The sequence below is a fragment of the Streptomyces sp. NPDC088766 genome (genome assembly GCF_044750845.1).
Classification (GTDB): domain Bacteria; phylum Actinomycetota; class Actinomycetes; order Streptomycetales; family Streptomycetaceae; genus Streptomyces.
In genome coordinates, this window is sequence record NZ_JBIVKQ010000003.1 from 144720 (window position 1) to 260062 (window position 115343).

The following is a 115343-nucleotide window of genomic DNA, read 5'->3' on the forward strand; positions in this document are numbered from 1 at the left end:
AGCCCCGACGTCGGTGCCTTCCCGGCGGCGGCCTGGCTGCGCGCGCTGCGCCGGGCGATCGCCACGGCACCCTCCCTGGCGTACGACTACGGCGATCCGCGCGGGCGGGCGGAGCTGCGGACGGCCTCGTACGGCATGGGCCCGGCGGCGCGGCGGGCTGAGGCCGGGCGGGGGACGCCGGAGGACCCGGCGCCGCCCGGCCGGCCCCGGTCAGCGGGGGCTGCGCGGCGGGAGCGGCAGGGTGTCCGCGAACAGTGCGCCCGCCAGCAGGCCGGCGCTGCCGCGCGGGCTCCACCCGCGCGCGTGGAGGTCGGCGTCGAGCGCGGTCAGGGCCGTGCGGCCCGCCCCCGTCGCCGTGCCGCCCGCCTCGAGGACGGCACGGGCGCCCGCCTGGACGTGCCGCAGGCCCACCGGGCCCGCGCTGTGGAGGAGTTCGGTGTCCTGGAGCGTGGACATGACGGTGAGCAGGGCGTCGAGCCGGGCCTCCGCCTCGCTCGCGCCCGCCGAGCGGGCCCCGGTGAGCGCGGCCAGCGCCCGCCGGACGTGCGGGAACCCGGCCCGCGCCTCGCCCCGGGCGCCGGCCGCGCCGTACCTCGCCGACACCGTCGAGCCGCGCGACGGACGGCGCGGGGCGCCCCGGTCGGTGTGCGCGGCGATCCGTTTGGCGATGTGGGTGACCTCGGCACCCCGCGCGCGGGGATCCAGCGCGGCCGCCGAAACCAGCAGGCCGAGGGTCCACAGCGCGCCCCGGTGGCCGCCTCCGGCCAGCCCCACCGCGTGCTCGGCGCACCGCCCGATCGCGCCCAGTTCGGCACGCAGCCGTGGGGTGGGTTCACCGGTGCGGCGGGCGGCGCCGGCCATCGCCGCGAGGCCGGGCGCGAGCGCCTTCGCCGACCAGCGCAGTCGGCGGTGGTCGCGGCGGGTGACGCGGGCGGCGAGGTCGCGCGGGTCGGGCAGCCCGGGCTTGGGAACCAGGGCCAGCTGACCGGTCAGCGCGGCCACGGCAGCCCGTGCGAGCCTCTCGTCCTCGCGGCTGTTCATCGCCGTACCTACGAGGACGCGGAGGCCGTCGGGGCGTCGCTCGGCGCAGCACCGGTCGGGGTGCCGCTCGGGGCTCCGCTCGGCGGGGTGCCGGTCGGGGCGTCGCCCGGCGGGGTGCCGCCGCCGCTGCCCGCGCCGGTGTTCTCCGCGTCGGGGTCGACGCCCAGGGTCAGGGAGCCCTTGTAGCCCTTGGACGGGTCGGCCTTCTTGACGGGCTTGAGGGTCAGCAGGCCGCTGGCGGCGCCGCCGCCGTCGTAGACCATGTCGTCGTCGAGCCTGGTGTAGGTGCCGGAGTGCTGGGCGTAGGGCTCCAGCGTGAAGACCTCCTCGGCGATGTCGTCGGCGAAGAACAGCTGGCCGGTGTGGTTGACCTTGCCGCCCTCGTAGGTGCCGTCCTCCTTCTCGCCGCCGGTGTGGACCTTGAGGTGGATGTGGCAGGTGCGGGGTGTGTACCAGCCGGGGAAGATCGTCTCGAACTTGACGACTCCGCCTGCGTTGGCGATCTGGTAGCCGCGCAGGTAGGTGTCGTCGTCGGCGGTCGAACCGTCCTCGCTCTCGGCCGGGGCCGAGCCGCCGGGGTTGGCGGTGGTGTAGCCGGAGTAGTAGCCCCACGCGTCGCAGTGCCAGATCTCCACCGCCGCGCCGGGCACCGGAGTGCAGCCGTCGGTGGCGTCCACGACGGTCAGGCGCAGGGTCAGCGGGACGCCGCTCTTGCCCTCGGTGATGTCCTTGCGCACCAAGGCACCGTCGAGGTAGTACGGCCCCTCGGTGACGCTCGACATCAGCGTCATGCAGGCGCCGTCGGCCGAGGTCGCCGAAGCCGCGGCCGTCGTGGCTTCCGTTTCCGTCGCCGTGCCGGCGAACGCCGACTGGTAGCCGACGACGGCGAGGCCGCCGGCCGCGACCGTGCCGCCGGTCACCGCGAGGGCGCGGCGCCGGGTGATGGAGGTGTCTTTGTGGTTTCCCGTCATGGACACGAAACCTAGGAAGGCGACCCGTCAGGGACGTGGGTGGAAGCTGGCAAGCGGCTGTGAGTGCCGTCGGAGCCGGGTCCGTCCTGCCGACGGGACGTCAGACGGCCATCAGCGGTGCGCCCTTGCGCCACTTGAGGATCTTGTCGAAGCTGACCACGGCACCGCCGAGACCCGGCTCGTTGCCGATGTGGACGTGGTCGGCGAGTTCCCGGATGAGGTACAGGCCGCGGCCCGCCTCGGCATCCGCGTGCGCGGGGGCGGGGGCGGCGCGTTCGGCCGTGAAGCCGGGGCCCGAGTCGGCGACCTCGATGCGGCACTTCTCGCCGTCGAGGTAGGCGGTGACCCGGTAGGCCTCCGAACAGCCACCGTGCGCCGCGCTCCTCCCGCCGTGCTCGACGGCGTTGGCGCAGGCCTCGCTCAGGGCGACGGAGAGGTCGTACGAGACGTCGGGGTCGACACCCGCCGTCTCCATCGTGCCGAGCAGCAGACGCCGGGCCAGCGGCACGCTCGCGGCCTCGCGCCGCAGATGGAGTGACCACCAGATGCTCATGCTCCAGCCTCCAGGCCGCGGCTCGACATACCGATACGTATTGCCGCCCTGAACCGTGAGTAAGCACGATTTCCGCGTGATGCCGCCCATATGGCGGGTGTGAGGTCCGCGGAGAACGGTGTATGCGCGTCCCACGGGGACCACCCATACCCGTCGCATCAGAAGGTGATCTTCCGGTCCGGGGGGAATCCTGCGGACCTGGCGTACGGCCGCCGCAGGGCCAGTGCGATGATGAGCCCGCCATGACTGACCCCCACCAGCGCACGGCGCGCTCCGGAGTCGCTCTCCGGCTGCTGCGGGCCGCGGTGTTCGCCGCGGTCTGCGTCGTGCTGGCCGGGGCCGGTCACACGCTCGCCTCCTGCGCCGCCGTCCCGCTGTGGACGCTGGGCGCCGGATTCCTGGGAGCCCTCGCGGTCGTGCTGCCGCTCGCCGGGCGCGAGCGGTCGCTGCCGGGCATCGCGGCCCTGCTCGCCGTCGGGCAGACCGTCCTGCACACCCTGTTCGGCCTCGGCCAGCACGCATCGACGGCCGTCGCGTCGACCACGACGACCACCGCAGCCTCCGACGCCGCACTGATCGAGCGGGCCGCGCGGCTCGTGTGCGGGGCGACCGCGGCCGCACTGAGCCCGGCGCAGGCCCAGAAGATCCTCGTCGAGGCCCGGCTCCAGCCTGGCGGTGACGGCACGGGTACCGGGGCCGGCATGGGGTCCATGCACCACCCGGCGGACGCCCTGGCCGACACCACGGGCTCGTCGATGGCGCTGCTGCCGTCCCTGCCGATGCTGCTCGCCCACGTCCTCGCGGCCGTCGCCGCCGGATGGCTGCTGCGGCACGGTGACGCGGCCCTGCTGCGGCTCATGGACCTGTCCGCACACGGCGTCGCCGAAGCCGCGTGCGTACGGTCCCTGCGCGGGGCGCTCGCCCTGGTGCGCGCCCTGCTCGCCGGACTGCCCGCCCTCCCGGGGGCCGGTCCGCGCGTTCCGCGCACCGCGCTGCTGCCTTCCCCCAGGCCGCCCGCCGAGGCACTCCAGCACACGGTGATCAGGCGCGGTCCACCGGCCGCCGCCCCTCTCGTCCTCGCCGCCTGACACGACGCGACCAGCACTCCACTTCACGGGGAGGGGCGGCCGCCGTCGTGCGGCACGCGCGCGTGCGCACGTTTCCTCGTGCCCACGCCCGACCCCTCGCGGTCGGACCTCACCGTTCCTCACTGTCGTACCTCACTCGAAGTGGAGTGCTCACTGTCATGAAGCCTGCCCTGAAGGTTTCTCGCCTCGCCGCCGCCGCTGCCGTCGCCGGGTCCGCCGTTCTCGTCCTGTCCTCGCCCGCCTTCGCGCACGTCAGCGTGCAGCCGGAGGGCACGGCCGCGAAGGGCGGCTACGCCGTCGTGAACTTCCGCGTCCCCAACGAGCGCGACAACGCCTCGACCACCGGGCTGGAGGTCAACTTCCCGGCCGACACCCCCCTCTCCTCGGTGATGCCGCAGAAGATCGACGGCTGGAAGATCACGATCACCAAGAGCAAGCTCGCCAAGCCGCTGGAGGTGCACGGGCGGCAGATCTCCGAGGCCGTCTCCAAGGTGACCTGGACCGCCGACGGCAAGGGCATCGAGCCCGGCTTCATCCAGCAGTTCCCGGTCTCCATCGGCGCGCTGCCCGAGAACGCCGACCAGCTCGTCTTCAAGGCGATCCAGACGTACTCCAACAAGGAGGTCGTGCGCTGGATCGAGGTGCAGGAGGAGGGTGCCGAGGAGCCGGCGAACCCGGCGCCGGTGCTCGCCCTGTCCGCCGCCGAGGACGACCACTCCCACGGTTCGGGCGCAAAGGAGTCGTCCGACAAGTCCGGTGACGCCGAGCCGGCCGCCGCCACCGAGGCCGCCGACTCTTCCGACGGCACCGACACCACCGCCCGGGTCCTGGGCGTCGTCGGCATCGTCGTCGGTGCCGCCGGTGTGGCCTACGGCGTCCTCGCCGGCCGCCGCCGGGCCACCGACGCCTCCTGAGGCCCGCTCGTCCGCGGTGCGCGCCGGGGGTCTCCACACCCCCGGCGCGCACCGGAGTTCACACCACTGGGACATCTCTCCATGCGCAAGAAGACGTTCGCCGCGGCCGCACTGCTCGCCGCGGCCACCCTCACCCTCTCCGCCTGCGGCGGTGACGACAGCGGCGCCGGCCCCGTCGCGGTCGTCTCCGAAAACCCCTCGCAGCAGGCCGCGACCGTGCTCGACCAGCCCTTCACCAAGCCGGACCTGGTCCTGACCGACACCCAGGGCAAGCCCTACGACCTCCGCAAGGAGACCGCGGGCCGCCCGACGCTGGTGTACTTCGGCTACACCCACTGCCCGGACGTCTGCCCGCTGACGATGAACAACATCGCCGTCGCGAAGAAGCAGCTGCCCGAGGCGGACCAGGACGCCCTGCGCGTCGTGTTCGTCACCACCGACCCGGAGCGCGACACCCCGGCCGCGCTCGGCGCCTGGCTCAAGGGCATCGACTCCCAGGTGGTCGGCCTGACCGGTGACTTCGCCACCATCCAGACCGCCGCACGCGCCCTCGGCATCTCCATCGAACCGCCGCACAAGGACAAGAACGGCAAGGTCGTCTCCACCCACGGCACCCAGGTCATCGCCTTCTCCCCGAAGACCGACGGCGGGTACCTCCTCTACGGCGAGGACGCCAAGGTCGACGACTACGTCAAGGACCTGCCCAGGATCGTCAAGGGGCAGAACCCGTGAAGCGACCCGCCGCCCGCGCCGCGGCGCTGACCGGCGCCCTGACCGCCGCCCTGGTCCTCGCGGGCTGCGGTTCCGGATCCGGCTCCGTCGACACCGCGGCCGAGCTGTCCGTCAGTGCCGCCTACATGCCGCAGCCGGTCTCCGCCTCCATGGCCGCGGGCTTCCTGACCATCACCAACAAGGGCGGCACGAAGGACGAGCTGACCTCCGTCACCAGCGATGTCGCCGGCAGCGTGACCGTCCACGAGACCGTCGGCGGAGCCATGCGGGAGGTCGACTCCCTGGAGGTGCCGGCGGACGGCCGGCTCCAGCTGGCCAGCGGCGGGAACCACCTGATGTTCGAAAAGCTGAAGCGGAAGCCGCTGCAGGGCGAGAAGGTGACCGTGGAACTGCACTTCGCCCACTCCGGGACCGTCGAGGTCGAGATGCCGGTGGAGTCCGCCACCTACACCCCGAACACCGGAAGCTGAGGGAGGGACCGCCTTGCCCACGACCATCGCCCCCAGGATCCGGACGCTGGTGCTGCTGTTCCTGGCCGTCACCGGCGCGCTCCTCGCCGGCGCCGGACAGGCCTTTGCGCACGCCGCGCTGACCGGCAGCGACCCCGCGCAGGGGACGGTGGTCGAGAAGGCGCCCGCCCAGGTCTCGCTGACCTTCTCCGAGCAGGTCTCCACGGGCGCCGGCTCCGTGCGCGTGCTCGACCCGAAGGGCAGGCGCGTCGACACCGGCGAGCCGTCCGCCGTCGGCGGCACCACCTACGCCGTCCGGCTGCACTCGGGGCTGCCCGACGGCACGTACACGGTGACCTACCAGGTGGTGTCCGCGGACAGCCATCCCGTCGCCGGCGCCTACACCTTCTCCATCGGCGCCCCCTCCGCGACCAGCGTCCCGGCGACCGCGCGGGAGGCCGGCGGAGGATTCGTCGGCAGACTGTACGGCTTCGGGCGGTACCTGTCGTACGCCGGATTCGTCGTCCTGGCCGGCGGGGCCGCCTTCGTCCTGGGCTGCTGGCCGGGCGGCGCCGGTGTGCGGGCCGTGCAGCGGCTCGTCGTCTCCGGCTGGCTCGCGCTCACCTCCGCCACACTCCTCCTGCTGCTCCTGCGCGGCTCCTACACCGGCTCCGGCAGGATCGGCGACGTCTTCGACCTCGAACTGCTCGGACAGGTCCTGCAGACCAAGCCGGGCGCCGCGCTCGTCTCCCGGTTGCTGCTGCTCGCCGCGGCCGCGCTGTTCATCGCGGTGCTCTTCGGCGCGTACGACAAGCGGGAGGGCGAGGAGAAGCGGGACCTGACCTTCGGACTCGCCATCGGCGGAACCGTCGTGGCGGCCGGGCTCGCGGCAAGCTGGGCGATGGCCGAGCACGCGTCCACCGGGCTCCAGCCGGGCATCGCGATGCCGGTGGACGTCGTCCACCTGCTGGCCGTCGCCTGCTGGCTCGGCGGACTGTGCGCGCTCCTGGTGGCGCTGTACCGGGGCGACGCTCCGGTGGAGGCGTCGGTCGTCCGCCGGTTCTCACGGGTCGCCTTCGGCAGTGTCGTCACCCTCGTCGTGACCGGCACCTATCAGTCCTGGCGCCAGCTCGGCTCCTGGTCCGCCTTCACCGAGACCCGCTACGGGCAGCTCCTGCTCATCAAGATCGGGCTGGTGGCACTGCTCGTCGGCGTCGCCCGGATCTCGCGACGGTGGACCAACCGACTGGGGGAGACGGCGGAGACCGGGGCGGCGACCGCGGAGGCGGCAGCCACGGGGACGGCGACCGCGGAGACGACTTCTGCGGAGACGGCGGGGGCAGGGACTGCGGCGAAGACGGGTGCCGGGAAGGCGGCCGGTTCCGTGGCCGGGTCAGGGTCCGGGTCAGGGGCCGGGTCCGCGTCGGGAGTCGGGTCCACTGACGCCGAGCGGGCCGTCCAGCTGGCGCGGCAGCGGGCCGCCGTGGACGCGACGCGGCAGAAGCGGCTGCGTGACGCCGACCCCCACCGGCTCGGCCTGCGGCGTTCGGTGCTCGCCGAGGCGGGCGTCGCCGTCGTCCTGCTCGCCGTCGCCACGGCGCTGACCTCCACCGAACCCGGCCGTACGGAACAGGCGGCCGCGGCGGCCGCGGCGGCTTCGTCGTCCTCGCCGGACACCTCCGGAGCCGTGACCCTCGACATGTCCTTCGACACCGGCGGTACCGACGGCAAGGGCGTCGTCAGCGTCGACATCGACCCCGCGCGAACCGGCGCCAACGAGATGCACGTCTATGTGACCCGGCCCAACGGGCGCGCCTTCGACGTGCCCGAGGTGAAGGTCGCCCTCACCCTCGAGAGCAAGAAGATCGGGCCGCTGCCCGTCACCCCCGACCACATCACCACCGGCCACTGGTCGGCGAACGAGGTCCAGATTCCCATGGCCGGCGAATGGCAGGTCGCCGTGACCGTACGGACCTCCGACATCGACCAGGTGACCGTCTCCAAGAACGCGCAGATCGGCTGAACGACCCATGTCTGACCAGACCCTTCCGGAGACCCCGGAGAAGCCCCTGTCCCCCGACGCACCCCGGGCGGGCCTGACACGGCGCAAGCTGCTCGGCACCGCCGGGGCCACCGGGATCGTGGTCGGCGCCGCGGGCGGGGCAGCCGGTTATGCCGCGGCGCCCGCGCAGGCCACTCCGCTGTCCTCGATCGGCTCGAACCAGGCGATGTTCCACGTGAAACATCAGCCCGGCATCACCCAGGGACTCCAGGCCCGCGGCCATCTCGTCGCCTTCGACCTCGCGGCGGGCGCGGGCCGCAAGGAAGCCGCGGCACTGCTGCGCCGCTGGTCGCAGACGGCCCGACGGCTGATGGCAGGCGAGGCCGCGGCACACGACGACACCGACATCGCGCGGGACGCGGGCCCGTCCTCGCTGACGATCACCTTCGGCTTCGGCCACAGCTTCTTCGCACGCACCGGCCTGGAGAAGCAGCGCCCGGTCGCCCTGGACCCCCTGCCCGACTTCTCCTCCGATCAGCTCGACAAGTCCCGCAGCAACGGCGACCTGTGGGTGCAGATCGGCGCGAACGACGCCCTGGTGGCCTTCCACGCCCTGCGCGCGATCCAGAAGGACGCGGGCAGGGCGGCGAAGGTCCGCTGGCAGATGAACGGCTTCAACCGCACACCGGGCGCGACCGCCCACCCCATGACGGCCAGGAACCTGATGGGCCAGATGGACGGCACCCGCAATCCGAAGCCGGCGGACGCCGACTTCGACCAGCGGATCTTCGTGCCGGAGTCGGGGTCGAACGACCCGGCATGGATGGCCAACGGCTCCTATGCCGTCGTACGCCGGATCCGCATGCTTCTCGACGACTGGGAGCAGTTGTCGGTCAAGGCGCAGGAGCAGGTCATCGGGCGCCGCAAGTCCGACGGGGCGCCGCTGTCCGGCGGGACCGAGACGACCGAGATGGACCTGGAGAAGACGGACGCCAACGGCGATCTGGTCGTCCCGATCAACGCCCACGCCCGAATCACCCGCCCCGACCAGAACGGGGGCGCGGCGATGCTGCGCCGGCCGTTCTCGTACCACGACGGCATCGATGCCGACGGGGTTCCGGACGCGGGGCTGCTGTTCGTCTGCTGGCAGGCCGATCCGTTGCGCGGATTCGTCACCGTGCAGCGCAAGCTGGACCGCGGGGACGCGCTGTCCAAGTACGTCCGCCATGAGTCGAGCGGCCTGTTCGCGGTGCCGGGCGGGGCGCTGGAAGGTGAATACGTGGGGCAGCGGCTGCTGGAGGGATGAGACACGCCGGGGGCGGGTCACGCCGGTTCACTCGCGCGAGCGGCGCACGTGAGACGCCGGCTCCTCGTTCCGCAAGGCCCATTAGGGTGAGGTCATGCCAGCGAGCTATGCGTATCTCGGCCCCGAGGGCACCTTCACGGAGGTCGCCCTGCGCACGCTTCCGGAAGCAGCCACCCGGCAGCTGATTCCGTACGTGTCCGTGCAGTCCGCCCTTGACGCGGTCCGGACCGGCGAGACCGAGGCCGCGTTCGTTCCGATCGAGAACTCGGTCGAGGGCGGCATCACCACGACCCTCGACGAGCTGGTCGCGGGTGCGCCGTTGATGATCTACCGCGAGGTACTGCTGTCGATCACCTTCGCGCTGCTGGTCAGGCCGGGCACGAAGCTGTCCGAGATCAAGACGGTCTCGGCCCACCCGGCCGCGCAGCCGCAGGTGCGCAACTGGCTCAAGGCCCATCTCCCCGACGCCGTGTGGGAGTCGGCCGCCTCGAACGCGGACGCCGCGCGCCTGGTCCGCGAGGGACGTTACGACGCCGCCTTCGCGGGTGAGTTCGCGGCCGCCCGGTACGGCCTCGAGGCGCTGGAGACGGAGATCCACGACGCGGAGAACGCGCAGACGCGTTTCGTGCTGGTGGGCCGTCCGGCCCGGCCCGCCGCGCCGACCGGCGCCGACAAGACGTCCGTCGTGCTGTGGCAGCGTGACGACCACCCTGGCGGGCTGCGCGACCTGCTGGGCGAGTTCGCCACCCGTGGCATCAACCTGATGGTGCTCCAGTCGCGGCCGACCGGCGCCGGAATCGGCAACTACTGCTTCTGCATCGACGCGGCCGGCCACATCTCCGAGCGCAGGATGGCGGAGGCGCTCATGGGCCTGAAGCGCATCTGCCGGGATGTGCGTTTCCTCGGCTCGTACCCGCGTGCGGACGTGACCGCGGCGCAGGTGCGGGCACCGCTGCCAGGAACCTCGGAGGGCGAGTTCATGGCGGCGGCGGAATGGGTGACGCGCTGCCAGGACGGCCGGTTCTGAACCACGTCGGACCGGTCCTACCTGCATATCGTCGTTATCCACAGGGGTTATCCACAGGAAGCCATCTCGACCTGGGGACAAGTCGACACGGAAGCGTCATTCGGTCGACAAATCCCCCTGGAGCCTCCCGGCGGGCTTCCCGCGCATCGCGCCCCTCTTCGTCCACCCGCTTCCTTCGATCAACCCTTTGGGGCGACCCTTTTCCACCCGAAAGTGAGTGCGGAAGGGGTTCGGCCAAGGAATTCGTCTGCCGCGACGCCCCTTCGGAATGATCGATTTCGATGTCCACAGATCTTTCGCACAGCCTGTGGATAACTCTGCGGGAGTGCACACGCCTGTGGACAACTGCCTTCAAGTACCGTTCCGCAGAAGGAAGTCGAGTCACCCCCAGCCGCGGCGCCACGGCGCCGCCCCGTACGGCCAATGTGCGGGAATACACGCGGCATTTGCCTCATAGCGGACCGTGAGACGTGTTCCGCAATAGTGAGTCGTGAGCCGTCACCCCACACCGGTAGCCTTGAGCACGTGATTGACCTTCGCCTGCTCCGTGAGGACCCCGACCGTGTGCGCGCCTCCCAGCGCGCCCGTGGAGAGGACGTCGCGCTCGTCGACGCTCTCCTGTCTGCCGACGAGCGGCGCAGGTCGTCCGGCGTCCGCTTCGACGAGCTGCGCGCCGAACAGAAGGCGCTCGGCAAGCTCATCCCCAAGGCCTCCCCGGACGAGAAGGCCGAACTCCTGAAGAAGGCGAGCCAGCTCGCCGCCGACGTCAAGGCCGCCGACGCCGAGCGCGACGCGGCCGACACCGAGACCCAGGAGCTCGTCCTCCGGCTCAGCAACCTCGTACACCCCGAGGTGCCCGTGGGCGGCGAGGAGGACTTCGTCGAGCTGGAGACGCACGGCACGATCCGCGACTTCGGCGCCGAGGGCTTCGAGCCCAAGGACCACCTGGAGCTCGGCCAGCTGCTGGGCGCCATCGACGTCGAGCGCGGTGCCAAGGTCTCCGGTTCGCGGTTCTACTTCCTCACCGGCATCGGCGCACTGCTGGAGCTGGCCCTGGTCAACGCGGCGATCGCCCAGGCCACGGCGGCCGGCTTCACGCCGATGCTGACCCCGGCCCTGGTCCGCCCGCAGTCCATGGCGGGCACCGGCTTCCTCGGCCAGGCGGCCCAGGACGTCTACCACCTCGACAAGGACGATCTCTACCTCGTCGGCACCTCCGAGGTCGCCCTCGCCGCGTACCACATGGACGAGATCATCGACGCCGAGCGCCTGCCGCTGCGCTACGCCGGCTTCTCCCCGTGCTTCCGCCGCGAGGCCGGCTCGCACGGCAAGGACACCAAGGGCATCTTCCGCGTCCACCAGTTCGACAAGGTGGAGATGTTCTCCTACGTCGCTCCGGAGGACTCGCAGGCCGAGCACCAGCGCCTGCTGGAGTGGGAGAAGCAGTGGCTGACCTCGCTGGAGCTGCCGTTCCGCGTGATCGACGTCGCCTCCGGTGACCTCGGTTCCTCGGCCGCCCGCAAGTTCGACTGCGAGGCCTGGATCCCGACCCAGGGCAAGTACCGCGAGCTGACCTCGACGTCGGACTGCACCGAGTTCCAGTCCCGCCGCCTGTCGATCCGCGTCCGCGAGGGGAAGCAGGTCCGCCCGCTGGCCACGCTCAACGGCACCCTGTGCGCCGTCCCGCGCACCATCGTGGCGATCCTGGAGAACCACCAGCAGGCCGACGGCTCCGTGCGTGTGCCCGAGGTGCTGCGGCCCTACCTCGGCGGCCGGGAAGTCCTGGCGCCGGTGGCCAAGTGAGCGAGGCCGCCCCGGGGTTCCCCTACCGGCTGATCGCGACCGACCTCGACGGGACGCTGCTGCGCTCCGACGAGTCGATCTCCCTCCGCACCCGTGACGCCCTCGCCGCGGCCACCGCGGCGGGCGCGTCCCACATCGTGGTGACCGGCCGCGGCGTCCCGTGGACCCGGCACATCCTCGACGACCTCGGCTACGACGGCCTCGCGGTCTGCGGTCAGGGCGCCCAGGTCTACGACGCCGGCGCGCACCGCCTGCTGACCTCGGTGACCCTGGACCGGCAGCTGGCCGGGGTGGCACTGGCCAAGATCGAGGCCGAGGTGGGCCCGCTGTACCTGGCGGCGAGCCGGGACGGACTGGACGGGGAGGTGCTGGTCGGCCCCGGCTACGCGGTCACCGAAACGCTTCCCTCCACGCCGTTCACCGACGCGTCGGACCTCTGGTCGGCCCCGCTGAACAAGATCTACATACAGCATCCCGAGCTGTCGGACGACGAGCTGGCCGAGGCGGCCCGCCAGGCCGCGGGTGGCTTCGTCTCGGTCGCGATGGCCGGCGCGGGAATCGTGGAACTGCTCCCCCTCGGCCTGTCCAAGGCCACCGGTCTCTCCCTGGCGGCCCGCCGCCTGGGCCTGAAGGCCGCCGACACGATCGCCTTCGGCGACATGCCCAACGACATCCCCATGTTCGCCTGGGCCGCCAGGAGCGTGGCCATGGCCAACGCCCACCCGGACCTGAAAGCGGTGGCCGACGAACTGACCACCTCCAACGAGGAGGACGGCATCGCGGTGGTGCTGGAAAGACTTCTGGCGTAGACACGCCAGAGCGCCCGACCGGTCGGCAGGTCTGACGGGCCCGACGGACGGGCTGTAGTGCCGGCCGGCGGACCCCCGGGCGGGCCACCTGCCTATGGGGCCGGCACCACCGGGCCACCGGGCCACCGGGCCACCGGGCCACCGGGCCACCGGGCCACCGGGCCACCGGGCCACCGGCAAGGCTCCGTCACAGGGAGGCTGCCGGGGGGATCACCGCAGCCGACCGCCGGCGTCCCGGATCGCCGCAGGCGACCAGGGGCGCGGGGAACTGCGCGACCAGCCACCCCCTACCCGCACCCGACCGGACCCCCGCCCGGCAGCGGCTGCGGCAGCGGGCTGACAGGGCGGCGGGGCGGCGAGGCGCCGGCCCACCGGGCTTCCCGGCACACCCCGGCCCAACCAAGCCCTCGGCCCGGCCAAAGTGACAACGTCCGGCGGAGGATGCACGGATCGAACGTGCGCGGGGTTCCCCCCGACCACGGCTTAGCAAGCCGGTGCCTTACCACTCGGCCAATCCTCCGGGTGGGCGGCCCACGCGAGAGCGACATCGCGTGCTCGAAGCGGCCGCCCCGGACAGCCCCCGTGTGGGGCGGACTCCATGGAGGGGTAACTACTCCGGAGACCGCCGTCGGCTGCCCTGTCGGGAGCTGGACGTACTGCCGTGCATGGACATCGCCCTGCTCCTCTCCCAGCGTGTGGCGCCGTGTTCCCCGGCGCTGCGGACGACAACCATCCTGCCCGTGGGCCGGGTTGAACGCCATCGAATAAAACAGCTGTGCGAGCGCCGGGATTCACCGGGTCCGGCATCCGGCCGAGCCGCCTCGTCCGGGTGCCGCCCTACCGGCGGCGCCACCTGCGTCGGCGCGCCTTGCTGAAGAACCACCCCGCCGGCGGCTCGTCCGAGCGCCACGGTTGGGGCTCGGGCTGCTCCGCGCGCCAGCGCGCGGCAAGCATCCGGGCACGGGCGGACGGCTCGGAGGTCTCGGCGGCCCGTACGAAGTCCTCGTCGAGAACGACGTCGTCCCGGCCTCCGTCCGGCCCCTGCTGCGCAGCCGGGTCCGAAGCCCGGTCCCGAGGGCGCCGGCCCGACGGGGGCCGCTCCGAGGGCTGGTCCGCAGCCCTGTCGGGCTTCCCGCCCTCCGACCGCCCGCGGTCGTCCCCGCGCCCACGACCGCCGAACCGCGCCGACTCGTCCGCCATCCCGGCCTCCTGCCGTCCTCACGGCCGTATCCGTCCGCCCAGTGTGCCCGGGCGGAGATCAAGCCCTCGTCAGAGTCCCTTCACGGCCCCTGCGAGGGGCCCGCCGCCTACTCCTCCCCCGCCAGGGTCAGCGCCCTCAGCTTCTGGCCCGCGTACCAGGTGGCCAGCGCCGTCACCGTCACCAACAGGACGGTCGCCGTGGTCAGCCCGACGTCGGAGGTGATCAGATCGCCGCCGGCGACCTTGTCGGCGACGGCCAGCGACCACTGCTGGACGCTGAGCGTGCGCGCGCCCGGCACCAGCGAACCGAACAGTGCCTCCCACACGAGGGCGTAGACGAGGCCGAAGACCACCGCGTGCCGGGACACCGTGCCCAGCAGCAGGAACAGCGCCGCGTAGGCGATGGAGGACACCAGCGCGGCGACGGTGTAGGCGACGGCGATCTGCTGTCCGTTGCCGTTGAGGATGAACCCGGCGATCAGAGTGGGCAGTGCCGAGAACACCATCGTCACCGCGATGGCGACGATGAGTTTGGTGAAGATGATCGTCGGCCGCTTCAGCGGCTTGGACAGGAGATACACCACGGAACCGTCGTCGATCTCGGGCCCGATCGCACCCGTGCCGGCGATGACGCCGATGATCGGCACCATGGTGGCGAGCGCGAGCCCGCCGAGCAGGTCGGACGCGGTCTGGTCGTCGGCGCCGGCGAGACCGCGCACCACCACCGAGATCGCGATCAGCAGCAGGGGCAGCGCGCCCAGGATGAGGGCCCGGCGCCGGCCGAGCAGGGCCCGGTACGTGAGTCGGGCGACTGTGGGGTCGTACATCTTCGGCCTCCTACGCCGCGACCAGGTACGAGAACACGGACTCGAGGGACTCGTCGGACGGCGAGACCGTGAGCAGCCTGATGCCGTGGTCCCTGGCGACGCGCGGCAGCAGCGAGGTGAAGCGGCCGAAGTCGACGGCCTGGATGCGCAACGCCCCCTCGGCGAGATCGACCTCGATGCCGGAGGTCGACGGGTCGGCGATCAGCGCGGCCGCGAGCGCGCGGTCGTCGCTGGAGCGCACGAGGTAGCGGTGCGGGCGGTCGGTCATCAGCCGGCGGATCTTGCGGAAGTCACCGCTGGCCGCGTGGCGTCCGGCGACGACGACCTCGATGTGCCAGGCCAGTTGCTCGACCTCTTCGAGGATGTGCGAGGAGAACAGCACGGTGCGGCCCTCGTCGCCCATGCGCCGCAGCAGGTCCATGAGCTGCATGCGCTGGCGCGGGTCCATGCCGTTGAAGGGCTCGTCCAGCAGCAGCAGCGACGGGTCGTGGACGAGGGCGCTGGCCATCTTCACGCGCTGGCGCATGCCCTTGGAGTACGTCTCGATCTTGCGGTCCTGCGCGTACTCCATCTCGACCGTGGCCAGGGCCCTCTGGGCGGCCTTGGCACCGAGACCGTGCAGCTCGGCGTTGGCGACGACGAACTCGCGGCCGGTGAGGAAGTCGTACATCGCCTCCCGCTCGGGGACGATGCCGATGTGCCGGTAGATGTCCTCGTTGCGCCAGACCTGCCGGCCGTCGAGGGTGACGGTGCCGGTGGAGGGCGCGAGGAAGCCGCCCATCATGTTGATGAGGGTGGACTTTCCGGCGCCGTTGGGGCCGAGCAGGCCGGTGACCCCGGGGCCGACGGTCATGGTGATGTCGTTGACGGCGACCACGTTGCCGAACCAGCGGGAGACGTGGTCGAGGGAGAGCGTGGTCACAGTCCCACCTTCTTGTAGCGGCGCATCAGGAGGCCGTAGCACGCGGCGATCAGGCCCAGGCAGACGAGGACGTAGACCACGCCCTCCCCGTGGGAGGGGCCGATCCCGCCCGGAGCGGCGGAACCGGCGCCGAGGAACGCCGACTGCACGCCGTCGATGAGGGTGACCGGCGAGAACAGGCCGATCCAGGGGATGGCGCCCGTGCTGCCCTGGGCGTCGGCGATGGCCTGGAGCGTGGAGACGGCGCCGTAGGAGATGGTCAGGACGGCGATGACGGCCGCGATGCCGAAGCCGCGGCGCGGGGTGACTGCCGCGATGACCAGCCCCAGACCGGCGAAGAGCAGCGAGAGCAGTGCCACGGAGACGAGTCCCTGGGCGAATCCCTCGGTCTGGTCGGCGAAGTCGAGCTTGGCCAGCAGGGCGCCCGCGTAGAGCACCAGCAGGGGTGCGGCGGTGAGGATGAACAGGGCCGAGGCGAGCGCCGCGAACTTGGCGCGGACGTAGTCGGCGGTCTCGATCGGCCGGGAGAAGTACAGCGGCACGGTCTTGAAGCGCAGGTCGCGCGAGACGGACTGGGGTGCCTGCGAGGCGACGTAGAGGCTGATGACGGCCTGCATGACGATCGCGTAGCGGGTGTAGTCCAGCGGGAGTTCCTTGGCCTTCGTGGCGACGGCGACGGCGACCATGATGGCCGCGGGCACGCACATCACCACGAACAGCAGCATCGGCAGCACCTTGGACTTCACCGAACGGCCGAGGCCGTAGGCGCCGCGCAGGGACTGCGAGCAGAGGGAACGGCGGGCGTAGGCGCGGCCCAGGCGGGGGCCTTCATAACTGCGGTAGCCGATGTTGTGGATGCGGGTCTGGTCGCCCGAAGGGGTGGTCACCGGGTGCTCAACTGCCATGGCCGACGGCCTCCTTCCGCTGCTCGTCACTGTCGTGGAAGACCTCGGAGATGTGGTGCCGGCGCTGCTCCATGCGCACCAGGCCGAGACCCAGGTCGGCGACCACGTCCCGTACGACGTCGTAGGTGTCCTCGCCCTGTGCGGTCAGCAGCAGGATGTGTCCCGCGCCGGGCAGTCCGCTCTCGGCGTCGAGGACGTCGACCCCGCGCGCGTGCAGCGCCCGGCGGACCGCGCGGGTGCCGTCCGGATGTTCGTCGGTGTCGGTGACCTCGATCGCGAGGGTGGTGGTGGTCTGGGTGAAGTCGGTGGTGGAGCTGGAGCGCAGGAGCTTGCCGCCGTCGACGACGACCACGTGGTCGCAGGTGCGCTCGAGTTCGCCCAGCAGATGGGAGGTGACCAGGACCGAGATGCCGAAGTCGGTGTGGATGCGGCGGATGAGGCCGAGCATCTCGTCGCGGCCGACCGGGTCGAGGCCGTTGGTCGGCTCGTCGAGGAAGACCAGCTGCGGGTCGTGGACCAGGGCCTGGGCGAGTTTGACGCGCTGCTTCATGCCCGTGGAGTAGCCACCGATGGGACGGTAGCGCTCCTCGTACAGCCCGACGTGACGCAGCGTGTCGGCGGTGCGCTCACGCGCGGCGGTCGGCGGCAGGCCGGACATGCGGGCCATGTGCACGACGAACTCGGTGGCCGAGACGTCGGGCGGCAGGCAGTCGTGCTCCGGCATGTACCCGACGCGCTCCCGGATGGCGGCGCCCTTGGTCGCGACGTCGAGTCCGAGCACTTCGGCGCGGCCCTCGGAGGCGGGGGACAGACCCAGCAGGATCTTGATCAGTGTGGACTTGCCGGCCCCGTTGGCACCGACGAGTCCGGTCACACCGGGCCCGACGTCCACGGAGAGCCGGTCAAGAGCGGTCACCCGGGGGAACCGCTTGCTCAGGCTTTCGGTCGCGATCACAGTCACGTCTTCGACGATAGTGACGCGGACCACGCCGGTCGTCAGACCGCAGAGCTGTCCTCGTCTCAGACTCGAGACGTACGGGCCCGTAGGGGTTCCCCATCCTGAGATCTAGACGACACGGGGATCAGACGCCCCGTCCGCCCTATTGACGCTCTCTCTAACAAGTGCCAGATTCGGCGGGGTCACGCTACGGACACGTGACGCAGCCGGCGCGGACCTGCGGGACGAGCCGTCATGACGACGGCACGGCCCCGTGGACCCCACCCCGGCCGGTGGGGATCCCGATGGGTGCAGCGCCCGGCGGACGGGTGCGCCAGGGCGGTGACGGCCCGGCCGAGCCGGGGGTCACGGAGCGCGAGGCCGCGCGCACCTGGCGCGGGTGACCGCGCGCGGGGCCGCTCCAGGACGGGCGGACGGAAGTGGAGCGGGTACCGGAACGATCCGCCGCAGGTGCGGCGCCGGGCGCAGGGGAAGGCGGAGGCGGAGTGACGATGCTGGAGGGCGCGCGCGAGCGCCGGGTGCGGACCGGCGGGATCGAGCTGTGCGTGGCCGAACTGGGGGATCCCGGGCGGCCGACGGTGGTCCTGGTGCACGGCTATCCGGACAGCAAGGAGGTGTGGTCCGAGGTCGCGTCCCGGCTGGCCGACCGCTTCCACGTCGTCCTCTACGACGTCCGGGGCCATGGCCGGTCCAGCGCACCACGGCCGCTGCGGGGCGGGTTCACCCTGGAGAAGCTGACGGACGACTTCCTCGCGGTGGCGGACGCGGTCAGCCCGGACCGTCCGGTGCATCTGGTCGGGCACGACTGGGGCTCGGTGCAGTCCTGGGAGTTCGTCACGGTCGAGCGCACCAAGGGCAGGATCGCGTCCTTCACGTCGGTGTCCGGCCCGTCCCTCGACCACTTCGGCCACTGGATCAACAAGCGTCTCGCCCGGCCCACTCCGCGCCGCATCGGCCAACTCCTGGGCCAGGGAGCGAAGTCCTGGTACGTGTATCTGCTCCACACCCCCGTGCTGCCCGAACTCGCCTGGCGTGGGCCTCTCGGCAAGCGCTGGCCGGGAATCCTGCGGCGGCTGGAGAAGATGCCCGGTGGCGAGTACCCCACGCCGTCGCTGCCCTCCGACGCCGCCCACGGTGCCTGGCTGTACCGCGACAACGTCCGGTCCCGGCTGCGCCGTCCACGCCCGGACGCCCACGCGCACGCGCCCGTGCAGCTCATCACGCCCCTGGGCGACACCTTCCTGTCCGAGCGGCTGTACGACGAACTGGACCTGTGGGTTCCACGGTTGACGCGCCGGACGCTTCCGGCGAAGCACTGGGTGCCGCGCACACGCCCCGACCAGCTGGCCTCCTGGATCACGGAGTTCGTGAACTCGGCGGACAGCAAACGGAACACGCGGGAGGGAGAACCGCGGCCGAAGGCGGCCGGCCCGTACGCCGAGCGCTTCGGTGGGCAGCTGGTGCTGGTCACCGGTGCGGGAAGCGGCATCGGACGGGCGACGGCGCTCGCGTTCGCCGAGGCCGGCGCTCGGGTGATCGCGGTCGACCGCGATACCGAAAGTGCCCTCCATGCCGCGGAGACGGCCCGTCTCATGGGGGCCGCGGGTGCCTGGGCGGAGACGGTGGACGTCTCCGACGAACAGGCCATGGAGAAGCTGGCGGCGAAGGTGCTCGCCGAGCACGGTGTGGTGGACGTCCTGGTGAACAATGCGGGCGTAGGGCTGTCGGGTTCGTTCTTCGACACCACTTCGGAGGACTGGCGCAGGGTCCTGGACGTCAACCTGTGGGGAGTCATTCACGGTTGCCGCCTGTTCGGCAGGCAGATGGCGGAGCGTGGTCAGGGTGGCCACATCGTCAACACCGCCTCCGCGGCGGCCTTCCAGCCCTCCGGATCGCTTCCCGCCTACAGCACGTCCAAAGCCGCGGTGCTGATGCTGAGCGAATGTCTGCGTGCCGAACTCGCCCGGCAGGACATCGGGGTGACGGCGGTCTGCCCCGGTCTGGTCAACACCAACATCACCGCGACGGCGACGTTCGTCGGTGTCGACGCGGAGGAGGAGAAGCGTCGGCAGAAGCGCTCGACACGCTTGTACGCGCTGCGCAACTACCCTCCGGAGAAGGTCGCCGACGCGATTCTGCGTGCGGTGTCCCGCAACGAGGCGGTGGTCCCGGTGACACCGGAGGCGAGGGTTTCCCATGCTCTGTCCCGTTTCGCCCCGGGGGTGTTGAGGCGAATCGCGCGCATGGAGCCGCGTCTGTAGACGACTTGCCGGCCAGTCACCAAGATGACGCTGAAGTCGGTTTGCATGTGCCCTCGTTCGGGCCCGGCGCATCAAACCCTTTGGTGTCCGGAGATGTTGACGAAACGCTCTCACCGGCAAGGTGGTTGTCCACAGATTCGCCAAGTTGCCTGTGGATAAACACAGTTGGCTGTGGATCAAACATCGAGCGCAAAACTCCATGCGTGATCCCTGTCTCTCCCGTCATGCTGATCGAATGGACGAAAGACGCACCGTGAAGGTGTCGAAGTACCTCTCGAAGCACCTGCGCCACCAGCCCGAGCGCATCGGCCTCACCCTCGACGAGGCCGGCTGGGTCGAGATCGAGGCGCTCATCTCGGCAGCAGCGGCCCACGGTTTCCCCTTCACGCGGGACGAACTGGATCACGTCGTCGCCGCGAACGACAAGAAGCGCTTCGCGGTCGAAGGCACACGCATTCGTGCCAGCCAGGGCCACAGCATCGACGTGGACCTCGCCCTCCCGGCGGCGACCCCGCCGCCGTATCTCTACCACGGCACCGTGGCCCGGTATCTGGAGGCGATCCGGACCGAGGGGCTACGACCCATGAACCGGCACGACGTACATCTCTCCGCCGACCGCGAGACCGCGACCCGGGTGGGCGCGCGCCGGGGGCGGCCGGTGGTGCTCACCGTGGACGCGGCGGCCATGCACCGCGACGGACATGTCTTTCACGTGAGTGCGAACGGAGTCTGGCTGACGAAGGCCGCACCGCCGCGTTACCTGCGATTTCCCGGCCCGCACTGAGCCTCGGCAGTTCCTGATCATGCCGCTGCCGCGCGATCACGTGCACAAGGCCGGCCGAGGACTCACGCCGTGGCTCGCCCGGCACGCACGGTGACGGTTTCACGTGAAACACCGTCGGCCGCATACGCTCGATGACATGAGTCTGCGACTGAGCACCGTGATCCTCCCGTACCGCCGCTGGCACGAGGGCAGCCGTTCGGCCTGGACACGCGCCGAGCAGCTCGGCTTCCACACCGGGTACACCTACGACCACCTGTCCTGGCGCAGTTTCCGGGACGGCCCCTGGTTCGGCGCGATCCCGACACTGACCGCCGCCGCGTCCGCCACCGAGCGACTGCGTCTGGGCACCCTGGTGACCTCGCCGAACTTCCGGCATCCGGTGACGCTCGCCAAGGACCTGATCTCCCTGGACGACATCTCCGGCGGCCGGGTCACCCTCGGGATCGGCGCGGGCGGCACGGGCTTCGACGCCACCGCCCTCGGCCAGGAGCCATGGACGCCCCGCGAGCGTGCCGACCGATTCGGCGAGTTCGTGCCTCTCCTGGACCGGCTGCTCACCGAGGACTCGGTGTCCTACGAGGGCAACTTCTACTCGGCGCACGAGGCGCGCAACATCCCCGGCTGCGTGCAGCGCCCCCGGCTGCCCTTCGCCGTCGCCGCGACCGGCCCGCGCGGACTGAGGCTCGCCGCACGCCACGGCCAGGCCTGGGTGACCACCGGCGACCCCAAGCTGTACGAGAACGGCACCCCCGAGCAGTCGGTCGAGGCCATCCGCGGACAGGTCGAGAAGCTCACGGACGCCTGCGTGGCACTCGGCCGGGACGTGACCACTCTGGACAAGATCCTGCTCACCGGATTCACCCCGGACCGTGGCCGGCCGCTGGAGTCCCTTGACGCCTTCGTGGACTTCGCGGGCCGCCATCAGGCGCTCGGCTTCACGGAGATCGTCATCCACTGGCCCATCCCGGAGTCCGACTTCGCCGCGGACCGGAAGGTCTTCGAGCGGATCGCCATGGAAGCCCCGACGCAGCTGCGCTGACCTGGGTACCGGTCACCCCCGCCGACCTGCGACGCCGGCCGGCGTGACTCATCTGTGCGGGCCCTCGCACGGCCGTGCGCATCGATACGGGAGAATGACCGGGTGACCTCAGCGACTCGACAGCCCGAGACCCCGGCCGCCGCCACCCCGCCGCGGCTGATCGCCACCGATCTCGACGGGACCCTGCTGCGCGACGACAAGTCGGTGTCCCCACGCACCGTCGCGGCCCTCGCCGCCGCCGAGGAGGCGGGCATCGAGGTCTTCTTCGTCACCGGCCGCCCCGCCCGCTGGATGGACGTCGTCAGCGACCACGTCCACGGGCACGGCCTGGCGATCTGCGGGAACGGCGCCGCCGTGGTCGATCTGCACGGCGGCCCCGGCACCCACCAGTTCGTGAAGGTGCGCGAGCTGGCCCGCGAGAACGCGCTGGACGCCGTACGGCTCCTGCGCGAGGCGGCGCCCGGGACCATGTACGCGATCGAGCAGACGTACGGCTTCTACCAGGAGCCGCAGTATCCCAAGATGCATCTGGAGATCCCCGACTTCCTCGCAACCGCCGAACAGCTGCTGGCACCGGACGCCCCGGGAGCCGGTGAGCCGGTCCTGAAGATCCTGGCGTTCCATCCCACGCTCGATCCCGACGCCTTCCTCACGCTGGCCCGGCTCGCCATCGGCGACCGCGCCAACGTCACCCGCTCCAGCCCCAGCGCGCTGCTGGAGATCAGCGGTCCCGGCGTCTCCAAGGCCAGCACGCTCGCCCTGTGCTGCGCGGAGCGGGGCATCTCGCACGAGGAGGTCGTCGCGTTCGGGGACATGCCCAACGACGTCGAGATGCTCACCTGGGCGGGCCGTTCGTACGCCATGGGCAACGCGCACCCGGACGTGATCGCGGCAGCCTCCGGGCAGACGGTGGCCAACAACGACGACGGGGTCGCCGTCGTCATCGAGCGGCTGATCGCCGAGCGGCTCCAGGCCTCCGGCTGAACCAGGTACCGCGGCGCTACCTCACGGGCGCCCCGTGTGCCGCCAGCCACGGCACCGGGTCGACGGCAGACCCCATGTCCGGGGTGACCCGCACCTCGAAATGCAGGTGCGGGCCGGAGGAGTTGCCGCTGGTGCCCGACTGACCGATCCGTTGTCCGGCCGACACGCTCTCGCCCTGGTCGACGGCCACCGACGCCAGGTGGGCGTACTGCGTGTAGTAGCCGCCCGGGTGCTGGAGCACGATCTCGATGCCGAAGGCCCCACCGCACGACACCCGCACCACACGGCCCGCGCCGGCCGCCTTCACCGGCGTACCGATCGGCACCGCGAAGTCCTGACCGGTGTGCCGACTGGCCCAGCGGGCGCCGCCACTGCCGAAACTCGCGGACAGGGTGTAGCCGTCGACCGGCACGACCCACTCCCGCGGGTCATGGGCCGGCGGCCGGTCGAACCGCTCGGCACCACGACAGGCACCGGCGGCGACCGAGGCGTCCGCCTGCCCCTGCAACTGCCACCGCGCCTGTTCCAGCTTCTGCTCGATGCCCGTCTTCAGCACGGCGAGTTCGGTGTTGCGCCGCTCCAGCGCCTTCCGTACCCGCGCCGCCCTCGCCTCGTCGGCGGCCAGCCGGTTCTCGGCCCGCCGGCTCTTGCCGATCGCGTTGTCCACCACCAGGTTCGTCCGCGAGAGAACGTGCTGACCCCGCATCAACGCGTCGGGGCTGCTCGACAGGACGAGCTGCGCGGCGACCGGCAACCCTCCACTGCCGCGGTACTGGGCGCGCGCGATCCGGCCCAGGTCCTCGCGCAGCACGGTGATCTCCTGCCGCTCGAGGACAAGGAGTTGCTCCAGCCGCTGGGCCTTCGCCCGCTGTCTCCCGGCCTCGACGCGCCCTTCCTGGTACCGCTGGGTGGCCACGGCCGCTTCCTCGTACAGCCGCGCCACCTGCGCGCTGAGTCCGGAGCCAGGTCCGCCCGGCCCGTCACCGCCCGGCTCCCCGTCGGCGGTCGTGGGCCGCGCCACCAGCACCAGGACCGCAGACAGCAGGGCCGGAACCAGCAGCGGAAGACGGTGAGATGAGCGCATGCCAGCGATCCTGTCCCGGCCGACCGCCCCAGGTCTTGTTCTGGTCATACCCCTGGGGGACCAGCGACTCCGAATGGCCGAGTGCGGGCCGTGCCGGGCGCTCGCTCAGGACAGCAGCCCGCGGCCGCCGCACCGACCGTGGGAAGGGACGGGGGTCACCCCACCCGCACCAGCAGCTCCGCCGCCGCCTCACGCTCGACCATCTCGCGCAGCGGTCCCTCCACGGATGCCAGTTCCGCGTACGCGCCGCGTTGCACGATCCGTCCCTCGTCCAGGACGACCACCTCGTCCACCGCGTCGAGTCCGGCGAGCCGGTGGGTGATGAGGAGCGTGGTACGGCCCTCGGTGGCGGCCAGCAGGTCCGCCGTGAGCGCGTCGGCGGTCGGCAGGTCGAGATGCTCGGCGGGCTCGTCGAGCACCAGGACGGGAAAGTCGGCGAGGAGCGCGCGGGCGAGGGCGAGCCGCTGGCGCTGCCCGCCGGAGAGCCGGGCACCGTGCTCGCCGACGAGCGTGTCGAGCCCGTCGGGCAGTTCGTCCGCCCACTCCAGCAGCCGGGCTCGTGCCAGCGCGTCGCGCAGGTCGTCCTCGGTGGCGTCCTTCTTCGCCAGCAGCAGGTTCTCGCGGACCGAACTGTCGAAGAGGTGGGCGTCCTGTGCGCACAGCCCGACCAGTCGCCGCACGTCGTCCCCCGCCAGGGCGTACGCGTCCACCCCACCGAGCGTGTACGAGCCCGCTCCGGGGTCCAGGAAGCGCAGCAGCACCTGTGCGAGCGTCGTCTTACCGGACCCGGAGGCCCCGACGACGGCGATCCTGCGACCCTGCTCCACGGTGAGGTCGACGCCGGCGAGCGCGTCCCGCTCCTGCCCCGCGTGGCGGGCGGACAGTTCCTCGATGACGAGCGGGAACGGCGACGCGGGTGCCCGGCGAGGCAGCTCCGGCTCCCGCACCGGCTCGGGAAGGTCCAGGACCTCGTACACGCGCTCCGCGCTTCTGTGCACCCGCTGGCGGTACTGGACCGCAAGCGGCAGACCCATGACCGCCTCGAAGGCGGCGAGCGGGGTGAGGACGACCACGGCCATGGTCACTCCGCTCAGCCGTCCCGCATCGACGGCCTGCGCACCCACGAGGGCGGCGCCGGCCACCGTCAGTCCGGAGACGAGCGCGGTCAGACCGCCGCCGAGCGCGGTGGCGGTCGCAGCGCGCGAGGCGATCCGGGTGAGCGCGGAGTCCGCTGCCCGGACCGCGGCCGTACGGGAGGGCAAGGCGCCCGCGACGGTCAGCTCGGCGGTGCCGGTGAGCAGGTCGGCGGCACGGACGGCAAGCACCCCTCGTGCCGGGGCGAGCCGGCGCTCGGCCCGGCGTGCCACGGCACCGGTGACCAGCGGGACGCCCACCCCGGCCGCGAGCAGCCCCGCGGCGAGCACGGCCCCCGCCTCCGGCAGCAGCCACGCCGTGAACCCGACGGACCCCGCGCAGACGACGACTGCGGACGCGGCGGGCAGCAGCCAGCGCAGCCAGTATTCCTGGAGGGCGTCCACATCGGCGACCAGCCGCGTCAGCAGGTCGCCGCGGCGCGTGGTGCGCAGCCCGGCGGGGGCGAGCCGCTCCAGCCGCCGGTAGACGGCGACCCGGGTGTCGGCGAGCATCCGCAGCACGGCGTCGTGCGACACCAGCCGCTCGGCGTACCGAAAGACGGCCCGTCCGATGCCGAAGGCCCTGGTCGCGGTCACCGCCACCATCAGATAGAGAACCGGCGGCTGTTGCGAGGCACGTGAGATGAGCCAGCCCGAGGTGGCCATGAGGCCGACGGCGCTGCCGAGAGCCAGGCTGCCGAGGAGCAGCGCGAGACCGAGACGTCCACGCCGGGCTCCCGCCATGCCCCGGACCCGGGCGAGCACCCCGCCCTCGGTCGGGCCGGTCCGCACCTCCTGCGGCGCCTGGACGGCGGGCCCGTCGTCTTCCAGGACGGCTCGGGAGCCCTGACGCGGGGCCGTCACGGTTCCTCGTGTCACCGTCTCCGTCGTCTCGAGCCGCACCACCCGGTCCGCCACTGCGAGCAGCGCCGGGCGGTGCACCACCAGCAGGACCGTCCGGCCGATCGCCAGCCGTCGCACGGCCGCCACGACCTCCGCCTCGGTCTCCCCGTCGAGCGCGGCCGTGGGCTCGTCCAGCAGCAGCACGGGCCGGTCCGCGAGGAACGCCCGTGCCAGCGCGAGCCGCTGACGCTGACCGGCGGACAGCCCGGCCCCGTCCTCGCCCAGCACCGTCCCGGCGCCGTCCGGCAGCGCTTCCACGAACTCCAGCGCACCCGCGTCCCCGAGCGCCCGGCGTACGGCGGCGTCATCGGCGTCGGGACGCGCCAGCCGTACGTTCTCGGCGATCGTGCCGGCACAGAGGTGCGGGTGCTGCGGCACCCAGGCGATCCGGGAACGCCACTGCTCCAGGTCGATGTCCGCGAGGTCGGCTCCCCCGACGCTCACCCGGCCCTCGGCCGGCCGGACGAAGCCCAGGAGAGCGTTCAGCAGGGTCGACTTGCCCGCGCCGCTGGGCCCGACGAGTGCCACCGTCTCTCCGGGGGCGACGGTGAAGGACACGTCCGAGACGGCGTCGGCGGAGCGTCCGGGGTAGCGGAGCGTCACCCTCTCGAAGGCCACGCCGCCCGCCGGCACCGCGTCCGTGCCCGACGCAGGCACCGGGATTTCCAGGACCTCGAAGATCTCCTCTGCCGCGGCGAGTCCTTCGGCAGCCGCGTGGAACTGGGCCCCGACCTGCCGCAGCGGGAGATACGCCTCGGGCGCGAGCACCAGAATGACCAGGCCGGTGTACAGGTCCATCTCGCCGTGTACGAGCCGCATGCCGATCGTCACGGCGACGAGGGCCACCGAGAGCGTCGCCAGCAACTCCAGCGCGAACGACGAGAGGAAGGCGATCCGCAACGTCCGCATGGTCGCCTGCCGGTACTCACCGGTGATCCTACGGATCGACTCGGCCTGCGCCTTGGCCCGCCCGAACACCTTGAGCGTGGGCAGTCCCGCGACGACATCCAGGAAGTGCCCGGACAGCCGGGACAGCAGTCGCCACTGGCGGTCCATCCGTGACTGCGTGGCCCAGCCGATCAGCACCATGAAGACGGGAATCAGCGGCAAAGTACCGGCGATGATCGCGGCCGACACCCAGTCCTCGGTCACGATCCGCGCCAGCACCGCCACCGGCACGACCACCGCAAGACCCAACTGCGGCAGATACCGCGAGAAGTAGTCGTCGAGGGCGTCCACCCCCCGGGTGGCGAGCGCGACCAGGGAACCGGTCCGCTGCCCGCTCAGCCACCCCGGACCCAGCCGGGCCGCCCGCTCCAGCAACCGGCCCCGCAACTCCGACTTCACCGCGGCGCTCGCACGGTGTGCGGAGAGTTCGGTGAGCCAGGAGACCAGCGCCCGGCCGACCGCCACCGCCACCAGCCACATCAGTGGCGTGCGAAGGTCCCCGACCGGTCGGCCCTGCTCGAACGCGCCGACCACCACCTCGGCGATGAGCATCGCCTGGGCGATCACCAGCACCGCTCCGACGGTGCCCAGGCCGACGACCGCCATCAGGAAGAGGCGGGTGGCGCGGGCGTATCGGAGGAGACGCGGGTCGATCGGTTTCACGTGGAACACACTCTTTTCATCAAGAGGCATGTTTCACGTGAAACGCGCGTTTCACGTGAAACATGCCTCAACTCGGTCTCAGTGCGCGGCCTCGGCGATGTGCTGCGTGCCGATCCGCTTGCGGAACACCCAGTAGGTCCACCCCTGGTACACCAGGACGACCGGCGTGGCGAGCCCCGCACACCAGGTCATGATCTTCAGGGTGTAAGGGCTCGACGAGGCGTTGGTCACCGTGAGGCTCCAGTCCGCGTCGAGCGAGGACGGCATGACGTTCGGGAAGAGCGTCAGGAAGAGCATCGCGACGGCGGCCACGATGGTGAGGCCGGAGAGGGCGAACGACCAGCCCTCACGACCCGCCCGGTTCGCCCCGAGCGCCGCGACCAGGGCGGCGACGGCCACCACCAGGGCCACGAGGCTCTTGCCGTCACCGCTCTCGACCTGCGTCCACAGCAGGAAGACCAGCGCGGACACGGCGGTCACCAGACCGACCTTGGTCGCGAGCTGCCGCGCCCGTTCCCGGATGTCACCGACGGTCTTGAGGGCCGTGAACACCGCGCCGTGGAAGGTGAACAGCGTCAGGGTCACCAGACCGCCGAGCAGCGCGTACGGGTTGAGCAGATCTCCGACGCCACCGACGTACTCGAAGTCCTGGTCGATCTTCACACCGCGCACGATGTTGCCGAAGGCCACGCCCCACAGGAACGCGGGGAGGAGCGAGGTCCAGAAAATGGCGTGCTCCCAGTTGCGCTGCCAGTTCTCCTCGGGCCGCTTGGCCCGGTACTCGAAGGCGACGCCCCGCACGATGAGACAGACCAGGATGAGCAGAAGCGGCAGGTAGAAGCCGGAGAAGAGCGTGGCGTACCACTCGGGGAAGGCGGCGAAGGTCGCACCGCCCGCGGTGAGGAGCCACACCTCGTTACCGTCCCACACGGGTCCGACGGTGTTGATGAGCACCCGTCGCTCGGGGCGGTCGCGGGCGAGCAGCTTGGTGAGGATGCCGACCCCGAAGTCGAAGCCTTCCAGGAAGAAGTAACCGATCCACAGGACGGCGATGAGGACGAACCAGACGTCGTGCAGTTCCATGACTGTGCAGCTCCCTCGGCCTAGTAGGAGAAGGCCATCGGCTTGTCGGCGTCACGGGAGTCGCCGCCGATCTTCGTGGGCGGGTTGAGGTCGGCCTCGGTGAGCTCGGGCGGACCGGCCTTCACGTACTTCACGAGCAGCTTGACCTCGACGACGGCGAGGACGGCGTAGAGCACGGTGAAGGTGATCATCGAAGTGAGGACCTCGGCCTGGGAGACACCGGGGGAGACGGCGTCCCGGGTCTGCATCACGCCGTACACGACCCAGGGCTGGCGGCCCATCTCGGTGAAGATCCAGCCCCAGGAGTTGGCGATCAGCGGGAACGCCATGGTCCACAGCGCCAGGAGCCAGTAGAGCCGGGTGAGCCTCGGACCGAGGGGCTTCTTCAGCAGAACCAGATGCGGTACCTCGTCCTCCCCGGTCCGCAGGGCGGCCGGCAGCAGGAACCGCTTGCGGGTGAGCCACAGCCCGGCCAGGCCGAGGGAGAACGATGCCATGCCGAAGCCGATCATCCAGCGGAAGCCCCAGTAGGCCACCGGGACGATGGGCTTGTAGTCGCCGGGTCCGAACTGCTGCTGGAGCGCTTCGTTGGTGTCGTTGATGCCCGGCACGTACGACTCGAAGTCGCTGTGGGCCAGGAAGGACAGCAGGCCGGGGATCTCCAGGGCGACCTTGTTGTGGCCCTCGTCGACGTCCCCGTACGCGAACACGGAGAAGGGCGCGGGCTCCTCCCCGTCCCACAGTGCCTCGGCCGCGGCCATCTTCATCGGCTGCTGTTCGTACATGACCTTGCCGAGGGTGTCACCGCTGACCGCGGTGAGCAGTCCGCCGACCGCCAGGGTGACCAGGCCGAGCCGCAGGGAGGTCCGCATCTCGGGGATGTGCTTCTTGCGCATCAGGTGGAAGGCGGCGATGCCCACCATGAAGGCGCCACCGGTCAGGAAGGCTGCCGAGAAGCTGTGGAAGACCTGGTTGAGAGCGGTGTTCTGCGTGAGGACTCGCCAGAAGTCGGTGAGCTCCGCACGGCCCTTCGCCTCGTTGATGCGGTAACCGACGGGGTGCTGCATCCAGGAGTTGGCCGCGAGGATGAAGTAGGCCGACAGCAGCGTGCCGATCGAGACCATCCAGATGCAGGCCAGGTGGATCTTCTTGGGCAGCTTGTCCCAGCCGAAGATCCACAGGCCGATGAAGGTGGACTCGAAGAAGAAGGCTATGAGGGCCTCGAACGCCAGGGGGGCGCCGAAGACGTCACCGACGAAGCGGGAGTAGTCCGACCAGTTCATGCCGAACTGGAACTCCTGCACGATGCCGGTGACGACACCCATCGCGATGTTGATCAGAAAGAGCTTGCCCCAGAACTTCGTCGCCCTGAGGTACTTCTCCTTGTCGGTACGCACCCAGGCGGTCTGCAATCCGGCGGTGAGCGCCGCGAGCGAGATCGTCAGGGGGACAAAAAGGAAGTGGTAGACAGTGGTGATGCCGAACTGCCAGCGCGCCAGTGTCTCCGGCGCCAGAGCCAGGTCCACGTCGTCAGTCTCCTTACGTAGCCGCGCGAGCGGCAATTTGCCCCTTGTGTCACACACACCATCGGAGCAACCGGACACGCTTGTGAACGCGTTCACATTCACAAGCAATTATGCCGCATGCCCGTTCGATCTTGGATGGGCGGGGGGTCCCTGACGCGGACCCGAGGGCCCGCCAGGGGTGGACCACTCGGCCCCTGGCGCAAAAAGGCGTCCCGGTTTCACGTGAAACCGGGACGCCGAACGCTGCGACCTGGGCCGGGGGCTTCCCCGCGCCCCAGGTGACTCTTCGTGCCTACACGTGCGCCTCAGCGCTCGGTCCTAAAAGTGATCCTCACGGAACGCCTCAGCCGCCTTGAGGAAGATGTCGTTGGCCTCGGTCTCCCCGACCGTGACCCGGACACCCTCGCCCGCGAACGGCCGGATCACGACCCCCGCCTGCTCGCACGCCGACGCGAAGGCGGCCGTGTGCTCGCCCAGCCTCAGCCACACGAAGTTGGCCTGCGTCTCCGGAACCGTCCAACCCTGGGCGCGCAGCCCCTCGACCACCCGGTTGCGCTCACAGACCAGGGAACCGACCCGTCCGAGCAACTCGTCCTCGGCCTGCAGCGAGGCGATCGCCGCCTCCTGCGCGATCTGGCTCACCCCGAACGGTACCGCCGTCTTGCGCAGCGCCGCCGCCACCGGCTCGTGGGCGATCGCAAAACCGACCCGCAGCCCGGCGAGCCCGTACGCCTTCGAGAACGTCCGCAGGACACAGACGTTCGGCCGCTCCCGGTACAGCACGACACCGTCCGGAACCTCTGCGTCGCGAATGAACTCCCGGTAGGCCTCGTCGAGCACGACCAGGACATCACCCGGCACCCGGTCCAGGAACCGCTCCAGCTCGGCCCGCCGCACCACGGTCCCCGTGGGGTTGTTGGGGTTGCAGACGAAGATCAGCCGGGTCCGCTCGGTGATGGCGTCGGCCATCGCGTCCAGGTCGTGCACATCGCCGGCCGTCAGCGGCACCTGCACCGAGGTCGCACCGCTGATCTGCGTGATGATCGGGTATGCCTCGAAGGACCGCCACGCGTAGATGACCTCGTCGCCCGGTCCCGCCGTCGACTGGACCAGCTGCTGGGCAACGCCGACCGAGCCGGTGCCCGTGGCGATGTGCGAGACCGGCACGCCGAAGCGCTCGGACAACTCCTCCACCAGGCCCGAGCACGCCATGTCCGGGTAGCGGTTGAACGACCCGGCGAGGGCCGTGACGCGCTCCAGCACGCCCGGCAGCGGCGGATAGGGGTTCTCGTTGGAGGACAGCTTGTAGGCCACGGGACCGCCCGCCGCAGCCGGCTTGCCCGGCTTGTAGGTGGGGATCCCCTCCAGCTCGGCGCGCAGCTTGGGGCTTGTCTCGCTCACCGCAGTCCTCCTCGTGACCACCACCGGCTTAATACTGCTCACCTTATGAGGATTCGGCCCGCGTGCGTACAGCTGGAGACGGACCTCCCTCGGCGAAACCCGTGCCAGGCCGCCACGCACCACACACATCAGCGGCATCCCCACACGAAGGCGGGCGAAGGCGTGCACGCTGGGGGCGCGCCGTACATATATCTACGCGCCGGTGGCTCGCGCCGTGGCGCGCATCCCTCGTGCAGGTGAGTTGAGACCTCTTCGAAACATCGGTGCCTCGACAGGCTCATCCCTTCCCACACGCCACGTCCTGACGCAGAAAGGATCAACTGCCTTACTTTCCAAGGCATTTGATCCCTTCTGGCCATGCAGAAACGTGCCTGTCAATGCGTGCATATGCGTCCGCCCTACCCCACCGGATGAGCCCTACTATCGGCTCGCCATGACAGCAGCAGGGAAGCACCAGGTGAGCCGCGCGGAAACCTCACGCCGAGGCAACCGGCCGGGCCGAGCGGGCATCAGGGACGTGGCCGCCGCCGCCGGAGTCTCCATCACGACCGTCTCCGATGCCCTCAACGGCAAGGGCAGGCTCCCGGACGCCACCCGACGCCACGTCCGCGAGGTCGCCGAACGACTGGGTTATCGCCCCTCGGCCGCGGCCCGAACCCTCCGTACCGGCAAGTCGGGCCTCATCGGTCTGACCGTGACCACCTACGGGGATGAACCTTTCACCTTCACCGAGTTCGCGTACTTCGCCGAGATGGCGCGGGCCGCCACCTCCGCCGCACTCGCCCGCGGCTACGCCCTCGTCATCCTCCCCGCGACCTCGCGCCACGACGTGTGGTCGAACGTCGCCCTGGACGGCACGGTCGTCATCGACCCGTCCGACCAGGATCCGGTGGTCGGCGAACTCGTCCGGCAGGGGTTACCGGTCGTCTCCGACGGCCGTCCGGCCGGTCCGCTCCCGGTCACCGCGTGGGTGGACAACGACCACGAGGCGGCCGTCCTCGACATCCTCGACCATCTGGCAGCCGCCGGCGCCCGCCGTATCGGCCTCCTCACCGGCACCACCACCGACACCTACACCCACCTGTCGACCAGCGCGTATCTGCACTGGTGCGAGCGCGTCGGCCAGGACCCTGTCTACGAGGCCTACCCCGCCCACGATCCGTGCGCGGGCGCCGTCGCCGCCGACCGGCTGCTGGCCCGGCCCGACCGCCCCGACGCCGTCTACGGCCTGTTCGATCCCAACGGCACCGATCTCCTCGCCGCCGCCCGCCGCTACGGCCTGCGCGTACCGGAGGACCTGCTGCTGGTGTGCTGCAGCGAGTCCACCGTCTACGCCAACACCGAACCGCCCATCACCACGCTGTCGCTGAAGCCCCGGCGCATCGGCACCGCGGTGGTGCAGCTCCTCATCGACGCGATCGAGGGCGTCGAGTCCGACCGGCCGGTCGAGCAGGTGATACCGACGGAACTGATCGTGCGTACCTCGTCCCAACGACGTTCACCGCGCACGACGGTCAGCCCGCCCCGGGTGCCGGACGAGAAGTAGGAACATGCGGTCGATCGGCGGGGTGCACGGGTCGGAGGGCCAAGCCAGGTCGGACGACCTGATTCCGGTTCCGGGCGGGGGCCGTAGGGGCGAGCCTGCGACTGCCCCGCCGGTCGAACGGCCACGGAGGATCCGCGCGCCGGACGGCCGCGGGAGTTCTACCGGTCGGACGACCACAAAGGATCCGCGGATCGCACGGCCGCGGAGGCAAGGGCGGATGGGTCCGATCACGGCCGGCCGGGGCTTGCGGAGGCCGCCGGGGCGAGACCGCCGAAGGCGCCCGTGCCGACGGTGGCGGCTTCCCGGCTCGCCGACCCCAAAATCGGCCGGCGGCAGCCGGGGTGAGGTCGACCGGCACCACCCGGAATCCGTCGGGCGGGTGATCACTCCGAACCCACGCCCGCACCCCGCTCCGCCACGCAACACGCCCCCGGACGGCGCGGCGACGCCGACGCCACGTGGGCCGAGGGTGTAAGCACGGTGTGCACTGGGTGAGCGAGTACTGCCGAAGCCCGGCCCAATCGGGGCGAAAGCCACGGTGAACAGGAGTCTTGCTCCGATTCACCACCCCTGGGTCATCACACGGCACGATCCGCATTCCTATGATGGGCGCACGGCACCGCGGGCCGTTGCGACCATGCAGTCCGAAGCGGTGCAGATGCGGCGCGATGGTGGAGGGGTCTGATGACTCAGGGGGCCGGTCAGGGACCCGAGGTGGAGCGTACGGCGACGGTGCGCGACTTCCGAGTGCCCGCATACGTCCACGAGACCGGTCCGTACGCCCACAGCGTGCATCCGGGGAACGCGGTACCGCCCCTCGATGACCCCCTCGAACCGCCCGAGGGCTACACGCCCACCCAGCGCGACCTGCCCGTCATCAACCGGGGCGACACCCTTCAGGTGACCGTCGACCCGGCCGCCGCCCAGGCTCCGCAGGCCGCCACCGGCCCCGGTCCGCTGTTCGTCGTGGGCGACGTGCACGGATATCTCGAAGAACTGGTCGCCGCCCTCCGGGAGAAGGGCCTGGTCGACGCGGCGGGCAACTGGTGCGCGGGCACCGCCCGGCTGTGGTTCCTCGGCGACTTCACCGACCGCGGTCCCGACGGTATCGGCGTGATCGACCTCGTGATGCGGCTGTCCGCCGAGGCCGCCGCGGCCGGCGGTTACTGCAAGGCCCTCATGGGCAACCACGAACTGCTCCTGCTCGGGGCCAAGCGGTTCGGCGACACCCCCGTCAACTCCGGTGCGGGCACCGCCACCTTCCAGGCGGCCTGGCTGCTCAACGGCGGCCAGAAGTCCGACATGGACCGCCTCCAGGACCACCACCTCCAGTGGATGGCCCGCCTCGACGCCATGGAGGAGGTCGACGGTCATCTGCTCGTGCACTCCGACACCACCGCCTACCTCGACTACGGCGACTCGATCGAGGCGGTCAACGACACCGTCCGCGAGACGATCACGCGTAACGACGCGGACGAGGTGTGGGACCTGTTCCGCAAGTTCACCAAGCGCTTCTCCTTCCGCGACGAGGGGGGCTCCGACGCCGTCCGCTCCCTGCTCGATACGTACGGCGGCACCCGCATCGTTCACGGCCACAGCCCGATTCCGTATCTGCTGGGCGAAGTCGGCTCCGAGGACGACGAGGAATCGACCCGCCCCGTGGTCGAAGGGCCGCACGTCTACGCCGACGGACTGGCCATCGCGATGGACGGTGGCGTGACGATGGCCGGAAAGCTGCTGGTCCAGCAACTGCCGCTGCCCGTCTGACCGTTCCCGGGTCCGTCGCCGCCCGCGTCGGACCCGCCCGGCGGCGCCGTGGGCCAGGGGTCAATTTCGGCGAACCCCCTGTCACCCCGGGCCGTCGCCGCTCTACCATCGGTTCATCCGTAGCAGGCTCCCCTCCGTTTCTGCCCGACGGCTCGTTGGCATGCGAGCCCCAAGCCCTACGGAGCATCGGGGGATGCACATGAACAGCGTTCCGCAGCACCTGCACAGCGAGGACCGCCAGGAGTACGAGCGGATCCTCGACGAGGCGCTGCGCTCCGCACCACACCGCCCGGAACCGACCGCTGCGGGACAGCGGCTCAACCCCGAACAACTGCGCACCATGGCGCTCAACGCCTCCGCGCTCATCACGGCGGCCGCGGCGACCGAGTACCAGCACTACGTGAAGGTCCGCGAGGAACTGCGCCATCCGGCGCCGTCCAGCCCCTCCTCGGCCGGCCATGAGTCCGGCTCCGGTGAGCCGGGCGGCGCCGGAATGGGATTCGCCACCACCATGGGGGAAGCGGCCCAGGCCGCCGAGGCCGCCGGAGCAGGCGCCGTCGCCGTCGCCGCCGTCCTCACCCCCGTCCTCGCCGGCACCGCCGCGGTGATCTTCCTGCTCGTCGGCTACATCCTGCGGATGCTCGATCCCGAGCCGGCGTTCGCCACGACGATGCTCACCACCGGATGGACGTTCGGGGCGGTGGCCGCGGCCGCGATCCTCGTCGCGACCGTCGGACTCCTGCTCACCGCCCTGCGCAACCGTCCCTCCCTGGAGGCCGGCCCGTACGGCGAACTGAGCGAGGAGGTGGACCGCGCCAAGGAGGCCTGGCGGGAAGCCCTGCTGGAGCGGGGCATCCTGCCCTTCCTGCGCGAGGCCCTCGCCGACCCGGGCACGAGCGCCGCACTCGACCCCGCACCGGCCCCGCCGGCGCCCACCGGCCGTCTGCCAAAGATCGGCTACGGCCGTCCGGGCTTCAGCAGCCCCGACGAAGGGACGTCGGGCAGCTCCCGCCCGAGCTTCAGCAGCCCGGACTACACCAGCCCGGACTTCGGAGGCCCCGAGCACCAGCCGGAATAGGCCCTCGGCTTGCGCCCCCGGCCTGGGGAGCGTGAGCCGTACGGGGCAGGGACGAGGGCCCATCTGCCGGTCCGCCGGTCCGCCGGTCCGCCGGTCCGCCGGTCCGCCGGTCCGCCGGTCAGAGGATGCCCGCCTGCCCCGCGGCCGTGAGCCAACGCGGGAACTCGGACAGGAGCCGGTCGTAGAGCTCGGGGTCCGGGACCGTGCTGATGTCGTCGACGGCGAAGAAGCCCACGTTGTCCACGCGTCGGCCGGATAGCGTGTCGAACCGCTCGAGGACGCCGTAGTTGGAGCGGCCGAGTCCGACGAACTGCCAGAAGATCGGCTCCTCCACCGCGGCGCGCAGCTCCTTCTCGATCGCGGCGTCGCGGTAGACGCCTCCGTCGGAGAAGAACAGCACCAGCGTCGGAGCTGCCGCCGGGTTCGCCCGGACGAAGTCTCTGACCTGGGCGATGACCTTCTGTTCCTCGTTCTGGATGCCGACCGAGCGCATGTCGACCTGGCCCGGTTGCAGCCCTTTCTGCGGCTTCTTGCTCCGCCGGAACAGGCTGATCTCCCCCACCCGCACATGCAGCCGCAGCCACTCGGGAAGCTCCCCGAGGCGCAGATCCGGCAGCCGGGCCGGGTTCGAGGCGAACGTCCAGGCCTGCATCTCGCCGTCGTCGTCGAGCTGTGCCGCCACCGCGGCCATGCGTTCGACCACGTCCGCCACCACACCGCCGGAGTACAGGAACGACATGGACCCCGATGCGTCGAGCACCAGAACGACCCGCGCGCTGACCCCGGCCGCACCACGCTTGCTCAGGCTGACGGCCACCTGTTGCTTGCGCAGGGACAGCCGCTTGCGCATGTCGACGGGAAGGCGTTCCTCTCCCTTGGTCAGCCGGGCGCCCCCGGAGGACGACGCGGACACGGCGGCGGAGGGGGCCGGAGCGGGAGGCGGCGACGTGGGCACGGCCGGAGGAGGCCAGGGCGCGGCCGACGGAGGCGGGGGCGACACGGGCGCGACGGGTGGAGGCGGCGGAGGCGTGCGTACGGACGACGCCCCGGGGCCGGCTGCCGTGGCGGCGGGCTCCTCATCGACGCTGATCCCGAAGTCGGTGGCCAGGCCCGCGAGCCCGGAGGCATACCCCTGTCCGACCGCCCGGAACTTCCAGCGCCCCTCCCTCAGGTACAGCTCACCGCCGACGAAAGCGGTCTCGGTCTCCCCCCGCATATCGAACCGCGCCAACTCCGCCAAGCCCCCGGCATCGAGCAGCCTGAGCGTCAGACCGGCCACCTGCCCGAAGGTGCCGCCGTCGGCGGACGCGCACAGTTCCACGCGGGCGACGACGCTCTCCAGCGAACGCAGGTCCACCTCGACCGTGTCGGTGGTGACGCCGCCGGCGCTCCGCTTCCCCAGATGCCGCACGGCGCCGGAGGCGTGCCGCGGCTGGTTGTAGAAGACGAAGTCCGCGTCGTCACGCACCTTGCCGGCGGCCGTCAGCAGCAGGGCCGATACGTCCACGTCCGGCCCGCCGCCCTGTTCGGACCAGCTGATCTCGACGCGTACGGACGGCACATCGACCGGCAGATTGGCGCCCTTGCTCATGGATTGCGCTGTCATGACACCAGTCTGCCGAGCCACACTCCAGAAACACCTCCCCCGACGGAAACCAACGGCCGCCCGCGTCCCACCCTCGGCCCGGCCACCGCCGGCGCCGCCCCCGGCCCTGAGCACCGCGGCCCCGCTGCCGTGCCCCAACCGGCACGGCAGCGGCGCCGTTACCGCGCGTCAGTCCGCGATCGGCAGATACACCCGATTGCCCGCGGCCGCGAACTCCTTGGACTTCTGCGCCATTCCCTCCTCGACCTCCTCCCGACTGCCTCCGTGCTCCCGGCGGATGTCTTGGGAGATCTTCATCGAGCAGAACTTCGGCCCGCACATCGAGCAGAAGTGGGCCGTTTTCGCCGGTTCGGCCGGCAGTGTCTCGTCGTGGAACTCTCGTGCGGTGTCCGGGTCGAGAGCCAGGTTGAACTGGTCCTCCCACCGGAACTCGAAGCGGGCGTCGGACAGCGCGTCGTCCCATTCCTGCGCACCGGGGTGCCCCTTGGCGAGGTCGGCTGCGTGGGCGGCGATCTTGTAGGTGATGACGCCGGTCTTGACGTCGTCACGGTTGGGCAGGCCCAGGTGTTCCTTGGGTGTGACGTAACAGAGCATCGCCGTGCCCCACCAGGCGATCATCGCGGCACCGATGCCGGAGGTGATGTGGTCGTACGCCGGGGCGACGTCCGTCGTCAGCGGGCCGAGCGTATAGAACGGAGCCTCATCGCAGATCTCCTGCTGAAGGTCGATGTTCTCCTTGATCTTGTGCATCGGGACGTGTCCCGGGCCTTCGATCATGGTCTGAACATGGAAACGCTTCGCGATGCGGTTGAGTTCCCCGAGGGTGCGCAGCTCCGCGAACTGGGCCTCGTCGTTGGCGTCCGCGATCGAGCCGGGCCGCAGCCCGTCGCCCAGCGAGTACGTGACGTCATAGGCCGCGAGGATCTCGCAGAGCTCCTCGAAGTTCTCGTAGAGGAACGATTCCTTGTGATGGGCCAGGCACCACGCGGCCATGATCGAGCCGCCACGGGAGACGATGCCGGTCTTGCGGTTCGCCGTCAGCGGGACGTACGGCAGGCGCACGCCCGCGTGGACGGTCATGTAGTCCACGCCCTGCTCGGCCTGCTCGATCACGGTGTCCTTGTAGATCTCCCAGGTCAGCTCCTCCGCCCGGCCGTCGACCTTCTCCAGCGCCTGATAGAGCGGCACCGTGCCGATGGGGACCGGCGAGTTGCGCAGCACCCACTCACGGGTGGTGTGGATGTTGCGGCCGGTGGACAGGTCCATGACCGTGTCGGCGCCCCATCGGGTGGCCCAGGTCATCTTCTCGACCTCCTCCTCGATGGAGGAGGTCACCGCCGAGTTGCCGATATTGGCGTTGACCTTCACCAGGAACCGCTTGCCGATGATCATCGGCTCGATCTCCGGGTGGTTGACGTTGGCGGGCAGCACCGCACGTCCGGCCGCGATCTCCTCACGGACGACTTCGGGCTCCACGTTCTCCCGGATGGCCACGTACTCCATCTCCGGCGTGATCTCGCCCCGGCGTGCGTAGGCGAGTTGAGTGACCGCCTGCCCGTCCCGGCCACGGCGCGGCAGGCGGGGCCGTCCGGGGAAGACCGCGTCGAGGTTGCGCAGTCCGCCGCGCGGCGAGGTGTGTTTGATCCCGTCGTCCTCCGGACGGACGGGGCGGCCCGCGTACTCCTCCGTGTCGCCGCGGGCGATGACCCAGTTCTCCCGCAGAAGCGGCAACCCCCTGCGGACGTCCGTCTCGACGAGCGGATCGGTGTACGGGCCGGAGGTGTCGTACAGCGTGACCGACTGCCCGTTGGTGAGGTGCACCTGACGGACCGGCACGCGCAGGTCGGAGCGCGGACCCTCGACATACGCCTTGTGCCATCCGATGGACTTCCCGGCCTCCCCGTCGACAGAGACCTCGTCGGAGGTCTGCGCGGAGGCAGGCGTGCGTGCGTCCTTGTTGGTCATGAGACCTACTCCCTACGCCGGCATTACCCGGTAACAGGTTCAGCGGTCGACGCAGCGGCTTCCGTCTGCCGGCGATTCATGTGAAACATCACTCGGTGAAGGTGACGTTCCACGTGAAACATCGCAAAGACGGAGGTCAGCGCCCTCTCAGCCCGGTGCTCCGAGCTCCCGCGTGTGCAAAAGTGCCTCCACGCTAGCGCCCTTTGTGGCGCGGTGAACAGTGGGCCTCGGTCGTTCTTGCGATGATCGGGCGGTGACCACGACACCCCATCCTCCGTTCCCACCGCCCGAACAGCCCCGCGGTCCGGGCATTCCTCCCGCCGCACGCCCCGGGCGGGGGCAGGGGCACGGCCCCAGTGGCGGTTCCGTTCCCGGATCGGGCCCTCGTCCGGGTCCGGGTGCCGGTCCGGGTGCCGGTCCGGGTCTGGGTGCGGGGCCCGACGACGGGTACGGCTTCGGCAACGAGGGCGGACAAGGCTCCGGCGGAGGCGGAGGCAACGGCCCCGGCCCCGGTGACGGGCACGGTTCAGATGACGGCCATGGTCACGGACATGGTCCTGGCGGCGGGCACGGCAGCCATGCCCCCGGTCCGGGCGGCGGCCACGGGCACAGCCACAGTCATGGCCCGGCCGCCCCCGTCTCCAAGCATCTGCGCAAGGTCATCGCGGCCGTTCTCATCCCCTTCGCGGTGGCCGTGCTCGCCGGTCTGGTCGTGCTGTGGCCCGGCGGTGCCCCGGCACACGAACGCACCGGCGTCGGCTTCGACCGGCAGACGCAGCGGGCGACGGTCTCCAACGTCGAGAACATCAGCTGCTCGTCGGCGAACGCCTCGGGCGGCACCCCCACCGGCGACACCTCCACCGCTGAAGGTTCCTCCGCGGCCCAGCAGGCGAGCGGCACCTGCAAGAAGGCCACGATCCGCGTGGACACCGGCGCGGACAAGGGCCGTACTTTCACGGAGATCGTCCAGCCGGACCAGTCACGGCAGCTGCACGAGGGGCAGAAGGTCGTGGTCGCCTACGAACCCTCCGCGCCGAAGGACCTTCAGTACTCGGTGACCGACGTGGACCGCCGCGTCCCGCTGACCCTGCTCGCCCTCGTCTTCGCCGTCGCCGTCGTGGTCGTCGGGCGGCTGCGGGGTGTCATGGCGCTGGTCTCGCTGGCGATCAGCTTCATGGTGCTGAACTTCTTCGTCCTGCCTGCGATCCTGCAAGGCTCGAACCCGCTCGCGGTGGCGGTCGTGGGGGCGAGCGCCATCATGCTCATCGCTCTCTACCTGTGTCACGGTCTGTCGGCCCGCACCTCCGTGGCGGTTCTGGGCACCCTCATCTCCCTGCTGCTGATCGGCGTCCTCGGCTCCTGGTTCGTCGACTGGGCGGCGCTCACCGGCAACACGGACGACAACACAGGTCTGATCCACGGCCTGTACCCGACGATCGACATGAGTGGCCTGCTCCTCGCCGGGGTCATCATCGGGTCGCTCGGTGTCCTGGACGACGTCACGGTCACCCAGACGTCGGCGGTCTGGGAACTGCACGAGGCCAACCCCACGATGGGCTGGCGGGGGCTGTACCGGGCGGGCATCCGGATCGGTCGCGACCACATCGCGTCCGTGGTCAACACGCTCGTCCTGGCCTACGCCGGTGCCGCCCTGCCGCTGCTGCTGCTGTTCTCCATCGCGCAGAGCAGCGTCGGCACGGTTGCCAACAGCGAGCTGGTCGCCGAGGAGATCGTGCGCACGCTGGTCGGTTCGATCGGTCTGGTCGCGTCGGTTCCGGTGACCACGGCACTTGCCGCGCTCGTGGTGTCGGCGGACCGGTCGGGTACGGGCGCCGTCACTGCGGCAGCTCCGGCGGCGCCGGGGGCGGGTACGGCCGGTACGGCCGCGCAGAGCGCTCGGGGTGGCCGGGGCAGGCGCCGCAAACACTGACACTCCCGGGTGTGCGAAAGGGGTCGTCGGACACGACGCGCTTCGTGCACCCGGGACGTCATGCTCCTCATGCACGCCACTTCGCCGATCGGGGCGGGCCGATCGCCAGGCGTGCCGTCACCGTTCCAGCAGAAGCGTTACTTCACCGGTGCGCCACCAGTCCCCACCAGACCTCACCCGGCACTCTGTTCCTCCGCCAGGATCCGGTCCAAGGCCTCGTCGAGATGAGCGTCGAAGTCGGCGAAAGCGCCCTCCTGCCCCAACGGGACCAGCTTGTCGGTGCGGTCGAGGAAGGCCACGAGCGGAGCCGCCGAAGAGCGGAACACCGCATGATCACAGCCCACTTGAAGCCGGATCAGTACTTCGCCCAGGAGATCCCGGTCGGCCGGCGAGACCCGCACGTCTCCCTCACCGCACGGTCTGCCCACTCCGTCGATGAGCAGCTCACGCCCGAAGGCCCAGGTCACCGGGGCATCACCGGGCAGATGAAAGGTGAGCCGTACGGCGTACGGATCGCAGGTCTCGTAGCCCAGTTCCACCGGGATGCGGAAAGAGAGCTCCTCTGAGACGAGAAAGCTCATCATGACCTCTGCCTCTACTGCCTGCACGGACTCGCGCATCGCCCTACCCCGTCATCGCCGTCGACTGGCCGGGAATCGACCCCTGACACTGCTGGCATCTTGCTGAACGTGCACAACAGATCACAAGGAGTAAGTTTTCAGATGCTGATAGAGACAGCAAGTGACCCCAGCATCCGCCCGACCTCGCTCTGCAACTGCTGTACCGCCGTCGGCAGTCGGTCGGCCTGATGAGCGGGGAGGGAGATGGCCATCGTGGCGGCGGTCGCACCCACGGTGATCGGGATCGCGGCACACACCGTGCCCAGTGCGTACTCCTGCCGCTCGACGACCGTCTCCATCCGCCGCATGCGGGCCAGCCGCCGCAGCAGGGTGTGGTCGTCCCGCACGGTGTACGGCGTGATCGACTGCACGGGGTAACGGTCCAGGTGGTCGCGACGGGACGTCTCGTCCAACTGGGCCAGCAGACACTGGCCGATGGCGTGCGCGTGTCCGGTCTCGCGGAAGTCGGCCCATTCCTCGACCGCCGGATTGCCCGGGGTGTCGGAGACACACATGACTTCGATCTCGCCGTCCTGGTAGCGGGCGTAGTACACCGGAACGCCGATCGAATCGCGCCAGTGCGCGAGGATGGCGACCACGGTGCTGCGACGTTTCTGCGCGGCTCCGCTGCCTCCCAGGCGCTCGGCCGCCTCACCGAGGAAGAACATCCCCTTGTCACGCCGCAGATAGCCCTCGTGCACGAGGGTGCGCAGCAGGTGGTACGCCGTGGGCAGCGCCAGGCCGGTCTCACGGGCGAGTTGCTTCGCCGGGGCCCCGCCGTGATGCCGGGCCACGGATTCCAGCAGTCGCACGGCGCGCTGCACGGACCCGATGAGCGTCGCCGCGGGTTGCGGCTGTTCGGGGACTCCTCCGCCCGCGGGCCGCTGGAGCAGGGGGGTGGTGGAGCACGTGCGGATGAGGGGTGGATGAGGTGCCGCGAATGCTGCGGTGTCAACCGTGGCCAAGGGTCACTCCCGAAGTTCGAGAGGGCGGTCCGTGCGGGGAACACGGGAGGGAGGGGGCGCCGCTCGCGGGGTGTGGCCCCGCGAAGGGTTCGCGACTTTAACGGCCCGCCACCGCCGACGGTCCCGCTGTCCGGAAAACTTCCCCCGGCCGAGGGAACCGGGGATCGCTGTTACCGGCGCCCGCTCCCCGCACCGCTCAAAAGTCGCCGCGTGAGGAGGAACCCGCCGTGAACTTCCGGACCACGTAGATCAGTCCGCCGACCAGTGCCACGAAGACCAGCAGCTTGAAGAGCAGGTAGATCACGAAGCCGACGACGCTCGCTATGAGGCCGCCGAACACGACCAGCGCGATGAGTGGCACCGCCACCCACTTCACCCACCACGGCAGCGCCGCGAAGATCTCTCGCATCGTCCTCGTCCTCGTCTGTGCGGTGTCCGGTGCCACCGACGGCCCGGATCTTTCGATGTCCTGCCGTCGATGCTAGGTTCCGAGGGGGTGCCTGCGGGGGCCGCGCACCCCCGGTCCTTCCCTGACCGATCCCTGAGGGAACCCCGAGGCGGCGCCTGCGCTGCCGGTCGGAGACGCTCAGCCCTCCGGCGGCGAGAACACCACCAGAACCCGTAGGTCCTCGCTGATGTGATGGAACTTGTGGGCCACTCCGGCCGGCACGTACACGACGCTTCCGCGCGCCACCTGGGTGGTCTCCAGACCGACCGTGAGGGAGGCCCGTCCGCTCACGACGAAGTAGACCTCGTCCTGGTTGTGCGGGTTCTGTGGGTCGTGGGTCCCGGCATCGAGTGCGTAGAGGCCGACCGACATGTTCCGTTCGCGCAGGAATTGCAGGTAGGCGCCGTCGTTGGCGGCTCTCTCCGCCTCCAGTTCATCCAACCGGAATGCCTTCATCGCCCTCGTCCGCCCTCCTGGTCGATCAGTTCTGCCACGATCAGACACATGAAGAATTTCGTAGTCAAGACGATCGCCAACGCAGGCGCCCTGGCGGTCGCCGTCTGGCTGCTCGACAAGATCACACTGACCGGTGCCGACACGGGCGAGAAGGTCGGCACCCTGATCGTGGTGGCGCTGCTGTTCGGCCTGGTCAACTTCTTGGTCAAACCCGTCGTGAAAGTACTGACCTTCCCCCTCTTCATACTCACGCTCGGCCTGATCACCCTGGTCGTGAACGCTCTGATGCTGCTGCTGACCTCGTGGCTGGCCGACCAGTTCGACGTCAGCTTCCACGTCGAGGGTTTCTGGACCGCGGTCCTGGGCGGCCTGATCATCTCCGTCGTCTCCTGGGCGCTCAACGTCGTCCTGCCCGACGAGGACTGAGCACACGGTGGGGTACCGCGTCTGCTTCGTCTGCACCGGCAACATCTGCCGCTCCCCGATGGCCGAGGCCGTCTTCCGCGCGCATGTCGCAAAGGCCGGCCTCGAGGACCTGGTCGAGGTCGACAGCGCCGGCACGGGCGACTGGCACGTGGGCGAGGAGGCCGACCCGCGCACCGTCTCCGTCCTGAAGGAGAACGGTTACGCCGTCGAGCACACGGCCCGCATGTTCGAACGGTCCTGGTTCGCCCGTCTGGACCTCGTGATCGCCCTGGACGCCGGGCACCTCGGGGCCCTGCGCCGCCTCGCTCCGACCGGCGAGGACGCCCGGAAGGTCCGGCTGCTGCGCGCGTACGACCCCGCCGCCGCCGACCTGGACGTTCCCGACCCGTACTACGGGGACCGGGAGAGCTTCGAAGAGTGTCTACAAATGGTGGAGGAGGCGAGCGTGGGCCTGCTCGCCGCGGTTCGCGCGGACATGGAAGGACGAGTGTCATGAGTGACTCCATTGCGGCCGGGGGCGTCGTCGCAGGCCCCGGTGAGGGCACGCGCGCGGTGCGGGCAGGTCTTCCGGAACCGGTCAAGTACGAACCGACCCTTCCGGGACCGGTGTTCGCCGCACACTTCCACCTGCCCGGTGAGCCCACGGGGCCGTACACCTACGGCCGTGACGAGAACCCGACCTGGACTCATCTGGAGCGCGCCGTCGGCGGGCTGGAGGCGCCGGGGCAGGACGGCGTCGAGACGCTCGTGTTCGCCTCCGGCATGGCGGCGATCTCGTCCGTGCTCTTCTCCCAGCTGCGCGCCGGGGACACCGTCGTCCTGCCCAGCGACGGCTATCAGGCGCTCCCCCTGGTCCGAGCCCAGCTGGAGGCGTACGGCGTCGAGGTGCGCACAGCGCCTACCGGTGGCGACGCCCAGCTCGGCGCCCTCGACGGGGCGAAGCTGCTGTGGATCGAGTCCCCGTCGAACCCGGGCCTCGACGTGTGCGACATCCGGCGTCTCGTCGAGGCTGCACACGCGCGTGGCGCCTTGGTGGCCGTCGACAACACACTGGCGACACCGCTCGGACAGCGCCCCCTGGAGCTGGGTGCCGACTTTTCGGTGGCGAGCGGAACCAAGCAGCTCACCGGTCACGGAGACGTCCTCCTCGGTTACGTCACCGGACGCTCCGGCGAGCCGATGACCGCTGTGCGGCGCTGGCGCAAGATCGTCGGAGCGATCCCGGGGCCCATGGAGGCCTGGCTCGCGCACCGGTCGATCGCCACCCTGCAGATGCGGGTGGACCGGCAGAGTTCCACCGCGCTGGCCGTGGCCCGGGCGCTGCGGGGAAGGCCCGAGGTGACCGGCCTGCGGTACCCGGGACTTCCGGACGATCCGTCGCACCAGGTGGCCTCGCGGCAGATGCGGCGCTACGGGTGCGTCGTGTCCTTCACACTGCCCACGCGCGCGCGTGCCGAGCGTTTTCTCGACAGGCTGCGGCTCGTGGACGACGCGACGAGCTTCGGCGGGGTGCGCTCCACCGCCGAGCGTCGTGGGCGCTGGGGAGGCGACGCGGTGCCCGAGGGCTTCATCCGGCTGTCGGTCGGCGCCGAGGACCCGGAGGATCTGGTGGCGGACGTACTGCGCGCGCTGGAGGAGTCGGCGTGATGACCGGCTCACGGATGCCCGCCGGGCGTCCCGCGCCGTACAGGGGACGGTCCGAGCCTCCCCCCTCGTGGCTCGGACCGTCAGCGGTTCCACGCGCGAAGAACCGTGCGAAACAGGCTAGTTGACTCCATGTCAGTGTCCAATCACGGTAGCGACAGAGACCTATCGACTTATTTATAGTTGGGCCCTGCCTCAAGGCCGGGAGAAGGGCAGGGAAGGGAAGGGGAGCGCGCACTATGGATCTGGCCTTGCTGCGCACCTTCGTGACCGTGCACCGGGCCGGTTCCTTCACCCGCGCCGCCGCCCTGCTGGGCCTGTCCCAGCCGGCCGTCACCTCTCAGATCCGCACCCTGGAGAGGCAGCTCGGCCGACCCCTGTTCCTGCGCCAGGCCCGCGGTGTGACGCCGACGACCATCGGAGATGAGCTCGCCCACAAGGCCGCCCCACATCTCGACGCGCTCGTGGAGATCACCGAGACCGGCCTGGACGACGAGTCCTCCGTACGAACCCTGCACCTCGCCGGGCCACCCGAGTTCACCGCCGAACGGGCCCTTCCCGCCCTCACCGAGCTGACCGGCGAGGGTGGACAAGGGCTCGCCCTGCGTGCCTCCTTCGGAACCGCCGAGGAGGTTCTGGACGGACTGGCCGCCGGACACCACGACCTCGCCATCACCACGGCCCGGCCGCGCGGCGCCCTGCTCACCGCAACCCCTTTGTGCGACGAGGAACACGTCCTGATCGCCGCGCCGGGCCGGGCCGGGCCGATCGACACCAATAAGACGTACCGCGCGAAGGCAGCCACCCTGGAAGGCCTTCCCATGGTCGAGGTCCATGAGTCGCTGCCCTTCGTCTCCCGCTACTGGGCGTCCGTCTTTGACTCCCGGCCGACGGCCGCCGGTGCCGTCATCGTCCCCGACCTGCGCGCCGTCCTGGCCTGTGTCACCGCGGGCGCGGGTCTGGCGGTGCTGCCCCGTTATCTGTGCGCGGCCGCCCTGGACCGCGGGGACGTCGTCGAACTGCACCGTCCGCCGGTGCCGCCGCTGCGGACCTACGTTCTGGTGGTGCGCACCGGCACGCTGGCGATGCCGCTCATCGCGAGGGCGCACGACTGGCTGCTGAGGGCGGCGGCCGACTGGTGCTGAGCCGACGTCGTCCAGGGATCACGGAAAGGACTCGTGTGGTGACGATGCGGGATGTTTCACGTGGAACCAGCGGGGCCACATTCCTCCCATGACCGTCCGACCTGTGGTCAAGCGCACCGCGCGTGCCGTTCTGCTGGACGGCGACGACCTGATCCTGATCAAGCGCAGCAAGCCCGGCCTCGATCCCTACTGGGTCACGCCCGGTGGTGGAGTCGAGCCCGAGGACACGACCGTCGTCGACGCCCTGCACCGTGAGGTGTACGAGGAACTCGGCGCCAAGATCACCGACGTCGTCCCCTGCTTCGTCGACACCGTAGAGCACATCGGCGAGGACGGCGGCGCGACCGGCGTGAAAGTGCAGCACTTCTTCGTCTGCCGGCTGGAGTCCATGGACCCCGCCCTGCGGCACGGCCCCGAGATCGACGAACCCGTCGGAGAGTACGAGATCGTCCACGTGCCGTTCACCCGGGTCGGCATCGCCTCCGTCCATCTCGTCCCACTGTCTCTGCGGCACTACCTCGACGGCAACATCGAGGGCGTACGCGCCATGCACGCGCCCGACCTGGGGTGAGCCCCTGGGCTCCAGGTCAGCTTCCGCCGACCGCCCGGACTGCCGACAGGCTGCCTACGCCCGAGGTGTTTCACGTGAAACGACGTCTGGCTGTCCACATGCTGTGCAGTGGGCCACGGCTTGGCCAAAAGCACATACGACTGTGGGAAACAGGTGGACGTCAGAGGTGCCGGTCGGACAGCCTGACCTGCGTGCCGACTCCTTCCCTCGCCTCTCTGCCCATCCGCCGCCTGACGCACCGTGACCTCATCGCCTGCGCCGACTTGTCCGAGGACAGGGGGTGGCCACGCGAGGAGCACAAGTGGGGCCTCCTCCTCACCGCTGGAAAGGGTTATGGCATCGACGACCCGGACGGGGGCCTCGTCAGCGCCTGCGTGGTCACCGAGTACGGCCCTCATGGGCAACCGGCTTTCGGTGCCGTCGGCATGGTGCTGGTCGCTGAACGGCATGCCCGGCAGGGCGTCGGCCGTCGGCTCATGCGGCACATCACCTCCGTGATGGGCACGACGCCGCTGACGCTGCACGCGACGCCGAACGGCCGTCCGCTGTACGAGGAGCTGGGGTTCAAGGCCACGGGCCACGCCGAGATGGTGGCCGGCCGCTTCACGCCCGGCGAGCCGGGACCCGGCGTCATGACGCGTGCGGCCACGGCAGAGGACCTCACCACGATTCTCCGCCTGGATGAGGAGGTGTTCGGCGCCGACCGCACCCCCGTGATCGCCCGGCTGCCCGCCTTCGCCGACCAGGTGCGGATCGCCGAGGACGGCGGCCGGATCGTCGGCTACGCGGCCGCCTGGCCCAACATGGACACCCATGTCGTGGGACCACTGATCGCCCGCGACACCGAGACGGCGAAAGCACTCCTGGCATCCCTGGCCGAGCATTCCGACCGGCCGCTGCGCACCGACATCGACGTCCGGCACGAGGAACTGCTGACCTGGGTCAAGGAGCGGGGCCTGTCATCGGTCGCCTTCAACACCGTCATGGCCTACGGCTTCGACGAACTGCCCGGCGACTGGAGACGACGGTTCGCTCCACTCACGGTGGCGGCCGGCTGAGGCAGACGGAGACGCGGAAGCCGGTGTCCGAGATGCCTCGGACACCGACGTGCATCCACATTCCGGAAGGGCGCAGGCCCTCTCCTCATGAAAGGGAGAGGTCAGGCCGGCGCCTCCACAGCCACGGTGGCGAAGCCGTGGTCCTGCTCCGGCGCACCACCACCCACGCCCACGGCCCCGATCAGGTGCCCGTCACGGTGGACCGGCATGCCGCCCGCGATGAACAGCAGCGGCCTGTCGAGTGCAGTGGGCAGGGTGTGGAACAGACCGCCGGGCTGAACCGCGTCGACGAGGTCGGCGGTGGGGGCGTTCAGCTGGAGCGCCGTGTAGGCCTTGCGCGTGCTCGTCTCGCCGGATATCAGCACCGCGCGGTCGTCCCGGCGGAAGGACAGCAGGTGACCACCTGCGTCCAGGACGGTGACGCTGACTGCGACCCCGGCGGCCTCAGCCGCGCGGCGGGCGGCGTGAGGAGGGCGTCGGCATCCTGGACGGTCAGGGGCGCGAAGGCGGTGGTGGTCATGGGGGCTTTCTCTTTGTGGATGTTTCTCCCGCGGACATTCCCACAGGCATTTCTCTTCGACATTTCTCAGGGGAGCGGGGAACCGAAAGGTGCGGGAACGGCCCTGGCTCCGCGCCTTGGAGCGGCTCAACGGTGGACGGCTGCCGGCTGTTCGGCCGGGGTCCGTCCGGTGACGACGGCACTGGCGGTGCTGTCGCGGCGCTCCAGCGCGGCCGAGACGAGAGCGAGAGCAAGAGCAGCTGCGGCAAGGGCGGCACCGACCCAGTTCGGGGCGGTGTAACCGAGGCCCGCGGCGATGACGAGGCCGCCGAGCCAGGCGGAGAGGGCGTTTCCGAGGTTGAAGGCACCGATGTTCACCGCCGAGGCGAGCGTCGGAGCACCGTGCGCCTGGTCGAGGACGCGCTTCTGGAGCGGCGGGACCGTGGCGAAGCCAAGGGCGCCGATCAGGACGATCGTGACAGCCGCGAAGATCTTGTTGTGCGCGGTGAGGGTGAAGAGGGCCAGGACGACCGCCAGGCTGCCGAGGGAGATATACAGCATCGGCATCAAAGCGCGGTCGGCGTACCTGCCGCCGATGAGGTTGCCGCCGACCATGCCGAGCCCGAAGAGGACGAGCAGCCAGGTGACGGAGCCCTCGGCGAAGCCCGCGACGTGGGTCATCATCGGCGCGATGTAGGTGATGGCTGCGAAGACACCGCCGAAGCCCAGGACGGTCATCGCCATGGCGAGCAGAACCTGCGTGTTCTTGAACGCGGCCAGTTCGTGCCGCAGGCGCACGCCCTCCACGCGGGGCAGCTCGGGCACCAGCTTGGCGATGCCCGCCAGTCCGAGGACGCCGAGAAGGGCAACGATCCCGAAGGTCACGCGCCAGCCCACGGTCTGCCCGACGAGCGTGCCCAACGGGACGCCGACGACGTTGGCGACGGTGAGACCCGTGAACATCATGGCGATGGCGCCGGCCTTCTTGTCCGGGGCGACCAGATCCGCCGCGACGACCGAGCCGATACCGAAGAACGCGCCGTGGGCGAGCGAGGCGACGACCCGGCCGATCAGCATGACGGCGAAAGCCGGGGCGACGGCCGACAGGAGATTGCCGACGACGAACAAGCCCATCAGCAGCATCAGCATCCGTTTGCGGGACACCTTGGTGCCGAGGACGGTCATCAGCGGAGCGCCGAGCACGACACCGAGTGCATAACCGGTCACCAGGAAGCCTGCCGTGGGAATGGAGACACCGAAGTCGCCTGCGACCTCGGGCAGCAAGCCCATGATCACAAACTCGGTCGTGCCGATGCCGAAGGCCCCGATCGCGAGGGCCAGTAGCGCGAGAGGCATGGTGGGGTAGACCTTCCAGAAGATTGCGGGAGCTCTTTAAGTGCGTTCACAATAATTGCAGACGCGGGCTACATGCAACCGCAGTCTATTGCGGCATTGCTCTACCCTGGGATCCAGCCGGACCGGGACGGAGGAGAACACCCATGACTGCGACAGACCCCGCACTCACCGCTCTCGCTCAGGGCTGGTGCGCCCTCTCCCTGCTTCACGGCAGGATCGAGGCCCATATCGAGCGCGCTCTCCAGGCCCGGCACGACCTGAGCGTGCGCGAGTACTCCCTCCTCGACGTGCTCAGCCGCCAGCACGACGGCGACGGGGGACACCTGCAGATGAAGCAGGTCGCCGACGCCGTCGTCCTCAGCCAGAGCGCCACCACCCGACTGGTCACGCGCCTCGAGGACCGTGGTCTGCTCGAGCGGTACCTGTGCCCCACCGACCGCCGCGGCATCTACACGAACGTCACCGAGGCAGGTCTGAAGCTGCTGGACGAGGCTCGCCCCACCAACGACGCCGCCCTTCGTAAGGCTCTCGACGAGGCGGCGAAGAACCCGGAGCTGGCTCCGCTGGTCCGGGCCGTGGAATCCTTGAAGGAACCCGCCACTGCATAGGGTGCGACCATGGGAGACCTTGAAATACGCGCCGCCGCCGTCGAGGACATTCCCGCGATCGTCGGCATGCTCGCGGACGATCCTCTGGGTGCGCGGCGTGAGTCGCCGGGCGACCTCACCCCTTATCTGAGCGCGCTGGAGCGCATCAGCGCCGATGCGAACCAGCGCCTGGTCGTGGCCGTGCGCGAGGGCCGTGTCGTGGGCACTCTCCAACTGACGATCGTGCCCGGCCTCTCCCGGCGCGGGGCGACCAGGTCGATCATCGAGGGCGTACGCGTCCACGCCGACGAGCGCGGCAGCGGCCTTGGCACCCGGTTCATCGAGTGGGCGATCGAGGAGTCCCGGCGGGAGAACTGCCGACTGGTCCAGCTGACATCCGACAGCACGCGCACCGATGCCCACCGCTTCTACGAGCGGTTGGGTTTCGAGGCCTCGCACGTCGGCTTCAAGCTCCAGCTCTGAACGGCTGAGGTCAGGAACCGGATCTCACAAGGGCAAGGTGCCGTGTTTCACGTGAAACACGGCACCTTGCCTCCCTCCGGAGAGCGCTAGCCGATTCCCCGCCACCCCTCCGCGTCTACACCTCCGGGCACGTCGGCCTCATCGTCGTACGGCCGGCGGGTGAACACGAATGATCCGAGGTCGAGATGGTCCACGGTGCCGTCCGGTCGCCGTACGGCTCTCAGAGTCTCGCCGGCGAAGTATCCCTCCAGGCCGGACCACGTTCCGTCGCCGTTCGGACGGAACCGCGAGCGTCGCCCACCGCTGGAAAGCGGCCCGAGCGAGACGTGACCGTCGGCGGTGACCCGTAGGGCGAACGGGCTGGTCCCCCAGTACCACTGGCCCGCCAGCTCCAGAACGGACCGATCGATGTCCCGCAGCGGCCGCCAGGGCTCGGGAATCCGCGGCTCGGCCTCGGCCACGATGCGTACGAGGTCGGCGGCCACCTGAGTCACCATCGGACCCGACGTACAGTTGGCCAGGACCACAGCGGCGACGTCGTCGGCCACGCTGATCGTGAGACCGGCCAGGAACCCCGGTACCGACCCCGAGTGCCCCACGAGCACCCGGCCGCCCAGGTTCTCGATCCGCATCCCGAGCCCGTACGTTCCACCGTCCGCGAGGTCGGTGACTTCGGCCGGCGCCGCGGGCGTCCGCATCTCCTTGAGGGTCTCCGCGCTCAGTACCCTGTCGTCCCCTCGGACCAGGAAGGCGGCGAACCGCGCGAGATCGCCGCTCGTGGACCAGAGTTGACCGGCTGCGGCCATCCGGCCGAAGTCCTCGGTGGGTTCGGGAAGCATCACGTCGGCCCAGGGATGCACCGCCCAGCCACCCGCATAGGGAGCAGTCGGCCGCACACTCGTACGCCCAAGGCCCAGGGGTTCGAGTACTTCCCGCCGTAGCACCTCGTCCCACGGAGCACCGCGGAGTTCTTCGACGAGAGCGCCGAGGACGCTGTAGCCAGGGTTGGAGTAGTGGAAACGACGCCCCGGCGGATGCAGGAGGGCGTGGTCACCGAGGACGTCGGGGAGGCGGGGACGCAGCGAGCCAGGAGTTCGCTCCCACCAGGGGCCGGGCGACTCGGCCGCCAAGCCGCCCGTGTGCGCGAGAAGCTGTACGACGGTCGCCTCCCCGGCACCCGAACCCGGAAGATACTTCTCGAGCGGGTCCTCGAGGTCGAGCGCCCCTTCATCGCGCAGCCGCAGCACGAGAACGGCGGTGAAGGTCTTGGTGATCGAGCCGATCCGGTACTGCACCGTCTCGTCCGGAGCGTGCCCGTCGACCGAGGCCCGCGCCCCGTGCCACACGGCCCGCCCGTCCCGCACCACCGCGGCGACGAGCGAGGGCGCACGCCCCTCGGACTGGGCCACGGCGATCCGGTGCAGCAGCGCCCGCCGGGTGCCGGGAAGCAGCTCTTCCAGAGGTGTCGTCATGGCCCCAGTCCACCCGGCGGCGCGGCCTGCGTCGAGCCCATTTCGCCGAGGGCACGCGATCAGGTCTGCGCCATGTCCACGAAGCGCGAGTAGTGGCCCTGGAAGGCCACCGTGATCGTGGCCGTCGGGCCGTTACGGTGCTTTCCCACGATGATGTCCGCCTCGCCCGCGCGCGGCGACTCCTTCTCGTATGCGTCCTCGCGGTGCAGCAGGATCACCATGTCGGCGTCCTGCTCGATGGAGCCGGACTCACGCAGGTCGGACACCATCGGCTTCTTGTCCGTGCGCTGCTCGGGACCACGGTTGAGCTGGGAGAGCGCGATCACCGGGACTTCGAGCTCCTTGGCAAGGAGTTTGAGGTTACGGGACATGTCCGAGACCTCCTGCTGGCGGCTCTCGGAGCGTTTGGAGCCGCCGGCCTGCATCAGCTGTAGGTAGTCGATGATCACGAGCTTGATGTCGTTGCGCTGCTTGAGCCGTCGGCATTTCGCGCGGATCTCCATCATCGACAGGTTCGGCGAGTCGTCGATGTAGAGCGGCGCGGACGACACCTCGGGCATCCGGCGGGCCAGACGGGTCCAGTCCTCGTCCGTCATCGTGCCGGAGCGCATGTGGTGCAGGGCGACACGGGCCTCGGCGGACAGCAGGCGCATCGCGATCTCGTTGCGCCCCATTTCCAGGGAGAAGATGACGCTGGGCAGGTTGTGTTTGATCGAGGCCGCGCGGGCGAAGTCGAGGGCGAGTGTGGACTTGCCCATGGCGGGCCGGGCGGCGATGACGATCATCTGGCCGGGGTGCAGCCCGTTGGTGAGCGAGTCGAGGTCGGTGAAGCCCGTGGGCACACCGGTCATCTCGCCGCTGCGCGAACCGATCGCCTCGATCTCGTCGAGGGCACCCTCCATGATGTCGCCGAGGGGGAGGTAGTCCTCGCTGGTGCGCTGCTCGGTGACGGCATAGATCTCGGCCTGGGCCCGGTTGACGATCTCGTCGACGTCGTCGTCACCCGCATATCCCATCTGGGTGATGCGGGTGCCGGCCTCGACCAGGCGGCGCAGGACCGCGCGCTCGTGCACGATCTCCGCGTAGTACTCGGCGTTCGCCGCCGTCGGCACGGTCTGGACGAGCGTGTGCAGATACGAGGCGCCGCCGACCTTGTTGATCTCGCCACGCTTGGTGAGTTCGGCGGCGATCGTGATGGGGTCGGCCGGTTCGCCCTTGGCGTAGACGTCGAGGACGGCCTGGTAGATCGTCTCGTGCGCCGGTTTGTAGAAGTCGTGGCCCTTCAGGATCTCGACGACGTCGGCGATGGCGTCCTTCGACAGGAGCATGCCACCGAGCACGGACTGCTCGGCGTCGAGGTCCTGCGGTGGCACCCGCTCGAAAGGCGTCCCGCCGCCGTCCCAATCGCCGCTGTCCCGGCCCCGGTCGTGCTGTTCGTCGCGTCCGCGGCCTCCGTCACGCCGACGGGAGGAAGGCAGACGATCACTGGGACCGCTGTCGGCCCACGGATCGTCCAAGGGCTCGGAAATGCTCAACCGAGCCACCTCCTCCCGTCCGCGGAGCGGACCTCGCCGCGCCCCTCATTTCTACGGCACGGCACTGACAGGTAAGAGGCCCAACTCCGGTTCGAGCGCGTCGGTTTTGCGGGACTTTCACAGCCGAGGAACGGAGCGGGCGCCGGACCACGGTAGGCCCGACGGCGACCTCAGCCAATCTGGTTATCCACAGGCCATGTGGACGACGACCCCGATGCTGTGGAGAACTGCTCAAAACCTGTGCACGACCCGGTGGACAGCCCTGTGAACAAGCCCTCTTCTCATCCCCCCAGACCTCACTGACCAGCACCTTTGCCGTCCACCGGCTGTGCAGAAGAAAAACTTCCCCAGTCGGATCAAGTTCGCTGCGAAGGGTGCAGGTAAGCACGCACAGTGAGTCACCAAGTAAGGGTCATCAGCCAATTGCATCCATTACCTGTGGACGATTAGATTGGTGGCCATGACACCGGCTCCCACGATCCCCAAGGCCGCCCGGCGACAGCACGATCGGGAGATCGTCGCACTGGCCGTTCCGGCCTTCGGCGCGCTCGTCGCCGAGCCCCTCTTCATCCTGGCCGACAGCGCCATCGTGGGCCATCTCGGCACCGCGCAACTCGCCGGCCTGGGCGTGGCCTCCACCCTGCTGACCACAGCCGTCAGCATCTTCGTCTTCCTCGCCTACGCCACCACGGCGGCCGTCGCCCGTCGTGTGGGCGCGGGTGATCTCCCGTCAGCCATCCGCCAGGGCATGGACGGGATCTGGCTGGCACTGCTGCTCGGCGCGGCTGTGATCGCCCTCGTCCTCCCCTCCGCCCCCTCCCTTGTGGAACTGTTCGGCGCCTCGGATACGGCCACCCCGTACGCGATCACCTACCTGCGCATCTCTGCACTGGGTATCCCCGCCATGCTGGTCGTCCTCGCCGCAACAGGCGTTCTGCGCGGACTCCAGGACACGAGGACACCTCTCTACGTCGCCGTCGCCGGCTTCGTGGCCAACGGCCTTCTGAACGTCGGTCTGGTCTACGGCGCCGATCTCGGCATCGCCGGCTCCGCCTGGGGCACCGTCATCGCCCAGTGCGGTATGGCGGTGGCCTACCTCGTCGTGGTGGTCCGGGGGGCCCGCCGGTATGGCGCCTCGCTGCGCCCCGACGCCGTCGGCATCCGGGCGTCGGCCCAAGCGGGCGTGCCCCTACTGGTGCGTACCCTGTCCCTGCGAGCCGTGCTGATGATCGCGACCGCTGTCGCCGCCCGCCTCGGTGACGCGGACATCGCCGCCCATCAGATCGTCCTGTCACTGTGGAGCCTGCTGGCTTTCGCCCTCGACGCCATCGCCATCGCCGGACAGGCGATCATCGGACGCTACCTCGGTGCCGGCGATCCCCACGGCGCCCGGGCCGTCTGCCGCCGCATGGTGGAGTGGGGCCTTGCCGTGGGTGTCGTACTGGCCCTGCTCGTAGTTCTGGCCCGGCCGTTGTTCCTGCCCCTGTTCACCGGAGACCCGGGGGTCAAGGACGCCGCGCTGCCCGCCCTGCTGGTGGTGGCCCTGTCCCAGCCGATCTGCGCCGTCGTCTTCGTCCTGGACGGCGTACTGATGGGCGCGGGTGACGGCCCCTACCTGGCCTGGGCGATGGTTCTCACCTTGGCGGTCTTCGCTCCGGTCGCGCTGCTGGTTCCCGCTCTCGGTGGCGGCCTCACCGCGCTGTGGGGAGCCATGACCCTAATGATGACGGTCCGGATGCTGACCCTCTGGCTGCGCACCCGCTCGGGGCGCTGGCTGGTCACCGGCGCGACCCGCTGACCGTTGCACGCGAAACCGGCGTTTCACGTGAAACCTCATGGTTCCGATGCCTGCGGATCAGCCGGGGCATGCGGAAGGGGCCGCACCCTGGAGGGTGCGGCCCCTTCTCAGCTCTACAAGCCGAGCGCAGCGATCAGGCCGCGACGACCTCAAGGCTGACCTTGGCGGCAACCTCGGGGTGCAGACGCACGGACGTCTCGTGGGCGCCCAGGGTCTTGATCGGCGAGCCGAGCTCGATGCGACGCTTGTCGACCTCGGGGCCACCGGAAGCCTTGATCGCCGAGGCGATGTCGGCCGGGGTGACGGAACCGAAGAGACGACCGGCGTCGCCGGAGCGGACGGCCAGGCGGACCTTGACGCCCTCGAGCTGGGCCTTCACAGCGTTGGCCTGCTCGATGGTCTGGATCTCGTGGATCTTGCGAGCGCGACGGATCTGCTCGACGTCCTTCTCGCCGCCCTTGGTCCAGCGGATCGCGAAGTTCCGCGGGATCAGGTAGTTGCGAGCGTAGCCGTCCTTGACGTCGACGACGTCGCCCGCGGCGCCGAGGCCGGAGACCTCGTGGGTGAGGATGATCTTCATTTTTCGGTCACCCTTCCCTTATCGCGCCTGGGCGGTGTAGGGCAGCAGCGCCATCTCACGGCTGTTCTTCACGGCCGTGGCGACGTCACGCTGGTGCTGCGTGCAGTTGCCGGTCACGCGGCGGGCACGGATCTTGCCGCGGTCGGAAATGAACTTCCGCAGCATGTTCGTGTCCTTGTAGTCCACGTACGTGACCTTGTCCTTGCAGAAAGCGCAGACCTTCTTCTTCGGCTTGCGCACAGGCGGCTTCGCCATGGTGATTCTCCTGTGTGATCAAGAAGTTGGGATACGACCCGCCCTCGGCCTGAACGGGCCCGGAGAACCGGGCCCGAAGGCCTAGAAGGGGGGCTCGTCCGAGTAGCCGCCACCGGCACCGCCGCCGGAGTTTCCACCCCAGCCGCCGCCACCGCCGCCCTGGTTGCCACCTGCGGGAGCGCTGGTCGCCCACGGGTCGTCGGCGGGAGCGCCGCCGCCCTGCTGGCCACCGCCGGGGCCACCGCCCCAGCCGCCGCCCTGGGCGCCACCGCCACCGCCGCCGCCGAAGCCACCGCCGCCACCCTGGCCGCCGCGGCCGGTGGTCTTGGTGACCTTGGCCGTGGCGTTGCGCAGGCTGGGGCCGACTTCCTCGACGTCCAGTTCGTAGACCGTGCGCTTGACGCCCTCGCGGTCCTCGTAGGACCGCTGCTTCAGCCGGCCCTGTACGAGGACGCGCATGCCTCGCTGGAGCGACTCGGCGACGTTCTCCGCCGCCTGCCGCCAGACCGAGCAGGTCAGGAACAGGCTCTCGCCGTCCTTCCACTCGTTGGTCTGACGGTCGAAGGTGCGGGGAGTGGACGCGACACGGAACTTCGCGACCGCCGCACCGGAGGGGGTGAAGCGCAGCTCGGGGTCGTCGACAAGATTGCCGATGACCGTGATGACGGTCTCGCCTGCCATGGGGGAACCTCTCGGCGGGTTTGCTGCTGCTGGCTGCTGGTGCTGCTACTCGGATCCCGAGACCAGTTGAGCGGGGAAGCTCAGTGGGTCTCGGGGCGGAGGACCTTGGTCCGGAGGACCGACTCGTTCAGGTTCATCTGGCGGTCGAGCTCCTTGACGACCGCAGGCTCGGCCTGCAGGTCGATGACCGAGTAGATGCCCTCGGGCTTCTTCTTGATCTCGTACGAGAGACGACGACGGCCCCAGGTGTCGACCTTCTCCACCTTTCCGTTGCCCTCACGGACGACGGAGAGGAAGTTCTCGATCAGCGGGGAGACAGCGCGCTCCTCGAGATCGGGGTCGAGGATGACCATCACTTCGTAGTGACGCATGTGGAACCCACCTCCTTTGGACTCAACGGCCACGGTCGTTCCGTGGCAGGAGGGTTGTGATGCGTACGCAACGGTATCGGCCGCCACTGACAATCGGGGGTCGCGTAGCGACGTTCCCGCTCTGAGCTGGGCGGAGTCCCTGGCTGTGCCTGGGCAGACACCGGTGCAGACGGTACAGACTACCTGCACACCGGCTTCCGGTTGAAATCCGGCCCCGGAGCCCGTCAGTCTGTACGCATCGGGTGTGTATGGCGCTACGATGCGCCGCTTTCCGCAGGAGGTGCCTCATGGCACAGGCATTGCGACCCAACACCGCCGGTTCTCTGCTCGCCACCGACGGCAGGCCTCATCCGCTTCAGGACACGCTCATGGCCGTCACCCTGGTCCTGGGCGCGGTGGCCTTCATCACGGCGATGTTCCACAGCCTCCACCTGCTCAGCTCGTGGGCCGGCCTGGTGGGAATCTTCACCGGAGCGTACGGACAGTGGATCTCCGAGACCACCCGTGAGCGCTTCGGCCTGATCCTGGGGCTCGGTGCCTCCGGCGTCGGCTTCTTCCTCGGTATGGCCCACGGCGGCCTCTTCGGCGGACTCTGGTGACCTGACCGACGCCGGCCCGGCACCTCCCGCCGGCGTCGACGGCCGGAGCCGCAGAGCACCGGCTGAACGCCCCGGCCGTCCACCGGCCGGGGCAAAGGTGCCGTACGCCCAGTCAGGGCGCTCGCAAGGCGCAGTAGGCTTCGGCGCGAGAGCCGGAGCCCCTGTACCCATGGGGACACACCAGCCCGAGGAGCGCCCCGAATGAGCCTGACCCTGAGGACGATCAGCCGCGAGCAGCATCTGGCGTACATCCAGAGCCTGCCGGCGGCGAGCCACATGCAGGTTCCGGCCTGGGCAGACGTCAAGGCCGAGTGGCGGTCGGAGAGCCTCGGCTGGTTCGACGGCAGGACCGGTGAACTCGTCGGTGCCGGCCTCGTCCTCTACCGCCAGCTCCCCAAGATCAAGCGCTACCTCGCCTACCTGCCCGAAGGGCCGGTCATCAACTGGTACGCGCCGAATCTGACCGAGTGGCTGGAGCCGATGCTCGCGCACCTCAAGCATCAGGGCGCCTTCTCCGTGAAGATGGGTCCGCCGGTGATCATCCGGCGCTGGGAGGCCTCCTCCATCAAGGCGGGCATCCAGAACCCGGACGTGAAGCGGCTGCGGGACGTCGAGGCCGACTTCATCGAACCGCGGGCCTTCGAAGTGGCCGACAAGCTGCGGCGCATGGGCTGGCAGCAGGGCGAGGACGGCGGCGCCGGCTTCGGCGACGTCCAGCCGCGTTACGTCTACCAGGTGCCGCTGGCGAACCGTTCTCTCGAAGAGGTCCACAGGAACTTCAACCAGCTCTGGCGCCGCAACATCAAGAAGGCCGAGAAAGCCGGCGTCGAGGTCGTGCAGGGCGGCTACCACGACCTCGAGGAGTGGCAGCGGCTCTACGAGATCACGGCGGTGCGCGACCACTTCCGGCCACGCCCGCTGTCGTACTTCCAGCGCATGTGGACGGCCCTCAACACCGAGGACCCCAACCGCATGCGGCTGTACTTCGCCCGCCACAACGGCGTGAACCTCTCGGCGGCGACCATGCTGATCGTCGGCGGGCACGTCTGGTACTCCTACGGGGCCTCCGACAACATCGGCCGTGAGTTCCGCCCCTCGAACGCGATGCAGTGGCGGATGCTGCGCGACGCCTATGCACTCGGCGCCTCGGTGTACGACCTGCGTGGCATCTCCGACTCGCTGGACGAGTCGGACCACCTGTTCGGCCTGATCCAGTTCAAGGTCGGCACGGGCGGGCAGGCCGCCGAGTACCTGGGCGAGTGGGACTTCCCTCTGAACAAGCTGCTCCACAAGGCGCTCGACATCTACATGTCACGCCGCTGATCACCCGTCAGCTGCTTCGATGGCGTCATACGTCTCGGCAGCTCCCCACATCTGACACACCGCAGCCACGAGAAAGGTTCCAGGTCCGGCCATGGCGCTCACGCTCTACGTCGACACCGCGCGCTGGCGGGCGCACCACAAGCACGTGCAGGAGCAGTTCCCGGGTCTCGTCCCGGTCTGCAAGGGCAACGGCTACGGCTTCGGGCACGAGCGGCTCGCGGAGGAGGCCACCCGACTGGGCTCGGACATCCTCGCCGTCGGTACGACCTACGAAGCCGCGCGCATCAAGGACTTCTTCGGCGGTGACCTGCTGGTGCTGACGCCGTACCGGCGCGGTGAGGAGCCCGTGCCGCTGCCGGACCGGGTCGTGCGGTCGGTGTCGTCGATCGACGGTGTCTACGGCCTCGTGGGCGCGCGCGTGGTGATCGAGGTGATGTCCTCGATGAAGCGGCACGGCATCAGCGAGCAGGACCTGCCGCAGTTGCACGCCGCCATAGAGAACGTCCGCCTGGAGGGCTTCGCCATCCACCTGCCGCTGGACCGTACCGACGGCTCGGACGCCGTCGAGGAGGTCATCGGCTGGATGGACCGGCTGCGTGCGGCCCGGCTGCCGCTGCACACGATGTTCGTGAGCCACCTCAAGGCCGATGAACTCAGCCGCCTGCAGCAGCAGTTCCCGCAGACCCGCTTCCGTGCCCGCATCGGCACGCGGCTGTGGCTGGGGGACCACGAGGCCACCGAGTACCGCGGCGCCGTCCTGGACGTCACGCGCGTCGCCAAGGGCGACCGGTTCGGCTACCGGCAGCAGAGGGCTGCCTCCGACGGCTTCCTGGTGGTCGTGGCGGGCGGTACGTCGCACGGGGTGGGCCTGGAGGCCCCCAAGGCTCTCCACGGCGTCATGCCGCGCGCCAAGGGCGTCGCACGCGCCGGCCTGGCCACGGTGAACCGGAACCTCTCGCCGTTCGTCTGGGGCGGCAAGCAGCGCTGGTTCGCCGAGCCGCCGCACATGCAGGTGTCCATCCTGTTCGTGCCCTCGGACGCGCCGGAGCCGACGGTCGGCGACGAGTTGGTGGCCCATCTGCGGCACACCACCACGCAGTTCGACCGCATCGTGGACCGCTGAGCAGGACGGCAACGGCGTAAGGCCGTACACGGATTTCCGTGTACGGCCTTACACGTGGTCCGCCGGGATCCGACGTGTTCGCTCAGGGCGAACCGTCGACGGTGTCCCGCTTGCCCCACTCCACCTGCGGCCCCTCGAAGTGGGCCGCGTGCCGGACGGGATGAGCCGCCGCGCCCAGGACGAAGACGTCTTCCGCGCCGTCGAGCACCCCGCCCGAGGGATCGTCGTCCCCGGCCTGTCGGACCACGTCCCGCTCGGGCATCAGGATGTCCCGCACCACCATCACGCACAGATAGAGCGTCCCCAGCAGGTGGACGCCGATGGCCCAGTGATAACCGTCGGTCGGCAGTCCCTTGTGGGCTTCCCCGCTGGTGGTGTAGGCGAGGTACAGCCAGATGCCGAGGAAGTACGCCACCTCGCAGGCCTGCCAGATCAGGAAGTCCCGCCATTTGGGCCGGGCCAGAACAGCCAGCGGCACGAGCCACAGGACGTACTGCGGCGAGTAGACCTTGTTGGTGAGGATGAAGGCCGCCACGATCAGGAAGGCCAGTTGGGCGAAGCGGGGGCGCCGCGGAGCCGTCAGCGTCAGCGCCCCGATCCCCAGTCCGCACGCCACGACCAGGAGGGTGGCGAGCGTGTTGACGCTGTCGGTGGTGAGCGGATCGCTGGAGTTCTGAGCCAGGATCAGCCAGAACGACCCGAAGTCGACTCCCCGCTCCTGGCTGAACGTGTAGAACTTCGACCAGCCTTCGAAGGCGAAGAGCATCACCGGCAGGTTCACCACCAGCCAGGCGACGACCGCACCGCCGAGGGCCGTGCCGAAGTCCCGCCACTTCCCCGCTCGCCAGCACAGGACGAACAGCGGGCCCAGGAGGAAGACGGGGTAGAGCTTGGCGGCGGTGGCGAGGCCCAGCAGGACGCCGAACGCCAGCGACCGTCCGCGTGACCACATCAGCATGGCCGCGGCCGTCAGAGCGACTGCCAGGAGATCCCAGTTGATGGTGGCGGTCAGCGCGAACGCGGGCGCCAGGGCCATCAGCAGGCCGTCCCAGGGCCGCCGGGCATGCGTCCGGGCCACACAGACGGCGATGACGGCCGCACACGCCATCAGCATCCCCGCGTTGACCATCCAGTACCACTGGCCCTGGTGCTGGACACTGCCGCTGCCCGGCGTCAGCCAGGCGGCCACTTCCATGAACACTCCGGTGAGGACCGGGTATTCGAGGTACTGCATGTCGCCGGGGAGCTTGTCGAAGTACGGCACGAGTCCGTCGGCGAATCCGCGCCCCTGGTACAGGTGCGGGATGTCCGAGTAGCACGCGTGCGTGTACTGGGAGACAGCGCCGAAGAACCAGCCGCCGTTGTAGCAGGGCGCCTTCTGGATCAGGCCGAGGGCGAACATCCCGATGGCCACGAGCGCGACCACCCGTACAGGCGACAGCCAGGACGTCCCGGTCAGGGCTCGCCGCCCCAAGGGGCCACCGATCAGCTCACTGCCGGCCGCGGCCACCTCGTCGTTCCTGGTCGGCTGCACCGGATCAGGCTCGTGCACGCGCGCTGGCGTCGATTCTGCACTGGGCATGGCCCACATCCTGCCGTACGGACCTAGGAAAATGCCGAGGGCCGCCCCACCTGGCCCGGTGGGGCGACCCTCGTTTCACGTGAAACGTCCCCATGTTTCACGTGAAACGCATGTGTGAGGCGATTGCCCGACTAACCGCTCGCTCCTCCGAAGAAGCCGCCGTTGCCGTTGCCTTTGGTGGCGTCCCCGGTGTCGCTGGGTGAGGGGGAGGGACTCGTCGTGCCGGTGCCGGTGCCGCCGTCGGCGCTGTTCCCGCCGTTCCCGCCGCCCGAGTTGTTGTCGCAACCGAAGAAGCTGTTGCAGGTATCGCTCGGGGAGGGCGACGGTTCAGGTTCCGTCTCCGTGGGGGTCGGAGACGGCGAAGGGCTCGCCTCCTCGCTCTCCGTGACCGACGGAGTGGGCGACGGGATCGGGTCCTCGTTGAGGACCTCACCGATGGGCTCGGGTTCCGGGAAGCTCTTCTTCGGCAGGTTCTTCATGGCCTCGGCCATGTAGTCGTGCCAGATCTCCGCCGGGAACGAAGCGCCGTGGATCTTCTTCTGACCACCGGTTCCGAACATCTCCAGAAACGTGCGGTTCTTCTTGGTCTCGTCGTCGTCGTACCGGAACATGGTGATCGCGGTCGACAGCTGCGGCGTGTAGCCGACGAACCAGGCCGACTTGTTGCCGTCGGTGGTACCGGTCTTGCCTGCCACGTCACGACCGGGCAGCTGCGCGGCAGTACCCGTTCCCTTCTCCACCACGGTCTTCAGAATGTCCGTGACGTTGTCCGCGACCTTCGAGGTGAACCCTTCCTTCGTCTCGGTCTTGTGCGTGTAGATCACGCCGTCCTGGCTCGTGACCTTCTGGACCGAGTAGGGGTCACGCTGCTTGCCGCTGGCCGCGAAGGTGGCGTAGGAGCCGGCCATCCGGATCGCGCTCGGGTCGGAGATACCGATCGAGAACGACGGGAAGTCGGCGCCGGTGAGGCTGCTCTCCTTGATACCGGCGTCCCTAGCAGCCTGCTTCACCTTGTCCAGGCCGACGTCCATGCCCAGCTGGACGAAGGCGGAGTTCACCGACTCGCGCATCGCCTCCCGCAGGTCGATCTTGAAGTTGGGCGGGCTGCCGTAGGACGCCTGGCCGTCGTTGGTCTGCAGCCACTCCTCGCCCTTCTCGTTCTTCCAGATCGTCCCGTCGTAGTTCTTGATCTTGAGCTTGTTCTTGCCGCTGAACAGGCTCTTCGGTGAGACGATGGTGCGCTCGTCCTGGGCCTGCGACGATCCGAGGTCCTTGTCGCGGACGCCCCAGCTCATCGCCGCCGCAAGGACGAACGGCTTGAACGTGGAGCCCACCTGGGCACCAGTCTGGTCGGCGTTGTTGGTGAAGTGCTTGGTCGCGTCCTCACCGCCGTAGATCGCCTCGATGGCGCCGGTGGCCGGGTTGACGGATGCTCCGCCGAACTGGACGTGGGTGTCCGTATCGGGGCGTTCCTTCGGCTTGATGTTGGCCTTCTGGACCGCCGAGACAGCCTTTTCCAGTTGCTTGACCTTGTTCTTGTCGAAGGTCGTGTAGATCGAGTAGCCACCCTGCTGCAGCTTGTCCTGCGTGATCCCCGTTTCCTTGCTGTGGGTGATCACGTAGCCGTTGGCAAGGTCGACGAGGTAGCCGGTCTGACCGCTCAGCTGGGTGTTGGACCGCGGATTCTCCAGCTTGGGCAGGGTGGTGAACGTGGCCCGCTTGGCGGGATCCAGGTGCTCGTACTCGACCATCTTGTCGAGGGTGTCCTGCATCTGGGCCAGAGCACGCTTGCGGTTGGCCTCCGGCGTCGCGGCCGCGTCGATGGAGGTGGCGCCGGCGGGGTCGTAGTAGGTGGCACCCTTCAGCGTGGCGGCGAGGAAGGCGCACTCGCCCTCGTTGAGTTCGATGGCGTCCTTGTCGAAGTACGCGCGGGCGGCGGCCTGGATGCCGTAGGCGTTGCGCCCGTAGTACGCCGAGTTCAGGTAGCCCTCGATGATGTCGTCCTTGTCCTCCTCCGCCCCGACCTTTATCGACACGAAGATCTCCTTGAACTTCCGGGAGATCGTCTGGGACTGGTCGTTCAGCATGGCGTTCTTGACGTACTGCTGGGTGATGGTCGAGCCGCCCTGCGTCTGTCCGCCCCGCGCCATGTTGAACACCGCGCGCGCGATGCCCTTGGGGTCGATGCCGCTGTCGTCGTAGAACGTCTTGTTCTCCTGCGAGATCACCGCCCAGCGCATGGCCTCGGGAATCTGCGAGAGATCGATGATCTGGCGGTTCGTCTCACCACCGGTGGCAACCATCTGGCTGCCGTCGCTCCAGTAGTAGACGTTGTTCTGCGCCGTGGCGGTCTTGTCGACCTCCGGGACGGCGACCATGGCGTACCCGACGCCCGCCACCGCGACCAGGCTGCCCATGAAGCCGACGAACAGACCGGTGACGAGCTTCCAGGACGGCACCCAGCGCTGCCAGCCGTACTTGCCGGCGCGCGGATAGTCGACCAGGCGTTTCTTGGCAGGTGCCGGACGACCCCGGCCCCGGCCCGGAGGGCCGGACGGTCCGCCTCGGCGGCCTCCTGCCGGCTCGGCGGCTCTGCGCCGGCCACCCGTGCTCCTCTGTGCCGCGCGCCGGACGTCGGCGCGGCCACCGGACGACGGGTCCTCGCCTCCCGGCCCGTGGAAGCCCGACCCGTACGAGTCGGAAAGAGACCCGGTGGCGCCTCGCGGTGCCGCACGGCGGCCGGAGGACGAGCCGGACTGGCCGCGTCGGGCCGCGGCACGTCCGCCTTCCTGCGGCTGCGGCGGTTTGCGACGGTGCTCGCTCATCGAACGACTACTCCTCGGGCAGGCGCATCCGTGCGCGCCTGGAAACGGCGGCTGGTTTCCTGTCCCCCCGAAGTACGGATGGGGTCGCTGGCGCATTCACCCGTACTGCACCGGGGAACTCGACGCCCCCCGGCGTCTCGCGAGTCCCGGTGGTTTGCATGGCGCACAGACTACGCACCCTCAAAACCCGTCCAGCCCCGAAGTTCATCTCAAATCAGGCAACTTGCCCGCAATGAATCCGTGATGTGATCCCGTTCACTATCGCTCCCCTTGTCCCAGCCACAGGGCCGTTCTATCGTGCTGATGTATCGAGTCGATACATCAGCACGGCATAAGGCCGTCAGCGGGCCCGTCACCACGGGTCGCGAGAGAGAGGAGGCGACGATGAGCCGGCGTTCCGGAATCCTCGAGTTCGCCGTCCTCGGCCTGCTCCGCGAGTCCCCGATGCACGGCTACGAGCTGCGCAAACGACTCAATACCTCACTGGGCGTGTTCCGTGCCTTCAGCTACGGGACCCTCTACCCCTGCCTCAAGACGCTCGTCGCCAACGGCTGGTTGATCGAAGAAGCGGGAAACAGCCCGGAGGACGCCCCGACCGCTCCGCTCACCGGACGCCGCGCCAAGATCGTCTACCGGCTGACGGCAGAAGGTAAGGAGCACTTCGAGGAACTTCTCTCCCAGACGGGCCCGGACGCGTACGAGGACGAGACCTTCGCCGCTCGCTTCGCCTTCTTCGGCCAGACCTCCCGCGATGTGCGCATGCGCGTCCTGGAGGGCCGTCGCAGCCGCCTGGAGGAGCGCCTCGAGAAGATGCGCGCCTCACTAGCGCGCACCAGGGAGCGCCTCGACGACTACACGCTTGAGCTCCAGCGCCACGGAATGGAGTCCGTGGAGCGCGAAGTGCGCTGGCTGAACGAGCTCATCGAGAGCGAGCGGGCCGGACGGGACCTGAAGGGGTCCGGTCCCGGAGGATCCGCTCAGCAGAACACCACATCTGGATCGACGGGCGGCCTGCCCCGTCCCGGGGACACTCCCGGGACGGATACGCCCGGCGAAACCGCCACGTGAGCGCCCACTCAGGGCCTCACTCGTACACACAGGGAGCAACCGGAATGGGTTCGGTTCGCGTAGCCATCGTCGGCGTGGGCAACTGCGCGGCGTCGCTGGTGCAGGGCGTCGAGTACTACAAGGACGCCGACCCGGCGTCCAAGGTCCCGGGCCTGATGCACGTGCAGTTCGGGGACTACCACGTCGGTGACGTCGAGTTCGTCGCCGCCTTCGACGTCGACGCGAAGAAGGTCGGCCTCGACCTCTCGGACGCCATCGGTGCCAGCGAGAACAACACCATCAAGATCTGCGACGTGCCGAACAAGGGCATCACGGTCCAGCGCGGCCACACCCTCGACGGTCTCGGCAAGTACTACCGCCAGACCATCGAGGAGTCCGCCGAGGAGCCGGTGGACGTCGTCCAGGTCCTGAAGGACAAGCAGGTCGACGTCCTCGTCTGCTACCTGCCCGTCGGCTCCGAGGACGCGGCGAAGTTCTACGCCCAGTGCGCCATCGACGCCAAGGTCGCCTTCGTCAACGCCCTCCCGGTCTTCATCGCCGGCACCAAGGAGTGGGCGGACAAGTTCACCGAGGCCGGCGTGCCGATCGTCGGTGACGACATCAAGTCCCAGGTCGGTGCCACCATCACGCACCGTGTGATGGCGAAGCTGTTCGAGGACCGTGGTGTCCGGCTCGAGCGCACCATGCAGCTCAACGTCGGCGGCAACATGGACTTCAAGAACATGCTGGAGCGCGACCGCCTCGAGTCCAAGAAGATCTCGAAGACGCAGGCCGTCACCTCGCAGATCCCCGACCGCGACATGGGCGAGAAGAACGTCCACATCGGTCCCTCGGACTACGTGGCCTGGCTCGACGACCGCAAGTGGGCGTACGTCCGTCTCGAGGGCCGCGCCTTCGGTGACGTCCCGCTGAACCTGGAGTACAAGCTCGAGGTCTGGGACTCCCCGAACTCCGCGGGTGTCATCATCGACGCCCTGCGCGCCGCGAAGATCGCCAAGGACCGCGGCATCGGCGGCCCGATCCTGTCGGCGTCGAGCTACTTCATGAAGTCCCCGCCGGTCCAGTACTTCGACGACGAGGCCTACGAGAACGTCGAGAAGTTCATCCGCGGCGAAGTCGAGCGCTGATTCGACCGAGCACGGCGCACAGACGCGACCGAGGGTCGCGCGCCGGCTCGGCACACCGCGCTGCGTCCGGCAGCGCTGAAATTCGCTCCTGCCAGGGCTGACGAGGGCCCCCGGGTCGTGTGATCCGGGGGCTTCGCCGTATGTGAGGCTGTCCCCCATGGCCGTCGTCCGCGATCTGCGCGTCCTGCTGCGCTTCGGCAACTTCCGGCGCCTGCTCGCCGTACGACTCCTCTCCCAGTGCGCCGACGGCGTCTACCAGGTCGCGCTCGCGGCCTACGTCGTCTTCTCCCCGGAGAAACAGACCTCGGCCACCGCGATCGCCTCCGCGATGGCGGTGCTGCTCCTCCCGTACTCCCTGGTCGGCCCCTTCGCCGGCGTCCTGCTGGACCGCTGGCGCCGCCGCCAGGTGTTCCTCTACGGCAACCTCCTGCGGGCACTGCTGGCCTCGGTCACGGCCGCCCTGATCGTCAGCGGTGTTCCCGACTGGCTCTTCTATGCCTCCGCTCTCTGCGTCACCGCGGTCAACCGCTTCGTCCTCGCCGGTCTGTCGGCGGCGCTGCCGCGCGTGGTCGACGCCGAGCGCCTGGTCATCGCCAACTCCCTCTCACCGACGGCAGGCACACTCGCCGCAACCGCAGGGGGCGGGCTCGCCTTCATGTTCCGGCTGCTGGCCGCCGACTCCGACGCCGCCGTCGTCCTGCTGGGTTCGGCGCTGTACCTGTGCGCCGCCCTGGTGTCCCTGCGCCTGGCGGTGGATCTGCTCGGCCCCGAACCGGACCTGATCCCGCCCCGTCTCATGACCACCCTCCGCGGAACGGCCCGCGGCCTGGTGGCCGGCCTGCGCCACCTCGCCGAGCCAGGTCGCCGACAGGCCGCCTGGGCACTCGGCGCGATCACACTGATGCGGTTCTGCTACGGCGCCCTGACCGTCATGACGCTGATGCTCTGCCGGTACGCCTGGTCCTCCGACCCGGAGGAGGGGCTGGCCCTGCTGGGGCTGGCGGTGGGCATCGCGGGCGTGGGCTTCTTCGTGGCGGCCGTGGTGACCCCGTCCGCCACCGGGCGTCTGGGACCGGGTCGCTGGATCGTCGTCTGCTCGGCCGTGGCCGCCGTGCTGGAACTCGCGCTGATGCTTCCGTTCGCCGAAGCCACCGCGTTCGTCGCGGCCTTCGTCCTGGGACTCGTCACCCAGGGCGCGAAGATCGCCACCGACACCATCGTCCAGTTCTCCGTTGAGGACGGCTTCCGCGGCCGCGTCTTCTCCCTCTACGACGTGCTGTTCAACGTCGCCTTCGTCGGCGCCGCCGGAGTGGCCGCCGTGATGCTGCCGCCGGACGGGCGCTCCACGGCCCTGGTGGTCACGGTCGCCGTTATCTACGGGGCTGTTTCTGCTGCTATGGCCAGATTTGAACGCCAGTAAGTGTCACATCAATGCCACAGACCTCTCCTGGGCTACAGCGTTGTCAGTGGTGGCCGGTAATTTACGTGCGTCTTATCTCGCGTCTCACGCGCGTCGCACACCTATGTTCTCTAGGGGGACCCCCAGTGACGACTCCGCCGCCCCAGGGCCAGAATCCGTTCGCACAGCCGGGCCAGCAGCCCTACGGCCAGCCGCAGGGCCAGGCTCCGTACCCGCCGCAGCCCGGCTTCCCGCAGCAGCCCACCGCCCCCTACGGCGCGGTCCCCCCGGCACCGCCCAGCCGCAAGGTCAGCTTCAAGCTGATCAAGAACATCGTGGTCGTCCTGGCCGTCATCGGCGTGGGTATCGGCGTCTTCATATCGAGCCGGGACGACGCCAACACCGCGGCGGTCGGCGACTGCATGCACCGTGGCAGCACCAACGACAACGACCCCGACCTCGAGGTCGTCGAGTGCAGCTCGTCGAAGGCCCAGTACGTGGTACTGGCCAAGATCGAAGGTGACTTCTCCCAGCTCAACGCGGAGACCAAGTGTGCGGAGAAGGCAAAGGACTTCCAGTACTCGTACACCGAGACCGGTGACGGCAGCAACTTCCTGCTCTGCTTGAAGGACTACTCGAAGTAAGCAGTCGCAGGGAAGGGGCGGTGTTTCACGTGAAACACCGCCCCTCGGCATATCCGGGCGGGGCATGTTTCACGTGAAACATGCCCCTGCTGTGCACGCCTCAGGCCTCCTTGGCCCACCACTCCTGAAGCGCCGCCACCGCCGCGTCGTACTCCATCGGGCCGTTCTCCAGCCGGAGTTCAAGCAGGTGCTTGTAGGCCTTGCCCACGGCGGGACCGGGACCGACACCCAGGATCTCCATGATCTGGTTGCCGTCGAGGTCCGGACGGATCGCGTCCAGCTCTTCCTGTTCCTTCAGCTCGTCGATGCGCTCCTCCAACCCGTCGTACGCACGCGAGAGCGCGGCTGCCCTGCGCTTGTTGCGCGTCGTGCAGTCCGAGCGGGTCAGCTTGTGCAGACGACCGAGGAGCGGTCCGGCGTCCCGTACATACCGGCGGACGGCGGAGTCCGTCCATTCACCGGTGCCGTAGCCATGGAAGCGAAGGTGGAGTTCGACCAGGCGTGAGACGTCCTTCACCAGTTCGTTGGAGTACTTCAGCGCGGTCATGCGCTTCTTGGTCATCTTCGCGCCGACCACCTCGTGGTGGTGGAAGGAGACCCTGCCGTCCTTCTCGAACCGACGGGTTCGCGGCTTGCCGATGTCGTGCAACAGCGCGGCCAGGCGGAGGGTGAGGTCGGGGCCGTCCTTCTCCAGTGCGATCGCCTGCTCCAGGACGATCAGCGTGTGCTCGTAGACGTCCTTGTGCCGGTGATGCTCGTCGCTCTCCAGTCGCAGGGCGGGCAACTCCGGCAGCACGTACTCGGCGAGCCCGGTGTCGACCAGCAGCGTCAGGCCCTTACGGGGATGCGCGGAAAGGATCAGCTTGTTCAGCTCGTCCCGTACGCGCTCGGCCGAGACGATCTCGAGCCGGCCGGCCATCTCGGTCATCGCCGTGATGACCTCCGGGGCCACCTCGAAGTCGAGCTGGGCGGCGAAGCGGGCGGCACGCATCATCCGCAACGGGTCGTCCGAGAAGGACTCCTCCGGCGTCCCCGGGGTGCGCAGCGCCCGCGCGGCCAGATCATGGAGGCCGCCGTGCGGGTCGATGAACTCCTTCTCCGGGAGTGCCACGGCCATCGCGTTCACCGTGAAGTCCCGCCGCACCAAATCCTGCTCGATGGAGTCGCCGTACGACACCTCGGGCTTGCGGGACGTCCGGTCGTAGGCCTCCGAGCGGTAGGTGGTCACCTCGATCTGGAAGCTTCGATCAACACCTCCGACGCGGGCGTCCTTCTGCGCTCCCACCGTGCCGAACGCGATCCCGACCTCCCATACGGCGTCCGCCCAGGGCCGGACGATCTTCAGCACGTCCTCGGGGCGAGCGTCCGTCGTGAAGTCGAGGTCGTTGCCGAGTCGGCCGAGCAACGCGTCCCGGACCGAACCGCCGACCAGGGCGAGTGAGAACCCGGCCTCCTGGAAACGGCGGGCGAGGTCGTCGGCGACAGGAGCCACCCGCAGCAGTTCACTCACCGCGCGGTGCTGCACCTGACTCAGGACACTGAGATTGTCTTCGTTGGCGTTCGGCACAACAGAAGAGGGTACGTGGCCCGGCACGGCGCGGGCGCCCCGATAAAGGGCACAGCAACCTCACTCAAAACCGCACAACCACCAGCCTTCACGACATACGCGACTAGTCCTTCTTATACATCCACATAGAGGATGCACTGCAGGTCGCACCTGATCTTGTGGAGCAGACCGCGGCACTTACCCTCAGCGGGCATCGTTACCATGCGTGGACGCACATACCGACGACCACTGACGACGACGAGGGACGGACGAGCGCGTGGCCGAGGCGGCAGACTTCCCGGGGATGACTCCCTCACCTGCCCGCCGGTGGCTGCGGCGCACCGGAGCACTGCTCGCGGGGGCGCCTCTGCTGGCCGGCCTGCTCCAGCTGCCCGTGTCCTCCGCGTCGGCCGCCGAACAGACCTCAGCCAAGGCGGCCTCCGACACCGGCACGGTCGCCGTCGCCGTCGACTCGCTCGCCCCCAGCGCTCCCACCGAGGGAGACACGCTGACTGTGTCCGGCACGGTGACCAACAAGGGCAAGCAGACCGTCACGGACGCTCACGTCGACCTGCGCCTGGGGTCCGCTCTGACGACCCGCTCGGCGATCGACAGCACCGCCAAGCGGCCCGACGACCTGTCGAACGCCACCGGATCCGAGGTGGGCGAGAAGTACGTCGCCAAGTTCGCCAAGCTCGCTCCCGGGGTCGCCCAGCAGTTCAGCATCTCCGTACCGGTGGACGAGCTCGATCTCGGGGCGGACGGCGTGTATCCCCTGGGCGTCTCCCTCTCGGGTGAGACTCCCGCGAAGCCGTGGGAGCAGATGCTCGGCATCCAGCGGACGTTCCTGCCGTGGCAGCCCGACCAGGCCGACACCAGGACCCGTACGACGGTGCTGTGGCCGCTGGTCTCCAACGTACGCATGACAGCCGAGACCGGGTCCGACGAACAGCAGACGCCGGTCTTCCTCAACGACGACCTCGCCGCGGAGATCTCGCCCGGCGGCCGCCTAGACCAGCTCCTGAGCCTGGGCAGGACCCTCGATGTCACCTGGGTGATCGACCCGGACCTACTGGCCTCCGTCGACGCCATGACCGAGCGGTACGACATCCTCGCCGGCGACACCACCACGGCCGGCAAGCACCAGGCCGTCGCCAGTCGGTGGCTCGCCGCCCTGCAGGAGGCCGTACGGGGCAAGCAGGTCGTCGCCCTGCCCTACGCCGACCCCGACCTGGCCTCCCTCGCGCACAGCGGCACCAGCGTGACCGGCTCCCTGAGCCAGCTCAAGGCAGCCACGGACGTCGCCGCAGACACCGTGGAGACCATCCTCCACGTGACCCCCAGCACCGACTTCGCCTGGCCGGTCGAAGGCGCCGTGGACCCGTCGATCGTCAAGGTCGCCACCTCCGCGGGCGCCGACAAGGTGATAGTGCGCAGCGACAGCCTGGCGGAGAGCGGCGGCCTGCCGTACACGCCCTCCGCGGCCCGCCCCATCGGCGGCGGCACCACCGCGGTGGTGGCGGACGCCCGGCTGTCGCAGGCGTTCCAGAGCGACCTGACGACGGCTTCCGCATCGACGCTCGCCGTGCAGGAGTTCCTGGCGCAGAGCCTGGCGCTGAACCTCCAGTCGGACAGACAGCGCAGCATCGTCGTGGCTCCTCAGCGCATGCCGACCGCGGCCCAGGCCCAGGCGATGGCGCAAGCGGTCACCGCCCTGCAGGGCGGGACCTGGTCGCAGGCGCAGCAGCTCACGGCAGCCGCCACCGCCAAGCCCGACCCGGGCGCCACGACGAAGGTGCCGTCCCGGTCGGCGTACCCCGCCTCGCTCGCCAAGCGGGAGCTGCCGCGGTCGGCCTTCGTCGACATCGCCACCACGCAGGACCGGCTCGACAACTTCAAGGTGATCCTGACCGACGAGTCCCGGGTGGTGACTCCCTTCGGGCGGGCCGTCAACCGTGAGATGTCCACGTCCTGGCGGGGCCGGACCGCTGCGGCGAGCAGCTTCCGCCAAGGCGTCCAGGCCTACCTCACCACGCTCGCCGGCCAGGTCAAGCTGATCGAGAAGTCGGAGCTGAAGCTCTCCGGGCGCAGCGCCACGATCCCGGTGACCGTGCAGAACAACCTCGTACAGGGCGTCGGCCGCCTGGTGCTGCGGCTCACCTCGACCAATCCGACCCGTCTCGAGATCGACGGCAAGGCCTACGCCGAGCGGCCCATCGCGGTCTCCGGCGGACACAGCACGACGGTGAAGTTCACCACCTCCGCCAACGCCAACGGCCAGGCGGCGGTCGTCGCCCAGCTGTACACCGAGGACGGCAGGGCGTACGGCGCACCGGTCACCTTCGACGTGAAGGTCACCGAGATCACGGCCACCGTGATGCTCGTCATCGGCGGCGGTGTCCTGCTGCTGGTGCTGGCCGGTTTCCGGATGTACACCCAGCGCAAGCGCGCCGCGGCCCGGGGGGCCGAGGACCACGCCGCCGACGGAACGGACCCGGTGGTCGACGCCGCCGAGACCGCGCAGGAATCCGAGAGCCGTCCCGACGACGAGTCGGGCGCCCCGTCCGGGACGGACCGCCCGGTGCAGCCGAGTGACGGGACGCCGGACACCGCAGCGGAAAGCACCGACCCTTCCGGGACGGGTGAGAGAGTGGACCGTTGAGGATGTCGTGGCCGGACGGCCCGGAACGATGAGGTGGGGTAACCATGAACGCGCCGTACGACGGTGACCGCGGCCAGGCCGCGGGCAGCTCGGGCTACCCCGAGGGCCCGCCGCCCGACCAGGGCCAGGTGCCGCCGCAGCACCCCGCGGACATGTACCTCCAGGACGCCTACGACCAGGACCCCTACCGGTCCCAGGACCTCGCCGCGCAGGATCCGGTCGCCGAGGCGCTCTACGACCGTGCCGCGCACCCCCCGCCGCCGCCCGGCGCCCATTCTCCCCAGCAACCGCTCTACGGGCAGCCGCAGCCGTCCCCCTACGCGCCCGACCCCCGCGTCTGGGCCCAGACCCCGGCGCCCGAGCCGGAGGGCCCGACGCAGTACCTGCCGTACGGCGACGACCCGCGCACGACCCAGTTCGTCGGTGTGGACGACCTCGTCACGCACTCCGGTGAGGAGCGCCACGAACCCGACGCCTTCGCCCACCTCTTCCGCGACCAGCAGCAGGGCGGCGCCCGCTCCCAGACGGACTCGCCCGCGGTACCGGGGCCGGCGCACGCTCCGGGCGGTCAAGGTCCCACCGCGCAGTACCGGTCACCCGCGGCCGTCCATGCTCCAGGGCCCGAGGGACCGGCGTCCGGTGTCGACCAGACCATGAACCTCACCGCCACCCCGGCGGCCCCCGCGCCACCCGCGAAGAAGGGCGGGCGGGCCACGGGGCTGCTGAAGTCGAGCGCCGTGATGGCCGCGGGCACGATGGTCTCGCGTCTGACCGGGTTCATCCGGTCGGCGATGATCGTCTCCGCGCTGGGTCTCGGCTTCCTCGGTGACTCGTTCCAGGTCGCCTACCAGCTGCCGACGATGATCTACATTCTGACCGTCGGCGGTGGCCTCAACTCCGTCTTCGTGCCGCAGCTCGTCCGTGCCATGAAGGAGGACGACGACGGCGGCGAGGCGTACGCCAACCGTCTCCTGACCCTCGTGATGGTGGCTCTGGCGGCGCTCACCGCCCTCGCGATGTTCGCCGCGCCGCTCCTGGTCCGCATGTTGGCGAACCCCGTCGCGAACAACCCCGCGGCCAACGAGGTCGCCGTCACCTTCACGCGCTACTTCCTGCCCTCGATCTTCTTCATGGGCGTCCATGTGGTGATGGGCCAGATCCTCAACGCCCGGGGCAAGTTCGGCGCGATGATGTGGACCCCGGTCCTGAACAACGTCGTCATCATCGTGACGCTCGGGATGTTCCTGTGGGTGTACGGCACCGCGGCGGACTCCGACATGAGCGTCACGAACATCCCGCCGGAGGGCCAGCGTCTCCTCGGTATCGGCATCCTGCTCGGCCTGGTCGTCCAGGCCCTGGCGATGATCCCGTACCTGCGCGAGACCGGCTTCCGGATGCGGCTGCGCTTCGACTGGAAGGGCCACGGCCTCGGCAAAGCCGCCATGCTCGCCAAGTGGACGATCCTGTTCGTCCTGGCCAACCAGGCGGGCGCGCTGGTGGTCACCCAGCTGTCCACCGCCGCCGGCATCGACTCGGGCGTCAAGGGCACCGGTTTCGCCGCCTACGCCAACGCACAGCTGATCTGGGGCCTGCCGCAGGCCATCATCACCGTGTCGCTGATGGCCGCCCTGTTGCCCCGTATCTCGCGCTCCGCGGCCGAGCAGGACGCGGGTGCCGTCCGCGACGACATCTCCCAGGGGCTGCGCACCACGGCCGTCGCGATCGTGCCCATCGCCTTCGGGTTCATCGCACTCGGCGTCCCGATGTGCACTCTGATCTTCGGCTCCTCGGGTGTCACCGAGGCCACGAACATGGGCTTCATGCTGATGGCCTTCGGCCTCGGCCTGATCCCCTACTCCGTGCAGTACGTCGTCCTGCGCGCCTTCTACGCGTACGAGGACACCAGGACCCCCTTCTACAACACGGTGATCGTGGCGGCAGTCAACGCAGCCGCCTCCGCCGCCTGCTACTTCCTGCTCCCTGCCCGCTGGGCCGTGGTCGGCATGGCCGCCTCCTACGGCCTTGCTTACGCCATCGGTGTCGGCGTCGCCTGGAACCGTCTGCGCAAGCGGCTCGGCGGGGACCTGGACGGTGCCCGCGTGCTGCGGACGTACGCACGGCTGTGCATCGCCGCCGTGCCGGCCGCCCTGCTCAGCGGCGCCGCCTGCTACGGCATCGCCCAGACTCTCGGTCAGGGCGTCCTCGGCTCCTTCGCCGCGCTGCTGGCGGGTGGGGCCGTCCTGCTCGGGGTGTTCTTCGTGGCCGCCCGCCGCATGCGGATCGAGGAGCTCAACTCGCTCGTCGGCATGGTGCGTGGACGCCTGGGGCGCTGAGCCAGGGGTAGGCGCACAACCATCGTCCGTCGCCGCGTGTCGTGCATAGCGCCGGACTGTGGGCACAATTGGTTTCGGCGTCGGACGGCGCGCACGGGGTCGGACGGCGCGCATGGATGGGGAGGCAGGAACGACGGTGGCGGAACCGAGTACGGCTGCCGTCGACGTGGCAGACAACAGCGGCGACGAGCCGCTGACCGCACAGGCGGACCAGTCCACGGCCGACGGTGTGGCCAAGAACCGGGAGCGGGACACGGACAGCGACGAGGCACAGGGGAGTGGTGGGACCGTGCGTCCCGGAAAGGCCTCGGCGCCGGAACTGCACAGCGGCCACAAGCTCGCCAGACGCTACCGGCTCGAGGACTGTGTCACCCGTCTGGACGGCTTCAGCAGTTGGCGTGCGGTCGACGAGAAACTCCGCCGCGCCGTCGGCGTCCACGTACTGCCCTCCGATCACCCGCGGGCCCGTTCCGTCCTGGCGGCGGCCCGGTCCTCCGCCCTGCTCGGCGACCCTCGCTTCGTCCAGGTCCTGGACGCCGTCGAGGAGAACGACCTCGTCTACGTGGTCCACGAGTGGCTGCCCGACGCCACCGAACTGACCACGCTTCTCGCCGCCGGGCCGCTGGAGCCGCACGACGCCTACCAGATGGTGAGTCAGATCGCCTCTGCCATGGCGGCCGCCCACCGCGAAGGACTCGCACACCTGCGGTTGAACCCCAACGCCGTGTTGCGCACCTCCACGGGCCAGTGGCGCATCCGCGGCCTCGCTGTGAACGCGGCGCTGCGCGGCATCAGTTCCGACACCCCCCAGCGCACCGACACCGAGGCGATCGGCGCCCTGCTGTACGCGGCGCTCACCCAGCGCTGGCCGTACGAGAACGACGCCTACGGACTGTCCGGGCTGCCCAAGGACATCGGACTGATCGCCCCCGACCAGGTGCGTGCCGGCGTCCACCGCGGTCTGTCGGAGCTCACCATGCGCGCGCTCGTCAACGACGGGGCGACCGCCTCCCGGCACGAGTCCGCCTGCACCACTCCTGAGGAACTGGTCAAGGCCATCGGCGAGATGCCTCGCATCCGCCCGCCGGAGCCCGCGTTCACCGCGCCGCCGGAGTACCAGCGGACCACTTACCAGCAGGGCAGCTACGGACGTCCTTCGGCGCACCCGGGTGCCACCCAGCCGGTACAGACCCCGCCTGCCCCCTTGCAGAGCCGCACCGGTAAAGCGCTCAAGTGGGCGGTCTCCGCACTGCTCATCGCGGCCCTCGGTCTCGGTAGCTGGCAGCTCGCGGACGCCCTGATGGACCAGGGCGACTCCGACGACACGAACCAGACGCAGACCACGGACGGCGACGACAACAACAGCACCGCGCCCAAGCCGATCCGGCAGCTCAAGATCCAGGGCTCGCAGGAGTACGTCGCCAGCGGTTACGCTCAGGCGCCGGAGGACGTCGCCAACACCTATGACGGCGACAGCTCCACCTACTGGCGGACCAAACGCTACGACGAGGGCCCGAGCCTCGCTCCCTACAAGCCCGGCGTGGGCATCGTCTACGACCTCGGATCGGCCCAGGAGGTCTCCGTAGCGTCGATAGGACTCCGGTACGCCGGCGACCACACGACCGTGAAGCTCTACGCCACGGACTCGCTCACCCCTTCCACGGGGATCAGTGGGATGAAGGAGATCGGTACCGCCGATGCCAGCGGTACCTCGCTGACGGTGAGGGCGTCGAAGTCGGTGAGGACCCAGTACGTGCTGCTCTGGATCACCGCCGTACCGTATGCCCCCACCGATGGTTTCAGTAGCTCCGGTTACAAACAGGCCATTACCGATGTGAAGTTCACGGGCTGAGGTCTCACCTGAGGGGGGAGAGGGTCCGATGGCAGCAGAAATCAGCGATCAGGACCTTCTCGCCCGCCATGTGAAGGGCGATCCCGACGCTTTCGGTGAGCTCGTGCGGCGCCACCGCGACCGGCTGTGGGCCGTAGCCCTGAGGACTCTGGGAGACCGGGAGGAGGCCGCCGACGCGGTTCAGGACGCTCTCGTGTCCGCCTACCGGGCCGCCCACACCTTTCGCGGTCAGTCCGCCGTCACCACCTGGCTGCACCGGATCACTGTGAACGCCTGTCTGGACCGAGCCCGCAAGGCAGCCTCCCGCAAGACCTCCCCGGTCGATGACACCGAGCGTCTGGAGCAGTTGCTGGAGCCGCACGAGTCGGCCTCGGCACCCGCCGAACGCAACGACCTGCACCGCCAGCTCCTGGAAGCCCTCGGCACCCTGCCACCCGACCAGCGCGCGGCGCTCGTCCTGGTCGATATGCAGGGCTACCCCGTCGCCGAGGCAGCCCGCATGCTCGACATTCCAACGGGGACGGTGAAAAGCCGCTGCGCCCGCGGCAGAGCGAGACTGCTGCCGCTGCTCACCCATCTGCGACCGGCGAGTTCCGTCGAGGTGAAGGAAAGCAGCCGGGGACGGAACCGGGCGGAGGGGACATCCGTCCCACCGGCAGCGGGTCCCCGGGACGAGGATCCGGACGGCGCCGAAACCGGCGATTCACCTGCTGTGAAGGGCGGAGGTGGGCGAACGTGACATCGACGACGGACACGGCCGGACACCCGGACGTAGCGGAGATCTCCGAGCTCACCGAAGGGTTGCTCCCTCCCTCCCGCAGCGCGGAGGTGCGCCGGCATCTCGACACCTGCGTGCTCTGTGCGGACGTGCACGCGTCGCTGGAGGAGATCAGAGGCCTCCTGGGGAGGCTGCCCGGACCGGCGCCGATGCCGGACGCTGTCGCCCAGCGCATTGATGCCGCACTCGCCGCCGAAGCATTGATCAGCGCCACGACTCCGGAACCTCCGGACACGGCGAGGGCTGCCGTTCCCGGGTCGAGCGTCACCGCTACGCATGTTTCACGTGAAACATCGGCGGTACAGTCACGGCCCGCAGGACACCCTCGTCCTCCTGCCAGCGGCCCCGGTCGGAAGAGTCGCCGTCGAGGCGGGCGCCGCAGGGTCGCCGTCCTGGGGACCGTCTTCGCCGTCACCACGCTGGGCCTCGGGTCGGTCCTGGTGTCGTCACTGACCAGCGACGAGGGACCGGGCGCCTCGGCACCCGTCCGGCAGGCCACTGTGGCGGACACCTTTTCGGAGAGCGGCCTGGAGCAGCAGGTCGTCGATCTCCTCGCCGCCTCCCCCGCCTCCAGTCCACAGACGCTGGGTATGCAGGGCGAGCCCGAGACCAACAGTCCCCGAGTCCTCCACCAGCCCACGGTGCCCGACTGTGTCCAGAAGGGCATGGACCGAAAAGACGCGGCCCTGGTCGTCGAGAAGGGCACGTTCCAGGGGAGGGAAGCTCTCCTCGTCGTCCTCCCCGACGGCGCCGACAGTACGCGGGTCACCGCGTACCTCATGGATGCGACCTGCGTCAGCCGGCCGTCGTCCGGCACGGCGAAGACCCTCCTGAAGGACTCCTACACCCGCCGCTGACGCCTCCCGGCATCGTCCCCGCCGTGCGTGGTATTCCGTACGGTGTCGGCCCCTTGGTGTGCCCGGACACACCGGGAATGCGCGCCCCTTAGGATCCGTTGGGTGGGGTGAGAGTTCCCAAAAGCTCCCCCGGTCGATCGACACAGACCAGAGACGAGGAATCAAGCCGTGAGCGACGTCCGAAACGTGATCATCATCGGCTCCGGGCCCGCCGGCTACACAGCGGCGCTCTACACCGCCCGCGCTTCGCTGAAGCCGCTGGTGTTCGAGGGGGCTGTCACCGCGGGCGGCGCCCTGATGAACACCACCGAGGTGGAGAACTTCCCCGGCTTCCAGGACGGCATCATGGGCCCCGAGCTCATGGACAACATGCGCGCCCAGGCCGAGCGCTTCGGTGCCGAGCTGATCCCCGACGACGTCGTCTCCGTCGACCTCACCGGTGAGATCAAGACCGTGACCGACACGGCCGGCACCGTCCACCGCGCCAAGGCCGTCATCGTCACCACCGGCTCCCAGCACCGCAAGCTCGGTCTGCCCAACGAGGATGCCCTCTCCGGCCGCGGAGTCTCGTGGTGTGCCACGTGTGACGGCTTCTTCTTCAAGGACCAGGACATCGCCGTGATCGGCGGCGGTGACACCGCCATGGAAGAAGCCACCTTCCTCTCGCGCTTCGCCAAGTCCGTGACGATCGTCCACCGTCGTGACACCCTGCGCGCCTCCAAGGCGATGCAGGAGCGTGCCTTCGCCGACCCGAAGATCACGTTCGTCTGGGACAGTGAGGTCGCCGAGATCCAGGGCGACCCGAAGCTGGCCGGTCTGAAGCTGCGCAACCTCAAGACCGGTGAACTCTCCGACCTGCCGGTGACGGGTCTGTTCATCGCGATCGGCCACGACCCGCGCACCGAACTCTTCAAGGGCCAGCTCGACCTGGACGAGGAGGGCTACCTGAAGGTCGCCGCCCCGTCCACCCGGACGAACGTGACGGGTGTCTTCGGCGCAGGCGACGTCGTCGACCACACCTACCGTCAGGCGATCACCGCGGCCGGCACCGGCTGCTCCGCCGCCCTCGACGCCGAGCGCTACCTCGCCGCCCTCGCGGACGAGGAGCAGGCCGAGCCCGAGAAGACCGCCGTCTGACCTCCCGCCCCACCGCACACATCAGTTAAAGGAGCCCGCCGTGGCCGACCTCAAGCACGTAACCGACGACTCCTTCGAGCAGGACGTCCTCAAGAGCGATAAGCCCGTCCTGGTGGACTTCTGGGCTGCCTGGTGCGGCCCGTGCCGCCAGATCGCCCCGTCCCTCGAGGCGATCGCGGCCGAGTACGGCGACAAGATCGAGGTCGTCAAGCTCAACATCGACGAGAACCCGGGTACGGCTGCCAAGTACGGTGTGATGTCCATCCCGACTCTGAACGTGTACCAGAACGGCGAGGTCGCCAAGACCATCGTCGGCGCCAAGCCCAAGGCCGCGCTGGTCCGCGACCTTGAGGACTTCATCGCCGAGTGACGTTCTGAGTGTCGTACACGCGACACGTGTTTCACGTGAAACACGAATGGGCCGACCCGAAAGGGCCGGCCCATTTGCTTGTCCGGGGGGCGAGCACACAGACCCCCTTCCCCACAGCCCGTCCCAGAAGCCAGTCGGAGCCGATCACAGCGGTCGCAGCGCCGGCTCCTTCTGCACGGCCCCCAGGAGGCGGTCGAGCGCCATCTCCACGTCTTCCTTCCAGGAGAGGGTGGTGCGCAGTTCCAGCCTCAGTCGTGGGTGAGAAGGATGCGGCCGAACCGTCTTGAAGCCCACTGCCAGCAGATGGTCGGCCGGGAGAAGGCAGGCCGGGTCCTTCCAGCGGGCGTCACCGAACGCCTCGATCGCTTTGAAACCCCGACGCAGCAGATCTTTGGCGACCGTCTGGACCATCACCCGGCCGAGCCCCTGGCCCTGATAGCCCGGCACGATGAACGCGGTCATCAGCTGCACCGCGTCCGGGGAGACAGGGCTCGTGGGAAACGCCGTCGAGCGGGGAACGTACGCGGGAGGAGCGTAGAGCACATAGCCCACCGGGACGTCATCGACGTAAACGACCCGGCCGCAGGAGCCCCAGTCGAGCAGTACGGCGGAGATCCAGGCCTCTTTCTCCACTGCCGTCGTCCCCGTCCTTAACGCTGCCTCGCCGCTGACGGGGTCCAGCTCCCAGAAGACACAGGAACGGCAGCGCTGGGGGAGATCCTGAAGGTTGTCCAGCGTGAGTGGTACGAGCCGACGCCCCATGAAGGCTGATCCTCGCTTCCTTCGCCCGCAGCACCACGAGCGACCGTCAGAGCGCTCCGCGCCTGAACAGGCCGCCGACGAACCCACCGACCACACCGATACCCACGGCCGTACTCATCAGTCCGGCCCGGTTCATCCTTCGCATGGCCCCCGCCTGCCACGCGAAGGTGTCATCAGGGGGTCGCGCCATATCTCCTCGCATCGTATCCACGAGGCGATTCTCTCGGCACCGCGTGAAAGCAAAGAGCGAGCCGTGCTCCGGTAAGCAACGGAGGCGGCTCGCTCTTGGCAGTCGGGGGGGCGCGGCAACCCTGCCGGGGAAAGGTTCAGTCGTCCGTTTCCTCGGACTCGCCCTCCACGAGGCCCTTCTGAAGGACGGGCCCTTCGCCGGGAGCCAGACTGTCGAGAATCCGCTCGAGGTCTTCCATGGAGGCGAACTCGACGGTGATCTTGCCCTTCTTCTGCCCCAGATCAACCTTGACCCGCGTCTCGAAGCGGTCCGAGAGCCGGGTGGCGAGGTCGGACAGCGCCGGCGACACCCGGCCTCCGGCACGGGGCCCCTTGGACCGCTGCGGGGTCTGGGGACGCGACCCCATGAGGGTCACGATCTCTTCGACCGCCCGCACGGACAGCCCTTCCGCCACGATGCGGTGGGCCAACCGATCCTGCTCCTCCGAATCGTCGACGGAGAGCAGCGCCCTCGCGTGGCCGGCCGAGAGCACACCGGCCGCCACCCGGCGCTGGACTGCCGGTGAGAGCTTCAGCAGCCGCAGCGTGTTGGAGACCTGAGGACGTGAGCGTCCGATCCGGTCTGCCAGCTGGTCGTGGGTGCAGTTGAAGTCCTTCAGCAACTGATCGTAGGCGGCAGCCTCCTCCAGCGGGTTCAGCTGAGCCCGGTGGAGGTTCTCCAGCAGCGCGTCCAGAAGGAGCTTCTCGTCGTCCGTGGCTCGGACAATCGCCGGAATCGCCTCCAGGCCCGCCTCACGGCAGGCCCGCCAGCGCCGCTCACCCATGATCAGCTCATAGCGCGAGGGACCGGTCTGCCGTACGACCACCGGCTGGAGGAGACCGACCTCCTTGATGGAGGTGATCAGCTCCTGAAGCGCGTCTTCGTCGAAGACCTCGCGCGGCTGGCGCGGGTTCGGGGTGATGAAGTCGAGGGGAAGTTCCGCGAAGTGGGCTCCCAGGGGCGGTGCGGGAACGTCCGCTGCACCATTCGCCGAGGGCTCCTCGGTTTCACGTGAAACAGGCGGCAGTGTAGCCACCTTCGCCGCGGCCACCCCACGATCAGTCGTCAGGACCGGAACCCCGGCGGAGGACGTGGAGGTCCCACCTCCCACCGCGGTCTGCGCCGGTGTCCTCTCCGTCGGGGCAGCAGGGATCAGTGCGCCGAGACCACGGCCCAGCCCCCTCCGTCGATCACTCACTGCATCCCCTCCATGGTCGGGTTGTTCTGAGCGCCGATATGGGCGTGCGTGCCGTCGTAGCTGACGCCGACGCCCCTCAGCGCGATCTCTCGGGCTGCTTCAAGGTAAGACAGGGCACCGCTCGATCCAGGATCGTAGGTCAGTACCGTCTGGCCATAACTCGGCGCTTCGGAGATACGGACCGAGCGGGGAATGCTCGTCCGCAGCACCTCGTCACCGAAGTGGGTGCGCACCTCCTCGGCGACCTGCGACGCAAGGCGCGTCCGGCCGTCGTACATGGTGAGCAGGATGGTCGACACATGGAGAGTGGGGTTGAGATGACCTCGCACCAGGTCGACGTTGCGCAGCAGCTGACCGAGTCCCTCCAGTGCGTAGTACTCGCACTGGATCGGGATGAGGACCTCCTGGCCGGCGACCAGCGCGTTGACCGTCAGGAGTCCGAGCGAGGGCGGGCAGTCGATGAGGACATAGTCCAGCGGCTGCTCGTACGCCTGGATGGCTCGCTCAAGCCGGCTCTCGCGTGCCACCAGCGACACGAGTTCGATCTCCGCACCGGCGAGATCGATCGTGGCGGGAGCACAGAAGAGGCCTTCGACATCGGGGACCGGCTGGACCACTTCCGCCAGGGGACGGCTCTCGACCAGCACGTCGTAGATGGACGGGACTTCGGCGTGATGGTCGATCCCAAGAGCGGTGGAGGCATTGCCCTGTGGGTCGAGGTCGATCACCAGAACACGGCTACCGTGCAGGGCCAGCGATGCGGCAAGGTTGACGGTCGTCGTCGTCTTACCCACACCGCCCTTCTGATTGGCCACCACAATGATGCGGGTCTGTTCGGGCCGCGGGAGGCCTTCGCCGGCGCGGCCGAGGGCCTCTACCGCCAGTTGGGCAGCACGACCGATCGGAGTATCGTCCATCGGAGGCGGTGTTTCACGTGAAACATCCTCCCCCATCGACTCGGTACGGGGACCGGGGACCGGATCGGTCATCGGTCCCGCGATGTTGGCGTCGGACCGCAAGGATTCACTCTCCTCGACTTCAGGCTCGCAATGCACAGAGCCTCCCATGCCTTCGGGGTCGCGAACCAGTGAGGCCTGGTCTTCTGTGGAGAAATCCACCTCTGTGGACAACTCCGCCCCACTGGCGAGTGAGCCGAGAGGCTTCCGATCGCGAGGTTCTGCCGCAGTGCGTCCGCGGCTGATGATGCCGTGCAGCAATGAGCGATGTTTCACGTGAAACACGATGCACAGCGCCCGCGACCGAAATGCCGCGACACTCCGTCATGCGCGGGTCGGGCAGCTTGTGTGGAGTACGACTGCTCTTCGGACTGAATCAGCGACGACGACGTGTGCGACCTGTCCGGGCCGCCTTGGCACGCTTCGCAGCGAACCTCACACCACCGGGACTCTCCCCGACCTCGACCCGCACGACCGTGGAGAGCGGATCGACCACGCCCTCGCCGACGTGAAGGATCGACGTGCTCACCGCGCCGAGCTTGCTCAGCGCGGTGGCGGCGCTCTTCAGCTCCTCCTCGGCGGTGTCGCCCTTCAGCGCGAGCATCTCACCGTAGGGGCGCAGCAGCGGGATGCCCCAGGCGGCCAGACGATCCAAGGGAGCGACAGCACGGGCGGTCACGACATGGACCGGCGGCAGCTTGCCCATGACCTCTTCGGCGCGGCCGCGCACGACGGTCACATGGTCCAGGCCGAGAAGCTCGACGACCTCGGTCAGGAAGTTGGTGCGTCGCAGGAGCGGCTCCAGCAGGGTGATCTTCAGATCCTCCCGAACCAGGGCCAGGGGGATGCCGGGCAGGCCGGCACCGGATCCGACGTCGCAGATCGTCACGTCCTCGGGCACGGCCTCGGAGAGCACCGCGCAGTTCAGGATGTGCCTCTCCCACAGCCGGGGCACTTCCCGTGGGCCGATGAGCCCACGCTGCACACCTGCCTCTGCCAGGAGCTCGGCGTACCGGACCGCATCCGCGAAGCGATCACCGAATACCTCGCGTGCTTGCTCAGGCGCAGGGGGGAGCTCCGCTGCCTCCGTCACGGGGACCGTCCTTCCGTACCGCATCGACGCGTTCCGCGCCGACCACCAGAACTACCAGGCTGACAAAGACCGGCCCCGCCTGCGCGACAGACGGGGCCGGTGATACGTGCGTATTGAATCAGTTGGGCAGCACGACGACGAAGCGCTGCGGCTCCTCGCCCTCGGACTCACTGCGCAGACCGGCTGCCTTGACCGCGTCGTGGACGACCTTGCGCTCGAAGGGCGTCATCGGGTTCAGCTTGACCGGCTCACCGCTGTTCTTCGCGTCGGCCGCGGCCTTGGCGCCCAGCTCAGAAAGCTCGGTGCGCTTCTTGGCCCGGTAGCCGGCGATGTCCAGCATCAGTCGGCTGCGGTCGCCGGTCTCCCGGTGCACCGCAAGACGCGTCAGCTCCTGCAGTGCCTCCAGCACCTCGCCGTCCCGGCCGACGAGCTTGTACAGGTCTCGGCCGCCCGTGTCACTGATGATCGACACCGAAGCACGGTCGGCCTCGACATCCATGTCGATGTCGCCGTCGAGGTCGGCGATGTCCAGCAGACCCTCGAGGTAGTCCGCCGCGATCTCACCCTCCTGCTCCAGGCGGGTCAGGGTGTCTGCACCCTCGGCGGCGGCGGAGGTGGTGCCTTCCGTCACGGGATGGGCTCCTTCTTACTTCTTGGACGGGGACTTGGGGCGCTGCGGGCCGCCCTTGCGCTGCCCGGACTGGGCCCTGCTGCGGCCACCGGAGCCGGTCTTCGGCTTGGGCGCACCGGCGGGCTTGGCGTCTTCCGGCTCGTCGGACTTGGTCAGCGAGGTGGGCTCGCCGGCCGGCTTGGTGGCTCCGGACTGGCGCTGGGCCTTGGTCTGCCGCTTGGGCTGCTGACGCCGGGCCGTGGCCGTCGTGACATCGCCGTCCTCGGTGAGGGTGGCGGTCTGGGCCTCGCCCTTCGCGACGGTGCCGTCGGGCTGTGCCGCGAAGCCAGCCTTGTTCAGACCGTTGATGAACTTGCGCTCGTAGTCGTTGCGGTCGCGGCCCTTGGCCACGATCGCCTTGACGATGGCCTTCTGACCGCGGCTGCGCGTCTTGCCGTGGTGCGTGACCTGCTTGTACAGGCGCTCCAGGTAGGCACCCTGAGCCTTGGAGCCGGGGGTCGGGTTGTTGCGGATGACGTACATCTGCTGGCCCATGGTCCACACGTTGGTGGTCAGCCAGTAGACGAGGACACCGACCGGGAAGTTGATGCCGAAGACGGCGAACATGACGGGGAAGACGTACATCAGCATCTTCTGCTGCTGCATGAACGGCGTCTTCACCGTGGTGTCGACGTTCTTCGTCATCAGCTGGCGCTGCGTGAAGAACTGCGAGGCCGACATCAGGACGATCATGATCGCGGTGACGATGCGGACGTTGGCCAGCGAGGCATCGAGCGCGGCGACTTCCGCAGCGCTGTCGGTGAACTTCGCGGCCAGCGGGGCGCCGAAGATGTGCGCCTTCTGCGCGCTCTGCAGCAGGCTCTCGTTGATCACACCGATGGTGTCACCGTTGGCGATGCCGTTGAGCACGTGGTAGAGGGCGAAGAAGAACGGGGACTGCGCCAGGATGGGAAGGCACGAGGAGAGCGGGTTGGTGCCCGTCTCCTTGTACAGCTTCATCATCTCTTCGGACTGGCGCTGTTTGTCGTTCTTGTAGCGCTCCTGGATCTTCTTCATCTCGGGCTGCAGAGTCTGCATCGCCCGCGTGGCCTTGATCTGCTTCACGAAGAGCGGGATCAGGCAGATCCGGATGAGGATCACCAGGGACACGATGGACAGGCCCCAGGCCCACCCGGTGTCAGCACCGAAGAGGGCGCCGTACACCTTGTGGAACTGGACGATGACCCAGGAGACGGGTGTGGTGATGAAACTGAAGAGGCTGGCAATCGTGTCCACTAATCATGCTCCTTGGGCATGGGACGGGGTCTCTGCGGCCGGGCTCGAAGAAGGATTCTCTCCGGTGGCCGTTTCGGCGGCGGAGGGCCCGCCCTTGCGTGCGCGCCATGTGTTGCGCAGCATCTCGTGCCACCGCGGACGCTTACGCGGCGGGACATGGTCCACGCCGCCGAGCGACCACGGATTGCATCGCAGGATGCGCCAGGCGGTGAGGGCCGTTCCCTTGATCGCACCGTGTCGGTCGATGGCCGTATAGCCGTAGTGGGAGCACGACGGGTAGTACTTGCACACCGGCCCGAGCAGCGGACTGATCGTCCACTGGTAGAGCTTGATCAAGGCCAGCAGCGGGTACTTCATCGCGCGCCCCCTCCTAGTAGCCGTTGAAGGGCGGCATCGAGGTCTTGGGCCAGCTGTGCGTGGTCGGCGTCACCCGCACCGGGCAGTGCCCGTACGACTACCAGGCTACCGGGGGGAAGGAGGGTGACTCGGTCGCGCATCAGATGGCGCAGTCTGCGCTTCACTGTGTTGCGCACGACCGCTCCGCCCACGGCCTTGCTCACGACGAAACCCGCACGCGTCGGGGGAGCGCTCTCCCCAGGCGCGTGCGGGTCCGTTGCACCGCTTCGAAGGTGGACGACGAGAGTCGGGCGTCCTGCCCGACGACCCCGTCGTACCGCGGTCGCGAAGTCCTCGCGCCGCCTCAGCCGATGCTCGGTAGGCAGCACGACGTCATGACCTGATCAGGCTCAGGCGGACAGGTTGGCGCGACCCTTGCTGCGGCGGTTCGCGAGAATCGCGCGGCCGGCACGGGTGCGCATCCGCAGGCGGAAGCCGTGGGTCTTGGCGCGACGACGGTTGTTCGGCTGGAAGGTGCGCTTGCTCACTCGGGGGCTCCAGAAATCAATCGGTGGTGGCGGGGTGCCGTCCTGGCTGTCACCGTGCGCCCACGAGGTAGCTCGCGGTCAACGCCCGAGTGCACCGCTTCCCGATCACCTGACGTGATCTGTGCCCATCGGAGGCAGGCGGCAGCAGCCATCGACAACTCGACCTGGTCACGGTACGCGCGGCTGCGCCATCCGGTCAAACCGGCCCCCGTCGGGGGACACTGTCCACAGGCTGGGGACAACAACTTGAACCGCAGCCGTCGGCCTGACTACCGTGGCTGAACTCCGATTCGTTCCTTTGTCCCTGCTCCCACCCGATGCGAATCCCCAACCGTCCCACCATCACACGAACGTGGGACCCACGAGAGAGCGTGCCCTGTGGCTGACGTACCTGCCGATCTTGCCGCAGTGTGGCCACGCGTACTGGAGCAGCTCCTCGGTGAGGGCCGCGGCCAGGGTGTCGAGGTGAAGGACGAGCACTGGATCAGGCGCTGCCAGCCGCTCGCCCTGGTCGCGGACACCGCCCTGCTCGCCGTGCCGAACGAATTCGCCAAGGGCGTGCTGGAGGGCCGACTCGCCCCGATCGTCAGCGAGACGCTGAGCCGGGAGTGCGGCCGGCCGATCCGGATCGCGATCACCGTCGACGACTCCGCGGGTGAACCCTCCGCCCCGTCGACGCCGTCGCGCTACGACGAACCCGAGGACCAGCCGGTCCAGTACGACGGCCCGCGCGACAACCCGTACCAGGGCTACGGCCGGCACCGCGCCGATCAGCCCCAGGGTGGGGGCGACCAGGGCACCCGCCAGGACCAGCTGCCCACCGCGCGACCTGCCTACCCCTCGGAGTACCAGCGGCCCGAGCCCGGCGCCTGGCCCCGGCCGGGGCAGGACGAGTACGGCTGGCAGCAGCAGCGCCTCGGTTTCCCCGAACGCGACCCTTACGCATCGCCGCCCCAGAACTCCTACGGCGGCTCCTCCGGGCAGGACGCGTACGGATCGCCGTCCCAGGACGCGTACGGATCGCAGGACCAGGACTCCTACGGCCCGTCCTCGCAGGACTACCGGCCGCAGGCCATGGAGCGGCCGTCCTACGACCGCTCGCCCTACGACCAGAAGCGTTCCGAGTACCAGCAGTCACGCCCCGAGTACGACCAGCGCGACCCCACCCGGCGGGAGATGCCGGAGTCCTCGGCCGGTGGCGGTCATCCGCACCGCGGCCCGGCCGGTCACGGTCAGTCCGGCACACCCGGTCCGCTGGGCGCGAAGCCCGCGCCGGCGAGCGGGTCCGGCGAGCCGACCGCCCGGCTCAACCCGAAGTACCTCTTCGACACGTTCGTCATCGGCGCCTCGAACCGTTTCGCGCACGCGGCCGCGGTCGCCGTCGCCGAGGCGCCCGCGAAGGCGTACAACCCGCTGTTCATCTACGGGGAGTCGGGCCTGGGCAAGACGCACCTGCTGCACGCCATCGGGCACTACGCACGCAGTCTCTATCCGGGCACGCGGGTGCGGTACGTCAGCTCGGAGGAGTTCACCAACGAGTTCATCAACTCCATCCGCGACGGCAAGGGCGACAGCTTCCGCAAGCGGTACCGCGAGATGGACATCCTGCTCGTCGACGACATCCAGTTCCTGGCGGACAAGGAGTCGACGCAGGAGGAGTTCTTCCACACCTTCAACACGCTCCACAACGCCAACAAGCAGATCGTGCTGTCCTCCGACCGGCCGCCCAAGCAGCTGGTGACGCTGGAGGACCGGCTGCGGAACCGTTTCGAGTGGGGCCTGATCACGGACGTCCAGCCGCCCGAGCTGGAGACGCGGATCGCGATCCTGCGCAAGAAGGCGGTGCAGGAGCAGCTCAACGCCCCACCGGAGGTGCTGGAGTTCATCGCGTCCCGCGTCTCGCGCAACATCCGTGAGCTGGAGGGCGCGCTGATCCGGGTGACGGCGTTCGCGTCGCTCAACCGGCAGCCGGTGGACCTGGGCCTGACCGAGATCGTCCTGAAGGATCTGATGCCCGGTGGTGACGACTCGGCGCCCGAGATCACCTCGACGGCCATCATGGGCGCGACCGCGGACTACTTCGGGCTCACGGTCGAGGACCTGTGCGGCACCTCCCGCGGCCGCGCGCTGGTGACGGCCAGGCAGATCGCCATGTATCTGTGCCGGGAGCTGACGGATCTCTCGCTGCCGAAGATCGGCGCCCTGTTCGGCGGCCGCGACCACACGACGGTCATGCACGCGGACCGCAAGATCCGCAATCTGATGGCCGAGCGGCGCTCCATCTACAACCAGGTGACCGAGCTGACCAACCGCATCAAGGCGGGCTGACGGAGCCGCACGGACCTGTCGAGGGCGTTCCGGGAGCTGTTCCCGGGACGCCCTTCTTCGTACCGCGGGTCGGCGTCCGGTCATCCACTGTTCGATTACTCGCCGGGTTACGGCCGCTCTCCACAGATTCGGTGACTTTCTCCCGTCCACACCCTGGGGACTGCCAAGTTGTCCAGATCCTGTCCACAGGCAGCCTGCGTGAAAGAGAATCGAGGCAGGTCACCTGGCTGTGGATTGGTGGACAAAAGTTTTCCACAGGTTGTGGATGACGAGCTGGTGCACAGCCTGTGCACGGAGTTGTCCACGGGTAACCCACAGGGTCTGGCTGGTTGTCCCCAGCGATCGCCGGTTTCTCCACATGGCTGTCCACTGTTCGGCAATCCGACGCACCTCCTCACCGGTCCGAGTGAAAGGCGTCACACGCAGGTGCCGGATTGGGCTGTGGGAAAGCCGGGTAAAACTGGGGACGGTCCTGGGGAGAAGTCGCCTCACCCTGTGCATGGGGTGTGCAGAACTTTCTGTTCTCCACAGAAGACCCCGGTTGTCCACCGCCTCCGTCCCCAGGGCCAGTGGATAAAATCTCGCCTCTGAGCTGCGGAAACAGGGTTATCCACGGTATCCACAGCCCCTACTACTACTCCCAACCAGAGAGAGCGAGAAGTCCGGTTCGAAGCGGGTGCTGTGCACAACTCGTCGTCCGGGCCCCGGCTGCCCCTCGTCACGACTTGACCCCGACGGGCACCTACTGTCAGTGCGGTGCGTCAGACTGGTCCCCGGTGGTCCTTCCCCTCACCGGGGCCGACGACACCGAGACAGACGACGAAGGCCAGGCAGGGCGAGAAGCGCCGGCAACAGCAGGAGGCGGCAAGAGTGAAGATCCGGGTGGAACGCGACGTACTCGCGGAGGCCGTGGCCTGGGCGGCGCGCAGCCTCCCGGCCCGTCCGCCGGCGCCTGTCCTCGCCGGCCTCCTGCTGAAGGCCGAGGACGGAGCCCTCAGCCTCTCCAGCTTCGACTACGAGGTCTCCGCGCGCGTCTCGGTGGAGACCGAGGTGGAGGAGGAGGGCACCGTCCTCGTCTCCGGCCGGCTGCTCGCGGACATCTGCCGGGCGCTCCCCAACCGCCCCGTGGAGATTTCCACAGACGGTGTACGGGCCACGGTGGTCTGCGGCTCCTCGCGGTTCACTCTGCACACACTGCCTGTGGAGGAGTACCCGTCACTGCCCCAGATGCCGAACGCGACGGGCACGGTCCCCGGCGAGGTCTTCGCCTCCGCCGCCGCCCAGGTCGCCATCGCGGCCGGCCGTGACGACACCCTGCCCGTCCTCACCGGTGTGCGCATCGAGATCGAGGGCGACACCGTGACGCTGGCCTCCACCGACCGCTACCGCTTCGCGGTCCGCGAGTTCCTGTGGAAGCCGGAGAACCCGGATGCCTCCGCGGTCGCCCTGGTGCCCGCCAAGACGCTCCTGGACACCGCCAAGGCGCTCACGAGCGGCGACAGCGTCACCATCGCGCTGTCCGGCTCGGGCGCGGGCGAGGGCCTGATCGGCTTCGAGGGCGCCGGCCGGCGTACGACGACCCGGCTCCTGGAGGGCGACCTCCCGAAGTACCGCACCCTGTTCCCGACGGAGTTCAACTCCGTCGCCGTGATCGAGACCGCCCCCTTCGTCGAGGCCGTCAAGCGCGTGGCCCTGGTCGCCGAGCGCAACACGCCGGTGCGGCTCAGCTTCGAGCAGGGCGTGCTCATCCTGGAGGCCGGTTCCAGCGACGATGCACAGGCTGTGGAGAGGGTCGACGCCCAGCTCGACGGCGACGACATCTCGATCGCCTTCAACCCGACCTTCCTGCTGGACGGCCTCAGCGCCATCGACTCCCCGGTGGCCCAGCTGTCCTTCACGACGTCCACCAAGCCCGCGCTGCTCAGCGGCAGGCCGGCGGTCGACGCCGAGGCGGACGAGGCCTACAAGTACCTGATCATGCCGGTTCGCCTCAGCGGCTGAGCCGTCCGGACCTGTCCACAGGCCGTGGGGGAACGCCTCCCGGCCTGTGGATGAATCCGCAGGTGAGCGCGTGGCTGCGCGGTACGTCTGAGCGCGTATGCCCACAGGTGTGCGTGACAGTCCGGGGCTAGGCTCGGACAGGGGTGCGAAGGTGCCCCACACGCCACACAGCGACCTAAGGAACAACTGATGGAGCTCGGTCTCGTCGGCCTCGGCAAGATGGGCGGCAACATGCGCGAGCGGATCCGCCGCGCAGGCCACACCGTCGTCGGATACGACCGCAACCCGGACCTCGCCGATGTCCACAGCCTCTCTGAGCTTGTGGACAGTCTCAAGGGCCCGCGGGTCGTCTGGGTGATGGTCCCGGCCGGTGCCGCCACCCAGTCGACCGTCGACGAGCTGGGCGAACTGCTCGAGCCGGGTGACGTCGTCGTGGACGGCGGCAACTCCCGCTGGACTGACGACGAGAAGCACGCCGCGGAACTTGCCGCCAAGGGCATCGGCTTCGTCGACTGCGGCGTCTCCGGCGGTGTGTGGGGCCTGCAGAACGGCTACGCGCTGATGTACGGCGGCGATCCGGAGAACGTCGCCAAGGTGCAGCCGGTCTTCGACGCGCTCAAGCCCGAGGGCGACTTCGGCGCGGTGCACGCCGGCAAGGTCGGCGCCGGCCACTTCGCGAAGATGGTCCACAACGGCATCGAGTACGCCATGATGCAGGCCTACGCCGAGGGCTGGGAACTGCTGGAGAAGGTCGACTCGGTCACCGACGTCCGCGAGGTGTTCCGCTCCTGGCAGGAGGGCACGGTCATCCGCTCCTGGCTGCTCGACCTGGCGGTCGACGCCCTCGACGAGGACGAGCACCTGGACAAGCTGCGCGGCTACGCACAGGACTCCGGCGAGGGCCGCTGGACCGTGGAGGCCGCCATCGACAACGCGGTGCCGCTCCCGGCCATCACGGCCTCGCTGTTCGCGCGGTTCGCCTCCCGCCAGGAGGACTCGCCGCAGATGAAGATGATCGCCGCCCTGCGCAACCAGTTCGGCGGCCACGCGGTAGAGAAGAAGTAGTCCACACGACCGTTTCGGCGGTCCGTCGCAGGACCGTTTCCGCGGTCCATCACGCCGGGGAGGTCGGCGAAACGACCATGCACGTCACGCATCTGTCGCTGGCCGACTTCCGCTCGTACGCCCGGGTCGAAGTCCCGCTCGACCCGGGCGTCACCGCTTTCGTCGGCCCCAACGGGCAGGGCAAGACGAACCTCGTCGAGGCCGTGGGTTACCTCGCCACCCTGGGCAGTCACCGGGTCGCCTCCGACGCGCCCCTGGTCCGCATGGGCGCCGACCGCGCCGTCGTCCGGGCGCAGGTCCGGCAGGGCGAGCGGCAGCAGCTCGTCGAGCTGGAGCTGAACCCCGGCAAGGCCAACCGCGCCCGCATCAACCGGTCCTCGCAGGTCAGACCGCGTGACGTGCTGGGGATCGTACGGACCGTGCTGTTCGCGCCCGAGGACCTGGCTTTGGTGAAGGGTGATCCCGGGGAGCGGCGCCGGTTCCTCGACGAGCTGATCACCGCGCGCTCCCCGCGGATGGCCGGGGTGCGTTCCGACTACGAGCGGGTGCTCAGGCAGCGCAACACCCTGCTGAAGTCCGCCGCGCTGGCCCGTCGGCACGGTGGCCGGACGATGGACCTGTCCACGCTCGACGTGTGGGACCAGCACCTCGCGCGCGTGGGCGCCGAGTTGCTGGCCGCCCGTCTCGATCTGGTGGCCGCGGTCCAGCCGCTCGCCGACAAGGCGTACGAGCAGCTCGCCCCCGCCGGCGGCCCGGTCGCGCTGGAGTACAAGGCGTCGGCTCCGGGCGAGGCGCACACGCGCGAGGACCTCTACGAGCAGCTGATGGGCACGCTCGCCGAGGTCCGCAAGCAGGAGATCGAACGGGGCGTGACCCTCGCGGGGCCGCACCGGGACGACGTGCTGCTCAAGCTCGGTCAGCTGCCCGCCAAGGGGTACGCCTCCCACGGTGAGTCCTGGTCGTACGCGCTGGCCCTGCGGCTGGCCTCCTACGACCTGCTCCGGGCCGAGGGCAACGAGCCGGTGCTGATCCTCGACGACGTCTTCGCCGAGTTGGACAGCAGGCGGCGGGAACGGCTGGCGGAGCTGGTCGCGCCGGGTGAGCAGGTACTGGTCACCGCCGCCGTCGACGACGACGTCCCGCATGTGCTCGCGGGCGCGCGGTACGCCGTGGCGCAGGGGACCGTGGAGCGCGTATGACGTCGCAGGAGCCGAAGAAGGCGCCCGAGCCCTCAGGGGTCGACCTGGCGCGCGTGGCGCTGAGGGCGGCGCGCGAGCAGGCACGCGCGCGTGGGGACGCGGTGCAGCAGAAGAAGCAGGCACGGCGCGGCGGCGGCCTGCGCTCCGGCGCGCGGGCGGACGGCCGCGACCCCCTTGCGCTCGGTGCGGCGATCAACCGGCTCCTCACCGAGCGCGGCTGGGAGGCGCCGGCCGCGGTGGGCGGGGTGATGGGGCGCTGGCCGCAGATCGTCGGTGAGGACGTCGCCAAGCACTGCGAGCCGGAGAGGTACGACGAGGACGAGCGGGTGCTGTTCGTGCGCTGCGACTCCACGGCCTGGGCGACGAACCTGCGGCTGCTCGCCCCGACGCTGGTCGCCCGGCTCAACGAGGACCTCGGCCACGGCCGGGTGCGGCAGATCAGGGTGCAGGGTCCGACGGGTCCCGTCCGTCGTTACGGTCCCCTGCGGGCCCCGGGCAGCAAGGGCCCCGGCGACACCTACGGGTGACATCTGTCACGTACTCCGGCCGGCGCGGTGCTGTCGTACCGTCCCGGCCGTCTTCGTGTGCGGGCCCACGGCTCCGTGCGGCCCGTGAGTGGTCCGGACCCGTTCCCGGACGGTCCGGGCAGGGTCCGAACCCGCTCCCGGAGGGGCCGTGCGAGGTGCGGACGGGGTGGCGGAACCGGAACTGACTCGCCGGTAGCCAAGGGTTGACACCCGGAAGCGCTGAGTGCCTCCGTGAGCCTCTTGGAGGCCCGCTCCGTATATGGGGACCCGGTGGAGACCGGTTGAGGGCGGCACATGCGGACTCAGGTACCGGCAAACCCCCATCACTGTCGGCGCTACCGGTAGACTGGAAGCCAATCCCGCCCCGAACGTGGGGACCGCCCGGGAGACGCTGAGCAACGCTGATCAAGGCTTACCAACGCAACATGCCGCAGCCGCTCCGGCAACCCGCCGACGAGCCCGGCTCGTGCTGTGCCAGAAAGGGCGCTTCGTGGCCGATTCCGGCAACCCCAACGAGAACATCCCGTCCACCGACGCCGGCGTCATCAGCGAGGCCGAGTCCTCGACCAGCGAGGTCACGGCCTCCTACGACGCCAGCGCCATCACCGTCCTCGAGGGCCTGGACGCGGTCCGCAAGCGACCCGGCATGTACATCGGCTCGACCGGCGAGCGCGGTCTGCACCACCTGGTGCAGGAGGTCGTCGACAACTCCGTCGACGAGGCGCTGGCCGGGCACGCGGACACCATCGACGTGACGATCCTGGCCGACGGCGGCGTGCGCGTCGTCGACAACGGCCGCGGCATCCCGGTGGGCATCGTCCCCTCCGAGGGGAAGCCCGCCGTCGAGGTCGTACTGACCGTGCTGCACGCGGGCGGCAAGTTCGGCGGCGGCGGTTACGCGGTCTCCGGCGGTCTGCACGGTGTCGGTGTCTCCGTCGTGAACGCCCTGTCGTCCAAGGTCTCCGTCGAGGTGCGGACCGACGGCCACCGCTGGACGCAGGACTACAAGATGGGCGTGCCGACGGCCCCGCTCGCCAAGCACGAGGCCACGGAGGAGACCGGCACCTCGGTCACCTTCTGGGCCGACGGCGACATCTTCGAGACCACCGAGTACTCCTTCGAGACGCTGTCGCGGCGCTTCCAGGAGATGGCGTTCCTCAACAAGGGTTTGACGATCAAACTCACTGATGAGCGCGAGTCGGCGAAGGCCGTGACCGGTGCGGACGAGGCGGGCGCCGACGTGAAGGACGAGGTCAAGTCCGTCACGTACCACTACGAGGGCGGCATCGTCGACTTCGTGAAGTACCTCAACTCCCGCAAGGGAGAGGCGGTCCACCCCACCATCATCGACCTCGAGGCCGAGGACAAGGACAAGAACCTCTCCCTCGAGGTCGCGTTGCAGTGGAACAGCGGCTACAGCGAGGGCGTGTACTCCTTCGCCAACATCATCCACACCCACGAGGGCGGCACGCACGAGGAGGGCTTCCGCGCGGCGCTGACCTCGCTGATCAACAAGTACGCGCGTGACAAGAAGCTGCTGCGCGAGAAGGACGACAACCTCACGGGCGACGACATCCGCGAGGGTCTGACCGCGATCATCTCGGTGAAGCTCAGCGAGCCCCAGTTCGAGGGCCAGACCAAGACCAAGCTGGGCAACACGGAGGCGAAGACCTTCGTCCAGAAGGCGGTCTACGAGCACCTCAACGACTGGCTGGACCGCAACCCGGTCGAGGCGGCGGACATCATCCGCAAGGGCATCCAGGCGGCCACCGCGCGCGTGGCGGCCCGCAAGGCCCGCGACCTCACGCGCCGCAAGGGCCTGCTGGAGTCGGCGTCGCTGCCGGGCAAGCTCTCCGACTGCCAGTCGAACGATCCCACCAAGTGCGAGATCTTCATCGTCGAGGGTGACTCCGCCGGCGGCTCGGCCAAGTCCGGCCGCAACCCGCAGTACCAGGCGATCCTCCCGATCCGCGGCAAGATCCTCAACGTCGAGAAGGCCAGGATCGACAAGATCCTGCAGAACCAGGAGATCCAGGCGCTGATCTCCGCCTTCGGCACGGGTGTGCACGAGGACTTCGACATCGAGAAGCTGCGCTATCACAAGATCATCCTGATGGCGGACGCCGACGTCGACGGCCAGCACATCAGCACCCTGCTGCTGACCTTCCTGTTCCGCTTCATGCGGCCGCTGGTCGAGGCCGGGCACGTGTACCTCTCCCGTCCCCCGCTCTACAAGATCAAGTGGGGCCGGGACGACGTGGAGTACGCGTACTCCGACCGCGAGCGGGACGCGCTGATCGAGATGGGCCGCCAGCGCGGCAAGCGGGTGCGCGAGGACTCCATCCAGCGCTTCAAGGGTCTCGGCGAGATGAACGCCGAGGAGCTGCGCGTCACCACGATGGACCAGGAGCACCGCGTCCTCGGTCAGGTCACCCTCGACGACGCCGCCCAGGCCGACGACCTGTTCTCGGTCCTCATGGGCGAGGACGTCGAGGCGCGCCGCGCCTTCATCCAGCGCAACGCCAAGGACGTCCGCTTCCTCGACATCTGAGTCGGTCTCAGCTGACCGGACCAGGAAGGATCAACACCAGCAATGACCGACGAGAACACTCCCGTCACCCCTGAAGAGGGCGGCGACATCGCCATGCGCGTCGAGCCCGTCGGGCTCGAGACGGAGATGCAGCGCTCGTACCTCGACTACGCGATGTCCGTCATCGTCTCGCGTGCGCTGCCGGACGTGCGGGACGGCCTCAAGCCCGTCCACCGCCGCGTCCTGTACGCCATGTACGACGGCGGCTACCGCCCCGAGCGCGGCTTCTACAAGTGCGCCCGCGTCGTCGGCGACGTCATGGGCAACTACCACCCGCACGGCGACTCCTCGATCTACGACGCTCTGGTCCGCCTCGCGCAGCCGTGGTCGATGCGCATGCCGCTCGTGGACTCCAACGGCAACTTCGGCTCGCCGGGCAACGACCCGGCCGCGGCCATGCGGTACACCGAGTGCAAGATGGCACCGCTGTCGATGGAGATGGTCCGCGACATCGACGAGGAGACCGTCGACTTCACGGACAACTACGACGGCCGTTCCCAGGAGCCGACCGTCCTGCCGGCCCGCTTCCCCAACCTGCTGATCAACGGTTCGGCCGGTATCGCGGTCGGCATGGCGACGAACATCCCCGCGCACAACCTGCGCGAGGTCGCGGCCGGCGCCCAGTGGTGCCTGGAGAACCCGGAGGCCTCGCACGAGGAGCTCCTGGACGCGCTGATCGAGCGCATCAAGGGCCCCGACTTCCCGACCGGCGCCCTCGTCGTCGGCCGCAAGGGCATCGAGGAGGCGTACCGCACGGGCCGTGGCTCCATCACCATGCGCGCGGTCGTCGAGGTCGAGGAGATCCAGAACCGCCAGTGCCTGGTGGTCACGGAGCTGCCCTACCAGGTCAACCCGGACAACCTCGCGCAGAAGATCGCCGACCTCGTGAAGGACGGCAAGATCGGCGGCATCGCGGACGTCCGTGACGAGACGTCCTCGCGCACCGGCCAGCGCCTGGTGATCGTCCTCAAGCGGGACGCGGTCGCCAAGGTCGTCCTGAACAATCTCTACAAGCACACGGACCTGCAGACCAACTTCGGCGCCAACATGCTGGCCCTGGTCGACGGCGTCCCGCGCACCCTCTCCCTGGACGCGTTCATCCGCCACTGGGTGACGCACCAGATCGAGGTCATCGTCCGCCGTACGAAGTTCCGGCTGCGCAAGGCGGAGGAGCGGGCGCACATCCTGCGCGGCCTGCTGAAGGCCCTGGACGCCATCGACGAGGTCATCGCGCTGATCCGGCGCAGCGACACCGTCGACATCGCGCGCACGGGCCTGAGGGACCTCCTGGAGATCGACGACATCCAGGCGAACGCCATCCTCGAGATGCAGCTGCGCCGCCTGGCCGCCCTGGAGCGCCAGAAGATCGTCCAGGAGCACGACGAGCTGCAGGCGAAGATCACGGAGTACAACGAGATCCTCTCCTCGCCGGTCCGTCAGCGCGGCATCGTCAGCGCCGAGCTGGCCGCGATCGTCGAGAAGTACGGCGACGACCGCAAGACCCAGCTGATCCCCTACGACGGTGACATGTCCATCGAGGACCTCATCGCCGAGGAGGACATCGTCGTCACCGTCACGCGCGGTGGTTACGTCAAGCGGACCAAGACCGACGACTACCGGGCGCAGAAGCGCGGCGGCAAGGGCGTGCGGGGCGCGAAGCTGAAGGAAGACGACATCGTCGACCACTTCTTCGTCTCCACCACGCACCACTGGCTGCTGTTCTTCACCAACAAGGGCCGCGTCTACCGGGCGAAGGCGTACGAGCTGCCCGACGCCGGGCGTGACGCGCGTGGACAGCACGTGGCGAACCTGCTGGCCTTCCAGCCGGACGAGGCGATCGCCGAGATCCTCGCGATCCGCGACTACGAGGCGGCGCCGTACCTGGTCCTGGCCACCAAGGGCGGTCTGGTCAAGAAGACGCCTCTGAAGGATTACGATTCGCCGCGTTCCGGCGGTGTCATCGCGATCAACCTGCGGGAGCGGGAGGACGGATCCGACGACGAACTGATCGGAGCCGAACTCGTCTCGGCCGACGATGATCTGCTGCTGATCAGCAAGAAGGCTCAATCGATCAGGTTCACCGCCTCGGACGACACTCTGCGCCCGATGGGCCGCGCCACCTCAGGTGTCAAGGGCATGAGTTTCCGTGCGAGCGACGAGCTGCTCTCGATGAATGTTGTTCGACCCGGTACGTTCGTGTTCACTGCCACAGACGGTGGGTACGCGAAGCGCACCAACGTCGACGAGTACCGCGTCCAGGGTCGCGGCGGCCTCGGCATCAAGGCCGCCAAGATCGTCGAGGACCGCGGCTCCCTCGTGGGCGCGCTGATCGTCGAGGAGACCGACGAGATCCTCGCCATCTCGCTGTCCGGCGGTGTGATTCGTACGCGAGTCAACGAGGTCAGGGAGACGGGCCGTGACACCATGGGCGTCCAACTGATCAACCTGGGCAAGCGCGATGCCGTGGTCGGCATCGCACGTAACGCCGAGGCGGGACGCGAGGCGGAGGAGGTCGACGGCGACATCGCCGTGGACGACATCGCCGAGGACGTCGCGACCAGCGGCACGGACGAGGGTGAGGCGCCCTCGACCGAGTAGCACGAGGAGTGAGTCATCGTGAGCGGAGCCACGGGCGCCGGTTCGGTCGGAACATCGGCCGGCACCTCTGCCGGCCCTTCGACCGGCACCCCTGCCGGTACGGAAACGGACGGCGGCCGTGGCTCCGCCGCGGTGAAGAAGGACGCGCGTACGGCCGATGCGCATGTGACGGATCCGCACACGACCAACCTCCAGGCGATCAAGTCGCCCGCGAAGGACTCGCACTCGCCCGACACGCATGGATCCCAGGGGGGAACTGTGACGGACACCCGAGGCCCGCAGACCCAGCAGTACGCCGCTGGAGCGGGCCAGGCCGGTGAGGCCCAGCAGGCCTCACCGCTGCCCGGCGAACGCCAGGGGCAGCAGCCCGGCGGGCCCTACCACCCGCCGCAGGCCTACTCGACCCCGGCACCGGCCGGCGCGGTCCGCCGGCCGCGCACCGGCGCCCGGACCACGCCCCGGGTGCGCAAGGCCCGGCTGCGCGTGGCGAAGGCCGACCCGTGGTCGGTGATGAAGGTCAGCTTCCTGCTCTCGATCGCGCTGGGCATCTGCACGATCATCGCGGCCGCGGTGTTGTGGATGGTCATGGACGCGATGGGCGTCTTCGCGACGGTCGGCGGCACGATCTCCGAGGCGACCGGCTCCAACGAGTCGAACGGCTTCGACCTCCAGTCCTTCCTCTCCCTGCCCAATGTGCTGCTGTTCACGGCGATCATCGCCGTCATCGACGTCGTCCTCGCGACGGCTCTCGCGACGCTCGGCGCGTTCATCTACAACCTGTCCGCGGGCTTCGTGGGCGGCGTCGAGCTGACCCTCGCCGAAGACGAGTGACTTGGCCGCACCGGCCGTTCCAAACCTCCACCGCCCCTCCGGCGACAACCGATTTTGGGACTGCCCGCGTCGTGCGCTAATCTTCAGGAGTCGGCGCGCGGGACACACACCGCAAAGCGCGGCGGGGCTATAGCTCAGTTGGTTAGAGCGCATCCCTGATAAGGATGAGGCCACAGGTTCAAATCCTGTTAGCCCCACCAGTACGAAGGCCCCCAACCGGTCAGGTTGGGGGCCTTCGGCGTGTTTGCGCGGGCTTGGGTCGGCGAGCTGCCGGGGAGGGTGGGCGAGCCGGGTGCGGGTGCAGGGTGAGGCCGGGTGACTGATCGCTGAGGCTTGGCGGTCTGGCCGGGTGCCGGGTGCCGGGTGTGAGGGGTGCTGCCGGGCCGTGAGGCCCGGTCTGGGCCATGGGCCTGGCCCCCGAGTCCTGAGCAGTGGAACTGGAACTCGTGCTCATGACTCGTCGCTCATGGCTCCGCACGGGGTGCGGGAGCCGGAGACGCCAGGCATGGGCATGGCGAAGGCCCGGTTGCTCCTGTGGGGAGCTGCCGGGCCTGCATCGTGCGGCTGTACGCAAGTTCGCCGTTACGTCGTGTTCGTGGCTGGGTGCGGCACGTGGTGCCGGGGCGTCAGCGCTGGAGGGGGACGAGGGGCTCGGTGGCGAGGTCGGTCTCGGTGTCGCACGGGGCCGTGAGGTCGTCCGGTTCCGTCTCGGGGAGCGAGCGCTGGCGGCAGTTGGGGGACTTTCCGTGGGCCTCGGCGTGGATGCGCTGCTTCATCGTGGGGGGCAGGGACCGGGCCAGTAGCCAGGACGCCCAGGGAGCCACCGCCGGCACGTTCGCGTGTACGGCGCTGTTGCTTTCACCGCTGTTGCGCGTCGGCTCGCTCTGCGCTACCGCCGTCGTGGCGGTGGTCGTGATGAGTCCGAGCGCCGTGCAGAGCGCGAGGAAGGCGGTGATGAAGGCGGTCCAAAGCTTCGTGATCCGGTTGTCGGTCATGGCCCCTCACTTTCGGGTCGGGCGATTTGCGTACTTTCCTCATGATGTGTATGCGGGGTGCGAAGTGATGGACCGACGCCCGTGGCGTGGCGTTGTTCCGATGAACACCACTCGGATGGGTGCAAGGCGGCCGATAACTCGTCGAAAGCGGTCGAAGTGACCTTCCGTGCGGGCGTGATCACCCTCTGGTCCGAGGGTGCGATCCTCTGCCACGGCCCTGCCTACAGGGCTGTCGAGGGCGGGAGTTGGAGGGCCGACGCAGGTCACCGATCGGTATCGGTCGGTGTGTATAGTCGGGCGCCAGAGGTCCCCTACGTCAAGGAAAGACGAGGTCGCGCGGTGAAGAAGCTTCTCCTGGTCGCACTGGCCGCCATCGGCGGGCTCCTCGTGTACCGCCAGATCCAGGCGGATCGCGCCGAGCAGGATCTGTGGACGGAGGCGACTGACTCCGTGCCCACGGGTTCGTGAGTACCGACACCGAATACTGATCAGGCCCCGACCGCTCTGTGCGGTCGGGGTTTTGTGTTGCGGGGGAGGCCGACCCCGGTTAGGGGCCGCGAAGCAGCCGTTTCGGACGTTCGTGCGGGATGCGGGGGCGGTGCCCGGGCCGGCAGGGCAGGATGGCCCACGGCCGGGTCCGGACAGGACCGCTGCCGGCGAGGTCGAGGGGGCGTGTGATGGGCCGGCGTACGGGGTGGACGACCGCACTGCGCGAGGTCGTGGCGCGGTCGGCCCTCGGGCGGGTCGTGGCCGTGGTGGCGGTGTGCTGCGTGGCCTCGGCCGGGTTGCCGGGGACCGTGGCCCAGGCCGCGGGTGCGGCGGAGGCACCCACCTACGAATTCGACCGGAGCGCCCGCGCCGTCACCGCCGCCGAAGACACCGCCGACGCCGTACGCCTGGAGCCGGGCACCACGTACCGCAGTGCCCTCGCGGGCCGCGAGAAGGCCTACTACCGGCTGGAACTCGACGACGCCTCGAACACGTACGTCTCCGTCACGGCCGTCCCGCGCGCCGGCGCCGCGCTCGCCAGCGGTGACGGCGTCAAGGTCTCCGTGCAGAACGCCGACGGCAGCAGCTGCTCCTACGACACCGTGACCGTGGGCGCCTCCAGGGACCCGCACCCGGTCACCGCCTGGGGGGCGCGCGAGATCCTGGCGGGCAAGGGCCTGTGCCAGGAGGCCGGCACCTACTTCCTCGTGGTCGAGCGCACCGAGACCAGCACCGGGGCCGGGCAGCCCTGGGAGCTGGAACTGGCGCCCGTGTCCGAGCCGCCGACTGCCGCCGGCGGTGCGACGAGCGTGCCCGAGGTGTGGGACTCCGCCACGCCCGCGCCCCTCGTCGCGGAACCCGTCGACCGTCCGGGCGGCGGCGGCTTCTCCGGTGCGACCGCCGTGGGGCAGGGCGTCTGGCGGGACGAGATCGTCCCCGGACAGACCCTCTACTACAAGGTGCCCGTCGACTGGGGACAGCAGCTGTACGCCACCGTCGACCTGGGCAGCGCGGGCACGGACTCCGGATTCGTGGTCCCCGCTCTCGACCTGACGGTCTACAACCCGGTGCGCGCCGAGATCGCCGGCACGAGCATCGGCTACGGAGGCACCCAGAAGTCGACCTCTCTGCCCCCGCTGCCGCCGGTCCGCCACGTCAACCGGTACGCCCCCACGGACCCGGCCCAGAGCCTGCGGTTCGCGGGTTTCCACTACCTCGCCGTGTACCTCTCGGCGCGCGTCGCCGAACGCTTCGGCGAGGGGCCCTACGGCGTGAAGCTGCGCGTCCGGATCGGCGGGACCGCACAGGCCGGACCGGAGTACGAGGGCCGGCCGGTGCCGAGCGGTGTCTTCGAGACCGGTGCGCGGAGCGGGCAGGGCGTCTCGGCCGGCGGTACGGCCGACGGCGGTGGCGGTGCCGGGGGTGACGGCGCGATGGCGGCGGTCGCCGTGGGCGGCATCGGTACCGGCAGCGCGCTGTTGCTGGTGCTCGGCGTGTGGACGGTGACGGCCAGGCGCCGCGCCTCCGCTCAGATCCGGGCCAACGCCCAGAACCCGACGGCGTAGCAGGCCAGGGCCAGCAGCAGAAGGGGCAGCGCGACCTTGGCGGGCGGCCCGGGCCGCCGGGCTGCTTTCGCTCGGCGATGACCACGGCGGCGGACGGGCTCCGGCGGTTCCGGAGCAGGGGCTGCGGAAGGCGGAACCTGTGGGTCCTGAGCGGTGTAGGAAGCGGTGGAGGCGTCGACACGCCTCGCGGACGAGGGCCGGGAAGGCAGTACGAAGGTGGACTCGCTCGGGGCGCCGCGAAGGGGGGCTTGCCCGGAGGCCGTGCCCGGGCGCAGGGGAGGCGGCAGGTGGAAGCCGCCGGTGTCCGACAGGGAGTGGACGGGGCCGGTGGAGGAGGTGGCACGCCGCTGACGCGGATCGTCGGCACCGCAGACGTGCGGTGGAGCGTCAGGCGCGGGGAAGGCCGCCCCCGGCCCGCCGGACAGAGACGATCCGGGCGGTACGGCGTCGTCGGCGCCGGTCCCGGGCGGTACGGCGCCCGCAGCCGGTCCCGGTCCGGCCTGGGGAACGGGCGGCCGTCGCGGCGGCACCTGAGGCGGTACGACGGGGGGACCGGGGGGCGGTGCGGCGGGCGGGGCCGGGGTCCCGGATGTCACGGAACCCGTGCCCGGCCATGCCGGCAGGGGATCCCGGCCCGGTTCGCCGGGAGTGGACCCCGTGGTGTCCTGCTGTGGGGGCATCCGCCCGAAGGACGAGGAGGCCACCGCGACGCCCGACGCCGGTTTTGCGGGGCCCTGGGGGCCGAAGCCCTCCGGCAGCGGTCCGATCTGGTCGAAGATCTCGATCTGCTCGTCGTCCGGGCCGGGCGCGGGAAGCAGCTCGGCGGCCGCGGCCAGTGCCTTGCGCGCCCCCGTCGCGGTGCGGAAGCGGGCCTCGGGGTCCGGTTGCAGCAGCGTGGCCACGACCTGCCACAGCGGATCGGGAACGTCCTTGGGTGCGCCCGGAGTTCCGTGCTCCGCGAAGTACTGGATGAGGGCCTTGGCGTCCGGCTTGGCGCCCTCGAGGAGGTACAGGGCGACGAGGCCGACGGCGAAGAGATCGGCGGGGAAGTCGGGTTCGGCACCCATCATCTGTTCGGGGGCGAGGTAGCCGGGTGTTCCCACCACGAGGTTGGTCTCGGTCAGGCGTGGCTCGCCCAGCCGCATCGCGATGCCGAAGTCGGACAGCCGCAGTCGTGGGCGGGCCGTCCCGGTGGCCTCCAGCAGGATGTTGGCGGGCTTGATGTCACGGTGGACGACACCCTCGGCGTGGACCGCGGAGAGTCCGGACAGCAGCTGGTCGAGGAGGGTGCAGACGAACAGGGGAGGCAGCGGGCCGTAGTCGCCCACGAGGTGGACCAGGGAACCGCCGGTGACCAGGTCCATGGTGAACAGGACCTTGTCGTCGTCCGCGGCCCAGCTGGCGGGGGCGAGAACGTGGGGATGGTCGATGCGCAGCGCCTGCTCGCGGACGAAGCGGAGCAGCGCGTGGGCGTCGCTCTGCTGGAGCACCTTGGCGGCGACATAACGGCGGCGGCGATGGTCCCAGGCGCGCCAGACGGCGCCGACTCCTCCGCGGCCGATCGGGTCGGCGAGTTCGTACCGTGCGGCGAAGACCTCACCCATGGTGGTGCGTCGCTCCTCCCCGTCGGGATTTCCCCTGCTGTCCCCTCGCTACCCCGGTGATGAGTGATACGACCCCCGTGGCCCGTCACGATCCGGCTCGCGTCATCCCCCGGCGAAGAGCGCCACTTCCGCGCCCCTCGCGGTCCCGCACTGTGCCGTCGGCCCGGTCGCCGAACCCCCTCCGGTCACCGGGCCCGGTGCTCAGCTCTGGTGGGACTGGTAGTGCGCCACGGCGTCCGAGGTACGGCCGGCGCCGTAGACCTTGAGGAACTCTGCCAGTTCCGGGTGGGTCGGGGCGAGGGTGTCGGCCGCGTCGATGATGTCACCGGCGGCGGCCACCGAGCGCAGCAGCGACTGGATCTCGCGGACGACCCGCTTGACCGTGGGCGCCCCCGAACCGCTCGTCGTCTGCGTGGTGTTGCTGAGCACCGATCCCCCTTGCGACCGCTTGATCTCGTCCATGCGCTCGGTCGCCTCGGCGGCGCTGACGCTGCCGTCCGCGACCTGGGCCGCCAGCTCCTGCAACAGCTGCACCCGCTGTACGACCGCCGGGTTGCCGATCTTCGCCCGCTGCCCGCTCATCAGCTGGGACAGCATCGGCGCCGACAGCCCCAGCACCCCCGCGAGACGAGCCTGGTTGAGACCGAGGTCGTCTATGAGCTTACGGAAGAGCGCCCCCAGCGGCTCCCCGTACCAGTTCCGCTGCAGTTCCCGCGCTCTCGCGGTGGCTTCCTGCTGTGCGGCGTCCATGTGCGTCTCCCCATCGCTTCCCCAAGAAACCGCGGTTCGCTGTCGCGAACCACGCCGAGCATCTTACGGAGAGTGGTCATCCGCGGGGACCCCCAATCTTTTTGCGAGATACGGGGGGTGACCCGGTACTCTGGTCGTCGGCGCCCGCCGGGATCGTCTCCTCCGGCCGGACGCTTACCCATGAGGGGCCTTAGCTCAGTTGGTAGAGCGCTGTCTTTGCATGGCAGATGTCAGGGGTTCGACTCCCCTAGGCTCCACATCGAAAGAGCCCCTCCGTCCGGTGACCACCGGACGGAGGGGCTCTTCTTCGTGTGACCCCGCGGATTCCTGGAGCGACGGCCCCCTGGATCCTCGGGGCTGTTTCACGTGAAACGTGGGCAGAGAGGCTCAGCCGCGGTCCTCGCGCTTCGACGTCTCCTCGTCCTCCTTCGCCTGAACCTCGGGGTCGAGGGCCGAGGCGTCAACACTGCCGTCGACCGATGTCAGACCGCCTGCGGCGGGCACCTCGGTGGCGGCGGGGGGCTCGACCAGCCAGTCGGGGTTGGCCTGCTTGTCCCACCACTTCCAGGCGGCGAAGGCGCCTCCGGCCACGATGCCGGCCACCGCCAGTGCCTTGGCGAGCTTGCCCGCCCTGGCCCGGCGGCGGTGCTTGCGCACCAGCTTCTCGATGTCCCTCGGCGTCACCTGACCGCGCAGGGCAGCCATCGCGGCGACGCTGCGGGCGGCGGCCTCGCTCTTCACGGGCCCGGCTGCGGCCACCGCCTGTTCGATCTTCGGCCGGGAGTAGTCGGCGGCCTGCCGGGCGGCCAGGCGCGTACGGAGAGCCGCTTCATGAGCGGCCTGGTCGACCTTCGGCGGGACATGCGCCAACGCCTGCTCCAAGCGGGGCGCCACAAGGGCGTCGTACTGGACGCGGGCCTGTTCGGCGGCCTGCGACACTTTGGGCGCGAGCCGTACGCGGGCCTCGTGCGCGTAGAGCGCGGCCCTCTCCTTGGCCGTGTCGGCGTAGGGCGCCACCACTTCCGCGGCGTGCAGCACGCTGTCCTTCGCCGAACCGGTCGCGGCGCGCACGCTGTCGATGCGGGTCACGGGTTCCTCCTCCTCGGTGGCGTACGGTATTTCGACTTTCCACCCTTTTACGGATCATGCCTGCCGACAGCCTTTGGGGCATGCGTGGGCGGGCATACGGGTGCCGGACGCCCGAGTTGTCTTGATCAGATCCAAGAGCGGATGAATAAGGGGCAACCGGAACGTGTCGTCGACAATGCCACGGATCGGCCCGGATTGCCCCCGTCGCGGACTGGACCAGCGCTTTTCCGTATGTGAAGCGGGCGGTTCCTGCGCACGGGACGGCGGCCGGGCGACGGTCCGCCCCGGGCGTGCGAGGATCGGTGGGTCACACGAAGACAACGGAAGGCAGACCGTGGCCGAGCAGCTTTACGCCACCCTGAAGACCAACCACGGCGACATCGAGGTCCGGCTCTTCCCGGACCACACGCCCAAGACGGTCAAGAACTTCGTCGACCTCGCCACCGGGGGACGGGAGTGGACCCACCCCGCCACCGGCGAGAAGTCCTCGGCCAAGCTCTACGACGGCACGGTCTTCCACCGGGTGATCAGCGGATTCATGATCCAGGGCGGTGACCCGCTGGGCAACGGCACCGGTGGGCCCGGCTACCAGTTCGAGGACGAGTTCCACCCGGACCTGCGCTTCGACCGGCCGTATCTGCTGGCGATGGCCAACGCCGGCCCGGGCACCAACGGCTCGCAGTTCTTCATCACCGTCTCCCCGACGGCCTGGCTGACCCGCAAGCACAGCATCTTCGGCGAGGTCACCGACCCGGCGAGCCAGAAGGTCATCGACGCGATCGCGGGCACCCAGACCAACCCGCGCACCGACCGCCCGCTGAAGGACGTCGTCATCGAGTCGGTCGTCGTCGAGAAGCGGTAGCCCTGATCCGCGCTTGAGCGCACGCCACGGCACGCCACGGCACGGCACGGCATGGCACGGCACCGGGCCGGTCGGCGCCCGGTGCCCCGTGGGAACCATTTGCCCCGCTCGTCCGTAGGGACGGTCGGGGCACAGCCTTGTTCACGACGAGATCGGGGGAGCCCATGGATCAGGCGTCAGGCAGCCGGCCGGACGACGCGCAGAGCGGTCTGCCGGTCTGCTACCGGCATGCGGGCCGTGAGACCGGCGTGCGCTGCACGCGTTGTGAGCGCCCGATCTGCCCCGAGTGCATGGTGAGCGCCTCCGTCGGCTTCCAGTGCCCGGAGTGCGTGCGGAACGGCTCCGGCACGGGACACGCGCCGGACGCGAACCGGCCCCGCACCCTTGCGGGCGGGACCGTCGTGGCCGACCCGCGGCTGCTCACGAAGATCCTGATCGGGATCAACGTGGCGGTTTTCCTCGCCGTCCAGGTCCGGTCGTCGTTGCTGGGCCACCTGGTGCTCGTCGGCCAGTGGCCCCCGGCGCCGTTCGGCGCCACCGAGGGTGTCGCCCAGGGTGAGTGGTACCGACTCCTCACCTCGATGTTCACTCACGAAGCCATCTGGCACATCGCCTTCAACATGCTGAGCCTGTGGTGGCTCGGCGGCCCGTTGGAAGAGGCCCTGGGGCGTGTGCGGTACCTGGCTCTCTACCTTGTCTCCGGACTCGCGGGCAGTGCTCTGACCTATCTGTTGGCCTCCCCGAGCAGTGGTTCGCTCGGTGCCTCCGGGGCCGTCTTCGGGCTTTTCGGTGCCACCGCTGTGCTGATGCGCCGCATGCGCCACGACATGCGGCCGATCATCGCCCTACTGGTGATCAACCTGATCTTCACCTTCGGGTGGAGCAACATCGCCTGGCAGGCCCACATCGGCGGCCTGGTGGCCGGTGTCGTCGTCGGGTTCGCCATGGTCCACGCTCCGCGCGATCGCCGCTCCCTCGTGCAGTACGGCACCTGCGCCCTCGTGCTGGCCGTGATCGTGGTCGTCACGCTCTTGAGGACCGCCCAGCTCACCTGAGCGCAACCCGGGGCCGCGTTGTCCACAGCGTGTGCCCGATCTTGTGCATAGGGTGCGGGAACAACTGTGCCCCCTGCCAGTGACCAGCTTTTTCGCAGGTCAGGCAGGGGGCGAACAAGTTTTCGGTTGCTGGCCGTTCGTCATACCGGCGTCAACGTCCAGAAGGTTATCCACAGATGGTCGTTCTTTTTCCCCACTGTGGAAAAGGGTTGTGGATAACTCGGTGGATAGCTCTGGGCAGAGGTGCTCCGCCGGCTACTTCCACTGGGTGGAGACACCGAAGCCGGCGGCGATGAAGCCGAAGCCGACCACGATGTTCCAGTTGCCCAGGGCGTCGATGGGCAGCGATCCGTCGGTCACGTAGAACACGACGATCCAGGCGAGTCCGATGAGGAACATGGCCAGCATCACCGGTGCGACCCAGGCACGGCTGTTGAGCTTGATGGCGGTCGCCTGCTTCGCGGGCGGCGGCGTGTAGTCGGCCTTCTTGCGGATACGTGACTTCGGCACGAGGGTCTCTCCTGTCGATGCGCTGCGTGGCCGCGCAGGGTACTGGGTCGGGCTCGGGTCGGCGTACAAGGGGACACTGACCGCTCCCCCGGGCGTCCGTTAGCGTAGTGCTTCTACGGCGCCGAAGGAGATAAGGGTACGTTGAGCAATTCTGCCGACTTCCCCGGGACGGGTTCAACGGGGTCCGCTTCCGGCCGCCGTCCGCGCTTCCGGCCGGTCCGGGTGCTCACCGCCGGTGTCTTCGCCCTCGCGGGTCTCATCTTCTTCACCAGCTTCGACACCGCCAAGGGCACCAACATCCGCACGGACGCCTCGCTGCTGAAGCTGTCCGACCTCATCCAGGAGCGCAGTCACAAGAACGGCGAGCTGGACGAGTCCAACGCGGCCCTGCGCGACGAGGTCGAGTCACTGGCCGAGGCCGACGACGGCAGCACCCTGGCCGAGGACGAGAAACTGGCCCGGCTCGAGGACGCTGCGGGCACCCAGAAGGTCAAGGGCCCGGCGGTCACGGTCACGCTCAACGACGCCCCGCCGAACGCCACCGCCAAGCTCCCCGGCTATCCGGAGCCCCAGCCCGACTACCTGGTCATCCACCAGCAGGACCTCCAGGCCGTGGTGAACGCCCTGTGGCAGGGCGGCGCCGAGGGCATCAAGGTCATGGACCAGCGACTGATCTCCACCAGTGCGGTGCGCTGTGTGGGCAACACCCTGATCCTCCAGGGCCGCGTCTACTCCCCGCCGTACAAGATCCAGGCGGTCGGGGACCCCGAGAAGCTCCAGCAGGCGCTCGCGGACTCCCCGGCGATCCAGAACTACATGGTGTACGTCAACGTCTACGGGCTCGGCTGGAAGGTCACCGAGGACGGCACGGTGACGCTGCCCGGCTACTCGGGCACGGTGGATCTGCACTACGCGAAGCCGGTGGAGTAGCCGCATCCGCCGCTTGGTTTCACGTGGAACAAGCCCGTGCTCGAAAGGACGGCCACCGGCACCCTGAAGAAGGGGTTCGGCCATTGACCGATCAGGGGCGTGCAGAACAATGCCCTCGGACGTCGAGTTGATCGACCCTGTGCCACGTAAGTCGGGGTGTACGCGTCCCGGACGTCGTCCGACGCCGACGACGTGCGATCCCGGGCGGGGGCGCGGTCACCGGCTGATCGTCCGGGCGCACCTGGACTCCACACAGCCTGTGGAGGCAGGCAGACCGAAGGCCCTGCGCCGCTAGTCTGGTGACGTACGGCGTGAGTCTGGTGCCGTGGTGCGACGGAAGGGACGGCATGTACGGCTGGATCTGGCGGCATCTGCCGGGAAACGCGTTGGTGAAGGCGCTGATCTCGATCGTGCTGGTTCTGGCCGTGGTGTACGCCCTCTTCCAATACGTCTTCCCGTGGGCCGAACCGCTGCTTCCCTTCAACGATGTGACGGTGGACAACCAGTGAGTGCGCGCATTCTCGTCGTCGACAACTACGACAGCTTCGTCTTCAACCTGGTCCAGTACCTGTACCAGCTGGGTGCCGAGTGCGAGGTCCTGCGCAACGACGAGGTGTCGACGGCGCATGCCCAGGACGGCTTCGACGGCGTCCTGCTGTCGCCGGGCCCCGGCACCCCGGAGGAGGCCGGCGTCTGCGTGGACATGGTCCGCCACTGCGCGAGCACCGGCGTGCCCGTCTTCGGCGTCTGCCTGGGCATGCAGTCGATGCAGGTGGCGTACGGCGGTGTGGTGGACCGGGCGCCGGAACTGCTGCACGGCAAGACCTCGCTGGTGGAGCACGGCGGCAAGGGCGTCTTCGCCGGTCTGCCCTCGCCCTTCACGGCGACCCGCTACCACTCGCTCGCGGCCGAGCCGGCGACGGTCCCGGCCGAGCTGGAGGTCACGGCCCGCACCCGGGACGGCATCGTCATGGGCCTGCGCCACCGTGAACTGCCCGTCGAGGGAGTGCAGTTCCATCCGGAGTCGGTACTCACCGAGCACGGGCACCTGATGCTGGCCAACTGGCTGGTGGAGTGCGGCGACCAGGGTGCCGTGGCGAGGTCGGCGGGGCTCGCCCCGGTGGTGGGCAGGGCCACGGCGTGACCGCAGTGCGCCCCGAGCGTGAGGATCTGTACGGCGGCACGCCGTACGAGCCTCCCATCGACGAGGAGACGGTGGCGCTGCGGATACCGCAGTCGCCCGGGTCCGTGTTCGGCGGCGATTCCCTCCTGTCCGCTTCTGGAGCCTCGACGGCCCCTCCTGTCGCGGGAACCCCGGCGGGAGGCCGGGCGGCCCGCAGAAAGGCCGCCAAGGGCCGCCACGGGCGCCACGGGGGTCATGGTGACCACGACGACAGCCAGGGTGACTCTGGTGGCCCTGAGGGCCCGTCGGGAACAGCGGCGCGACCCCTCTCACGGGTGGAGGCCCGCCGGCAGGCGCGGGCCCGCAAGCCGAGTGCGGCCGTCGTCGCCAGCCGGGCGGTCGGCGAGGTGTTCATCACCACCGGTGTGCTGATGCTCCTCTTCGTCACCTACCAGCTGTGGTGGACGAACGTCCGGGCGCACGCGCAGGCGGACAGGGAGGCCAGCAGCCTCCAGGACGACTGGGCGAACGGCAAGCGCAACCCCGGAACCTTCTCGCCGGGACAGGGCTTCGCCATCCTGCACATCCCGAAGCTGGACGTGGTGGTGCCGATCGCCGAGGGCATCAGCAACAAGAAGGTGCTCGACAAGGGCATGGTCGGGCACTACGGCGAGGACGCGCTGAAGACGGCCATGCCCGACGCGAAGACCGGCAACTTCGGGCTCGCCGGCCACCGCAACACGCACGGCGAGCCGTTCCGGTACATCAACAGGCTCCAGCCCGGCGACGCGATCGTCGTCGAGACGCAGGACGAGTACTACGTCTACAAGATGGCGTCGATGCTCCCGGTGACCTCGCCGAGCAACGTGAGCGTCCTCGAACCCGTGCCGCCGGGATCGGGATTCACCGGGCCTGGCCGGTACATCACGCTGACGACGTGCACGCCGGAGTTCACCAGCAAGTACCGGTTGATCGTCTGGGGCAAGATGGTCGAGGAACGGCCGCGCAGCAAGGGCAAGCCGGATGCGCTCGTCGAGTAGGCGTGCAGTCGAGTAGGGGCAGAGTGAACGTGGCAGCGACCACCGGCGACACCGAGCACGAAGAGCACAGTGGCACGCGGGGCGCCGCAGCCCCGCCCCCGCGGCGGCGAGGTGGACGGATCGCACAGGCGGTCAGCTTCTTCGGTGAACTCCTCATCACGGCCGGGCTGGTGCTCGGCCTGTTCGTCGTCTACTCCCTGTGGTGGACCAACGTGGTCGCCGACCGCAAGGCCGGCCGGCAGGGCGACAAGGTCCGCGACAACTGGGCGCAGGAGGCCGGTCCGGGCGCGCTCGACACCAAGGAGGGCATCGGTTTCCTGCACGTGCCCGCCATGGGCGACGGCGAGGTCCTGGTCGAGAAGGGCACCACGTCGAAGATCCTCAACGACGGCGTCGCCGGCTACTACACCGACCCCGTCAAGGCCACGCTCCCGACCAGCGGCAAGGACGGCAACTTCGCCCTCGCCGCCCACCGCGACGGCCACGGCGCCAAGTTCCACAACATCGACAAGCTCGGCGAGGGCGACCCGATCGTCTTCGAGACCAAGGACAACTGGTACGTCTACAAGGTGTACGCCGTCCTGCCCGAGACCTCGAAGTACAACGTCGAGGTCCTCGGCGCGGTCCCGAAGGAGTCCGGCAGGAAGAAGGCCGGCAAGTACATCACCCTGACCACCTGCACGCCCGTCTACACGAGCCGCTACCGGTACGTGGTGTGGGGCGAACTGGACCGCGTGGAGAAGGTGGACGCGCAGCGGACGCCTCCGGCGGAGCTGCGCTGAGGCCGGGCCCCAGCTCCGCTGAGGCATGAGCAAAGGCCTCGGGCCCTGCCGGACGAATGATCCGGCAGGGCCCGAGGCCTCTCGCGTGGTGCGGCGGCTATCCGGAGGTCCCCCCGAAGAAGCCGCCCCCTCCGTCGTTGCCCCCGTTGTTCCCGCCGCCGCCGAAGGTGACCAGGTTGACCGTCTGGCCCTTGTTCACCGTGCTGCCCGGCGCCGGGTCGGAGCTGATGACGGTGGCGTTGTCGTCATTGACGGTGACGTTGCCGACGTTCAGGCCCGCGTCCTGGAGCGCCTTCTTGGCGTCCTTCAGCTTCATGCCCTGGAGGTTGCCGGGCACCTGCGTCTGCTGGTTCTCGGGCGCCTTGCCGATCTGGATCTGGACCTGGGAACCCTTGGTGGCCTTCGAGTTGGCCGACGGTGTGGTCGAGATGACCTTGCCGACCAGGTTCTGGTCCTGGGTCTCGACCTCGGTGCAGTTGCCGACCAGGTTGTTGGCCTCCATCTGGGCCTTGGCCTGGTCACAGCTCTGGTTGAGAACGTCGGGGACGGTCGCCTTGTCCTCCGCCTTGGCGATGGTGAGGGTGACCTTGGAGCCCTTCTCGACCTCGGAGCCCAGCTTCGGGTCCTGGTCCAGGACGGTGCCGGGCTCCTCCGTGGAGATCTCGTTCTTGGTCTCGACGACCAGCTGGTACTGGTCGCCCTCGAGGATCGACTTGGCGTCGTCGAGGCTCTTGCCGAGGACACTCGGCACGGCGACCTTCGGCGCGCCCGTGGACACGACCAGGTTGACGGGGGAATTCTTCTCGACCTCGGTCTTGGGGGCGGGGTCCTGTTCGCAGATGTTGCCCTTGGCCTGGTTCTCGCAGGGCTTCTGCGTGACGGTCCCGACTTCGAGGTCGACATTGGCCAGCTGCTGGGTGGCCTCGGCCTGGGTCTTCCCGATGAGGGTGGGCACGGTCACGTTGTCGTTGCCCGTGCCGCCACCGCTGAACACCCACT

Annotated in this window: 100 protein-coding genes, 3 tRNA genes, 4 pseudogenes and 1 riboswitch (2 of these 108 cut by a window edge); of the genes and pseudogenes, 61 read left to right on the forward strand and 46 right to left on the reverse strand. The window is 69.4% G+C overall.

All coding sequences use genetic code 11. The features are described from left to right. Nucleotides 1-153, forward strand: a pseudogene (locus ACIP5W_RS05940) (GntR family transcriptional regulator) (its annotated part extends 336 nt beyond the left edge of the window); the annotation flags it as partial. A gap of 57 nt (nucleotides 154-210) precedes the next feature. Here the strand turns inward: ACIP5W_RS05940 and ACIP5W_RS05945 are convergent. The 3 genes from ACIP5W_RS05945 to ACIP5W_RS05955 all read right to left on the reverse strand — a co-directional run bounded on the left by ACIP5W_RS05945 (nucleotide 211) and on the right by ACIP5W_RS05955 (nucleotide 2565). After that, nucleotides 211-1041: a triphosphoribosyl-dephospho-CoA synthase gene (locus ACIP5W_RS05945; RefSeq protein ID WP_401467328.1), complete on the reverse strand. Its 831-nt coding sequence runs from the start codon at nucleotides 1039-1041 to the stop codon at nucleotides 211-213. An 8-nt stretch (nucleotides 1042-1049) separates the two neighbouring features. Continuing rightward, complete coding sequence (locus tag ACIP5W_RS05950) at nucleotides 1050-2012, reverse strand: intradiol ring-cleavage dioxygenase (protein WP_401467331.1); 963 nt, start codon at nucleotides 2010-2012, stop codon at nucleotides 1050-1052. Between the two features lie 100 nt (nucleotides 2013-2112). Continuing rightward, nucleotides 2113-2565, reverse strand: coding sequence for an ATP-binding protein (locus tag ACIP5W_RS05955; protein ID WP_401467334.1), 453 nt, complete (start codon nucleotides 2563-2565; stop codon nucleotides 2113-2115). 242 nt (nucleotides 2566-2807) lie between these two features. Between ACIP5W_RS05955 and ACIP5W_RS05960 the strand changes: the two genes are divergently transcribed. The 9 genes from ACIP5W_RS05960 to ACIP5W_RS06000 all read left to right on the forward strand — a co-directional run bounded on the left by ACIP5W_RS05960 (nucleotide 2808) and on the right by ACIP5W_RS06000 (nucleotide 12695). Beyond that, nucleotides 2808-3653 (forward strand): hypothetical protein, encoded by an 846-nt coding sequence (locus ACIP5W_RS05960; RefSeq protein WP_401467337.1) that lies wholly within the window; start codon nucleotides 2808-2810, stop codon nucleotides 3651-3653. A 170-nt stretch (nucleotides 3654-3823) separates the two neighbouring features. Next, complete coding sequence (locus ACIP5W_RS05965) at nucleotides 3824-4567, forward strand: YcnI family protein (protein ID WP_401467990.1); 744 nt, start codon at nucleotides 3824-3826, stop codon at nucleotides 4565-4567. Nucleotides 4568-4648: 81 nt separating this feature from the next. Further along, complete coding sequence (locus tag ACIP5W_RS05970) at nucleotides 4649-5299, forward strand: SCO family protein (RefSeq protein ID WP_401467340.1); 651 nt, start codon at nucleotides 4649-4651, stop codon at nucleotides 5297-5299. After that, the gene (locus tag ACIP5W_RS05975) at nucleotides 5296-5769 is read left to right on the forward strand and encodes a copper chaperone PCu(A)C (protein WP_401467342.1); all 474 of its coding nucleotides are present in this window, start codon (nucleotides 5296-5298) and stop codon (nucleotides 5767-5769) included. The genes ACIP5W_RS05970 and ACIP5W_RS05975 overlap by 4 nt, the downstream gene beginning before the upstream one ends. 13 nt (nucleotides 5770-5782) lie before the next feature. Then, a complete protein-coding gene (locus ACIP5W_RS05980) occupies nucleotides 5783-7771 on the forward strand; it encodes a copper resistance CopC/CopD family protein (RefSeq protein ID WP_401467344.1) in 1989 nt (662 codons plus the stop codon). Between the two features lie 7 nt (nucleotides 7772-7778). Continuing rightward, nucleotides 7779-9056: an iron uptake transporter deferrochelatase/peroxidase subunit gene (efeB, locus tag ACIP5W_RS05985; RefSeq protein WP_401467347.1), complete on the forward strand. Its 1278-nt coding sequence runs from the start codon at nucleotides 7779-7781 to the stop codon at nucleotides 9054-9056. A gap of 94 nt (nucleotides 9057-9150) precedes the next feature. Further along, on the forward strand, nucleotides 9151-10083 hold the full coding sequence (pheA, locus tag ACIP5W_RS05990; RefSeq protein WP_401467350.1) for a prephenate dehydratase: 933 nt from the start codon (nucleotides 9151-9153) through the stop codon (nucleotides 10081-10083). 525 nt (nucleotides 10084-10608) lie between these two features. Further along, on the forward strand, nucleotides 10609-11886 hold the full coding sequence (gene serS / locus ACIP5W_RS05995; protein WP_401467353.1) for a serine--tRNA ligase: 1278 nt from the start codon (nucleotides 10609-10611) through the stop codon (nucleotides 11884-11886). Continuing rightward, nucleotides 11883-12695 (forward strand): HAD family hydrolase, encoded by an 813-nt coding sequence (locus ACIP5W_RS06000; RefSeq protein WP_401467356.1) that lies wholly within the window; start codon nucleotides 11883-11885, stop codon nucleotides 12693-12695. Before serS ends, ACIP5W_RS06000 begins: the two co-directional genes overlap by 4 nt. Before the next feature lie 435 nt (nucleotides 12696-13130). On the opposite strand, the gene ACIP5W_RS06005 is transcribed toward ACIP5W_RS06000, so the two are convergent. The 6 genes and pseudogenes from ACIP5W_RS06005 to ACIP5W_RS06030 form a co-directional block, all read right to left on the reverse strand. Next, nucleotides 13131-13215: transfer RNA gene (locus ACIP5W_RS06005), tRNA-Ser, on the reverse strand. A 317-nt stretch (nucleotides 13216-13532) separates the two neighbouring features. Further along, nucleotides 13533-13727 (reverse strand): annotated as a pseudogene (locus tag ACIP5W_RS06010) (hypothetical protein); the annotation flags it as partial. 275 nt (nucleotides 13728-14002) lie between these two features. Then, complete coding sequence (locus ACIP5W_RS06015; protein WP_401467359.1) at nucleotides 14003-14722, reverse strand: ABC transporter permease subunit; 720 nt, start codon at nucleotides 14720-14722, stop codon at nucleotides 14003-14005. Between the two features lie 10 nt (nucleotides 14723-14732). Further along, a complete protein-coding gene (locus ACIP5W_RS06020) occupies nucleotides 14733-15644 on the reverse strand; it encodes an ABC transporter ATP-binding protein (RefSeq protein ID WP_401467362.1) in 912 nt (303 codons plus the stop codon). Next, the gene (locus ACIP5W_RS06025) at nucleotides 15641-16549 is read right to left on the reverse strand and encodes an ABC transporter permease (RefSeq protein WP_401467365.1); all 909 of its coding nucleotides are present in this window, start codon (nucleotides 16547-16549) and stop codon (nucleotides 15641-15643) included. The genes ACIP5W_RS06020 and ACIP5W_RS06025 overlap by 4 nt, the downstream gene beginning before the upstream one ends. Continuing rightward, nucleotides 16539-17504, reverse strand: a complete 966-nt coding sequence (locus tag ACIP5W_RS06030) for an ABC transporter ATP-binding protein (RefSeq protein ID WP_401467993.1) — start codon at nucleotides 17502-17504, stop codon at nucleotides 16539-16541. Before ACIP5W_RS06030 ends, ACIP5W_RS06025 begins: the two co-directional genes overlap by 11 nt. Before the next feature lie 494 nt (nucleotides 17505-17998). On the opposite strand from ACIP5W_RS06030, the gene ACIP5W_RS06035 reads away from it, so the two are divergent. The 4 genes from ACIP5W_RS06035 (at nucleotide 17999) to ACIP5W_RS06050 (ending at nucleotide 22575) form a co-directional block, all read left to right on the forward strand. Then, nucleotides 17999-19768: an SDR family oxidoreductase gene (locus tag ACIP5W_RS06035; RefSeq protein ID WP_401467996.1), complete on the forward strand. Its 1770-nt coding sequence runs from the start codon at nucleotides 17999-18001 to the stop codon at nucleotides 19766-19768. Between the two features lie 235 nt (nucleotides 19769-20003). After that, complete coding sequence (locus ACIP5W_RS06040; RefSeq protein WP_401467368.1) at nucleotides 20004-20552, forward strand: RNA 2'-phosphotransferase; 549 nt, start codon at nucleotides 20004-20006, stop codon at nucleotides 20550-20552. A 136-nt stretch (nucleotides 20553-20688) separates the two neighbouring features. After that, nucleotides 20689-21591 carry an LLM class flavin-dependent oxidoreductase gene (locus ACIP5W_RS06045; protein ID WP_401467371.1) on the forward strand — a complete coding sequence of 301 codons (903 nt, stop codon included), beginning with the start codon at nucleotides 20689-20691 and terminating at the stop codon, nucleotides 21589-21591. Nucleotides 21592-21693: 102 nt separating this feature from the next. Next, nucleotides 21694-22575, forward strand: coding sequence for a Cof-type HAD-IIB family hydrolase (locus ACIP5W_RS06050; RefSeq protein ID WP_401467374.1), 882 nt, complete (start codon nucleotides 21694-21696; stop codon nucleotides 22573-22575). Between the two features lie 16 nt (nucleotides 22576-22591). On the opposite strand, the gene ACIP5W_RS06055 is transcribed toward ACIP5W_RS06050, so the two are convergent. From ACIP5W_RS06055 to hisC, 5 genes are all read right to left on the reverse strand, one after another. Continuing rightward, a complete protein-coding gene (locus ACIP5W_RS06055; protein ID WP_401467377.1) occupies nucleotides 22592-23659 on the reverse strand; it encodes a M23 family metallopeptidase in 1068 nt (355 codons plus the stop codon). A 155-nt stretch (nucleotides 23660-23814) separates the two neighbouring features. Further along, the gene (cydD, locus tag ACIP5W_RS06060; protein ID WP_401467379.1) at nucleotides 23815-27306 is read right to left on the reverse strand and encodes a thiol reductant ABC exporter subunit CydD; all 3492 of its coding nucleotides are present in this window, start codon (nucleotides 27304-27306) and stop codon (nucleotides 23815-23817) included. Between the two features lie 78 nt (nucleotides 27307-27384). Continuing rightward, complete coding sequence (gene cydB / locus ACIP5W_RS06065) at nucleotides 27385-28389, reverse strand: cytochrome d ubiquinol oxidase subunit II (protein ID WP_401467382.1); 1005 nt, start codon at nucleotides 28387-28389, stop codon at nucleotides 27385-27387. 20 nt (nucleotides 28390-28409) lie between these two features. Beyond that, a complete protein-coding gene (locus ACIP5W_RS06070) occupies nucleotides 28410-29915 on the reverse strand; it encodes a cytochrome ubiquinol oxidase subunit I (RefSeq protein ID WP_401467385.1) in 1506 nt (501 codons plus the stop codon). A 318-nt stretch (nucleotides 29916-30233) separates the two neighbouring features. Next, entirely contained in the window at nucleotides 30234-31316 is a 1083-nt protein-coding gene (gene hisC, locus ACIP5W_RS06075; RefSeq protein ID WP_401467388.1) for a histidinol-phosphate transaminase, read from the reverse strand. Between the two features lie 433 nt (nucleotides 31317-31749). Between hisC and ACIP5W_RS06080 the strand changes: the two genes are divergently transcribed. The 3 genes from ACIP5W_RS06080 to ACIP5W_RS06090 all read left to right on the forward strand — a co-directional run bounded on the left by ACIP5W_RS06080 (nucleotide 31750) and on the right by ACIP5W_RS06090 (nucleotide 35707). Beyond that, complete coding sequence (locus tag ACIP5W_RS06080; protein ID WP_363092346.1) at nucleotides 31750-32862, forward strand: LacI family DNA-binding transcriptional regulator; 1113 nt, start codon at nucleotides 31750-31752, stop codon at nucleotides 32860-32862. Nucleotides 32863-33546: 684 nt separating this feature from the next. Next, a complete protein-coding gene (locus ACIP5W_RS06085) occupies nucleotides 33547-34629 on the forward strand; it encodes a metallophosphoesterase (RefSeq protein WP_401467392.1) in 1083 nt (360 codons plus the stop codon). Between the two features lie 193 nt (nucleotides 34630-34822). Next, nucleotides 34823-35707, forward strand: a complete 885-nt coding sequence (locus tag ACIP5W_RS06090; protein WP_401467395.1) for a hypothetical protein — start codon at nucleotides 34823-34825, stop codon at nucleotides 35705-35707. Nucleotides 35708-35825: 118 nt separating this feature from the next. On the opposite strand, the gene ACIP5W_RS06095 is transcribed toward ACIP5W_RS06090, so the two are convergent. Both ACIP5W_RS06095 and thiC read right to left on the reverse strand, forming a co-directional pair. After that, nucleotides 35826-37313: a VWA domain-containing protein gene (locus ACIP5W_RS06095; protein ID WP_401467398.1), complete on the reverse strand. Its 1488-nt coding sequence runs from the start codon at nucleotides 37311-37313 to the stop codon at nucleotides 35826-35828. 168 nt (nucleotides 37314-37481) lie between these two features. Continuing rightward, a complete protein-coding gene (gene thiC / locus ACIP5W_RS06100; protein ID WP_401467401.1) occupies nucleotides 37482-39278 on the reverse strand; it encodes a phosphomethylpyrimidine synthase ThiC in 1797 nt (598 codons plus the stop codon). Next, nucleotides 39271-39460: riboswitch (TPP riboswitch) on the reverse strand. (Overlaps the previous gene by 8 nt.) A gap of 71 nt (nucleotides 39461-39531) precedes the next feature. Here thiC and ACIP5W_RS06105 point away from each other — a divergent pair. Next, complete coding sequence (locus tag ACIP5W_RS06105) at nucleotides 39532-41208, forward strand: YibE/F family protein (RefSeq protein WP_401467404.1); 1677 nt, start codon at nucleotides 39532-39534, stop codon at nucleotides 41206-41208. Nucleotides 41209-41381: 173 nt separating this feature from the next. Here the strand turns inward: ACIP5W_RS06105 and ACIP5W_RS06110 are convergent, their stop codons facing one another. From ACIP5W_RS06110 to ACIP5W_RS06125, 4 genes are all read right to left on the reverse strand, one after another. Next, nucleotides 41382-41828 carry an SsgA family sporulation/cell division regulator gene (locus ACIP5W_RS06110; RefSeq protein WP_401467407.1) on the reverse strand — a complete coding sequence of 149 codons (447 nt, stop codon included), beginning with the start codon at nucleotides 41826-41828 and terminating at the stop codon, nucleotides 41382-41384. 98 nt (nucleotides 41829-41926) lie between these two features. Beyond that, nucleotides 41927-42793, reverse strand: a complete 867-nt coding sequence (locus ACIP5W_RS06115; protein ID WP_401467410.1) for an IclR family transcriptional regulator — start codon at nucleotides 42791-42793, stop codon at nucleotides 41927-41929. Between the two features lie 196 nt (nucleotides 42794-42989). After that, the gene (locus ACIP5W_RS06120; protein WP_401467413.1) at nucleotides 42990-43202 is read right to left on the reverse strand and encodes a DUF5326 family protein; all 213 of its coding nucleotides are present in this window, start codon (nucleotides 43200-43202) and stop codon (nucleotides 42990-42992) included. 177 nt (nucleotides 43203-43379) lie between these two features. Then, nucleotides 43380-43697, reverse strand: coding sequence for a cupin domain-containing protein (locus ACIP5W_RS06125; protein WP_401467416.1), 318 nt, complete (start codon nucleotides 43695-43697; stop codon nucleotides 43380-43382). Nucleotides 43698-43745: 48 nt separating this feature from the next. Between ACIP5W_RS06125 and ACIP5W_RS06130 the strand changes: the two genes are divergently transcribed. The 6 genes from ACIP5W_RS06130 (at nucleotide 43746) to ACIP5W_RS06155 (ending at nucleotide 48541) form a co-directional block, all read left to right on the forward strand. After that, the gene (locus tag ACIP5W_RS06130; protein WP_401467419.1) at nucleotides 43746-44123 is read left to right on the forward strand and encodes a phage holin family protein; all 378 of its coding nucleotides are present in this window, start codon (nucleotides 43746-43748) and stop codon (nucleotides 44121-44123) included. 7 nt (nucleotides 44124-44130) lie between these two features. Continuing rightward, on the forward strand, nucleotides 44131-44619 hold the full coding sequence (locus ACIP5W_RS06135; protein WP_401467422.1) for a low molecular weight protein-tyrosine-phosphatase: 489 nt from the start codon (nucleotides 44131-44133) through the stop codon (nucleotides 44617-44619). Beyond that, nucleotides 44616-45770, forward strand: coding sequence for a cystathionine gamma-lyase (locus tag ACIP5W_RS06140; protein ID WP_401467425.1), 1155 nt, complete (start codon nucleotides 44616-44618; stop codon nucleotides 45768-45770). The genes ACIP5W_RS06135 and ACIP5W_RS06140 overlap by 4 nt, the downstream gene beginning before the upstream one ends. A gap of 236 nt (nucleotides 45771-46006) precedes the next feature. Further along, on the forward strand, nucleotides 46007-46912 hold the full coding sequence (locus ACIP5W_RS06145; RefSeq protein WP_401467428.1) for a LysR family transcriptional regulator: 906 nt from the start codon (nucleotides 46007-46009) through the stop codon (nucleotides 46910-46912). Nucleotides 46913-47000: 88 nt separating this feature from the next. After that, complete coding sequence (locus ACIP5W_RS06150; RefSeq protein ID WP_363092333.1) at nucleotides 47001-47483, forward strand: NUDIX hydrolase; 483 nt, start codon at nucleotides 47001-47003, stop codon at nucleotides 47481-47483. A 191-nt stretch (nucleotides 47484-47674) separates the two neighbouring features. Next, nucleotides 47675-48541 (forward strand): GNAT family N-acetyltransferase, encoded by an 867-nt coding sequence (locus ACIP5W_RS06155; protein ID WP_401467431.1) that lies wholly within the window; start codon nucleotides 47675-47677, stop codon nucleotides 48539-48541. A 101-nt stretch (nucleotides 48542-48642) separates the two neighbouring features. On the opposite strand, the pseudogene ACIP5W_RS06160 reads toward ACIP5W_RS06155, so the two are convergent. Beyond that, nucleotides 48643-49061, reverse strand: a pseudogene (locus ACIP5W_RS06160) (heme-binding protein). A 126-nt stretch (nucleotides 49062-49187) separates the two neighbouring features. Beyond that, nucleotides 49188-50396 (reverse strand): MFS transporter, encoded by a 1209-nt coding sequence (locus tag ACIP5W_RS06165; protein WP_401467434.1) that lies wholly within the window; start codon nucleotides 50394-50396, stop codon nucleotides 49188-49190. Nucleotides 50397-50539: 143 nt separating this feature from the next. Between ACIP5W_RS06165 and ACIP5W_RS06170 the strand changes: the two genes are divergently transcribed. Both ACIP5W_RS06170 and ACIP5W_RS06175 read left to right on the forward strand, forming a co-directional pair. Then, nucleotides 50540-51004, forward strand: coding sequence for a MarR family winged helix-turn-helix transcriptional regulator (locus ACIP5W_RS06170; RefSeq protein ID WP_401467437.1), 465 nt, complete (start codon nucleotides 50540-50542; stop codon nucleotides 51002-51004). A 9-nt stretch (nucleotides 51005-51013) separates the two neighbouring features. Continuing rightward, nucleotides 51014-51466: a GNAT family N-acetyltransferase gene (locus ACIP5W_RS06175; RefSeq protein ID WP_401467440.1), complete on the forward strand. Its 453-nt coding sequence runs from the start codon at nucleotides 51014-51016 to the stop codon at nucleotides 51464-51466. Between the two features lie 86 nt (nucleotides 51467-51552). On the opposite strand, the gene ACIP5W_RS06180 is transcribed toward ACIP5W_RS06175, so the two are convergent. Both ACIP5W_RS06180 and dnaB read right to left on the reverse strand, forming a co-directional pair. Next, the gene (locus tag ACIP5W_RS06180) at nucleotides 51553-52938 is read right to left on the reverse strand and encodes a serine hydrolase domain-containing protein (protein ID WP_401467442.1); all 1386 of its coding nucleotides are present in this window, start codon (nucleotides 52936-52938) and stop codon (nucleotides 51553-51555) included. A gap of 59 nt (nucleotides 52939-52997) precedes the next feature. After that, nucleotides 52998-54473, reverse strand: a complete 1476-nt coding sequence (gene dnaB, locus ACIP5W_RS06185) for a replicative DNA helicase (protein WP_366058256.1) — start codon at nucleotides 54471-54473, stop codon at nucleotides 52998-53000. Between the two features lie 460 nt (nucleotides 54474-54933). On the opposite strand from dnaB, the gene ACIP5W_RS06190 reads away from it, so the two are divergent. Next, complete coding sequence (locus ACIP5W_RS06190; protein ID WP_401467446.1) at nucleotides 54934-56271, forward strand: MATE family efflux transporter; 1338 nt, start codon at nucleotides 54934-54936, stop codon at nucleotides 56269-56271. Nucleotides 56272-56404: 133 nt separating this feature from the next. Here ACIP5W_RS06190 and rplI read toward each other — a convergent pair whose 3' ends face one another. The 4 genes from rplI to rpsF form a co-directional block, all read right to left on the reverse strand. Further along, nucleotides 56405-56851 (reverse strand): 50S ribosomal protein L9, encoded by a 447-nt coding sequence (gene rplI / locus ACIP5W_RS06195; RefSeq protein ID WP_363092325.1) that lies wholly within the window; start codon nucleotides 56849-56851, stop codon nucleotides 56405-56407. 18 nt (nucleotides 56852-56869) lie between these two features. Then, nucleotides 56870-57106: a 30S ribosomal protein S18 gene (rpsR, locus tag ACIP5W_RS06200; protein ID WP_020130672.1), complete on the reverse strand. Its 237-nt coding sequence runs from the start codon at nucleotides 57104-57106 to the stop codon at nucleotides 56870-56872. Between the two features lie 81 nt (nucleotides 57107-57187). Then, nucleotides 57188-57787, reverse strand: a complete 600-nt coding sequence (locus ACIP5W_RS06205) for a single-stranded DNA-binding protein (protein WP_401467451.1) — start codon at nucleotides 57785-57787, stop codon at nucleotides 57188-57190. Nucleotides 57788-57867: 80 nt separating this feature from the next. Next, nucleotides 57868-58158, reverse strand: a complete 291-nt coding sequence (rpsF, locus tag ACIP5W_RS06210; protein WP_006604399.1) for a 30S ribosomal protein S6 — start codon at nucleotides 58156-58158, stop codon at nucleotides 57868-57870. A gap of 287 nt (nucleotides 58159-58445) precedes the next feature. Here rpsF and ACIP5W_RS06215 point away from each other — a divergent pair, with 287 nt between their 5' ends. The 3 genes from ACIP5W_RS06215 (at nucleotide 58446) to ACIP5W_RS06225 (ending at nucleotide 61203) form a co-directional block, all read left to right on the forward strand. Beyond that, nucleotides 58446-58757 carry a hypothetical protein gene (locus tag ACIP5W_RS06215; protein WP_401467454.1) on the forward strand — a complete coding sequence of 104 codons (312 nt, stop codon included), beginning with the start codon at nucleotides 58446-58448 and terminating at the stop codon, nucleotides 58755-58757. Nucleotides 58758-58958: 201 nt separating this feature from the next. Next, complete coding sequence (femX, locus tag ACIP5W_RS06220; protein WP_363092320.1) at nucleotides 58959-60080, forward strand: peptidoglycan bridge formation glycyltransferase FemX; 1122 nt, start codon at nucleotides 58959-58961, stop codon at nucleotides 60078-60080. A gap of 91 nt (nucleotides 60081-60171) precedes the next feature. Continuing rightward, a complete protein-coding gene (locus ACIP5W_RS06225; RefSeq protein WP_363092319.1) occupies nucleotides 60172-61203 on the forward strand; it encodes an alanine racemase in 1032 nt (343 codons plus the stop codon). A gap of 82 nt (nucleotides 61204-61285) precedes the next feature. On the opposite strand, the gene ACIP5W_RS06230 is transcribed toward ACIP5W_RS06225, so the two are convergent. Continuing rightward, entirely contained in the window at nucleotides 61286-62785 is a 1500-nt protein-coding gene (locus tag ACIP5W_RS06230; protein ID WP_401467458.1) for a glycosyltransferase family 87 protein, read from the reverse strand. Nucleotides 62786-62916: 131 nt separating this feature from the next. Next, nucleotides 62917-65610 (reverse strand): transglycosylase domain-containing protein, encoded by a 2694-nt coding sequence (locus ACIP5W_RS06235; RefSeq protein WP_401467461.1) that lies wholly within the window; start codon nucleotides 65608-65610, stop codon nucleotides 62917-62919. Nucleotides 65611-65994: 384 nt separating this feature from the next. On the opposite strand from ACIP5W_RS06235, the gene ACIP5W_RS06240 reads away from it, so the two are divergent. From ACIP5W_RS06240 to ACIP5W_RS06255, 4 genes are all read left to right on the forward strand, one after another. Further along, entirely contained in the window at nucleotides 65995-66678 is a 684-nt protein-coding gene (locus ACIP5W_RS06240; protein WP_401467464.1) for a helix-turn-helix transcriptional regulator, read from the forward strand. A 44-nt stretch (nucleotides 66679-66722) separates the two neighbouring features. After that, nucleotides 66723-67805 (forward strand): inositol-3-phosphate synthase, encoded by a 1083-nt coding sequence (locus ACIP5W_RS06245; RefSeq protein ID WP_363092315.1) that lies wholly within the window; start codon nucleotides 66723-66725, stop codon nucleotides 67803-67805. A 157-nt stretch (nucleotides 67806-67962) separates the two neighbouring features. Beyond that, nucleotides 67963-69225 carry an MFS transporter gene (locus ACIP5W_RS06250; RefSeq protein ID WP_401467467.1) on the forward strand — a complete coding sequence of 421 codons (1263 nt, stop codon included), beginning with the start codon at nucleotides 67963-67965 and terminating at the stop codon, nucleotides 69223-69225. Nucleotides 69226-69350: 125 nt separating this feature from the next. Next, nucleotides 69351-69848, forward strand: coding sequence for a hypothetical protein (locus ACIP5W_RS06255; RefSeq protein ID WP_401467470.1), 498 nt, complete (start codon nucleotides 69351-69353; stop codon nucleotides 69846-69848). Between the two features lie 100 nt (nucleotides 69849-69948). Here ACIP5W_RS06255 and ACIP5W_RS06260 read toward each other — a convergent pair whose 3' ends face one another. Continuing rightward, nucleotides 69949-71415 carry a CCA tRNA nucleotidyltransferase gene (locus tag ACIP5W_RS06260; protein ID WP_401467473.1) on the reverse strand — a complete coding sequence of 489 codons (1467 nt, stop codon included), beginning with the start codon at nucleotides 71413-71415 and terminating at the stop codon, nucleotides 69949-69951. A gap of 256 nt (nucleotides 71416-71671) precedes the next feature. Here ACIP5W_RS06260 and ACIP5W_RS06265 point away from each other — a divergent pair, with 256 nt between their 5' ends. The 7 genes from ACIP5W_RS06265 (at nucleotide 71672) to trxA (ending at nucleotide 81383) form a co-directional block, all read left to right on the forward strand. Beyond that, nucleotides 71672-74056: a DUF6049 family protein gene (locus ACIP5W_RS06265; protein WP_401467476.1), complete on the forward strand. Its 2385-nt coding sequence runs from the start codon at nucleotides 71672-71674 to the stop codon at nucleotides 74054-74056. A gap of 44 nt (nucleotides 74057-74100) precedes the next feature. Further along, a complete protein-coding gene (gene murJ, locus ACIP5W_RS06270) occupies nucleotides 74101-76389 on the forward strand; it encodes a murein biosynthesis integral membrane protein MurJ (protein WP_401467479.1) in 2289 nt (762 codons plus the stop codon). Nucleotides 76390-76525: 136 nt separating this feature from the next. Beyond that, a complete protein-coding gene (locus ACIP5W_RS06275) occupies nucleotides 76526-78241 on the forward strand; it encodes a serine/threonine protein kinase (RefSeq protein ID WP_401467482.1) in 1716 nt (571 codons plus the stop codon). A 28-nt stretch (nucleotides 78242-78269) separates the two neighbouring features. Continuing rightward, entirely contained in the window at nucleotides 78270-78980 is a 711-nt protein-coding gene (gene sigM, locus ACIP5W_RS06280; RefSeq protein WP_401467485.1) for an RNA polymerase sigma factor SigM, read from the forward strand. Between the two features lie 479 nt (nucleotides 78981-79459). Then, nucleotides 79460-79876, forward strand: coding sequence for a hypothetical protein (locus ACIP5W_RS06285; RefSeq protein WP_401467488.1), 417 nt, complete (start codon nucleotides 79460-79462; stop codon nucleotides 79874-79876). 168 nt (nucleotides 79877-80044) lie between these two features. Continuing rightward, nucleotides 80045-81013: a thioredoxin-disulfide reductase gene (gene trxB / locus ACIP5W_RS06290; protein ID WP_363092305.1), complete on the forward strand. Its 969-nt coding sequence runs from the start codon at nucleotides 80045-80047 to the stop codon at nucleotides 81011-81013. A 40-nt stretch (nucleotides 81014-81053) separates the two neighbouring features. After that, on the forward strand, nucleotides 81054-81383 hold the full coding sequence (gene trxA, locus ACIP5W_RS06295) for a thioredoxin (protein ID WP_363092304.1): 330 nt from the start codon (nucleotides 81054-81056) through the stop codon (nucleotides 81381-81383). A 144-nt stretch (nucleotides 81384-81527) separates the two neighbouring features. On the opposite strand, the gene ACIP5W_RS06300 is transcribed toward trxA, so the two are convergent. The 9 genes from ACIP5W_RS06300 to rpmH form a co-directional block, all read right to left on the reverse strand. After that, complete coding sequence (locus ACIP5W_RS06300) at nucleotides 81528-82145, reverse strand: GNAT family N-acetyltransferase (RefSeq protein WP_401467493.1); 618 nt, start codon at nucleotides 82143-82145, stop codon at nucleotides 81528-81530. 326 nt (nucleotides 82146-82471) lie between these two features. Continuing rightward, nucleotides 82472-83572, reverse strand: coding sequence for a ParB/RepB/Spo0J family partition protein (locus ACIP5W_RS06305; RefSeq protein WP_401467496.1), 1101 nt, complete (start codon nucleotides 83570-83572; stop codon nucleotides 82472-82474). Next, nucleotides 83569-84639, reverse strand: a complete 1071-nt coding sequence (locus ACIP5W_RS06310) for a ParA family protein (RefSeq protein ID WP_401467999.1) — start codon at nucleotides 84637-84639, stop codon at nucleotides 83569-83571. Before ACIP5W_RS06310 ends, ACIP5W_RS06305 begins: the two co-directional genes overlap by 4 nt. Nucleotides 84640-84904: 265 nt before the next feature. Next, nucleotides 84905-85621 (reverse strand): 16S rRNA (guanine(527)-N(7))-methyltransferase RsmG, encoded by a 717-nt coding sequence (rsmG, locus tag ACIP5W_RS06315; RefSeq protein ID WP_366058279.1) that lies wholly within the window; start codon nucleotides 85619-85621, stop codon nucleotides 84905-84907. Between the two features lie 118 nt (nucleotides 85622-85739). After that, entirely contained in the window at nucleotides 85740-86252 is a 513-nt protein-coding gene (locus tag ACIP5W_RS06320; protein ID WP_363092300.1) for a R3H domain-containing nucleic acid-binding protein, read from the reverse strand. Nucleotides 86253-86267: 15 nt separating this feature from the next. Continuing rightward, entirely contained in the window at nucleotides 86268-87527 is a 1260-nt protein-coding gene (gene yidC / locus ACIP5W_RS06325) for a membrane protein insertase YidC (RefSeq protein WP_401467501.1), read from the reverse strand. Between the two features lie 3 nt (nucleotides 87528-87530). Then, nucleotides 87531-87884: a membrane protein insertion efficiency factor YidD gene (gene yidD / locus ACIP5W_RS06330; RefSeq protein ID WP_366058282.1), complete on the reverse strand. Its 354-nt coding sequence runs from the start codon at nucleotides 87882-87884 to the stop codon at nucleotides 87531-87533. Then, a complete protein-coding gene (rnpA, locus tag ACIP5W_RS06335; RefSeq protein ID WP_366058283.1) occupies nucleotides 87881-88252 on the reverse strand; it encodes a ribonuclease P protein component in 372 nt (123 codons plus the stop codon). The genes yidD and rnpA overlap by 4 nt, the downstream gene beginning before the upstream one ends. 21 nt (nucleotides 88253-88273) lie before the next feature. Continuing rightward, entirely contained in the window at nucleotides 88274-88411 is a 138-nt protein-coding gene (gene rpmH, locus ACIP5W_RS06340) for a 50S ribosomal protein L34 (protein WP_018846094.1), read from the reverse strand. Between the two features lie 378 nt (nucleotides 88412-88789). Here rpmH and dnaA point away from each other — a divergent pair, with 378 nt between their 5' ends. From dnaA to ACIP5W_RS06385, 9 genes are all read left to right on the forward strand, one after another. Next, nucleotides 88790-90739 carry a chromosomal replication initiator protein DnaA gene (dnaA, locus tag ACIP5W_RS06345; RefSeq protein WP_401467505.1) on the forward strand — a complete coding sequence of 650 codons (1950 nt, stop codon included), beginning with the start codon at nucleotides 88790-88792 and terminating at the stop codon, nucleotides 90737-90739. A gap of 870 nt (nucleotides 90740-91609) precedes the next feature. Then, nucleotides 91610-92740 carry a DNA polymerase III subunit beta gene (gene dnaN / locus ACIP5W_RS06350; protein ID WP_363092295.1) on the forward strand — a complete coding sequence of 377 codons (1131 nt, stop codon included), beginning with the start codon at nucleotides 91610-91612 and terminating at the stop codon, nucleotides 92738-92740. A 189-nt stretch (nucleotides 92741-92929) separates the two neighbouring features. Further along, on the forward strand, nucleotides 92930-93805 hold the full coding sequence (gene gnd / locus ACIP5W_RS06355) for a phosphogluconate dehydrogenase (NAD(+)-dependent, decarboxylating) (RefSeq protein WP_401467509.1): 876 nt from the start codon (nucleotides 92930-92932) through the stop codon (nucleotides 93803-93805). A 77-nt stretch (nucleotides 93806-93882) separates the two neighbouring features. Further along, a complete protein-coding gene (gene recF / locus ACIP5W_RS06360; protein WP_401467512.1) occupies nucleotides 93883-95004 on the forward strand; it encodes a DNA replication/repair protein RecF in 1122 nt (373 codons plus the stop codon). Next, the gene (locus tag ACIP5W_RS06365) at nucleotides 95001-95531 is read left to right on the forward strand and encodes a DUF721 domain-containing protein (RefSeq protein WP_401467515.1); all 531 of its coding nucleotides are present in this window, start codon (nucleotides 95001-95003) and stop codon (nucleotides 95529-95531) included. Before recF ends, ACIP5W_RS06365 begins: the two co-directional genes overlap by 4 nt. Nucleotides 95532-95997: 466 nt before the next feature. After that, the gene (gene gyrB, locus ACIP5W_RS06370; RefSeq protein ID WP_401467518.1) at nucleotides 95998-98082 is read left to right on the forward strand and encodes a DNA topoisomerase (ATP-hydrolyzing) subunit B; all 2085 of its coding nucleotides are present in this window, start codon (nucleotides 95998-96000) and stop codon (nucleotides 98080-98082) included. Nucleotides 98083-98124: 42 nt separating this feature from the next. After that, nucleotides 98125-100719: a DNA gyrase subunit A gene (gene gyrA / locus ACIP5W_RS06375; protein ID WP_401467521.1), complete on the forward strand. Its 2595-nt coding sequence runs from the start codon at nucleotides 98125-98127 to the stop codon at nucleotides 100717-100719. Nucleotides 100720-100737: 18 nt separating this feature from the next. Continuing rightward, nucleotides 100738-101550, forward strand: a complete 813-nt coding sequence (locus ACIP5W_RS06380; RefSeq protein ID WP_401467524.1) for a DUF3566 domain-containing protein — start codon at nucleotides 100738-100740, stop codon at nucleotides 101548-101550. Nucleotides 101551-101673: 123 nt separating this feature from the next. Next, nucleotides 101674-101750, forward strand: a tRNA-Ile gene (locus tag ACIP5W_RS06385). A 426-nt stretch (nucleotides 101751-102176) separates the two neighbouring features. Here the strand turns inward: ACIP5W_RS06385 and ACIP5W_RS06390 are convergent. Further along, nucleotides 102177-102545 (reverse strand): DUF6344 domain-containing protein, encoded by a 369-nt coding sequence (locus ACIP5W_RS06390; protein ID WP_401467527.1) that lies wholly within the window; start codon nucleotides 102543-102545, stop codon nucleotides 102177-102179. 339 nt (nucleotides 102546-102884) lie between these two features. On the opposite strand from ACIP5W_RS06390, the gene ACIP5W_RS06395 reads away from it, so the two are divergent. Both ACIP5W_RS06395 and ACIP5W_RS06400 read left to right on the forward strand, forming a co-directional pair. Further along, the gene (locus ACIP5W_RS06395; protein WP_003999697.1) at nucleotides 102885-103013 is read left to right on the forward strand and encodes a DLW-39 family protein; all 129 of its coding nucleotides are present in this window, start codon (nucleotides 102885-102887) and stop codon (nucleotides 103011-103013) included. A gap of 209 nt (nucleotides 103014-103222) precedes the next feature. Then, nucleotides 103223-104599: a hypothetical protein gene (locus tag ACIP5W_RS06400; protein ID WP_401467530.1), complete on the forward strand. Its 1377-nt coding sequence runs from the start codon at nucleotides 103223-103225 to the stop codon at nucleotides 104597-104599. Here the strand turns inward: ACIP5W_RS06400 and ACIP5W_RS06405 are convergent. Further along, a complete protein-coding gene (locus ACIP5W_RS06405) occupies nucleotides 104563-106203 on the reverse strand; it encodes a serine/threonine-protein kinase (RefSeq protein ID WP_401467532.1) in 1641 nt (546 codons plus the stop codon). The two genes, ACIP5W_RS06400 and ACIP5W_RS06405, sit on opposite strands and share 37 nt — an antisense overlap. Nucleotides 106204-106404: 201 nt before the next feature. Further along, the gene (locus tag ACIP5W_RS06410; protein ID WP_401467535.1) at nucleotides 106405-106953 is read right to left on the reverse strand and encodes a helix-turn-helix domain-containing protein; all 549 of its coding nucleotides are present in this window, start codon (nucleotides 106951-106953) and stop codon (nucleotides 106405-106407) included. A gap of 184 nt (nucleotides 106954-107137) precedes the next feature. Here ACIP5W_RS06410 and ACIP5W_RS06415 point away from each other — a divergent pair. Continuing rightward, a tRNA-Ala gene (locus ACIP5W_RS06415) sits at nucleotides 107138-107210 on the forward strand. Between the two features lie 130 nt (nucleotides 107211-107340). Here ACIP5W_RS06415 and ACIP5W_RS06420 read toward each other — a convergent pair. Next, nucleotides 107341-108042 carry a DUF5324 family protein gene (locus tag ACIP5W_RS06420; protein ID WP_401467538.1) on the reverse strand — a complete coding sequence of 234 codons (702 nt, stop codon included), beginning with the start codon at nucleotides 108040-108042 and terminating at the stop codon, nucleotides 107341-107343. Between the two features lie 334 nt (nucleotides 108043-108376). Between ACIP5W_RS06420 and ACIP5W_RS06425 the strand changes: the two genes are divergently transcribed. After that, entirely contained in the window at nucleotides 108377-108904 is a 528-nt protein-coding gene (locus ACIP5W_RS06425) for a peptidylprolyl isomerase (protein ID WP_401467541.1), read from the forward strand. 164 nt (nucleotides 108905-109068) lie between these two features. After that, on the forward strand, nucleotides 109069-109959 hold the full coding sequence (locus ACIP5W_RS06430) for a rhomboid family intramembrane serine protease (RefSeq protein WP_401467544.1): 891 nt from the start codon (nucleotides 109069-109071) through the stop codon (nucleotides 109957-109959). A 255-nt stretch (nucleotides 109960-110214) separates the two neighbouring features. On the opposite strand, the gene crgA is transcribed toward ACIP5W_RS06430, so the two are convergent. Further along, nucleotides 110215-110469, reverse strand: coding sequence for a cell division protein CrgA (crgA, locus tag ACIP5W_RS06435; RefSeq protein WP_086767093.1), 255 nt, complete (start codon nucleotides 110467-110469; stop codon nucleotides 110215-110217). Nucleotides 110470-110610: 141 nt separating this feature from the next. On the opposite strand from crgA, the gene ACIP5W_RS06440 reads away from it, so the two are divergent. The 6 genes and pseudogenes from ACIP5W_RS06440 to ACIP5W_RS06465 all read left to right on the forward strand — a co-directional run bounded on the left by ACIP5W_RS06440 (nucleotide 110611) and on the right by ACIP5W_RS06465 (nucleotide 114344). Then, complete coding sequence (locus tag ACIP5W_RS06440) at nucleotides 110611-111399, forward strand: DUF881 domain-containing protein (protein ID WP_401467548.1); 789 nt, start codon at nucleotides 110611-110613, stop codon at nucleotides 111397-111399. 6 nt (nucleotides 111400-111405) lie between these two features. Further along, a pseudogene (locus ACIP5W_RS06445) lies at nucleotides 111406-111694 on the forward strand (class E sortase); the annotation flags it as partial. A 16-nt stretch (nucleotides 111695-111710) separates the two neighbouring features. Beyond that, the gene (locus ACIP5W_RS06450) at nucleotides 111711-111908 is read left to right on the forward strand and encodes a hypothetical protein (RefSeq protein WP_366058307.1); all 198 of its coding nucleotides are present in this window, start codon (nucleotides 111711-111713) and stop codon (nucleotides 111906-111908) included. Next, nucleotides 111905-112543, forward strand: a complete 639-nt coding sequence (locus ACIP5W_RS06455; protein ID WP_401467551.1) for an aminodeoxychorismate/anthranilate synthase component II — start codon at nucleotides 111905-111907, stop codon at nucleotides 112541-112543. The genes ACIP5W_RS06450 and ACIP5W_RS06455 overlap by 4 nt, the downstream gene beginning before the upstream one ends. Continuing rightward, complete coding sequence (locus ACIP5W_RS06460; protein WP_401468002.1) at nucleotides 112462-113562, forward strand: class E sortase; 1101 nt, start codon at nucleotides 112462-112464, stop codon at nucleotides 113560-113562. The genes ACIP5W_RS06455 and ACIP5W_RS06460 overlap by 82 nt, the downstream gene beginning before the upstream one ends. Before the next feature lie 29 nt (nucleotides 113563-113591). After that, complete coding sequence (locus ACIP5W_RS06465; RefSeq protein WP_401467554.1) at nucleotides 113592-114344, forward strand: class E sortase; 753 nt, start codon at nucleotides 113592-113594, stop codon at nucleotides 114342-114344. Nucleotides 114345-114441: 97 nt separating this feature from the next. Here the strand turns inward: ACIP5W_RS06465 and pknB are convergent, their stop codons facing one another. Next, on the reverse strand, nucleotides 114442-115343 hold the end of the coding sequence (pknB, locus tag ACIP5W_RS06470; protein WP_401467557.1) for a Stk1 family PASTA domain-containing Ser/Thr kinase. The gene runs 1087 nt beyond the window's last position; 902 of the gene's 1989 nt are visible here — the last part of the coding sequence; its start codon lies beyond the right edge, outside the window; the stop codon is at nucleotides 114442-114444.

Excerpts from the sequence above, each read along its gene's own strand:
- ACIP5W_RS05945 (WP_401467328.1), bottom strand. The coding sequence starts at position 1,041 with ATGAACAGCCGCGAGGACGAGAGGCTCGCACGGGCTGCCGTGGCCGCG.
- ACIP5W_RS05950 (WP_401467331.1), bottom strand. The coding sequence starts at position 2,012 with ATGACGGGAAACCACAAAGACACCTCCATCACCCGGCGCCGCGCCCTC.
- ACIP5W_RS05955 (WP_401467334.1), bottom strand. The coding sequence starts at position 2,565 with ATGAGCATCTGGTGGTCACTCCATCTGCGGCGCGAGGCCGCGAGCGTG.
- ACIP5W_RS05960 (WP_401467337.1), top strand. The coding sequence starts at position 2,808 with ATGACTGACCCCCACCAGCGCACGGCGCGCTCCGGAGTCGCTCTCCGG.
- ACIP5W_RS05970 (WP_401467340.1), top strand. The coding sequence starts at position 4,649 with ATGCGCAAGAAGACGTTCGCCGCGGCCGCACTGCTCGCCGCGGCCACC.
- efeB (WP_401467347.1), top strand. The coding sequence starts at position 7,779 with ATGTCTGACCAGACCCTTCCGGAGACCCCGGAGAAGCCCCTGTCCCCC.
- pheA (WP_401467350.1), top strand. The coding sequence starts at position 9,151 with ATGCCAGCGAGCTATGCGTATCTCGGCCCCGAGGGCACCTTCACGGAG.
- ACIP5W_RS06015 (WP_401467359.1), bottom strand. The coding sequence starts at position 14,722 with ATGTACGACCCCACAGTCGCCCGACTCACGTACCGGGCCCTGCTCGGC.
- ACIP5W_RS06025 (WP_401467365.1), bottom strand. The coding sequence starts at position 16,549 with ATGGCAGTTGAGCACCCGGTGACCACCCCTTCGGGCGACCAGACCCGC.
- ACIP5W_RS06035 (WP_401467996.1), top strand. The coding sequence starts at position 17,999 with ATGCTGGAGGGCGCGCGCGAGCGCCGGGTGCGGACCGGCGGGATCGAG.
- ACIP5W_RS06040 (WP_401467368.1), top strand. The coding sequence starts at position 20,004 with ATGGACGAAAGACGCACCGTGAAGGTGTCGAAGTACCTCTCGAAGCAC.
- ACIP5W_RS06045 (WP_401467371.1), top strand. The coding sequence starts at position 20,689 with ATGAGTCTGCGACTGAGCACCGTGATCCTCCCGTACCGCCGCTGGCAC.
- ACIP5W_RS06055 (WP_401467377.1), bottom strand. The coding sequence starts at position 23,659 with ATGCGCTCATCTCACCGTCTTCCGCTGCTGGTTCCGGCCCTGCTGTCT.
- cydB (WP_401467382.1), bottom strand. The coding sequence starts at position 28,389 with ATGGAACTGCACGACGTCTGGTTCGTCCTCATCGCCGTCCTGTGGATC.
- ACIP5W_RS06080 (WP_363092346.1), top strand. The coding sequence starts at position 31,750 with ATGACAGCAGCAGGGAAGCACCAGGTGAGCCGCGCGGAAACCTCACGC.
- ACIP5W_RS06085 (WP_401467392.1), top strand. The coding sequence starts at position 33,547 with ATGACTCAGGGGGCCGGTCAGGGACCCGAGGTGGAGCGTACGGCGACG.
- ACIP5W_RS06090 (WP_401467395.1), top strand. The coding sequence starts at position 34,823 with ATGCACATGAACAGCGTTCCGCAGCACCTGCACAGCGAGGACCGCCAG.
- ACIP5W_RS06095 (WP_401467398.1), bottom strand. The coding sequence starts at position 37,313 with ATGACAGCGCAATCCATGAGCAAGGGCGCCAATCTGCCGGTCGATGTG.
- thiC (WP_401467401.1), bottom strand. The coding sequence starts at position 39,278 with ATGACCAACAAGGACGCACGCACGCCTGCCTCCGCGCAGACCTCCGAC.
- ACIP5W_RS06110 (WP_401467407.1), bottom strand. The coding sequence starts at position 41,828 with ATGCGCGAGTCCGTGCAGGCAGTAGAGGCAGAGGTCATGATGAGCTTT.
- ACIP5W_RS06120 (WP_401467413.1), bottom strand. The coding sequence starts at position 43,202 with ATGCGAGAGATCTTCGCGGCGCTGCCGTGGTGGGTGAAGTGGGTGGCG.
- ACIP5W_RS06125 (WP_401467416.1), bottom strand. The coding sequence starts at position 43,697 with ATGAAGGCATTCCGGTTGGATGAACTGGAGGCGGAGAGAGCCGCCAAC.
- ACIP5W_RS06130 (WP_401467419.1), top strand. The coding sequence starts at position 43,746 with ATGAAGAATTTCGTAGTCAAGACGATCGCCAACGCAGGCGCCCTGGCG.
- ACIP5W_RS06140 (WP_401467425.1), top strand. The coding sequence starts at position 44,616 with ATGAGTGACTCCATTGCGGCCGGGGGCGTCGTCGCAGGCCCCGGTGAG.
- ACIP5W_RS06145 (WP_401467428.1), top strand. The coding sequence starts at position 46,007 with ATGGATCTGGCCTTGCTGCGCACCTTCGTGACCGTGCACCGGGCCGGT.
- ACIP5W_RS06150 (WP_363092333.1), top strand. The coding sequence starts at position 47,001 with ATGACCGTCCGACCTGTGGTCAAGCGCACCGCGCGTGCCGTTCTGCTG.
- ACIP5W_RS06165 (WP_401467434.1), bottom strand. The coding sequence starts at position 50,396 with ATGCCTCTCGCGCTACTGGCCCTCGCGATCGGGGCCTTCGGCATCGGC.
- ACIP5W_RS06170 (WP_401467437.1), top strand. The coding sequence starts at position 50,540 with ATGACTGCGACAGACCCCGCACTCACCGCTCTCGCTCAGGGCTGGTGC.
- ACIP5W_RS06175 (WP_401467440.1), top strand. The coding sequence starts at position 51,014 with ATGGGAGACCTTGAAATACGCGCCGCCGCCGTCGAGGACATTCCCGCG.
- ACIP5W_RS06180 (WP_401467442.1), bottom strand. The coding sequence starts at position 52,938 with ATGACGACACCTCTGGAAGAGCTGCTTCCCGGCACCCGGCGGGCGCTG.
- ACIP5W_RS06190 (WP_401467446.1), top strand. The coding sequence starts at position 54,934 with ATGACACCGGCTCCCACGATCCCCAAGGCCGCCCGGCGACAGCACGAT.
- rplI (WP_363092325.1), bottom strand. The coding sequence starts at position 56,851 with ATGAAGATCATCCTCACCCACGAGGTCTCCGGCCTCGGCGCCGCGGGC.
- rpsR (WP_020130672.1), bottom strand. The coding sequence starts at position 57,106 with ATGGCGAAGCCGCCTGTGCGCAAGCCGAAGAAGAAGGTCTGCGCTTTC.
- ACIP5W_RS06205 (WP_401467451.1), bottom strand. The coding sequence starts at position 57,787 with ATGGCAGGCGAGACCGTCATCACGGTCATCGGCAATCTTGTCGACGAC.
- rpsF (WP_006604399.1), bottom strand. The coding sequence starts at position 58,158 with ATGCGTCACTACGAAGTGATGGTCATCCTCGACCCCGATCTCGAGGAG.
- ACIP5W_RS06215 (WP_401467454.1), top strand. The coding sequence starts at position 58,446 with ATGGCACAGGCATTGCGACCCAACACCGCCGGTTCTCTGCTCGCCACC.
- femX (WP_363092320.1), top strand. The coding sequence starts at position 58,959 with ATGAGCCTGACCCTGAGGACGATCAGCCGCGAGCAGCATCTGGCGTAC.
- ACIP5W_RS06225 (WP_363092319.1), top strand. The coding sequence starts at position 60,172 with ATGGCGCTCACGCTCTACGTCGACACCGCGCGCTGGCGGGCGCACCAC.
- ACIP5W_RS06230 (WP_401467458.1), bottom strand. The coding sequence starts at position 62,785 with ATGCCCAGTGCAGAATCGACGCCAGCGCGCGTGCACGAGCCTGATCCG.
- ACIP5W_RS06235 (WP_401467461.1), bottom strand. The coding sequence starts at position 65,610 with ATGAGCGAGCACCGTCGCAAACCGCCGCAGCCGCAGGAAGGCGGACGT.
- ACIP5W_RS06240 (WP_401467464.1), top strand. The coding sequence starts at position 65,995 with ATGAGCCGGCGTTCCGGAATCCTCGAGTTCGCCGTCCTCGGCCTGCTC.
- ACIP5W_RS06245 (WP_363092315.1), top strand. The coding sequence starts at position 66,723 with ATGGGTTCGGTTCGCGTAGCCATCGTCGGCGTGGGCAACTGCGCGGCG.
- ACIP5W_RS06250 (WP_401467467.1), top strand. The coding sequence starts at position 67,963 with ATGGCCGTCGTCCGCGATCTGCGCGTCCTGCTGCGCTTCGGCAACTTC.
- murJ (WP_401467479.1), top strand. The coding sequence starts at position 74,101 with ATGAACGCGCCGTACGACGGTGACCGCGGCCAGGCCGCGGGCAGCTCG.
- sigM (WP_401467485.1), top strand. The coding sequence starts at position 78,270 with ATGGCAGCAGAAATCAGCGATCAGGACCTTCTCGCCCGCCATGTGAAG.
- ACIP5W_RS06300 (WP_401467493.1), bottom strand. The coding sequence starts at position 82,145 with ATGGGGCGTCGGCTCGTACCACTCACGCTGGACAACCTTCAGGATCTC.
- ACIP5W_RS06310 (WP_401467999.1), bottom strand. The coding sequence starts at position 84,639 with ATGGGAGGCTCTGTGCATTGCGAGCCTGAAGTCGAGGAGAGTGAATCC.
- yidD (WP_366058282.1), bottom strand. The coding sequence starts at position 87,884 with ATGAAGTACCCGCTGCTGGCCTTGATCAAGCTCTACCAGTGGACGATC.
- gnd (WP_401467509.1), top strand. The coding sequence starts at position 92,930 with ATGGAGCTCGGTCTCGTCGGCCTCGGCAAGATGGGCGGCAACATGCGC.
- recF (WP_401467512.1), top strand. The coding sequence starts at position 93,883 with ATGCACGTCACGCATCTGTCGCTGGCCGACTTCCGCTCGTACGCCCGG.
- ACIP5W_RS06365 (WP_401467515.1), top strand. The coding sequence starts at position 95,001 with ATGACGTCGCAGGAGCCGAAGAAGGCGCCCGAGCCCTCAGGGGTCGAC.
- gyrA (WP_401467521.1), top strand. The coding sequence starts at position 98,125 with ATGACCGACGAGAACACTCCCGTCACCCCTGAAGAGGGCGGCGACATC.
- ACIP5W_RS06390 (WP_401467527.1), bottom strand. The coding sequence starts at position 102,545 with ATGACCGACAACCGGATCACGAAGCTTTGGACCGCCTTCATCACCGCC.
- ACIP5W_RS06400 (WP_401467530.1), top strand. The coding sequence starts at position 103,223 with ATGGGCCGGCGTACGGGGTGGACGACCGCACTGCGCGAGGTCGTGGCG.
- ACIP5W_RS06405 (WP_401467532.1), bottom strand. The coding sequence starts at position 106,203 with ATGGGTGAGGTCTTCGCCGCACGGTACGAACTCGCCGACCCGATCGGC.
- ACIP5W_RS06410 (WP_401467535.1), bottom strand. The coding sequence starts at position 106,953 with ATGGACGCCGCACAGCAGGAAGCCACCGCGAGAGCGCGGGAACTGCAG.
- ACIP5W_RS06430 (WP_401467544.1), top strand. The coding sequence starts at position 109,069 with ATGGATCAGGCGTCAGGCAGCCGGCCGGACGACGCGCAGAGCGGTCTG.